Genomic DNA, 114749 nt, shown 5'->3' on the forward strand with positions numbered 1-114749 from the left:
GAGGGTTTGCGCCAACGCGCGCGCGCAGCTCATCAGTGGCATCACGTAGAGCAGATTGAGCCCGTCGACTTCGGCGCAATCGCCCAAGGCGTAAATGTTGGCGTGGGAGGTTTTCAGGTAACGATCGACCATCACGCCGCGATTGACCTGCACGCCGGCAGCCGCTGCCAGATCGATGCGCGGGCGCAGACCGATCGCCGAGACCACCACATCGCACGGGATGATCTGACCGTCGGACAGGTGCGCTTCCAGGCCATCGACTACTTTCTCCAGGCGGGTCAGCACCGGGCCGAGGTGAAACTTCGCCCCGATACTTTCCAGCCCGGCCTGCACGGCCGCCGCCGCGGCAGGATGTAAGAGCATTGGCATGACCTGTTCGCACGGCGCGACCAGTTGCACTTCGTAGCCGCCGAGGATCAGGTCATTGGCGAATTCACAGCCGATCAGCCCGGCGCCGAGCACCAAGACCCGACGCTTGCCCGCGGCTGCGGCACGGAAGCGTGCGTAGTCTTCGAGATCGTTGATCGGGAACACCAGTTCCCCGCCGTCGCCTTCGATCGGCACGCGCACGGTTTCCGCGCCCCAGGCCAGAATCAAGTCGCGATAGGGCACGGCTTCTTCGCCGATCCACAAGCGTTTGTGGCCGGCATCGATGCCGCTGATGCGCGTGTGGGTGCGCACTTCGGCCTTCAGCTGCTCAGCCATGGCGCCGGGTTCGGCCATGCTCAGGCCGTCGGCGTCCTTGTTCTTGCCGAAACCGGTGGAGAGCATCGGCTTGGAGTAAGAGCGGCCGTCATCGGCGGTGATCAGCAGCAGCGGGGTTTCGCTGTCGAGCTTGCGAAACTCGCGGGCCAGGTTGTAGCCCGCAAGCCCGGTGCCGATGATGACGACTGGTGCGCTCATGCCTTACTCCTCTATTTGCTTAGTTGATTTCAATCATTTCGAAGTCCATTTTGCCGACGCCGCAGTCGGGACACAGCCAGTCTGCCGGTACGTCTTCCCAGCTGGTGCCCGGCGCGATGTCGTCATCCGGCCAACCCTCGGCTTCGTTATAGATCAGGCCACAGACGATACATTGCCACTTCTTCATTCAGGTACTTCCTCAGGGTTCAGGCGTAGTGCCGGCGCGGACGGTCGATGGGTGTTGCGCTGCCATCCTGCTCAGGGCGTTTTGTACTGAGGGTGCCGCGCAGATGCAAGCCTGTTCGGCGCAACGGCGGCCGGCGCCGCTCAATCCTGTCGCCTGCCATGGTAAGCTCGCCGCCTCATTTGCGGCCAATAATGACTCATTGTGCAACATTCAAATGCCTGCCCCGCCCCGCTCTGGCTGACCCAAGACCGCCTGACGCCCCGCCCCGATCCGTTGACCCTGGACTGGTTGTTCGACGAAGGTTCGCTGACCCGCCGTTTGACCCGTTTGTCCGAGGATGGCTTCAGCGTGTCGCCGTTGTTCGAAGGCTGGGACACCCTGCGCGCGGATGAATGCGCGGCACTGGATCTGGCCGAGGGCAGCGAAGGCTGGGTGCGTGAGGTGTATTTGCGTGGTCATGGCGAAGCCTGGGTGTTTGCCCGCAGCGTCGCCTCGCGCGCCGCCCTGCAAGGTGATGGTTTACACATGGATGAACTGGGCAGCCGCTCGCTGGGCGAATTGCTGTTTTGCGATCGCGCATTTCAACGCCGCGCCATTGAAGTCTGCCACTACCCTGAACAATGGTTGCCGCCAGCGGTGCAAGCCCCTGAATTGTGGGGCCGGCGTTCGCGTTTCGACCGTGGCACGCTGAGCGTGCTGGTCGCGGAAATCTTCCTGCCGAGCCTGTGGGACGCCGCCCGCGCCCATCCGGAGAACTGCTGATGTATCAGAGCCTGCTCAAGTCCCTCAACCGTCTGAACCCGCGCGCCTGGGATTTCGTTCAGTTGACGCGCATGGACAAGCCGATCGGCATTTACCTGCTGCTGTGGCCGACATTGTGGGCATTGTGGATTGCCGGCAAGGGCTCGCCGTCGCTGGCCAACGTGGTGATTTTTGTTCTTGGCGTAGTGCTGACCCGTGCCGGCGGCTGCGTGATCAACGACTGGGCCGACCGCAAGGTCGACGGCCACGTCAAACGCACCGCGCAACGGCCGCTGGCCAGCGGCCGGATCAGCTCGAAGGAAGCGCTGGTGTTCTTTGCCGTGCTGATGGGCATCAGTTTTCTGCTGGTGCTGTGCACCAATGCGCCGACGATCTGGCTGTCGCTGGGCGGTCTAGCGCTGGCATTCACTTACCCGTTCATGAAGCGCTACACCTACTACCCGCAAGTGGTGCTGGGCGCGGCGTTCTCCTGGGGCATGCCGATGGCCTTTACCGCCGAGACCGGCGAGTTGCCAGCGGCGGCGTGGCTGCTGTGGATTGCCAACCTGCTGTGGACGGTGGGCTACGACACTTATTACGCGATGACCGATCGTGATGACGACCTGAAGATCGGCGTGAAATCCACGGCGATTCTGTTTGGCGAGGCGGATCGGGTGATCATCCTCAGCTTGCAGGCGCTGTCATTGGGCTGCCTGATTCTGGCCGGGTCGAAGTTCGAGCTGGGGATCTGGTTCCACCTCGGCCTGCTGGTGGCTGCGGGGTGTTATGCGTGGGAGTTCTGGTACACACGCAGCAAGGACCGCATGCGCTGCTTCCAGGCCTTCTTGCACAACCACTGGGCAGGGTTGGCGATATTTGTCGGGATCGTGCTGGATTACGCACTGCGCTAATGCATGACACCTGTGGGAGCGAGCCTGCTCGCGAAGGCGTCATGTCAGTCACCTCTGCGATAACTGACACATCGTTTTCGCGAGCAGGCTCGCTCCCACAGCGTCTGGGTTGCATCTATTTGGCCTTGGCGACTTTCCACGCGCCGTCCATTTTGCCGTCGCCGGTCATGTCGCCGGCCTTCTTGTCCATCACGAAGGTGTACAACGGCATGCCCTGGTAGGCCCATTGCATCGTGCCGTCGTCACGCTTGATCACCGTCCAGTCGCCCATGGATTTGTCACCCGCCTGCGCCATCAACGGCGGCCAGTTTGCCGCGCACTTGTCGTTGCACGCGGACTTGCCAGCGGAGTCCTTGGCGAAGGTGTACAGGGTCATGCCCTTGTGGTCGGTGTACATGCCGTCCTTCTCCATCGCCGGATCGGCCGCCATGGCCAGCCCCGGTATTGTCAGGGCGGCGGCCATCAGCAGGGCTTTGAAAGAAGCAGTCATCTGAGTCATGGAAACCTTCTTTTGTGGTTGTCAGGATTCGGACTTAGAGCTTAGTCGAGGATGGGTGCAAATGTTGCGGGCCTGAAATACTGTCACACGACTGCAATAATTCCGTTATCTAATGCGGCGCAAGACAGTTAAATGACAAGAGGATTAAGGCATGGTTGGCAGGAGCATTCTGATCGTCGACGACGAAGCGCCCATTCGCGAAATGATCGCCGTGGCGTTGGAAATGGCCGGCTATGACTGCCTCGAGGCAGAGAACTCGCAGCAGGCTCACGCCATCATCGTCGACCGCAAACCGGACCTGATCCTGCTCGACTGGATGCTGCCCGGCACCTCGGGCATCGAACTGGCCCGGCGCCTCAAGCGTGACGAGCTGACCGGGGACATCCCGATCATCATGCTCACCGCCAAGGGCGAAGAGGACAACAAGATCCAGGGCCTGGAAGTCGGCGCCGACGACTACATCACCAAACCGTTTTCCCCGCGTGAACTGGTCGCCCGCCTCAAGGCTGTGCTGCGCCGCGCCGGACCGACCGATGGCGAAGCGCCGATCGAAGTCGGCGGCCTGCTGCTCGACCCGATCAGCCACCGCGTGACCATCGACGGCAAACCCGCCGAGATGGGCCCGACCGAATACCGCCTGCTGCAATTTTTCATGACCCATCAGGAACGCGCCTACACCCGTGGCCAGTTGCTTGACCAGGTCTGGGGTGGCAACGTCTACGTCGAAGAACGCACCGTCGACGTGCACATCCGGCGCCTGCGCAAGGCCCTCGGCGACGCCTACGAAAATCTGGTACAAACCGTGCGCGGCACCGGCTACCGGTTCTCCACAAAAGCGTAAAAGCAGCTGCAAGTTTCCAGCTACAAGCGGCAAGTGAAAGCCGATCCGTTTTAGCTTGGAGCTTGCGGCTTGAAACTTGAAGCTGCGGCTAAGGACGCCCTCGTGAATCAAAACTGGCATGGCACCCTGATTCGCCACATGCTGTTGCTGGTCACCGCCTGCCTGGTGATCGGCCTGATCACCGGCTATTACGGCTGGAGCCTCGCGGCGGGTCTGGGCCTATATCTGGCCTGGACGCTCAAGCAATTGCTGCGTCTGCACGAATGGCTGCGCCAGCACCAACCCGACGAAGCGCCGCCCGATGGCTATGGTCTGTGGGGCGAGGTGTTCGACAGCATCTATCACCTGCAACGCCGCGACCAACGGGTGCGCGGGCGTCTGCAAGCGGTGATCGACCGGGTGCAGGAATCCACCGCTGCGCTGAAAGATGCAGTCATCATGCTCGACAGCGACGGCAATCTCGAATGGTGGAACCGCGCCGCTGAAACCCTGCTCGGCCTGAAGACTCCGCAGGACAGCGGCCAACCGGTGACCAACTTGGTGCGCCATCCGCGCTTCAAGGAATACTTCGAGCAGGACAGCTTTGCCGAGCCATTGGAAATCCCTTCGCCGACCAACGATCGCGTGCGCATTCAGCTGTACCTGACGCGCTACGGCAACAATGAACACCTGATGCTGGTCCGCGACGTGACGCGCATCCATCAGCTGGAACAGATGCGCAAGGACTTCATCGCCAACGTCTCCCACGAGCTGCGCACACCGCTCACGGTGATCTGCGGCTATCTGGAAACCCTGCTGGACAATGTCGAAGAAGTGAACCCGCGCTGGAGCCGTGCCCTGCAGCAGATGCAGCAACAGGGCGGGCGCATGCAGACACTGCTCAACGACCTGTTGCTGCTGGCCAAGCTGGAGGCTACTGATTACCCGTCGGACAACCAGCCGGTGCAGATCGACACCTTGCTGCAATCGATCACCAGCGATGCGCAGCAGTTGTCCGGGGCGAAAAACCAGCGCATCAGCCTCGAGGCCAGTGCCGGAGTGCTGCTCAAGGGCAGCGAAGCGGAGTTGCGCAGCGCGTTCTCCAATCTGGTGTTCAACGCGGTCAAGTACACTCCGGCCGAAGGCAACATCCGCATTCGCTGGTGGGGCGACGATCAGGGCGCGCACCTTAGCGTGCAGGATTCCGGCATCGGTATCGACAGCAAACACCTGCCGCGCCTGACCGAGCGTTTCTACCGCGTCGATTCCAGCCGCAACTCCAACACCGGGGGGACCGGCCTCGGCCTGGCCATCGTCAAGCACGTGCTGCTGCGCCACCGCGCGCGAATGGAGATCAGCAGCGTGCCCGGCCACGGCAGCACGTTTACCTGCCATTTCGCCCCGGCCCAAGTGGCCAGCGCACGGGCGATCAGCGCCACCGAGTGATGCCGCCCGGCACACGCCACTAGGCAATCGCACGGTCAGCCGCTACATTGGCTGACTTGTGCCTGCCTTTCAGGCGCTGTTTCTCCCTAATTTCGAATCACACGGAACCCGCAAAACTCCATCATGGACCCTTCCCCTGGCTTGTCCCTCGCGACCATTTTTGCCGACTTCGGCATGATTCTTTTTGCTCTGATCCTGGTTTTGCTCAACGGCTTTTTCGTTGCGGCGGAATTCGCCATGGTCAAACTGCGCTCGACCCGGGTCGAGGCCATCGCTGAACAACATGGCTGGCGCGGACACATCCTGCGCACCGTGCACAGTCAGCTCGATGCCTACCTGTCGGCGTGTCAGCTCGGCATCACCCTCGCCTCCCTTGGCCTGGGCTGGGTCGGTGAACCGGCGTTCGCGCATATTCTCGAGCCGCTGCTGAGCGCAGTCGGCGTCGACTCGCCCGAGATCATCAAAGGCGTGTCGTTCTTCACCGCGTTCTTCATCATTTCGTACCTGCACATCGTGGTCGGCGAGCTGGCGCCCAAGTCGTGGGCGATCCGCAAACCCGAGCTGCTGTCGCTGTGGACGGCGGTGCCGCTGTACCTGTTCTACTGGGCGATGTACCCGGCGATCTACCTGCTCAACGCCAGCGCCAACGCGATTTTGCGTATCGCCGGGCAAGGTGAACCCGGCCCGCACCATGAACACCATTACAGCCGCGAAGAACTGAAACTGATCCTGCACTCCAGCCGTGGCCAGGATCCGAGCGATCAGGGCATGCGCGTATTGGCCTCGGCGGTGGAAATGGGCGAGCTGGAAGTGGTCGACTGGGCCAATTCCCGCGAAGACCTGATCACCCTTGAATTCAATGCGCCGCTGAAGGAAATCCTGGCGATGTTCCGTCGCCACAAGTTCAGCCGTTATCCGGTGTACGACAGCGAGCGCCAGGAGTTCGTCGGCCTGCTGCACATCAAGGATCTGCTGCTGGAACTGGCCGCGCTGGACCACATTCCAGAGTCGTTCAACCTCGCCGAGCTGACCCGCCCGCTGGAGCGCGTGTCGCGGCACATGCCGCTTTCGCAGCTGCTGGAGCAGTTCCGCAAGGGTGGCTCGCACTTCGCCGTGGTCGAAGAGGCTGACGGCAACATCATCGGCTACCTGACCATGGAAGACGTGCTGGAAGTGCTGGTCGGCGACATTCAGGACGAGCACCGCAAGGCAGAGCGCGGCATTCTCGCCTATCAGCCAGGCAAGCTGCTGGTGCGTGGCGATACGCCGTTGTTCAAGGTTGAACGTCTGCTGGGCATCGATCTCGATCACATCGAAGCGGAAACCCTTGCCGGGCTGGTTTACGAAACCCTGAAACGGGTGCCGGAAGAGGAAGAAGTGCTGGAAGTCGAAGGCCTGCGGATCATCATAAAGAAGATGAAAGGGCCGAAGATTGTTCTGGCCAAGGTGTTGATGCTCGATTGATGGGAGTTTGGGGGGCTCTTGTGGCGAGGGGATTTATCCCCGTTGGACGGCGCAGCCGTCCCAAAACCATTGAATGCAGTCAGTTAGTACAGAGTTGCAATATTTGGGGCCGCTTCGCGGCCCAACGGGGATAAATCCCCTCGCCACAAAAACCCTCAACACCCTATCGCGCCTACTGCTTGCCCAACGCAAAGTTGGGCAACGCTCCCAGTGGCTGGTTGAACTGATAGGGAATCGACACCAGCCCCTCTCCGGTATTGCGCTGCACCACAAAGTGCAGGTGCGGGCCGCTGCTGTTGCCGGTGTTGCCCGACAGCGCCAGCGGGCTGCCGACCTTGACCCGTTGTCCTTCGCGCACACTCACCGAACCCTGTTTCAGATGCAGGTACACGCCCATGGTGCCGTCGTCGTGCAGCACCCGAACGAAATTGCCGGAGGCATCGGTACCGCGCCCGCTCTGTGAGTTCTCGGTCTTGACTACTACTCCCGCTCGCGCGGCGATGATCGGCGTGCCCACCGGCATGGCGATGTCCATGGCGTAGCGGTTCTTCGGCCCGTAGTGGCTGTATTGGCCGTTGGCGCCCTGACTCAGGCGAAACGGCCCGCCACGCCAGGGCAGCGGATAGCGATAGCTTTGCGCGGTGCCTGCGGGGTCGCCCAGCGAATACTGGAACTGCGGCGAATACACCAGCGGCTGGTCACGGCTGATCGCCGTCAGCAGCGCCAGCCGTGTGTTGCTGCGCGGCGGCAGCACGCGACGGATCGCCCGCGCAGGCACGCCACGCACATTGCTCGTGCCGATGAAGGCCAGGGCAACCTCGACCGGCGCGTACAGATCGTTGCGCGCAAACACCACGTCGACGCCCTTCTGCTTCTTGATGTCCAGGTACACCTGGCGGTCGAGGCGCTCGACCATACGGTCCTGAAACACGAACACCTTTGCGCCTTTGCTCGGGCGGTCGCTGTACGAGACCACGCCGTTGGCATCGGTGGATTTGTAGATGGTCATGGCCATCGCCAGCTGGGAGGCCAGGCAGAGACCGCAGAAAAACAGCAGGCGCGCGAGCATGGGCAAAAGTCTGTCGAAGGAAGGCCTGGGAATCAGCCTAGCAGCTGAGACAGACCAGGCTAGTCGCCAGATGTTTCAAATGATCGTCCCCACGCTCTGCGTGGGGATGCAGCCCGGGACGCTCTGCGTCCCCTGCACAGAGGACACGGAGCGTCCGGTTGAGGCATTCCTTTGCTGCGCGTGGGAACGATCAGAGCACGGGAGACAAGTGGTGTTTTGGCTGGCCCCTTCGCGAGCAGGCTCGCTCCCACATTTGGAATGCGTTCCAGGGTGGGAGCGAGCCTGCTCGCGAAGGCGGCCTATCGGGCGACGAAGCTTACGCGCCGGGTACGAAATGCTTCTGCGCCGTGCCCCGGGCGATCAGGCGCGAGATGTAGTCGAGCTTCTGCGCATCCTGGTCGACAAAGCGGAAGGTCAGTTGCAGCCAGTCGCTGTCGGCTTTTTGCTCGTGGGCGACGATGGCGTGCAGATAACCATTGAGGCGCGCGATCTCGGCGTTGTCGCCCTGCTCCAGATCGAGCACGGCGCTGTCGAGGATCTGCGGCAGGGTTTCGGTGCGCTTCACTACCAGCAGGGCTTCCTTGATGCTCAAGGCCTTGATCACGCATTGCTGAGTACCGCTCGGCAGGCGCAACTGGCCCTGACCACGACCGCCCACCGGCGCCTTGGATGCACCGGGCGCCTGAACTGGCGGGCTGTTGAGCAAACCGCGCGACGGCGCAGCGGCTGGAGCGGGTGCAGTAGCGGCAGCGGCAGGCCTGGCCGCAGCGCCGCCGACCACGGCAGGCTTGCCGCCGGTCAGTGCGCTCAGGGAATCGTTGCCGAATGCCGAATTCATCTTGGTCGGCGCGCTGTTCATCAAGGTGTCGAGCTTGCCGACCTTGTTCAGTGCCTGCTTGACCTTGGTCAGCAGCTGCTCGTTGGTGAACGGCTTGCTGACGTAACCGGATACGCCGGCCTGAATCGCCTGCACGACGTTTTCCTTGTCACCACGGCTGGTGACCATGACGAACGGCATGGTCTTGAGGTTGTCCTGCTCGCGGCACCAGGTCAGCAGTTCGAGGCCGGACATTTCCGGCATTTCCCAGTCGCACAGCACCAGGTCGAAAGCCTCTTTGGCCAGCATGGCCTGGGCCTTTTTGCCGTTGATGGCGTCCTCGGTGCGGATCCCCGGGAAGTAATTACGCAGGCACTTTTTCACCAGGTCACGAATGAACGAAGCATCGTCCACGACCAACACACTGATCTTGCTCATCCAACACCCCTATTAAAATCCCGGCAAGCATAACGCTGGCTGATGGCACATTGCCAAAACTCTTCAGTCACGCCGGGACTTTTCGTTCGCGGGTGCTGCTTTTAATTCGAATCCGCTTCTGAAAAGCAGAAACAAAAACGCCCGGCCAGAGGGCCGGGCGCTTTTCTCAGGCAATCTTACTTATCGTCAGCTTCGCCCGGAACATTAGCGGTTTCAGCGCTTGTGCCTTCAACTTCTTCTTTCATGCGCTTGAGGCCCATGTGGCGCACGTCGGTGCCGCGCACCAGATAGATCACCAGTTCGGAGATGTTGCGCGCATGATCGCCGATGCGCTCCAGTGAACGCAGGACCCAGATGATGCTCAGCACCCGCGAGATAGAGCGCGGGTCTTCCATCATGTAAGTGGCCAGCTCACGCAGGGCGGTTTTGTATTCGCGGTCGATGATCTTGTCGTACTGCGCCACCGACAAGGCCAGATCGGCGTCAAAACGCGCGAAGGCGTCCAGCGCATCACGAACCATGTTGCGCACCTGGTCGCCAATGTGACGGACCTCGACGTAACCGCGCGGCGCTTCACCTTCTTCGCACAACTGGATGGCGCGGCGGGCGATCTTGGTGGCTTCGTCGCCGATACGTTCGAGGTCGATCACCGATTTGGAAATGCTGATGATCAAACGCAGGTCAGAGGCTGCCGGCTGACGACGGGCGAGAATGCGCAGGCATTCTTCGTCGATGTTGCGTTCCATCTGGTTGATCTGGTCGTCGATCTCACGCACCTGCTGAGCCAGGCCGGAGTCGGCCTCGATCAGCGCCGTGACCGCGTCGTTGACCTGCTTCTCGACCAGCCCGCCCATGGCAAGGAGGTGACTGCGCACTTCCTCCAGTTCAGCGTTGAACTGCGCGGAAATGTGATGGGTAAGGCCTTCTTTGGAAATCATTGTTCGCTCCGCGAAAGTTGCAAGCTTCAAGCTGCAAGCTTCAAGCAGTTATGTATAAGTCCTGATATCGCACCAATTATTTCTTGCCGCTTGAAGCTTGCGGCTTGCCGCTGCTGCAATCAGCCATAGCGACCGGTGATGTAGTCTTCGGTCTGCTTCTTCGCCGGATTGGTGAACAGAGTATCGGTGTCGCCGAATTCCACCAGTTTGCCCATGTACATGAACGCGGTGTAGTCGGACACCCGTGCCGCCTGTTGCATGTTGTGGGTAACGATGACGATGGTGAACTTGGACTTCAGCTCGTAGATCAGCTCTTCGACTTTCAGCGTCGAGATTGGGTCGAGAGCCGAGCACGGTTCGTCGAGCAGCAGCACTTCCGGCTCAACCGCGATGGTACGGGCGATCACCAGACGCTGTTGCTGACCACCGGACAGGCCGAGGGCCGAGTCGTGCAGACGGTCTTTGACCTCGTCCCACAATGCCGCGCCTTTCAACGCCCACTCAACGGCTTCGTCGAGGATGCGCTTCTTGTTGATGCCCTGGATGCGCAGACCGTAGACGACGTTCTCGTAGATGGTCTTCGGAAACGGGTTGGGCTTCTGGAACACCATGCCGACGCGACGACGCAGTTCGGCAACGTCTTCGCCCTTGCGATAGATGTTGTTGCCGTACAGGTTGATCGCGCCCTCGACACGGCAGCCGTCGACCAGATCGTTCATCCGGTTGAAGGTACGCAGCAGCGTCGACTTACCGCAGCCGGACGGGCCGATGAACGCGGTCACACGCTGCTTCGGGATGTTCATGCTGACGTCGAACAGTGCCTGTTTGTCGCCGTAGTACAGGCTCAGGCCCGGCACTTCGATGGCGACGGTTTCCTGCGCCAGGTTGAGGCTCTGCTTGTCGCGGCCCAAGGCAGACATGTTGATGCCGTGGCTGTGTGTTTCGTGCTGCATGGGAGGCTCCCTGTGCTAACAAATTCGGTTCGGTTTTGTAGGAGTGAGCCTGCTCGCGATTCAGGCGCTGCGGTTTGTCTATGAAACCGCGGTGATGCCTTCGCGAGCAGGCTCGCTCCCACATAAAAATCAGTGCTGCAAAATCAGCTATCCAGTGCTTTGTATTTTTCGCGCAGGTGGTTGCGGATATACACCGCCGACAGGTTCAGCGTCGCGATCACCAGCACCAGCAGCAGCGCGGTGGCGTACACCAGCGGGCGGGCTGCTTCGACGTTGGGGCTCTGGAAGCCGACGTCATAGATGTGGAAGCCCAGGTGCATGATCTTCTGGTCCAGGTGCAGGTACGGGTAGTTGCCGTCCACCGGCAGCGACGGCGCCAGTTTCACCACACCCACCAGCATCAGCGGCGCCACTTCACCGGCGGCACGGGCGACGGCGAGGATCATCCCGGTCATCATGGCCGGGCTGGCCATCGGGATAACGATTTTCCACAGCGTTTCCGCTTTGGTCGCGCCGAGGGCCAACGAACCTTCACGCACGGTACGAGGAATCCGCGCCAGACCTTCTTCGGTCGCCACAATCACCACCGGCACTGCCAGCAGCGCCAGGGTCAGCGAGGCCCAGAGCAGGCCCGGCGTGCCGAAGGTCGGTGCCGGCAGTGCTTCAGGGAAGAACAAGCGGTCGACCGAGCCACCCAGCACGTAAACGAAAAAGCCCAGGCCGAACACGCCGTAAACGATCGCCGGTACGCCGGCGAGGTTGTTCACCGCGATACGAATGACGCGAGTCAGGGTGTTCTGCTTGGCATATTCGCGCAGGTACACCGCTGCCAGCACGCCGAACGGTGTAACGATCATCGCCATGATCAGGGTCATCATTACGGTGCCGAAGATCGCCGGGAAGATCCCGCCTTCGGTGTTCGCTTCACGCGGGTCGTCCGAGAGGAATTCCCAGATCTTGCTGAAGTAGAAGCCGACCTTGGTCAAGGTACTCATGCCGTTCGGCTGGTAAGCGTGAACCACTTTGCCCAGACCGATTTCGATTTCCTTGCCGTTGGCGTCACGGGCGGTCAAGGCGTCGCGGTTGAACTGTGCATGCAAATCAGACAGACGTGCTTCGATGTCTTTGTAGCGCGCGTCCAGCTCGGCGCGCTCGGACTCCATGTCCGCTTGTGCGGTGGCGTCGAGTTTGCCTTCCAGCTCCAATTTGCGCCCATGCAGTCGGATGCGTTCGAGGCCGGCATTGATCGCGCCGATGTCGGTTTTTTCCAGCGTTTTCAGTTGAGCCGCAAGATCGTTCACACGGTCGATGCGCGCTTGCAGTTCAGGCCATGCGGCCTCGCCTTCGGCGATGACCTTGCCATCCTGTTTGACGTTGACCAAATAGCCGTAGAAGTTGCCCCACTCGCGACGCTCGATCGCCATCAGCTCGGGCGGCGTGGTCTGCTTGGTCAGCCACTCGCCGACGATCCAGGTGAAGTCGTTGCCGTTCAGGTCACGGTTGCCGACCTTGATCAGCTCGCGGGTCATGAATTCCGGACCTTCGTCCGGCACCGGCAGACCGGCGCTCTTCAGACGCGCGCGCGGCACTTCTTCTTTCTGCACCACTTCGCCGATCACCAGGTGATTGGCCTGGCCCGGTACGTCGTAATGCGCGTGGATCAGGTCCGCCGGCCAGAAGTGACCGAGACCGCGCACGGCAATCACCGCCAACAGGCCAATGGTCATGATGACCGCGATGGACACCGCGCCACCGCTGATCCAGACGCCCGGGGCGCCGCTCTTGAACCATCCTTTCAGGGAGTTCTGTTTCACAGACTTCTACCTTTGCTTAAAGCGACGAGTATTTCTTGCGCAGACGCTGACGAATCAGTTCTGCCAGGGTGTTCATGACGAAGGTGAACAACAGCAGCACCAGCGCCGAGAGGAACAGCACGCGGTAGTGGCTGCCGCCGACTTCCGACTCGGGCATTTCCACCGCGACGTTGGCGGCCAGGGTGCGCAGGCCTTCGAACAGGTTCATCTCCATCACCGGGGTGTTGCCGGTGGCCATCAGCACGATCATGGTTTCGCCGACCGCACGGCCCATGCCGATCATCAGCGCCGAGAAGATGCCCGGGCTGGCGGTCAGGATCACCACGCGGGTCATGGTCTGCCATGGCGTCGCACCCAGGGCCAGCGAACCCAGGGTCAGGCCGCGCGGCACACTGAACACGGCGTCTTCGGCGATCGAGTAGATGTTCGGGATCACCGCGAAACCCATGGCCAGACCGACCACCAGGGCGTTGCGCTGGTCGTAGGTGATGCCCAGGTCATGGGAGATCCACATGCGCATGTCGCCGCCGAAGAACCAGTTCTCCATGAACGGGCTCATGTACAGCGAGAGCCAGCCCACAAACAGGATCACCGGAATCAGCAGCGCACTTTCCCAGCCGTCCGGGACTTTCAGGCGGATCGATTCAGGCAGGCGGCTGAAGGTGAAACCGGCGACCAGAATGCCGATCGGCAGCAACATCAGCAGGCTGAAGATGCCCGGCAGATGCCCTTCTACATATGGAGCCAAGAACAGACCGGCGAAGAAACCGAGGATCACCGTCGGCATCGCTTCCATCAGTTCGATCACCGGTTTGACCTTGCGGCGCATGCCCGGGGCCATGAAGTACGCGGTGTAGATCGCAGCGGCGACGGCCAGTGGCGCGGCCAGCAGCATGGCGTAGAACGCGGCCTTCAGAGTGCCGAAGGTCAGCGGCGAGAGGCTCAGTTTCGGTTCGAAATCGGTGTTGGCGGCGGTCGACTGCCAGACGTATTTAGGCTCGTCGTAGTTCTCGTACCAGACCTTGCTCCACAGCGCGCTCCACGAAACTTCCGGGTGCGGGTTGTCGAGCAGCAACGGCTGCAGCTTGCCGCCGGCTTCGACGATCACTCGGTTGGCGCGCGGCGACAGACCGAACAGGCCCTGGCCTTCAACCACCTGATCGACCAGCAACGTGCGGTGTGCGGTGCTGTGGAACACGCCGAGCTTGCCGCTGGCATCGAGGGCGAGGAAGCCTTTGCGGCGCTCTTCGGCAGCGATTTCAACGATCGGCGTGGTGCCCATCTGGAAGGTGCGGATCTGCTTCAGACGCTGCTCGCCATCGGTATCGCGAGCCATGAACCACTGGGCCAGACCGCCCTTGGAATCGCCGACGATCAGCGAGATACCGCCGACCAGTTGCGCGGTGGCGGTGACTTGGGCGTCGGCATTTTCCAGCAGTTTGTAGCGCCCGTTGAGGCTCTTGTCGCGCAGGCTGAACACGTCGGCCTGAGCACGACCGTTGACCACGTACAGCCACTGCTGGCGCGGGTCGACGAAGATGTTTTTCACCGGCTCGGTCATCTGCGGCAGATCGATGCGCGTCTGCTCGTTGGTGACTTCGCCGGTCATCATGTTTTCTTCGCTGGTCAGCGACAGCACATTGAGTTGCGAGCCAGTGGAGCCGACCAGCATCAGGGTCGAATCGGTGGCATTGAGGCTGACATGCTCCAGCGCGCCGCCGCTTTCGTTCAGTGCAATTGGCGCCTCGCCATAGGGATATTCGATGGCCGGGCTGATGGTTTTCTTGCCATCGGGGTAGCTGACTTTATAGGTATGACGGAACACCAGCGCCTGACCGTTGGACAGACCCACGGCCACCAGCGGATGACCCGGCTGGTCTTCGCCAATAGACGTCACGGTAGCGCCCGCAGGCAGCGGTAGATCGACACGCCTCAATTCAGCGCCACTGTCGAGATCGAAGAACAGCGCCTGGCCCTTGTCGGATACACGCATGGCCACCTGATTCTGCTCTTCGAGCGAGATCATCAGCGGCTTGCCCGCGTCCTGCATCCAGGCCGGGGTGATCGAGTCTTTCGCGGTCAGGTCGGCGCCTTGAAACAGTGGCGCAACGACGTAGGCGAGGAAGAAGAAGATCAGGGTGATGGCCGCGAGCACCGCCAGGCCGCCGACGAGGACGTACCAACGGGTGAAGCGATCCTTGAGCGCGCGAATGCGGCGCTTGCGTTGCAGCTCAGGCGTATTGAAATCAATGCGCTTGGGAGGGGAAGACGTAGTCATTGGGGAATTGGCCAGATCATTCATGCGCACACCCTAGCGATCCTGTATGACAGAAAGATGACAGTGCAGTGACGCAGCAAATCCGCCAGCCGGAAGTCCGGCAGCGGAGTCGAGAATTCGAGGTTGTGAAACCTGTGCAGGAGCTGTCGAGGGAACCGAGGCTGCGATCTTTTGATCTTGCGATCAGAGGCCAGATCAAAAGATCGCAGCCTCGTTTCACTCGTCAGCTCCTACACGGTTCCAGCAGGTCCGGGGGGTTGCCCCGGATCTGCGGTGTTACTTCTTGGCGACAGCGCCGCCTTCTTGCAGACCGAGGTCAGCCAGTGCTTTGGCAGCAACCTTGGCAGGCAGCGGGATGTAGCCGTCTTTCACTACCACTTCCTGGCCCTGTTTCGACAGCACCAGCTTCACGAACTCGGCTTCCAGCGGCGCCAGAGGCTTGTTCGGGGCTTTGTTGACGTAAACGTAGAGGAAACGCGACAGCGGATACTTGCCGTTCAGGGCGTTTTCTTCGGTGTCTTCAATGAACTCGCCGCCTTCTTTCTTGGCCAGGGCTACGGTTTTCACGCTGGCGGTCTTGTAGCCGATGCCCGAGTAGCCGACGCCGTTAAGCGAGCTGCTGATCGACTGCACCACCGACGCCGAACCTGGTTGTTCGTTGACGTTCGGCTTGTAGTCGCCTTTGCACAGGGCTTCTTCCTTGAAGTAGCCGTAAGTGCCGGACACCGAGTTACGGCCGAACAGCTGAACCGGCTTGTTGGCCAGGTCACCGGTCACGCCCAGGTCACCCCAGGTCTTGACGTCAGCTTTGGCACCGCACAGGCGCGTCGAGGAGAAGATCGCATCGACCTGAGCCATGGTCAGGTGCTTGATCGGGTTGTCCTTGTGCACGAACACGGCCAGAGCATCCACGGCAACCGGGATCGCCGTCGGCTTGTAGCCGTACTTCTGCTCGAAAGCCTGCAGTTCGTTGTCCTTCATCTTGCGACTCATCGGGCCCAGGTTGGCGGTGCCTTCGGTGAGTGCAGGTGGCGCGGTGGAGGAGCCAGCGGCCTGAATCTGGATGTTGACGTTCGGGTATTCTTTTTTGTAGTTCTCGGCCCACAGGGTCATGAGGTTGGCCAGGGTATCGGAACCGACGCTGGACAGGTTGCCCGACACACCAGTGGTCTTGGTGTAGCTCGGGATAGCAGGGTCAACAGCGGCGAACGCGTTGGCAGTCGCAACGCCAGCAGCGACAAAAGTCATTGCCGCCATCAAACGCTTCAGTTTCATGCCTTACTCCTAGCAGATAGGGTGTGTTAAGTCGGGGCCAAGTATCAGCAGGCCATGTGAACACTCTATGGCTGAAATATGACAATTGGATGAAAGGCCAGCATCGGGTTTTGCTGGATGATTTGTGGCGTCCCCATTCGCGAGCAGGCTCGCTCCCACAATTGAAATGCATTCCAACTGTGGGAGCGAGCCTGCTCGCGAAGTGGCCGGTATTGGTGGAGTAGATCCTGGGCTTTAGCGCCCCTTCTTCCAGAGCCAGGCGCCTACCAGAATCCCCATCCCGCACAGCACTGCCACATAGTAGGCAGGCCCCATTGCACTTTCCTTCAGCAGCAGGCTCACCACCATTGGCGTCAGGCCACCGAAGATCGCGTACGCGACGTTGTAGGAAAACGACAGGCCACTGAAGCGAACCACCGGCGGGAACGCCTTGACCATCACGTACGGCACCGCGCCGATGGTGCCGACCAGCAAACCGGTCAATGCGTACAGCGGGAACAACCAGTCCGGGTGGTCGGCGAGGCTGTGGTAGAAGGTCCAGGAGCTGATCAGCAGACCGAGGCAGCCAAAGACGAAAACGCGACCGGCGCCGAAGCGATCGGCCAGCGCGCCAGCGCCAATGCAGCCGAGGCTGAGGAAGACGATGGCCAGGCTGTTGGCTTGCAGCGCCGTGGTCGGCGAGAAGTGGTAGACCGTTTGCAGCACGGTCGGGGTCATCAGGATCACCACGACGACGCCAGCCGAGAGCAGCCAGGTCAGCAGCATCGAAATCGCGATGGCGCCGCGATGGTCACGCAGCACCGCGCGCAACGGCACTTCTTCGGCCAGTGCCTTGCGCAATTGCAGTTCGGCGAACACCGGTGTCTCGTGCAGCCAGCGGCGCAGGTACACCGAGAACAGGCCGAACACGCCGCCGAGCAGGAACGGGATCCGCCAGGCGTAATCCGACACTTCGGCTGGCGTATAAATGCTGTTGATTGCCGTGGCGACCAGCGAGCCGAGGAGGATGCCGGCAGTTAGGCCACTGGTGAGCGTGCCGCAGGCATAACCGATGTGCTTTTGCGGTACGTGTTCGGAAACGAAGACCCACGCTCCCGGCACCTCACCGCCAATAGCGGCGCCCTGGATCACCCGCATCAGCAGCAACAGGATCGGTGCCCAGATGCCGATCTGCGCGTAGGTCGGCAGCAGCCCCATGATCAGCGTCGGCACGGCCATCATGAAAATGCTCAGGGTGAACATCTTCTTGCGCCCCAGCAGGTCACCGAAGTGCGCCATGACGATGCCGCCCAAAGGACGCGCCAGATAGCCGGCGGCGAAGATGCCGAAGGTCTGCATCAACCGCAGCCACTCGGGCATGTCGGCCGGGAAGAACAGCTTGCCGACGACGGTGGCGAAGAAGACGAAGATGATGAAATCGTAGAACTCCAGCGCCCCGCCAAGGGCGGACAGCGACAGAGTCTTGTAGTCATTGCGGGTCAACGGTCGTGCGGGTTGCTCGGGCTGCGCGAGGCTCGAAGGCGCTGTGGTCATGGCAAGGGCTTCTCTTATAGTCGAATCTGTCGCCACAACAACGCTGGCGGTGGCTTGGACAGGTTCGGCACCATAGCAAATTGTTCGAAAAAGCACATAGAGGCGCGTAATTGACGGTCGAAATCAGAACCGGGTGGTCGTCGCGGGGTCTATCGACCGATATACTCGCCACCTGCGCAGGATTTGTAAGAGGTTGCTGTGCGAAAACGTTGTTGGCCCGTCCTTTGCTCGGGATTTAGCCTTTTTCGCAGAGTTTCCCTTTAGGCGCCTGATGGAAAACGTGACGAACGCAGTGTGTTCGGTGTTGAATCGTTTTTCTTGAAGACGGCTACCACTCGCAATACCCACGAAGAGTCATGGGTCAGAGGCCCCTCGGCATGATAGAGCTCGAACAAGAAGATCCGATCCCACAGGGCGACCTGGCCCTGCAAATCACCGCACTTCCCCGCGAAACCAACGGCTTTGGCGATATTTTCGGCGGCTGGCTGGTCGCGCAGATGGATCTGGCCGGCACCGCCATGGCCAGCCGGGTGGCCGGTGGCCGCGTTGCCACTGTCGCCATCGACCGCATGGCGTTCCTCGTCCCGGTCGCGGTCGGCGCGCAGTTGTCCTTTTATACCCAGACCCTGGAAATCGGACGCAGCTCGATCCAGATGATGGTCGAAGTGTGGAGCGATGACCCACTCTCCAGCGAATGGCGCAAGGTCACCGAAGCGGTTTTCGTTTTCGTCGCCATCGACGGCAGCGGTCGCACCCGTTCGGTGCCGCCACGCGCGCGTTAAACCTCGCGACCGTTTTGCGGTCGATAGTCGTCCCCAGTGTCTGATCGAGAGTTGCCCATGAACACGCCCAACGTGGAAGCCGTGAAACAGGATGAACTGAACTGCTGGCGCATCCGCCACGGCAAGGCCGAAGTGCTGGTGGCCCAGCAAGGCGCGCACATCCTCAGTTATCAGATCGACGGCCAGCCGCCGATCATCTGGCTCAACGACAAGGCCGAGTTCAAGACCGGCAAAAGCATCCGCGCCGGCGTGCCGGTGTGCTGGCCGTGGTTTGGCAAATTCGAACGCAACCCGAGCAGCGTGCAGGCCATGTATACCGGCGAGCAGCCGGCCCCCGCGCACGGTCTGGTGCGGGCGATGGACTGGGAGTTGGGCAACATCGAATCAGAGGCTGACGGCATCAAGGTCGAATTCAAGCTGCCCTACCCGGAAGGTGGCCTGCCGGGCTGGCCCCACGAAGTCGATCTGACCCTGACCCTGCATCTGGCGGATCAACTGCAATACAGTCTGACCAGCCATAACCGGGGGACTGACAGCGTCAAGCTGAGTCAGGCGCTGCACACCTATTTCGCCGTGAGTGACGTGCGTAATGTGCATGTCGACGGCGTGGCCGGGCTGAAATACATCGAGACCCTGGACGACTGGAACACGGCCAGCCAGAGCGGCGATCTGCATTTCGCCGGCGAGACCGACCGCATCTACCTCGACGTTCCGCCGCAATTGAGCATCGTTGATCCGACCTGGGAACGACGCATTGTGCTGACCTCTACCGGCTCGCGCACTGCGGTGATCTGGAACCCGTGGATCGACCGCGCCGCCGCACTGCCGGACATGGACAACGATGGCTGGCAACGCATGCTGTGCATCGAAACGGCGAATGTGATGGATGATCTGGTGACCCTGGCGCCGGGTGCGAGCCATACCATGGGTGTCAGCGTAGCCGCTACGCCGTTCTAAGCTCTAGCGCAATACAAAAGGGCAAAGAGCCCCGTGGCGAGGGGATTTATCCCCGCTGGGTCGCGAAGCGGCCCCCGCTTTTTTTTAAATCAAAAGCTGGGGCCTGCTGCGCAGTCCAGCGGGGATAAATCCCCTCGCCACAGATAAATCCCTTCACCACAGATAAATTCCCTCACCACAAAGGCTCGCTCCCAAATTTATGTGCGGCGCGCTTTAGAGGTCAGCCTCCTGCACCACCCGCACCTTCTCCGCCTCCAGCGCATACGCCGCATCCGCCAGGTCATTACTGACCTTTTCGATTTTAAGCGTGCCGGTCACCCACAGCGGTGTGTAGATGTCCTCCAGCTTCAACCCTTTTGGATACCGCACCAGCACCAGTTGATTCGGCGGTGGTGGCGGCACGTGGATGCAGGCGCCCGGATACGGCACAAGGAAGAACAGCGTGCTGCGGCCCTTGGCATCCGACTCAAGCGGCACCGGGTAACCACCGATACGGATGTGCTTGTCGTTCATTGACGCCACGGTTTTCGTCGAATACATCACCGCTGGCAGACCCTTGGCCTGCTTCATCCCGCCCTTCTCGGTGAAGGTGCCGGTGGCTTCGGGGGAGTTGTGGTCGATTTCCGGCATGGCCTCAAGGGCCTTTTGATCCGACTTGGGCATCAGTTCCAGCCAGTCGGTTTCCGGCAGTTCGCCGGCGTGGGCGAGATAGCTGCCCAGCAAGAGGAGAGTCAACAGAAGACGGCGCATGAAGGTGCTCGGCAGGCAAAGGAATGGACGGTGAGTCGCCGCGCATTCTAGCCCTCCCGGCCGCGCTGGCCGAGAGGGCTTTGTCGCTTTCGATCAGTTCTTTTTGATCAGACCGTAGATCACCAGCAACACGACAGCGCCGACCAGTGCGCCGAGGAAACCCGCGCCCTCGCCCGCCTGATAGATGCCCAGAGCCTGGCCGCCGTAGGTGGCCGCCAGCGAACCGCCGATACCGAGCAGGATGGTCATGATCCAGCCCATGCTGTCATCGCCCGGTTTCAGGAACCGAGCCAGCAGGCCGACGATCAAGCCGATAAAGATGGTTCCGATAATTCCCATGGCATTTCCCTCTGATTTGGAAGATATGCGAAAGACTAGCCAGTGTTTCGCATCCTGCCATGAGAGAACGGCGGCCCCTGAATGGTTCCGCCGCGGCCACATGAAACTGTTTTACTCGGCGATCAGCGCTTCGACCTTGATGATCTGCGCTTGCAGGGTGGCCATGTCGGCGCAGCGCAGGTTGGCGTGGCCGACCTTGCGTCCGGCCTTGAAAGCTTTGCCGTAGTGATGCAGATGGCAGTCTTCGATGGCGATGACTTTCTCCACCGGCGGCACTACGCCGATGAAGTTGAGCATCGCGCTCTCGCCGACCTTGGCGGTCGAACCCAGCGGCAGGCCGGCCACGGCGCGCAGGTGGTTTTCGAACTGGCTGCACTCGGCGCCTTCGGTGGTCCAGTGCCCGGAGTTGTGCACGCGCGGGGCGATTTCATTGGCTTTGAGGCCACCGTCGACTTCGAAGAACTCGAAAGCCATCACGCCGACGTAGTCGAGGTGCTTGAGCACGCGACTGGAATAATCTTCCGCCAGCGCCTGCAACGGGTGATCGGTGCTGGCAACCGACAGCTTGAGAATGCCGCTGTCGTGGGTGTTGTGCACCAGCGGATAGAACTTCGTTTCACCATCGCGGGCACGCACCGCGATCAGCGACACTTCGCCGGTGAATGGCACGAAGCCTTCCAGCAGGCAGGCAACGCTGCCCAGTTCGGCGAACGTACCGGCCACGTCTTCCGGTTTGCGCAGGACTTTCTGACCCTTGCCGTCATAACCCAGGGTGCGGGTTTTCAGCACGGCCGGCAGACCGATGGAAGCGACGGCGGCATCCAGGTCGGCTTGCGACTGGATGTCGGCGAAGGCCGGGGTCGGAATGCCGAGGTCTTTGAACATGCTCTTTTCGAACCAGCGGTCACGAGCAATGCGCAGGGCTTCGGCGCTCGGGTAGACCGGCACGAATTGCGAAAGAAACGCCACGGTTTCGGCCGGGACGCTTTCGAATTCGAAGGTCACCAGATCGACTTCATCGGCCAGTTGGCGCAGATGATCCTGATCGCCGTAATCGGCCCGCAGGTGTTCGCCCAGCGCGGCCGCACAGGCGTCCGGCGCAGGGTCGAGAAAAGCGAAGTTCATCCCCAGCGGAGTGCCCGCCAGGGCCAACATGCGACCCAACTGGCCGCCACCGATTACACCGATCTTCATCTCAACAACCTCAGGCAATACGTGGGTCTGGATTGTCCAGGACGCTGTCTGTCTGCTCGGCACGGAAGGTTTTCAGTACCGCGTGAAATTGCGGGTGCTTGGCGCCGAGGATGCTCGCCGAGAGCAGTGCGGCGTTGATTGCGCCAGCCTTGCCGATGGCCAGGGTGGCAACCGGAATGCCAGCTGGCATCTGCACGATCGACAGCAGCGAATCGACGCCCGAGAGCATGGCCGACTGCACCGGCACGCCCAGCACCGGCAGGTGGGTCTTGGCCGCACACATGCCTGGCAAGTGGGCTGCGCCACCGGCACCGGCGATGATCACCTCAATGCCGCGGCTTTCAGCCTCTTCGGCGTACTGGAACAGCAGATCCGGGGTGCGGTGGGCAGAGACCACCTTGACCTCGTACGGGATGCCGAGCTTTTCCAGCATATCGGCGGTGTGGCTAAGGGTGGACCAATCGGACTTGGAGCCCATGATCACGCCAACCAGTGCACTCATCGTCGCGCCTCTTCTCTCTGGAGCGCCCGCAGGCGCGTCATAAAACAACAAGCCACGCAGGTTGCGTGGCTTGATTGTACGAAAAATGGCCGGACGTGCCGGCCGAAGGCCGCGCAGTATACCGCAAAGAAAGCAATAAACAGCCCCCGAAACGACCATCTGTCAAATGAGCGAAACGCCCGGTTTTATTGACCTTGAGGTCAGCGAAAGAACACCGCAAAAATCCCCCTGTGGGAGCGAGCCTGCTCGCGAAAGCGTTGCGTCAGACGATACCTCAGCGCCTGAAACTCCGCATTCGCGAGCAGGCTCGCTCCCACATTCGATCTTCATCAGCTTCAAGCGCTTTGTGCGGCGCCACCTTCTAGTTTTCGCCACAGCAACCGCACGTTGGCCTTGCGCACCAGGGCGCAGCGGTACAGGCGGATCTCCAGCGGCACATGCCACTGCGGGCCGCCGCACACCACCAGTTCACCGCGAGCCAGTTCGGCGCGTACGCTCAGTTGCGGCACCCAGGCAATGCCGAGGCCTTCCAGGGCCATGCTTTTCAGGCTGTCGGCCATCGCGGTTTCGTAGATCGTGGTGAAGCGCAACTGGCGCTGGCGCAGCAAGCCGTTGACCGAACGGCCGAGAAACGCCCCGGCGCTGTAAGCCAGCAACGGCACGCTGGCCTCGCCTTCCAGATCGAACAGCGGTTTGCCATCCAGATCTGCCGCGCACACCGGCAGCATTTCGGTCTGGCCCAAGTGCAGCGACGGGAAAATCTCCGGGTCCATCTGCATCGCCGAATCCGGGTCGTAGAACGCCAGCATCAGATCGCAGCCACCTTCACGCAAAGCGTGCACGGCGTCGCCAACGTTGGTCGCCACCAGCCGTGTGGCGATGTTCAGCCCTTCGTTGCGCAACTGGGCGATCCAGCGCGGGAAAAAGCCCAGCGCCAGCGAGTGCGCCGCTGCGACTTGCATGACCTCGCCCTGCCCGCCTTCCAGATGATGCAGGTGGCGCAGCACTTCACCGAGTTGTTCGACCACGGTGCGCGCAGTCACCAGAAACAACTGCCCCGCCGCCGTCAGTTCGACCGGCGTGCGCGAGCGATTGACCAGAGTCAGCCCCAGCGCCGCTTCGAGGCTGCGGATCCGCCGACTGAATGCCGGCTGGGTCACGAAGCGCCGTTCGGCCGCCTGAGAGAAGCTGCGGGTGGCGGCCAGGGCACTGAAGTCCTCGAGCCATTTGCTTTCCAGATTCATCACGTCCTCCCGGACACGCACCAAAACAGGTCACACGTCTGCCGCACAGGCGGCGTCACACGGGCATTATGCCGAATGTGCATAGGGCAGTGCTGAACAGCATTGGCCCAAAAATCCCCACAAGCCTAGCATTCGCAGCGTTCCGGCACAGACCGGGTCCTTATCGAGATGATTTCTATCATGTCCTCCGCTGCATCTTTCCGCACAGAAACCGACCTGCTTGGCGCCCTCGAAGTACCGGCCCATGCGTATTACGGCATCCAGACCCTGCGAGCGGTGAATAACTTCCGCCTCTCGGGCGTTCCGATTTCGCATTACCCGAAACTGGTTGTGGGCCTGGCGATGGTCAAACAGGCCGCCGCTGACGCCAACCGCGAGCTGGGTCACCTGAGCGAAGCCAAGCACGCTGCCATCAGCGAAGCCTGTGCGCGATTGATCCGCGGCGATTACCACGAAGAGTTCGTGGTCGACATGATTCAAGGTGGCGCCGGCACCTCCACCAACATGAACGCCAACGAAGTGATCGCCAACATTGCTCTGGAAGCGATGGGCCACGAGAAAGGCGAGTACCAGTACCTGCACCCGAACGACGACGTGAACATGGCGCAGTCGACCAACGACGCCTACCCGACGGCGATCCGCCTGGGTCTGCTGCTGGGTCACGACGCGCTGCTGGCCAGTCTCGACAGCCTGATTCAGGCCTTCGCGGCCAAGGGCAAAGAGTTCGACCACGTCCTTAAAATGGGCCGTACCCAGCTGCAAGACGCCGTGCCGATGACCCTCGGCCAGGAATTCCGTGCCTTCGCCACCACCATGGGCGAAGACCTCGCGCGTCTGAAGACGCTGGCCCCGGAGCTACTGACCGAAGTCAACCTGGGCGGCACCGCGATCGGCACCGGCATCAACGCCGACCCGCGTTATCAGGCACTGGCTGTTCAACGTCTGGCTTTGATCAGCGGGCAACCGCTGGTACCGGCCGCCGACCTGATCGAAGCGACCTCCGACATGGGCGCGTTCGTGCTGTTCTCCGGCATGCTCAAGCGCACCGCGGTCAAGCTGTCGAAGATCTGCAACGACCTGCGCCTGCTGTCCAGCGGCCCACGCACCGGCATCAATGAGATCAACCTGCCGGCGCGTCAGCCAGGCAGCTCGATCATGCCCGGCAAGGTCAACCCGGTGATCCCGGAAGCCGTGAACCAGGTCGCGTTCCAGGTCATCGGTAACGATCTGGCGCTGACCATGGCAGCCGAAGGCGGCCAGCTGCAACTGAACGTGATGGAGCCGCTGATCGCCTTCAAGATCCTTGACTCGATCCGCCTGCTGCAACGTGCCATGGACATGCTGCGCGAGCACTGCATCGTCGGCATCACCGCCAACGAAGCGCGCTGCCGTGAACTGGTCGAGCACTCGATCGGTCTGGTCACCGCACTGAACCCGTACATCGGCTACAAAAACGCCACCCGCATCGCCCGTATCGCCCTTGAAAGCGGCCGGGGCGTGCTGGAACTGGTGCGCGAAGAAGGTCTGCTCGACGAAGCCATGCTCGCCGACATCCTGCGCCCGGAAAACATGATTGCCCCGCGTCTGGTTCCGCTCAAAGCCTGAGCCGACGCGAACTTGTAGCACCGCTCACCAGGTCGAGGGACTAGACACCTCTCACCTTTTGAGGGCTTGGGGATTTTGTCCCCGAGCCCTTTTTTTTAACTTCTTTGCGGGCAGGACGTTAGATGCTTTGTGTATTCGATACCGCCAAGATCGCAGCCTTCGGCAGCTCCTACAGGATTGACGTGCACCTGTAGGAGCTGCCGAAGGCTGCGATCTTTTGATTTGCAGCAACCTCGTTTCGTCGCTTGCACCACTACCGTGCAGACGGGCGCGCCACTGATCGGTATAGTGCCGCCCCTCTTCGCGTGAGCGGTCGTCGGTAACGAGGCCATAACCCATGCGAAACCCGAACTAATAACAAAACCCGCGATATGGATCCGGGACGAAACCTTCGCCTCACCCGTCGTGCCGCGCGCAGACCGGTGTAACACGATGTTTCTCCGATCCAGCATTTGCACCCACAAAAAACAGCGAGGATAAATCCATGCTCGAAGTCATCAACGACTTCCTCTCAGGGAAAGTACTGATCGTGCTCATTGTCGGGCTCGGTAGTTACTTCACGATTCGCTCGCGTTTCGTTCAACTGCGTCATTTCTTCCACATGTTCGCGGTGTTCCGCGACAGCCTCAAAGGCAGCGCCGGGCAACTCAGCTCGTTCCAGGCCTTGATGCTCAGCCTCGCCGGCCGCGTCGGTGCAGGCAACATCGCCGGTGTCGGCATCGCCGTAACTCTCGGTGGTCCGGGTGCGGTGTTCTGGATGTGGGTGACCGCACTGGTCGGCATGTCCAGCAGCTTCTTCGAGTGCACCCTGGCCCAGGTCTACAAGCGCGCGGATGGCGACGGCCTGTACCGTGGCGGTCCGGCCTACTACATCCAGCACGGGCTCAAGCTCAAAGGCATGGCGATAGTGTTCTCCGTTCTGCTGCTGGTCACCTACGGCTTCGCCTTCATCGGCCTGCAGTCCTACACCGTGACCCACTCGCTGCAGAACGCCTTTGACTTCAACCCGCAACACACCGGTATCGTCCTGGCGGTGCTGCTGGCCATCACCTTTATCGGCGGGATCAAGCGCATCGCTTCGGTCTCCGACCTGCTGGTACCGATCAAGACCCTGGCCTACATCGGCGTGACCCTGTACGTGATCGGCACCCAGATCGAACACGTGCCGGCCATGCTGGAAACCATCTTCAAGAGCGCCTTCGGCCTCGACCCGGCCTTTGCCGGCCTGCTCGGCAGCGCCATTGTCATGGGCGTGAAGCGTGGCGTGTTCGCCAACGAAGCGGGCCTGGGCAGTGCGCCGAACGTGGCCGCCGTGGCCGCCGTCAAGCACCCGGGCGCGCAGGGCGTGGTCCAGGCTTTCAGCGTATTCCTCGACACCTTCGTGATCTGCACCTGCACCGCGCTGCTGATCCTGCTGTCGGGCTTCTACACCCCGGGTTTCGAAGGTGACGGCATCGTCCTGACCCAGAACTCGCTGGCCGCGGTGGTCGGTGACTGGGGTCGCATGTTCGTCAGCGTCGCGCTGTCGCTGTTCGTCTTCACCTGCATCCTCTACAACTACTACCTGGGCGAGAACAGCTTGCAGTTCCTCAGCCGCAACCGCGCCCTGCTGATGCTGTTCCGCGGCCTTGTGCTGGCGCTGGTGGTATGGGGTTCGATGCAGGACCTGACGACGGTGTTCGCCTTCGCCGACATCACCATGACCTGTCTGGCCTTCGTCAACCTCGTGGCCCTGGCCATGCTGTTCAAGGTCGGCCTGCGGGTGATGCGCGACTACGACGAGCAGCGTCGCGCCGGCGTCAAACAGCCAGTGTTTGATTCGAGCAAATTCGCCGATCTGGATCTGGATCGCAACGCCTGGCCGGTGAACCCGCCAGCAGCGGCGGGCCAGACTGAAACTGCGCCGCAAGGCGTACCTGCAGCGCAACGCTGACAGGTGAATGACGGGCGCATCCCCTGCGCCCGTCAGTTATTGTGATGCAATAACTTGTAGGAGTGAGCCTGCTCGCGATGGCGGACTTTCAGCCAACATCATTGTTGAATGACACACTGCTTTCGCGAGCAGGCTCGCTCCCACAGGGCCCTCATCGTTTCGGAGAATCCTATGAGCTCGTCGACCTATCCCGCCGCTCAACACGTCATGGTGCTCTACACCGGTGGCACCATCGGCATGCAGGCCAGCGCCAACGGTCTGGCCCCGGCGTCCGGTTTCGAAGCGCGGATGCGCGACTACCTGCACAGTCAGCCTGAGCTGGTAGTGCCGCAGTGGCAATTTCGGGAAATGTCGCCGCTGATCGACAGCGCCAACATGACCCCGGCCTACTGGCAGCAACTGCGCGAAGCGGTGGTCAATGCCGTGGACGTGCAAGGCTGCGACAGCGTGCTGATTCTGCACGGCACCGACACCCTGGCCTACAGCGCGGCGGCGATGAGTTTTCAGTTGCTCGGCCTGCATGCCCGCGTGTGTTTCACCGGTTCGATGCTGCCGGCGGGCGTGACCGACAGTGATGCCTGGGAAAACCTCGGCGGCGCGCTGGTCGCCCTCGGCCAGGGCCTGGCGCCAGGCGTGCACCTGTACTTCCACGGCGAACTGCTGGCGCCGACCCGCTGCGCGAAAGTGCGCAGCTTCGGCCGCCATCCGTTCAAACGCCTGGAGCGTCAGGGCGGTGGTGTGAAGGCGCCTTCGATTCCAGGCGCGCTGAACTACAACCAGCCGAAGCAACTGGCGAAAGTCGCGGTGTTGCCGCTGTTTCCCGGCATCAGTGCCGAAGTCCTCGACGGCCTGCTCGACAGCGGCATTCAAGGTCTGGTGCTGGAATGCTACGGCAGCGGGACCGGGCCGAGCGATAACCCCGAGTTCCTCGCCAGCCTTGGCCGTGCACGGGATAACGGCGTGGTGGTGGTGGCAGTGACGCAATGCCATGAAGGCGGGGTCGAGCTGGATGTCTACGAGGCTGGCAGCCGCTTGCGGGGTGTTGGCGTGTTGTCCGGTGGCGGCATGACCCGCGAGGCGGCGTTCGGCAAGTTGCATGGCTTGCTGGGAGCCGGGCTGGAAACGACTGAAGCGCGACGGCTGATCGAGCTGGATTTGTGTGGTGAGTTGATCTGAGCACGGCGCTGGATTGCCCCTCACCCTAACCCTCTCCCAGAGGGAGAGGGAACTGACCCTGTTGTCTTGCGCTATATACCGACCTGATAAACAGTGTCGATTATGGATTCGGCGGCGGTGTCTCACGTCGGTGTATTTCTGCAATATCCCCCGTTCGGCCCCCTCTCCCTCTGGGAGTGGGCTGGGGTGAGGGCCTGCGGCATGCAACTTGCTGCGTTCCAGCCACCTCCAGGCTGGAAGATCCCATGCTCCACTCCCACCTCACCACCCTCAACGCGGTCTCGCTGATCCTCAACACGTTCAAGGCCGAAGGCCTGTCGAGCGAGGCGCTGCTGGCCGGCAGCGGCATCGTGGCGGCGGATCTGCAGCGGGCCGATACGCGCATCACCACCCATCAAGAGATGCAGGTCTGCACCAACGCGGTCGCGCTCAAGCGTGACATCGGTCTCGAATTGGGCCGGCGCATGCACGTGTCCTGTTACGGCATGCTCGGTTACGCCCTGCTGACCTGTGCCACCTTCGGTGACGCTTTGCGTCTGGCAATCCGTTATCCGGCGCTGTTGGGCACGTTGTTCGAACTGAGCCTGGAAGACGATGGCGAGCAGGTCTGGTTCGTCGCTGCTGATTACCGTGAAAGCGCGGCGATGGCGGTGTTCAACGCCGAATTCTGTCTGGTGTCCCTGAAAGTCATCTGCGACGACTTGCTCGGCCATTCCCTGCCGCTGCGCGCCACGCGCTTCGAACATGCAGCGCCGGACTACCGCGACAGCTACGCCGAACCCTTTAACTCGCCAATGCACTTCTCGGCCAAAGACAACGCCTTCGCCTTCGACCGCCACTGGCTCGATCAGCCGCTGCCGCTGGCCGACGCGATCACTCATCAGGCCATGGCCGAACGTTGCCGCAAGCAGAATCTTGAGTTCACTGGACGTCAGGCCTGGCTGGGGCGGATTCGTCAGTTGCTCAGCGCACAATTGAATGCCGCGCCGGGGCTCGAGGGGCTCGCGCAGCAAATGAAGTGCTCACCGCGCACCCTGCGCCGGCATTTGAAAGACATGGGCAGCAGCTATCAGGAACTGCTCGATGAACTGCGCTTCGAACGGGCCAAGCAGATGCTGTGTGAGGACCAGTTACCAATCTATCGGATCGCCGAGACGCTGGGCTTCAGCGAGACCGCGAGTTTCCGTCATGCGTTTGTGCGCTGGAGTGGCGTGGCGCCGAGTCAGTTCAGATCCTGAAGATCAAAAGATCGCAGCCTTCGGCAGCTCCTACAGGGATCGGTGAGCTGCCGAAGGCTGCGATCTTTGGTTGTGAGGGGCGAATTGCGGTCAGAGGTTTTGGCCATATCGATCCCCTTTTGGCCGCTCCCGACGTTCTCCGATTCAAACTGCGCCGCAACACTGAAAGCCACCGAATCAGCCTTGCGGAGAACAACAAATGCTGACGATCTACTCAGACGATCACCACTTGCACCATGGCCGCTGCGAACTCATCGATGGCCAGCTCAAGCCGTGCTTCGAAATGCCGTCGCGTGCCGACCACGTACTGCAACGCGTGCAGAAGCAAAACCTCGGGGCGGTCGAAGCTCCGAAGGATTTCGGCCTGGAGCCAATCGCGCGCATTCACAGCCGTGACTATCTGGAATTTTTCAAAGGTGCATGGCAACGCTGGACCGAGTTCAACACCGACGGCGACTTGCTGCCTTACACCTGGCCGGCGCGCACGCTGCGTGCGATCAAACCGACCAGCCTGCATGGCCAGCTCGGTTATTACAGCTTCGACAGCGGCGCGCCGATTACCGCCGGCACTTGGCAAGCGGCCTACAGCGCGGCGCAAGTGGCGCTTACCGCGCAGGCTGAAATCCAGCGTGGCGCACGCGCGGCCTTCGCGCTGTGCCGTCCGCCGGGACATCACGCCGCCAGCGACTTGATGGGCGGTTATTGCTACCTCAACAACGCCGCCATCGCCGCTCAGGCCTTTCTCGATCAGGGCCACAAGAAAGTCGCGATCCTTGACGTCGACTACCACCATGGCAACGGCACCCAGTCGATTTTCTACGAACGCAGCGACGTTCTGTTCACTTCGATCCACGGCCACCCGGAAGCGGAGTTTCCGTTCTTCCTCGGCTACGACGACGAGCGCGGCGAAGGCGCCGGTGAAGGTTTCAATTTCAACTATCCACTGCCGGCCGGTTCCGGCTGGGATGTGTGGAGCGCGGCGCTGGATCAAGCCTGCGACGAGATCGATCGCTATGGCGCGGACATCATCGTCGTCTCCCTCGGCGTCGACACGTTCAAGGACGATCCGATCTCGCAGTTCAAACTCGACAGCCCGGATTACCTGGCCATGGGCAAGCGCATCGCCGCCCTCGGCAAGCCGACCCTGTTCGTCATGGAAGGTGGCTACGCGGTGGAGGAAATCGGCATCAACGCAGTGAACGTGCTGGAAGGTTTTGAACAATGAAAAAGCGACTGATCGCCTCGGCGCTGTGCGCGGCTCTGCTCAGCGCTGGCGCCCACGCCGAAGAACGCACGCTGCGCGTCTATAACTGGTTCGACTACATCACGCCCAAGGCGCTGGACGACTTCAAGGCACAGAACAGCCAGACCAAACTGATCTACGACATCTTCGACACCAACGAAGCACTCGAGGCCAAGCTGCTCACCGGCAACTCCGGCTATGACGTGGTGGTGCCGTCCAACGTGTTCCTCGCCAAGCAGATCGAGGCTGGAGTGTTCCAGCCGCTTGATCGCAGCAAGTTGCCGAACTGGAATCATCTCGATCCGAAGCTGATGAAGCTGATCGAAGCCAATGATCCTGGAAACAAATTTGCCGTGCCATACATGTACGGCACCATTCTGATCGGCTTCAACCCCACCAAGATCAAAGCAGCCCTGGGCGATAACGCGCCGGTAGACAGTTGGGACCTGATCTTCAAGGAAGAGAACATCAGCAAGCTCAAGCAGTGCGGCGTCGCCCTGCTCGACTCACCGTCGGAGATTCTGCCGCTGGCTCTGCAACACCTGGGCCTGGACCCCAACAGCAAGAAGCCGGCGGATTACGCCAAGGCCGAAGCGCTGCTGATGAAGATTCGTCCTTACGTGACCTACTTCCATTCGTCCAAGTACATGGCCGACATCGCCAACGGCGACATCTGCGTGGCCGTCGGTTATTCCGGCAGCTTCTCGCAAGCGGCCAACCGCGCCAAGGAAGCGAAAAACGGCGTGGTGGTGGAAATGCGCTTGCCCAAAGAAGGCGCTCCGATCTGGTTCGACATGCTCGCCATTCCCAAGGGCGCGAAGAACACCGAGGACGCCTACACCTTCATCAACTATCTGCTGCAACCGGCGGTGATTGCCCCGGTCAGCGATTTTGTCGGCTATCCGAACCCGAACAAGGACGCCACCGGCCTGGTCGATCCAGCCACTCGCAACAACCCGAACCTGTACCCGACCGACGCGGCAATGAGCACGCTCTACACCTTGCAGCCGCTGCCTCGGGATGCCGAACGCGCACGCACGCGAGCGTGGACGAAAATCAAGTCCGGGACCTGAAACCGGCTCGTTTGCTCAAGACCCGCCTCGGCGGGTCTTTTTTTGCCTGGCAGCTTTATCTACCGCACGGGTCGCTGTTGCGCCTTTTAACTTGCCCTGCTCCGCCGCCCTTGCGGCGTCCCGACAGAGCAGGAAACCACCATGACCGCCATTCCCAAAGCCAGTGCCGTCGATATCGTGACTCAGCTGGTTACTGGCCCCTCACTGCAGGAAGTCGCTTCAAAAACGCTGCGCGATGCCCTCAAGACGCTGTATCCGAATCTCGACATAGACCCGCGTCTGGCGATGGTCGTGCAACCCACCTGGGCCATTGTGGATGGTCGAGTCGTACCCGACGGGTATCAGGCTGGATCGCTGACCAACGCCCTGGTGCGGCTCGGCCTGTCCGGCACCACGGTGACGTACCTTGATGGCGAGCATTATCTGACCCTGCAACCCGGCATGCCCGCACCCGCGCATCTGCCGGTAAAGATCGATGCCATCGGCCTGTTGCTCAACGAACTGGCGCCACTGCTGTTCATCGCCTACAAGGAGCAGCACGTCGAATACTGGGACGAGTTCACCTACCCCGGGCAACCGCGCTGGCAGCAGTTGTCCGAGGCACTGCGCAACCTGTGGAACGTCGATGCCAGCGTCGGCTGGGACGCTGACGAGATCGCCATGGCCCGGGCGATTTTCAAACAGCCCGACCCGCAACAACGCCTGGCCCCCGCCCCGTACTCGGCAAAGGCATATCTGATTGACCTCGATCGCGGTAGCTCCGACAAGTCATCGCACTTGACCCTGGTCGATGCCGCAGTAGTGATCGGCACAATCGCAGACCGCAAGTTGATTCTCACCCACGCGGTCACCCAGGGCTTTCAGCGTTTCGATTCACTGGAGGAGCTCGGCGAGGCTCTGCTGCGGATATATGGCGCAAGCGCCTCGGGCGAAGATCTCAAGTGGCGGCTGGTCGAACCCCAGGGCAATTTCTTCGACCAGCAGGCGTGCACGCTGATTTCCATGGAAGCGGATGCCTTGGGCGAAATCAGTTTTTTTCAGGATTCCCCTGGTAAACGCGTCTATCCGCATACCGGCACGGCCGGCAAACCGGCTCAACCGACACCGCGCCTCGAAGCGCACTTCGAGCGTTTGCAGCCGATGCTTCCGGACTGGCTGAACGACGCACTGCCCATGGATCAGACGCGTTACAGCCGGCACCTGCTGGATCTGACAACGCTGCAGCACGAGAACAACGGCAAATCCTTTCAAAGCGAAATCACCAGCCTGCAGGCGTTCACTCGTGCAGCGCTGATCAAACAGATTCTCAAGGAGCAGCCCGGCGCCAAAGACGTGAACATCGACAACATCGAAATCACCATCACCAGTCTCGTGGTCTGGGGCACGTTTGTATTGCCGGGAAATACTCAGGCTCAGACATGGACGCTGACCGAGCTTGCCCTGCAAAACCTCGCAGGCCTGCCGTTGGGCAACAAGACTGTGCGGTACAAGGATGGCAGCCCGGTACCCGAGTGGATGAGCGCGACTTTTCTGGAAAAACTGGTCAGCACGGTCGACATCGGCAAGACCTACCCGGCGCATCTCAAGGCCATGCTGCTAGACGACCCCGTGCAAGCGCCGCTGTTGCAAGGGCTCTACACCAGTCAGTTGCGCATTGAGCTGCCATTGCTGGCGTTGCAGCACAAGATCCGGGGTAGAGCCGGCCTCGATGAATCGGGTTATCGATACGTGGTCGCCGCATTCGCCACGACTGGCGCGGAACGCTACGTCGATGGCGAGGAAATCGTCATTCGCCCTTTGGCCTTCGTCGCTCATCGCAGCCGCTCCACCGCAGACACTGTCGACAACATGTATGTCATAGGCCCGCGCGATGCCGACAAAGGACCGTGCGTGCTGTATCGACCGCTGTTCGACAAGACTCTGCTGCAATATCCGGGGCCCGCGAATCTGCTTTTTGCGATCCAGCATTCGCGACATTTGCGTGACTCGGTACTGGCCTGGTTGCCGGACGATGTGCGCTTCAATTACAGCCAGTTCGTCTTTACCGCCAGGCTGCCGTCGGTGTGGACGATCCCGCAACTGATGATCAATCCGACCACTGCGCTGGATATGTCAGGCGCGGTCGCGCTGGGCACTCAGGTGATCGCCAGCGATGTCCTCGCAACCCTGCACGAACGCAACGTCAAGGCGCTTGTCACTAAAGCCGACCGGCAGTCGGTCTCCGATGCCGAAGCACGCTGGGCCTCGCTGAAACAGGGCGGTTGGGTGATGCTCAATGCCGCGCTGCCGTTCCTGGGCCGCAGCGTAGGCACAGCGGCGTGGATCTGGCAGATCATGGATGATCTGCAGGAAATCACCGACGGCGCCAACGAGCAATCGGGGAAGATCGCCTGGACGGCCATCGCCGATATTCTCCTGGCGCTGGGCATGGTGCTCGCCCACCGTGCGGCGGTGGGCGATGCGCCATCGACACCCGTGGCCACGGAGCTCGAAGAGGATGCAGCGACGACCAGACCTGCCGCCAGAATCGTCAAAGCGCTGCGCCAGCCCGATATCACCGGCCCGCAATTAACCCAATTCCATGGCACATCAATCGACAGCATCACGGCGCTGAAACGATCCCCGACGGCACTCGCCACGCTGTTGGACGGGTTCGAGGTCGGCAAGCCCGAAGCCCTTGGCGCAGCCACCCGGGAAGGCGCGTACCGAGACCTCTACGCCCACGCAGACAAATGGTACGCCCGGGTCGGTGAGCGCTGGTTCGAAGTCGCGCGCAACGCGCATGGCGATGTGCACATCGTCGATACGCGTCAGCCCACCCGACCAGCCGGGCCCAGGCTTGCCTATACCGCCAATGGCCAATGGCCAATGGGTGATAGATCTGCGTTTGCGCCTGCGCGGAGGCGGGCTGGAGGACGGGCGCAAGGTGGCGCAAGGCAAAAAAAACCAGGAGGTGGCCGTATTGTCCGAGCAGATCACCGCGTTCGATTTGACGATGGAGAGCAAAGGCAGCCTTCTCGATACCGAACGCAACAGCCTGCGCGATGCCCCTGCGCAGGCACGCGAACAAGCGCTTGCGCAGTACCTCGCCACGCTCGATTCACAGCACAACGAATATGCCGCGAACATTCAGCTGATCAAGACACTCAACTGCAAGCAATCGATTCCCAACTACCGCACGGTCATGCCGGAGCGGTTGGACATGCAGTTGTTTCTGGGGCAGGAGTGGCTCAGTAATAACGCTTCGGATTACCAGCAACGCGTGCTGAGGGTGCAGGCGATACTGGACGACGAACTGCGCGGCGAATCGCAGGCGGTCACCTCTGCGTTCGAACAGTTGAACGATGCCACTCAAACCATTATCGAGAAAATGGAGTCGGCTGAAGCCTGCCTGGATGAACTGACCAGGCTGGGACCTGATGGCCTGGAGATAAAGCAGAAATACAACATCAGCCTGGCGCCCTACCCGCTGGATGATCTGAAGACTCTGCAGATCAGTCTCGGCCAGTACACCTGCATCAAACCCGGCGATTCCACCGCTCATGTCGAGGCACAACAAGCGCTGGCCAGTCTGTTCGAAGATGCTGCGCTGAACGTTCAGAGTTCGCGGGACCTGAGCGCCGATGAAAGCCTCAGTGATCTGCGCATACGCATCGACGCCCTGAGTCAGGTGAGCGAACAGTTCGCTTCCGTGGACAAGCGTTTCGATGACCTGGCGAGTGAATATTCCGAACACATACACACGGAACGACTCAGGCAATTGCAGGCGCGCGTGGCCGCATTCAAGGATAGCGCCGACAACCGACTCGCCGATCTGTTGCGCTACCGGCATCTACTGGTGCCGCAAGCCGGTCCGTCGAGACCCTCAACGTCAGCTTCGAATCGGCAGATCATCAAGACACGCAACAAGGGCACCCTGGTCGGCCAGCGGAAAAAAAGCCTCGACGGCAAGAACACCGATCTGGTCGAAGTCGGTACGGCGCTGACGAGAGTGATCGCGACATTCAAGGAGGAATCGCCAGGTATCTGGGTCGAGCAGAGTGCACGGCCTGCACCGTTGCCTAAAGCCCGGCCCAACCTCAACAAGAGCATCAGCGAAGGGCAGGCATTGATCGACGGGCTGGCGGCGTTTCATCGGCGCATCGAGGCGCGTCTCAAACGCGGCTCGCGCATCCCCGTGGAGGTCGAAGAGGAATACCACAACCACGCCACCCTATTGCGCAAAGCCTGTGCGGCGATCGATGAAGCGTTAACGGCGAGTAACCTCACCGCTGCTCTGCATGAACCGTCCGAAGAGCTCAACCACAAGCTCGACGCTGCGGCTACGACACTGGAGCAAAAAGGCACCAGCACGCGAATCCGCCTGGTCAAGCAACAACTGCCAACAGCTGCCGGGGTCGAGTGGCTCAAGGACAAGGGCGAAGTGAGCATCTCGAAAACCCTGACCCGACGGCGTCTGAGGCGCCATCAAAACGATTTTCTCGACGAGTATCAGATTCGTGATGCGCATACCGACAAGGTCCTCTGCTATGCGCATTTCCATTACAGCAGCGTCGACGCGCCCGTTGGTGCATTTGTGCGTGGACATATGAAAACGCTCGCTCAGCACCGCATGGGGGGCGTCGCCGAAATAACGGGTGTGGATAATCAAAGGCTGATTGAAATCCATCGCAGCGAAATTTCCAGTCGCAGCGCCGAAACGCTGTTCTTCAATCTTGCCAAGCCTGCCGCAGACGCGACAGCGCCGCTTTGATCGCAGGCTCTGGTACGGCGGCAAAACCCAGCACCAGGCCGGCGCGCTGATCCATGGGCGTAGTCGAGTCGGGTAACCAGTAGCTGCTCAGGCCGTTGATTTCGACATCGACATCAGCGGCCTGAGCGATCAATTGCTGCTCGCGCTCGATGCTGTCCACGGCGACGGTCAGGTGCAGCCCGGCTGAAACGGCCGGCAACTGACCGACACCGGCGACCGTCGGCCAGCCTTCGAGCAGGCAGTTGCGTCGGCTCAGCGCAGCCCGGCGCATGCGGCGGATATGCCGCTGGAAATGCCCGGCAGCCATGAATTCGGCCATCACCGCTTGGGTGCTGACTTCCGAATGCCGCACATCGACGGCGCGGCGTTGCGCAAACGCGTCGACCAGCGCTGGCGGCAGCACCAGATAACCAAGGCGCAACGCCGGAAAAGCGACCTTGCCGAAGGTGCCGACGTAGAGCACACGCCCCTGACGATCAAGTGCGGCCAACGGCGCCAGCGGTGCGCCGGTGTAGCGGTACTCGCCGTCGTAATCGTCTTCGACGATCCAGCCGCCGACCCGCTCGGCCCAAGCGAGCAATTCCAGACGCCGGGCCAGACTCATCACCACTCCGGTCGGGTACTGATGAGACGGCGTGACATAAGCCACCCGACAATCGCTGAGCCGGGCCATGGCGCTGCAATCAATGCCGTCGCTGTCTACCGCCACCCCATGCAATTTCGCCCCCGCCACAGCGAAGGCATGCCCGGCCGCGCGGTAGCCCGGATTCTCGATCGCCACACCGTCCCCCGGCTCGACCAGCAACTGTGCACAAAGGCTGATGCCCTGCTGCGCGCCACTGGTGATCACAATTTGCTCAGCCGTGCACTGCATGCCGCGCGAGCTGCGCAAATACGCAGCAATCATGCCGCGCAGCCGCGCGTCACCGGCCGGGTCGCCGTAACACAGCTGCTGTAAATCCGGTTTACGCCAGAAAGCCGCGTTCAGCTTGGCCCAGACCTCGAACGGGAACAGATCAAATGCAGGCACACCCACCCGAAAAGCGCGCGGCGGACCGCTCGGTGGTCGAGGTAAATGGTGCTTTTCAATGCGAGAAAAGCCACCACTGTGGATAACTTTGCTGGATGAATTCACAGGTAAATCCAGCCAATTTGTGGATAAGGCTGTGGGTAAGCCTGTTGACAAGCCTGTGGATGAATTTGTGGATATTTTTTTCTTCGACGTGGCTGTCTGAGCCAATTGCGCCACGTAAGTACCGTCGCCGACGCGCCCTTCGATAAAGCCCTCGGCATACAACTGATCGTAGGCGCGCACCACGCTGTTACGGGAAATGCCCAGCGCCGAGGCCAGGTCACGGCTGGCCGGCAATCGCGTGCCACTGGCCAGACGTCCATCAAGCACCCGCAGGCGCAAAGACTGATAGAGCTGGCGACTCAGGCCCTGACGGCGATCGAGTTCGATTCCGGCCGGATTGAAAGGCATCGACAAGGGTGGCAGATCAGGCATGGCGAATGGACCTATGAAATGGCTCGGCAATGGCTCTTACAACGGACCAATAGCCTGCCTAGGATGCAGGCATTCGCCAAGGAAAATCTGTCCATGTACACGCCACGCGCCTTTGCCATCGAAGACTTGTCCCAACTGCACGAACTGATCCTCGCCACGCGCCTGGCCATTCTGGTCAGCCACGGTGACAGCGGATTGCAAGCCAGCCACGTGCCGGTGCTGCTGCATCGCGAACAGGGCGAATACGGCACGCTCTACGGCCATCTGGCCAAGGCCAATCCGCAGTGGAAAGACCTGCGTGACGGCGCCGAGGCCATGCTGATCTTTGCCGGCCCAGACGCCTACGTCAGCCCGGGCTTCTATCCGAGCAAGGCCGAGCACGGCAAAGTCGTGCCGACCTGGAACTACATCGCCGTGCACGCCTACGGTCATGCCGAGACTTTCAGCGACGGCGGGCGCCTGCTCGACATTGTCAGCACCCTGACCGACCGTCATGAAGCGGGCCGCGCGCAGCCGTGGTCGGTGGACGATGCGCCAGCCGAATACATCGACGGCATGCTCAAGGCCATCGTCGGGTTTGCCATTCCCATCGACCGCCTCGAAGGCAAACGCAAGCTCAGCCAGAACCGCAGCGCTGAAGACATTGCCGGCGTGCGCGAAGGCCTCGCCGCCAGCCCCGACGCCAACGACCAAACCCTTGCCAGCCTGATGCGCTAAGGATCTACCCATGACCCAGATCGACATTCGCCCGGTCAGCGCCAATGACCATGCCGCTTGGCTGCCGCTGTGGCAGGCGTACCTGCGCTTTTACAACACGGAACTGCCGGACGCCGTCACCCAGAGCACCTGGCAACGCTTGCTCGACCCGAATGAACCGACCCACGCCGCACTCGCCTGGGCTGAAGGCAAAGCGCTGGGCATGGTGCATTACATCTATCATCGCTCGAACTGGAGCATCGAAAATTCCTGCTATTTGCAGGATCTGCTGGTGGTGCCGGAAGCCCGTGGCACCGGTGTCGGTCGGCTGTTGATCGAGCATGTCTACGCTACCGCCAAGGCCGATGGTTGCTGCAAAGTCCACTGGCTGACCCATGAAACCAACGCCACGGCGATCCAGCTCTACGAGCGCATTGCCGAACGTCCGGGCTTCATCCAGTTTCGTAAAGCCCTTTAAGGAGACGCGCACATGACTGCTTCACTCGCTGACTGGAAAGGCGTCCCCGCCCCCTCCGCCACCCTGCTCGAGGGCCGTTTCATTCGTCTGGAAAAACTCGACCCGGCGCGTCATGGCGATGAGCTTTACGCCGCCCTCGAAGGGCCGGGTGCCGATCCGAAGCTTTGGGATTACTTGCCTTACGGTCCGTTTCCCGAGCGCAGCGCGTTCAACGACTGGCTGAACAATCATGCAGCCAACAGCGACCCGTATTTCTTCAGCATCATCGACCGTGCGACTGGTCAGGTGCAAGGCATCCTCAGCCTGATGTCGATCGTCCCGGCGCAGGGCCGCATCGAAATCGGCCACGTCACTTTCGGTGCGCCAATGCAGCGCTCGCCGAAAAGCACCGAGGCGGTGTACCTGCTGGCCAAATATTCGTTCGAGCTGGGTTACCGACGCCTGGAATGGAAGTGCAACAACGGCAACGCCCGCTCCAAATACGCGGCCGAGCGTCTGGGCTTCAGCTTCGAAGGCGTGTTTCGCCAGCACATGGTGGTCAAGGGGCAGAACCGCGATACCGCGTGGTATTCGATTCTGGATGCGGAATGGCCAGCGATTGGTGCTGGGTTCGAGCGCTGGCTGAGCGATGAAAACCAGACGCCTGCTGGCCAACTCAAAGGTCTGGCCGAATGCCGTAGCTGAACTTCACGGATACCCTTGTGGGAGCGAGCCCGCTCGCGAAGGCGGTGTGTCAGTCACCGCAGATGTTGACTGACTGACCGCTTTCGCGAGCAGGCTCGCTCCCACAATGGGCGGGGTCTTTCTTAACAACGCAGTTCTTGCGCCAGCACCGCAATGTGCTCCGGGCCGATCCCGCAGCAGCCACCCAGATGACTGGCGCCGCGCTGTTGCCAGTCCAGCGCCCAGTGCAGATATCCCGGCGGATCAAGATCGTCACGCAACGGGTCGAGCCCGTCATTGGCCGTGGCTTCTTTCGGTTGCGGAGGAAACGCGTTGGCATACGCGCCGATATTGATCCTGACGCCGAGACGCTCAAAGGTTGCGCGCGCCGCGTCGATTGCTGCGCCAATCACTTCAGGCTGACTGCAGTTGAACAGCAGGGTTTCGACGCCGAGTTCAGCCGCCACCGCAGCCGCTTCGGCCACTGGCTCGCCAGAGCGCAGGCGCGGCACTTCATCGGTGTCTTCATCCTTGAGCGTGAATGACAGCCAGAACGGTTTACCGTCCTTCGGCAGCCCGGCGTGGATAGCGCGGGCCTCGACGATCGAGCTTTGCGTTTCTGCCAGCCACAGGTCCACATGCGGGGCCAGCCCCGTGACCAGCGGCGTCAGCAGCTCGCTCACGCGATCCGCTTCGAACAGATCCGGACGATACGAACCAAACAGCGGCGGCAACGAACCGGCAACACGCACTGGCTTGCCGGATGCCTGCACCGCCCGCCGCGCCAACTCCCCCGCCAGTGCCGCAAGCGCCTGGCCTTCAGCCGCAAAACGCGCCTCGCCAATGTGAAATGGCACCACCGCGTAACTGTTGCTGGTGATCACGTCGGCGCCGCTGTTGATGTAAGCGGCATGCACCGCCTCGACCGCCTGCGGCGCTTCACTCAGCGCCAGTGCCGACCACTCCGGCTGGCGAAATGGCGCCCCGGCGCGTTGCAATTCACGGCCCATGCCGCCATCGAGAATGACCGTACTTGCTGCGCCCATATGCTTTTCACTCATATGCTTATGAAAATAACTCACTATCAGAGTCGTTCTTATAACTATTTAATACGCACCACTCGGTTAATAACAACCTCTTTTTTCAACAGGAAGCGACTGTGAAACTCCAACCGCTATTGGCCCTGGGCCTGCCCATTCTGGCCTCCACCCAAGCCTTCGGCGGCGCGACGCTGGACCGTGTCGAACAGAAAAAAGAGCTGGTCGGCGTGCTCATGGAAAGCTATCCACCCTTCTCATTTCTCAATGAGCAGAATCAACTCGACGGTTTCGATGTCGACGTTGCCAAAGCGGTGGCGGACAAGCTTGGCGTCAAACTGCGTCTCGAAACGCCGTCCTGGGACGTGATCGCCGCCGGTCGCTGGAGCGGGCGCTACGACATCTGCATCTGCTCGATGACCCCGAGCAAGGCCCGCGCAGAAGTGTTCGACTTCCCGGTCGAGTACTACGCCTCGCCAGCGGTAATCGTGGTCAATGCCAAGGACGATCGCATCCACAGCGCCAAGGATCTGAGCGGCAAAAAGGTCGGCCTGACCAGCGCCTCCAGCTACGAAAGTTATCTGAACAAAAATCTGGTGATCGAAGGCGCCGAGGATACGCAGTTGCAGTATCCGTTCGAGGATGTGCAGATCGCCCCGTACGACACCGACAACGTCGCCTTCCAGGATCTGGGCCTGGGCGCCGGCGTGCGCCTGGATGCAATCCTTACCAATCTGGTCACCGCACAGCCGCGCCTGAATCAGGATCAGCGCTTCAAATTGGCCGGCGAACCGCTGTACTCGGAACCGAACTCGGTGGCCATCGAAAAGGGTGACCCGCAATGGGACGCCAAGGTGCGCGAGGTGTTCGCCCAGCTGAAACAGGACGGCACCCTGAGCAAGCTGTCGCAGAAATGGATCGGCGCCGATATCAGCCAATGACTTCCTTTCCGACCCCGCCCCAGCCACCGCAACCGGTGGCTGAAACCCGCCTGCAAAAGCTTTTCGGGTTCCGTACGCGCCTGTACCTGACGTGGGCTGCGCTTTTCTGCCTGTTCGCCGGATTCTTCCTGAGCTTCGACCTGAAGTTCGCGATCATCCTCGACAAACTGCCCAACCTCGTTGGCCTGAAGCTGGCGCCGAACGGCTTCCTGCAAGGCGCAGCGCTGACCCTGTTCCTCTGCGCCTGCTCGATCATCGCCTCGTCGCTGCTCGGTTTCATCACCGCGCTGGCGCGCCTGTCGAGCAGCGCCGTGGCGTTTGGCATCGCCAGTTTCTACACCTCGTTCTTTCGCGGCACGCCATTGCTGATCCAGATCCTGCTGATCTACCTCGGCCTGCCGCAACTGGGCATCGTCCCCGGCGCCATCGTCGCCGGCATCATTGCCCTGTCGCTGAACTACGGCGCCTACCTGAGCGAAATCTTCCGCGCCGGCATCCTCGGCGTCGATCACGGCCAACGCGAAGCATCCCTGGCGCTGGGCCTGCGCGAAAGCGTGATCTTCTGGCGCATCACCCTGCCCCAGGCCATGCGCACGATTATCCCGCCGACCACCAACCAGTTCATCTCGATGCTCAAGGACTCGTCGCTGATCTCGGTGATGGGTGTCTGGGAAGTGATGTTTCTCGCTCAGTCCTACGGGCGCTCAAGCTATCGCTACATCGAAATGCTCACCACGGCGGCGATCATCTACTGGCTGATGTCGATCGGGCTGGAGCTGATTCAGGCACGGATGGAGCGGCATTTCGGCAAGGCGTATGTGCGCCGTAGTTGAGGTGCATTCAAATGGTGTCCCGGCGAATCCGCACTACGCCCATTTTCATGCCGAAGGGGCGGAACACCGCGTTCAGCGACTTCAGGGTCTGATTGCCTTCGCCATGTTCGATATGCACCAGCGTGCGCACTGAAATCTTGCACATCTTCGCGAACTGGGTCTGATGCAGACCGGTGACTTCGACCCGTAAACGGCGCACGGCGTCACCGATTTCCAGAGTGCCTTCGGCCAGTGATTGCTGAATGCTTTCGATGAGCGCCATTCGATCAAGGACAGTAAGGTCCCGTGCAGATTTGAGTTTACTCATGACGCGGCTAATTCGTTTTGTGAAAGACGCAATTTAATGCAGCGTGATGACAGTTTTGGTAATTAAACTGCAACAAAATGCAGACGGGAGCCGCTGGGGCTTCAATCGACGCAAAACAATGCAGATGTACCCCGACGTATGTCGCTGTGACCCATATCGGCTGTAGGAAAACGAACCGCCGCCACCGCGCAAAAGTCTTGTTTGCGAAATCCCGTGAGGATTTTCGACAGAACGATCCGACGTCGCCTGCACAGCATCAGGAACCGACCGACATCGTGTTTTTCAAGGCAGCAATAGAGTTGAGCCTTTCATACAAGGAGGTTGAACTCGATGCCTGCCCTACACAAATACCGTCCCCATCACCTCGCTTTGGCGATCGCGCTGACCATTGGATCTGCCGAGGCGTCCATCGAACAGCAACCTGACGTCCAGGTTTCTGCAGAGATCAGCGAAGACAAAACCGCCAAGCCTCGAAAGAAGAAAACGCCCACGCCGAAAGCGGATCCTGATGACTTGTTTGCGATCAAGGAATTCATCGGCCCGCTGGAGCACACTTCTCCGTCGCCCGGACAGGCCTCTGACGCGCCTTCGGTCGATGCCGTACGCGCGACGGTTGCGATCGAGGATTTCAGTCCGGCCTTTTATGAAGGGCTGGAGTTTCCAGAGTTCGTGGTGGAGGAAACCGACGATGAGGAATTCGATCTTGTCGACCCGTTTGAACGCGACATGTTTGCGGTCACGACGCAGCGCTCTTTTGTCTCGAGCCCACTCGAGAATGTCGGCGGCGTATCCCTGCAACTAGGCGATGGAGATGACTTGCTGGTGATCAATAAGGGCGCCCGTTGGGACGGTCGCCTGGACGGTGGCGAAGGTGCGAACGGGCTGCTGTTCAATGCCATAGAAGGCGGCGAGATCGGTGAAACGCGCAATTTCTCAGCCATGCGTATCGCACGTGGACAGTGGACCCTGCGTCACGCTTTCGAGGGTGATGCTGACGTCAAAGCCGACGCCGTGCTGATCAACTACGCATCGATCAATGGTGTCGATGTCGACCCGGGAGCGGTTTTTGGCGGTTATGGACATGTGACGGGGCTGTATGTCGCAGGAACACTGCTTGCCAGCCAGCAACACGGCTCTCCCAATATCAAAGGCAATCTGACGCTCCAAAAGGACGCTGTGTTTTCTTACGCCGTATCTGCCGACCGCGGCTCAGATCCCGTGCATGTTAAGGGCACCGCAAGCCTGGGAGGTGCGCGTGTCGAGATTTATGGCGTACCGGGCGACTACGCTCGTACCAATGAGTATCGGCTGTTGTCTGCAAACGTCATTGATGGCGAGTTCGGTGAGGTCACCACGAATCTGGCCTACATGACACCAACGCTCTCCTATGAGCCAAACGCCGTGAAACTGCACTACGTGCGCAACCATGTAGGGTTCGAAGAACTGGCCCAAACGCGCAGTGCTCGTTCGATTGCGCGGAGCATGGATAATCGAGAGGCTTCCACTCGAGCTTTCGAAATCGGCGCCAACAGGGCCGTCGCCGCACTGCTGACCAGCGATAAAACCACCGCGCCAATCGCCCTCGATCAACTTGCCGCAGGCAGCAATGCCAACCTCGCCAAAGCCACGCTGAGCAGTATCACGCCGGTCAGTACGAGCATGCTCTCGGCGATGCGCCAACTGGACAACCGTTCCGACTCTACTGACGGCTCGCGCAGTTCACCGCGTCAGGCCGCAGGCAACGAAGACTCCGGACGGGTGTGGGTTCAGGCGCTGGGCCACGGCGGCAAGGTTGACCGCGACGCTGACGGCATCCTCCAACATGCCACGCAAGGGCTGGTCGTGGGCGCTGACTGGCGACTCGACGAGCACTGGCATGTCGGCCTGCTTGGCGGCAAATCGCAGACGAAACTCGATGCCCGCCAGTACGACGGCGACCTCGACAGCTGGCACCTCGGTGCCTATGCCGTGCGTCAGGACGGCCCGCTGTCGCTGCGTCTTGGCGCGACCTACGCCAGCCATGACGGCAGCAGCACACGGCGGGTCGCGTTCAAGGGTTTCAGCGATCGTCTCAAGGGCAATTACGACGCCAATACTCAGCAAGCATTTGCCGAGGCCGGGTTCAACCTGGGCCGCAACAACGTGACCCTCGAGCCCTACGCCAACCTCGGCTATCAGCGCTATCAGCGCGACAGCTACAACGAAAAGGGCGGCGACGCGGCGTTGAGAGTCTACGGCCAGACCCGCGACAACTTCAGCAGCACCTTCGGTCTGCGTGTTGCGCAGGTCAATACGCTGGATAACGGCATGCATTTGACCCCGCGATTGAGCGCAGGCTGGAAACATATCTACGGTGACATCGACAGTGACACCCGCCAGCAACTGCGCAAGGGCGGCAAGCGCTTCGAAGTGACCGGCGCGGCACTCGATCGGAACGCTCTGGCGGTGGATGCGGGGCTCGATCTTGGTCTTTCGGCGGCGCACACACTGGGCGTGGGCTTGACGGGTGAGCTGGGTAATGACAGCCGAACGTATGGCGTGGCGGGTCAATGGCGCATGGCGTTCTGATGGATTAAGCACGCCTTCTGTGGGAGCGAGCCTGCTCGCGAAAGCGGTGAATCATACAAAGATGCTATTGGCTGACCTGGCGCATTCGCGAGCAGGCTCGCTCCCACATTGGCTCTTCAAGGGAGCTGGGTAACGGCGGAAATCACAGGCAAAAAAAAGGGGAGCACATGCCCCCCCGAGGTTTAAAGCGTTGGATCGCGACTGTTATCTCAGCCTTCGATCTCGATGAGGATTTCGCCCGGGTTGACCCGGTCGCCCTTGGCCACATGAATCGCCGTGACCTTGCCGCCGATGGCAGCCTGGACTTCGGTCTCCATCTTCATCGCTTCGGTGATCAGTACCGCCTGGCCTGCCTTGACGGTATCGCCCTCCTTGACCAGCACATCGACGATGTTGCCGGGCATGGTGGTGCTCACGTGGCCTGGTGCCGAGGCCTGTTTGCGTTTGCTGCTGCCACCACCGACAAATTCGTTGAGCGGTTCGAACACCACTTCTTCCGGCATGCCGTCGATGGACAGATAGAAGTGGCGCTTGCCCTCGGCCTTGACGCCGACACCAGTGATGTCGACGCGGTAGGTTTCGCCGTGCACATCGATGACAAACTCGGTCGGCACACCTTCGCCGCTCGCCGAGGCAACGGCGCCCGCTTCCGGGATCGGCAAAAGCACTTCCGGCGTAAGAGTGCCGGCGGCGCGTTCTTCAAGGAACTTGCGGCCGATGTCCGGGAACATGGCGAAGGTCAGTACGTCTTCTTCGGATTTGGCCAGTGCTCCGATATCGGCACGCAGCTTGGTCATTTCCGGCTTGAGCAGATCGGCCGGGCGCACGTCGATGACGTCTTCGCTGCCGATCGCCTGACGGCGCAGTTTTTCATTGACCACCCCCGGCGCCTTGCCGTAGCCGCCCTGCAGATACAGCTTCACTTCGTTGGTGATGGTCTTGTAGCGCTCGCCGGCCAGTACGTTGAAGAACGCCTGGGTGCCGACGATTTGCGAGGTTGGGGTCACCAGCGGCGGGAAGCCGAGGTCTTCACGTACGCGCGGGATTTCTGCGAGCACTTCGCTCATGCGGTTCAGAGCGCCCTGCTCTTTCAACTGGTTGGCGAGGTTGGAAATCATCCCGCCCGGCACCTGGTTGACCTGCACACGGGTGTCGACGGCGGTGAATTCGCTTTCGAACTGGTGGTACTTCTTGCGCACGGCATAGAAGTACAGGCCGATTTCCTGGAGCAGCTCCAGATTCAGGCCGGTGTCGTACTCGGTGCCCTTGAGCGCGGCAACCATCGACTCTGTGCCCGGATGGCTGGTGCCCGAGGCGAAGCTGGAGATTGCGGTGTCGATGTGGTCGGCGCCGTTTTCGATCGCCTTGAGCTGGCACATGGCGGCCAGGCCGGCGGTGTCGTGGGAGTGGATGAACACCGGCAGCGACTGCTCGGCTTTCAACGCGCGCACCAGTTCACCGGTGGCATACGGGGTCAGCAGACCGGCCATGTCCTTGATCGCCACCGAGTCGCAACCCATGGACTCCATTTGCTTGGCCTGGGTGACGAAAGCATCGATGGTGTGCACCGGACTGGTGGTATAGGCGATGGTGCCCTGTGCGTGTTTGCCGGCAGCCTTCACCGCTTCGATGGCCACGCGCAGGTTACGCACATCGTTCATCGCATCGAAAATGCGGAACACGTCGATGCCGTTCACCGCTGCTTTGGCGACGAAAGCTTTGACCACGTCGTCGCTGTAATGGCGATAGCCGAGCAGATTCTGCCCGCGCAGGAGCATTTGCAGACGAGTGTTGGGCAACGCCGCACGCAGTTGGCGCAGGCGCTCCCACGGGTCTTCCTTGAGAAAGCGCACACAGGCGTCGAACGTCGCGCCGCCCCAGCATTCCAGCGACCAGTAGCCGACCTTGTCGAGCTTGTCGCAGATCGGCAGCATGTCTTCGGTGCGCATGCGGGTGGCGAGCAGCGATTGGTGAGCGTCGCGCAGGATGGTGTCTGTTACGAAGATTTTCTTGCTCATTCTTGTATTCCTCACAGGCCTGCGTGGGCGGCGATGGCGGCGGCGATGGCCAGGGCCAGCTCTTCGGGTTTGCGCTTGATCGAGTAGTTGGTCAGTTCCGGGTGGCTTTCAACGAAGCTGGTGTTGAACTGGCCGCTACGGAATTCCGGGTTGCGCAGGATTTCCTGGTAGTACGCGGCGGTGGTCTTCACGCCCTGCAGACGCATGTCGTCCAGCGCCCGCAGACCACGGTCCATCGCCTCTTCCCAGGTCAGCGCCCAGACCACCAGTTTCAGGCACATCGAGTCGTAGAACGGCGGAATGGTGTAGCCGGTGTAGATTGCCGTGTCGGTGCGCACGCCCGGGCCGCCGGGGGCGTAGTAACGGGTAATTTTGCCGAAGCTCGGCAGGAAGTTGTTCTTCGGGTCTTCGGCGTTGATACGGAACTGCAACGCAAAGCCACGGTGCTGAATGTCTTCCTGCTTCACCGATAGCGGCAGGCCGGAAGCGATGCGAATCTGTTCGCGGACGATGTCGATGCCGGTGATTTCTTCGGTGATGGTGTGTTCCACCTGCACCCGCGTGTTCATTTCCATGAAGTACACCTCGCCCTCGGCGAGCAGGAACTCCACGGTGCCGGCGTTCTCGTAGCCCACAGCCTTGGCTGCACGTACCGACAGGTCGCCGATGTAGGCGCGCTGTTCCGGGGTCAGCTGCGGGCTCGGCGCGATCTCGATCAGCTTCTGGTTGCGGCGCTGGATCGAGCAGTCACGCTCGAACAGGTGCACGACATTGCCGAAGCTGTCGCCAAGGATCTGCGCTTCAATGTGCTTGGGATTGACGATGCATTTTTCCAGGAACACTTCCGCCGAACCGAACGCCTTGGTGGCTTCGGAGATGACCCGGGGGAAGTTCTGTTCGAGTTCTTCGCGGCTGTTGCAGCGACGGATACCGCGCCCGCCACCACCGGAGGTGGCCTTGAGCATTACCGGATAACCGATACGGTCGCCTTCGACCAAGGCTTCTTCGATGCCGGAGACGTTGCCTTCAGTACCGGGCGTTACCGGTACGCCGGCCTTGATCATGCTGCGGCGCGCTTCGGTCTTGTCGCCCATGCGCCGGATGACCTCCGCCGACGGGCCGATGAATTTGATGCCGCGCTCGGCGCAGATTTCCGCCAGCTCGGCGTTTTCCGAAAGGAAGCCGTAGCCGGGGTGCAGCGCATCGCAGCCGGTTTCCACCGCCAGGTTCACCAGCTTGCGCGGGTTCAGATAGCCGGCCAGTGGCTCGGCACCCACGCTGTGGGCCTCGTCCGCACGCTTCACATGCAAGGCATGGCGATCGGCGTCGGAGAAAATCGCAACCGAGCGAATGCCCATTTCGGCGCAGGCTCGTACGATGCGTACGGCAATCTCACCACGGTTGGCGATCAGGATCTTTTTTATCACTTGGAGGTTCCCTTGAGCCGGTGGCACCACGACCTGCTAGACCCAGGTCGACGCGTGACCAAATGTTTCAATTCAGTCGCAGGTCCACACTAGCGCTGCTGAGGGATTAACAAAAATGAATAAAAATTGGGTCAGGCATAAGCAAACACTTATAGTTGAAACAACTGACCGCTGACCGAGCCTGAAAACTATGCGTAAGTCATTGATGCGTATGACATTGCGTCAATTGCAGATCTTCAATGAGGTGTGTGATTTACGCTCGTACAGTCGCGCCGCCGAGGAAATGTCCCTCACACAACCGGCCGTCAGCCTACAGATTCGTCAGCTGGAAGAGCTGATTGGCCAGCCGCTGTTCGACTATGTCGGCAAAAAACTCTACATGAACGAGGCGGCAGAAGCGCTTCAGCGCGCCAGCCGCGACATTTTCGGGCGCCTGGAAAACCTCGACATGCAACTGTCGGACATGCAGGGTTCACTGCAGGGTCAGCTGAAACTGGCGGTGGAATCGAGCGCCAAATATTTCGTGCCGCATCTGTTCGCCGCGTTCAAGCGCCAGCATCCGGAAGTCAATTTGCAGCTGACCGTGGTCAACCGTGGCCAGGTCATCCGCCGCCTCTCGGACAATCGCGATGATCTGGTGATCATGTCGATGGTGCCGCAGGACATGGGCCTGGAATTCCTGCCGTTTCTCAATAATCCGATTGTCGCCGTGGCGCGTCCGGATCACCCGCTGGCGCACATGGGCCCGTTGCGCTTGCAGGATCTGGAGCCGTATACGCTGCTGATCCGCGAGCCGGGCTCGGGTACGCGTCTGGCCTGCGAGGAATACTTCAAGGAAAAGCGCGTGCACTTCACTCAGACCCAAGAGGTGGCGTCCGCCGAAGCTCAGCGTGAATGCGTGGTGGCGGGCCTGGGCCTGGCGCTGTTGACGCGCCACGCCCTGAACCTGGAGCTGGCGACCGGCGGCCTGGTCGAGCTGCCGGTCGAGGAGTTGCCGCTGATGCGCAGCTGGTGTCTGGTGCAAGCCAAAGCCAAACGGCTGTCACCGGTGGCGCACGCCTTCCTGGCGTTCATCCGCAGCGAGCGGGCGCAGATTATTGCGCTGGTTGAGCGTTTCGACGGGAAGCGGCGGGCGTTGCCTGCCAATGCGTGATCTCGGGAAAATCGCCGATCTCGGCCTGAAGCTGGCGAAGTTCGAAGCGATCCTCGATTGCGCGGCGAAATTCCATGCGGCGCTGATCTTCCTGCTGACGACGGGTTTTCGCGGCGCTGTTGCGTTCTTCGTAGGGCTGAGCCATTTCGAGTCTCCCAGGGCGAGTACGGGAGTTTTACGATAGGCGTGGGGGATGACGGTTTGGCTGCGCGGGGATGACAATGTGATGAAATGTGCGCAGGGATGTGCTGTTGTTGAGGACGCTTTCGCGAGCAGGCTCGCTCCCACATTTGATCCCGTTATGACCCAGAATTTATGTTCTCAGAAGCCCCCCTGTGGGAGCGAGCCTGCTCGCGAACAAGGTCGGAACGACCTTGCTCAATCGTCCAGCGCTTTCACGGCCTTGGGCGACAAACGCAGACTGCGCAGACTGCGCTTCACGCTCTTGAGGTGATTGACCAGGCTCGGCCCGCGCGCCATGGCCACGCCCATCGCCAGCACGTCGATCACCACCAGATGGGCGATTCGCGAGGTAAGCGGCGTGTAGATTTCGGTGTCTTCATGCACATCGATCGCCAGATTGACGGTCGACAGTTCGGCCAACGGCGTCTGGCTCGGACACAGGGTGATCAACGACGCCCCGCTCTCGCGAACGAGGTTAGCGGTGATCAGCAAATCCTTGGAGCGCCCTGACTGGGAAATACAGATCGCCACATCGGTAGGCTTCAGCGTCACAGCCGACATCGCCTGCATGTGCGGATCGGAATACGCCGCCGCGGTCAGCAGCAAACGGAAAAACTTGTGCTGTGCATCCGCGGCCACCGCTCCGGAAGCACCGAAGCCATAGAACTCGACACGCTGCGCCTGGGACATCAGCGTCACCGCGCGCTGCAGCTCCACTGGATCGAGCTTCTCGCGCACTTCCATCAGGGTGTGCAGCGTGGTGTCGAAAATCTTCAGGCTGTAGTCGGCGACGGAGTCATCTTCGTGGATCGCGAACTGGCCGAAGCTGGCGCCGGCGGCCAGGCTTTGCGCCAGTTTCAGCTTGAGGTCCTGAAAGCCGGAACAACCGATCGCGCGGCAGAAACGCACGATGGTCGGCTCGCTGATGCCGACGCTGTGAGCCAGGTCGGCCATGGAACTGTGCATCACTGCCGCAGGGTCAAGCAGCACGTGGTCGGCGACCTTGAGCTCCGACTTGCGTAACAGGTGACGTGACTGGGCGATGTGTTGCAGCAGATTCAAGGGGCTGGACTCTTCTTGTGGGCAAGGATGTAGCAAGCTTGTAGTTATACTACATGAATGGGCATTTTGCCTGCTCAATGCGTAACTCGATGTCCCGGCATCAGGCGCGCTGAGGTGCATGTAGCCCTTACTGCGGATTGGCCTGATCACGCAGAAGCCCGGCCAGACGGGCAGCGTCCACCGGCCGGCTGATCAGATAACCTTGCACTTCGTCGCAGCGTTCGGCGCGCAGAAATGCCAGCTGATCCTCACGCTCGACACCCTCGGCGACGACTTTGAGGGCCAGTCCGTGAGCCATGGCGATGATCGCGCGAGTGATCGCCGCGTCCGCACTGCCCTCGCTCAAGCCGCGAATGAACGCCTGATCGATCTTCACGTAATCCACCGGAATGCGCTTGAGGTAACTCAACGACGAATACCCGGTACCGAAATCATCGATCGCCAGTTTCACCCCCAGATCGCGCAGTTGCTGGAATGTGGCAATGATGTGTTCGACGCTGTCGAGCAAATGGCTCTCGGTCAGCTCCAGCTCGAGGTAGTGCGGCGCCAGCCCGGTTTCTTCCAGCACTTGCCGGACCAGACTGACCAGTTTGCCCTGGCGCAGCTGATGCACCGACAGGTTCACCGACACGCGGATCGGCGCCAGGCCCTGCCGTTGCCATTCGCACGCCTGCCAGCACGCCTGACGCAAAACGAATTCGCCGATCGGCCCGATCAGACCGGTCTCTTCGGCCAGGCCAATGAAATCCGCCGGCGGCACCTGGCCCATGCTCGGATGATCCCAGCGCACCAGCGCTTCAGCGGCATTCATGCGGCCGGTTTGCAGGCACAGTTTCGGTTGGTAGAACACTGTCAGTTGCTGTTCTTCAATGGCTCGGCGCAAGTGGTTTTCCAGCTGCAAGCGTTCGAGTGTGCTGGCTTGCAGGCTGTCGGTGAAGAACTGGAAATTGTTGCCGCCCAGATGTTTGGCATGCTGCATGGCCATGTTCGACTGGCTGACCAGCGCGGAAATCTCCCGCGCGTTGTCCGGCAGCAGGCTGATGCCCATCGAAGCGCTGACCACCAGTTCATGCCCGTCGACGCTCAGCGGCAAACGCAGCTTGGCCGACAACCGCGTCGCTACCCGTGCCAGGCTCGACAGATTGCCGTAGGCATCGAACAGTACGGCAAACTCGTCTCCGGACAAGCGCGCAATGGTGTCGGCCTCAGGCAAGGCATTGACCAGCCGCCGCGCCATTTTTTGCAGCAGCTGATCGGCGACTTCATGGCCGAGGCTGTCATTGAGCAATTTGAAACGATCCAGATTGATGTGCAGCAATGCGAGACTGCGGCGCCCGCCCTGCCGCACCCGCTGATGGGCTTCGTGCAGGCGTTCGCGGAACAGTGAACGGTTGGCCAGGCCGGTGAGCTCATCGTAATGGGTCAGATAACGCAGGCGTTCTTCCGACGCACGCCGTGCCGAGAGATCGGCGAAGAAGCCGACAATATGGCTGACATTGCCCCGGCTGTCGCGCACCGCGTTGAGCTGCAACCACTGCGGGTACAACTCGCCGTTCTTGCGGGTTTCCACCAACTCACCCTGCCAACTGCCGTGCTGCTCCAGTGCATGCCGGATCGCCACATAGTGGCGATGGGCATCGCGGCTGCAGGGCAACTCGACGACGTTGCGCCCGAGCATGTCGTCGATCTCGTAACCGGTGACCCGGCTGAACGCCTGGTTGATCGCAATCAGCGCGTAGTTCGGGTCGAGAATCACGATGCCTTCGCTGGCCGCTTCGAACACCGTGGCCGCCAGCCGCTGCTGCTCTTCAAGGCTTTTGCTGGCGCTGATATCGCGGCGAGTGCCGACCATGCGGATCACCCGGCCGCTGGCGCTGCGCTCTACGGCGCGGCCACGGTCCTCGATCCACACCCAGTGGCCGTCGCCGTGGCGCAGGCGATACTCAACCTGATAATCCTCGGTGCGCCCCTTCAAATGCTCGACCAGGGCGAACTTGAGTGACGGCACGTCTTCGGGGTGCAGTCGTGGCTTGAGGTCGCGCAGCAGCGCGGTGACGTACTCCGGGGCGAGGCCAAACAGTTCCTGAATCTGTGTGTGATGGACTTCGTCGGTCTGCAGGTTCCAGTCCCACAATCCGAGCTCACTGGCCTTGAGCGCAAGCGCCAGGCGCGCTTCGCTTTTGCTCAGGGCCTGATTGGCGGCATCCAGTTCGCGGCTGCGCTGGGCCACGCGATCTTCCAGATCGACCTGCGCTTCACGCAATTGCGCCTCGGCACAGCGGCGCTGTTCGATCTCTTTGCCAAGCTCATGATTGAGTTGTTCGCTGCGCGTCTGCGCTTGCTGCAAATGCTCGATCAGGTGCTGATTCTGGAAACGCCGCAGCAATCCACGGTCGATCAGCCGATTGACCTGCCACGCCACCACGCTCAGCGAACCGAGCAGGATCAGACCCAGCCAGCCCCAGCCCCGCGCCTGATCGTCGCCGCCCCAGAACAGGTAGCCGATCGCTGGCAGCAGGCACGGCAAGGTAAACGAGAGGAACGCCGGCAGGCTCACCGCGTAGGCGACGCTGGCGGACAGCGTTGCCGCGCCGATCAGGCCGAACACCCAGGCTTGCTGCATGAAGTTGTCAGCGGGTACCAGAGCGATGCCGGCTCCCGCCAGCGTCAGGCCGGTCATGGTCGAACCGAGCAGGAACATGCGGAACCAGATCGGCTGGGCCTGACGATCGGGAATCGCCGAATCGAACGCGGCCACCTGAATCACCCGCAGCGCGACCAGCGACAGCAGCCACACCAGCCAGACGCTGACCACGAAGTAGCGCTGCGGGCTCCAGAGCAAAGCGGCGCAGACCAGACCATTGATCAACATGAACAGCGTGGGCAACAACGAGCCCTGATACAGCAGACGCGTGCGCTCCACCGCCATTTCGACGGCATAGTGCTTGCGGATCACCCGGGGGTCCACGGAGGGCCCCGACAGTTCGGCGCTGAGGATCATGGGCAACGTTCTTGTTCTTATAGGAGGGCGTGCGCCCGAAACGTGGACGGAGCATACACAAGCCGATCCCGATGCCAAACTGCTGCCGATCACAATTGCGGGGAAATTTTCCGCCGCTTGCGCACCGCTGCAACCCCTCAGGCGAGACGGGCCGAAGCCTGCAGCCAGTGACCGACCGGTCGTCATCGGCAGCACTTTCATCGGCTAATGCAACGCACGGTTTGCCCGGGCCTGCGGCGCACCCTAGAATGCCCCGATGCGCGATGATCTCTCCCTTCTGCTGAACTCCCTCAACGATGCCCAACGCCAGGCCGTAGCAGCCCCCGTTGGCCGTCAGTTGGTCCTGGCCGGCGCCGGTTCCGGTAAAACCCGAGTGCTGGTGCACCGTATCGCCTGGTTGATCCAGGTCGAAAACGCCTCACCTCACTCCATCCTGTCGGTGACTTTCACCAACAAGGCCGCTGCCGAGATGCGCCATCGCATCGAGCAGTTGCTGGGCATCAACCCGGCCGGCATGTGGGTCGGCACCTTCCACGGCCTCGCGCACCGCTTGCTGCGGGCGCACTGGCAGGAAGCGGGCCTGAGCCAGACCTTCCAGATTCTCGACAGCGATGACCAGCAACGTCTGGTCAAGCGGGTGATCCGCGAGCTGGGCCTGGACGAGCAACGCTGGCCGGCGCGTCAGGCGCAGTGGTTCATCAACGGCCAGAAAGACGAAGGTCTGCGACCGCAACACATTCAGGCCAGCGGCGACCTGTTCCTCGCTACCATGCGCGGCATCTACGAAGCCTACGAGGCGGCGTGCCTGCGGGCTGGCGTGATCGACTTCTCCGAACTGCTGCTGCGCGCGCTCGATCTGTGGCGCGATCACCCGGGCCTGCTGGCGCACTACCAAAAGCGCTTCCGGCATATTCTGGTCGACGAATTCCAGGACACCAACGCCGTGCAGTACGCCTGGTTGCGCCTGCTCGGCAAGGGCGGCGACAGCCTGATGGTGGTCGGCGACGACGACCAGTCGATTTACGGCTGGCGCGGGGCGAAGATCGAGAACATCCATCAGTACTCTTCGGACTTCCCGGACTCCGAAACGATTCGTCTGGAACAGAATTACCGCTCCACCGCCGGTATCCTCAAAGCCGCCAACGCGCTGATCGCCAACAACACCGGGCGCCTCGGTAAAGAGCTGTGGACCGATGGCGGCGATGGCGAAGCGATCAATCTGTACGCCGCGTTCAACGAACACGACGAAGCGCGTTACGTGGTGGAAACCATCGAAAGCGCGCTAAAAACCGGCCTTGCCCGCAGCGATATTGCGATTCTGTACCGCTCCAACGCCCAGTCGCGGGTGCTCGAAGAAGCCCTGCTGCGCGAGCGCATCCCGTACCGCATCTATGGCGGGCAGCGCTTCTTCGAACGCGCGGAAATCAAGAACGCCATGGCCTACCTGCGCTTGCTCGAAGGTCGTGGCAACGACGCGGCGCTGGAGCGAGTGATCAATGTACCGGCGCGGGGCATCGGCGAGAAAACCGTCGAAGCGATCCGCGAGCATGCGCGACACAGCGACGTGTCGATGTGGGAAGCGATGCGCCTACTGGTGGCCAACAAAGGCCTGACCGGGCGCGCCGCGAGTGCGCTCGGTGCGTTCATCGAACTGATCGAGAACCTCGCCGCCAAGTGCGCCGAGATGCCGCTGCACCTGATGACGCAAACCGTCATCGAGCAATCCGGCCTGATCGCTTATCACGAAGCGGAAAAAGGTGAGAAAGGCCAGGCCCGGGTAGAAAACCTTGAGGAACTGGTCAGCGCCGCACGTAACTTCGAGAACACCGAAGAGGACGAAGAACTCACGCCATTGGCGGCGTTCCTCGGCCACGCTTCGCTGGAGGCCGGCGATACACAGGCCGACGAGCACGAAGACAGCGTGCAGCTGATGACCCTGCACAGCGCCAAAGGCCTGGAATTCCCTTACGTGTTCCTCGTGGGCATGGAAGAAGGCCTGTTCCCGCACAAGATGAGCCTGGAAGAACCGGGGCGTCTCGAGGAAGAACGGCGTCTGGCTTACGTCGGTATCACCCGGGCGATGCAGAATCTGGTCATGACCTACGCCGAAACCCGGCGCCTGTATGGCAGCGAAACCTACAACAAGGTGTCGCGTTTCGTCCGCGAAGTGCCGAAAGGCCTGATTCAGGAAGTGCGCCTGTCCAACAGCGTCAGCCGACCGTTCGGCGGCAACCAGTCGATGAGCGGCAGCAGCCTGTTCAGCGGCAGCGAGATTCCGGAAACCGGTTTTGTGCTCGGTCAGGCCGTACGTCACTCGATCTTCGGCGAAGGGGTGATCCTCAACTTCGAAGGTTCCGGCGCCCAGGCCCGGGTGCAGGTGAATTTCAGCGAAGGCAGCAAGTGGCTGATGCTCGGCTATGCCAAGCTGGAAGCGATCTAATCACCGGCACTGAACCCATGTGGGAGCGAGCCTGCTCGCGAAAGCGCTGTGTCATCAAGCAATCATTTGCCTGACACGACACCTTCGCGAGCAGGCTCGCTCCCACAGGTTATGCGACGCAAGTGCATCAATCCCTCTGAACCTATCGCCTTTTCCTACAGACAAAAGTACATCGGCTGATTGCCTCGCCAAGCTGAACGCAACCTGTCAGGCAAAAGCCCGAAACACTCTCTCGCTAGCCAGTAACACTTCAGCTGTGCAACATGGCGCGCGTGTCTCCACAAAACGGGAATACCCTTTATGAAACGTTTTCTTAGCATCGCCATGGCGTTGTGCATCGGCCTGACGATGAGCCTCGACGCCAACGCCAAGCGCTTTGGTGGTGGCAAAAGCGCCGGCGCTGCGCCGACGCACCAGACCAGCCAGATGGCTCCCTCTTCTCCAGGCGTGGGCGGCGCAGCAGCGACCGCTGGCGCTGCCGGTGCTGCTGGCGCCGCGGCCAAGGCCGGCGGTGCTTCGCGCTGGCTCGGCCCATTGGCGGGCATCGCCGCCGGTGGCCTGCTCGCGTCGATGTTCATGGGCGACGGTTTCCAGGGCATGCAGATCTTCGACATCCTGATCATGGCCCTGATCGCGTTCGTGATCTTCCGCTTCATCGCCGCCCGTCGTCGCAAGCAGCAGGAGCAATTCGCTCCGGCCGGCGCGCCGATGCAGCGTGAAGTGTTCGAGCAGAAGCCTGCCGCCATGGGTTCGATCTTCGGTGGTTCGGCTGCTCCGGCTGCCGCCCGTCCAGTGATCAACGCACCGGCCTGGTTCAACGAAGAGCGTTTCCTTGAAGCTGCGCGTAGCCACTTCCAGTCGCTGCAGCAGCACTGGGACGCCAACGAAATGGACAAGATCGCCGAGTTCGTGACCCCGCAAATGCTTGAGTTCCTCAAGCGTGAGCGTGCGGATCTGGGCGATGGCTTCCAGTCGACCTACATCGACAACCTGCAGGTGCAGCTGGACGGCGTCGACGATCGTGCCGACAAGACCATCGCCACCCTGACCTTCACCGGCGTGTCGAAAACCTCGCGTTTCGACCAGGGCGAAGTGTTCAGCGAAAGCTGGAACATGGAACGTCCGCAGGGCGACAACCAGCCTTGGCTGGTCGCCGGTATCCGCCAGAACGGCTGATCCCTGCTGCGCTTCACTTGCGGTAACAGAACCCCGGCCTCGGCCGGGGTTTTTCATTTCACGGTTGCATCTATGGCGAGCTACTGTATAAACCGGCCCATATAAACCGCGCCATTCAGCAAGAGGATCCCGGACGTGGAAGAAATCATCGAACAACTGCGCGAAGCCAACGAACCCGTACCGGTTCCTTTGGAATTGCCTGACGAAGACCTGCTGGTAGAAATCGAAGAACAACTGTTCATCGATATTCCGTTCGTCTTCAAAGAATTTTTGCTGACCGTCAGCGATGTGGTCTATGGCAGCCTCGAGCCGGTGACCGTCACTGATCCGCAATCGCGCACCTATCTGCCGGACGTGGCGGCCAATGCATGGGACGCGGGTGTTGATCGCAGCTTGATCCCGATCTGTCAGGACGGCGATGACTACTACTGTGTCGAAGAAGACGGCACCGTGGTGCTGTGGCAGGCCGAAGAAGAACTGATTGCTGAAGAAACCTGGGAATCGGTGTGGCACTGGGCGCGGGACGTTTGGCTGGAAAGCTGAGCCGCCAAACGCCCCTGTAGGTCAATGCCCCGACGATTCCTTATGGTTGTCGAGGGTTTCCAGCAAGGCCACCTGCATCCGCGTATGCACGCGGATGAACCAGCGCCAGAGCAGCGCCGCTACGGCGGCCGCCACGACTGCGATCAGCACCAGCAGCTTGTTGGTCGGCAGGATACTGGCCGACAAGGCTGCCAACAGCAGGAAAATCACCAGCAGCGAGAGAATCGGGATCACTTCGGCGATCACCCGGCGCACTCGCTGTGTGTGACGCCCGGCCATCTCCGGCTTGACGCCCATCTCCGCCAACAGCATCGACAGCGCCTTGAGCTTGCGATAAGCCGCAATCAGGAACGGTAGCGAGACCAGCAACGCACCGCCCCAGATCAGTGCCTTCTGCCAGCTCGGATCGCTGATCCAGTCCTGCAGCCACAACGACATGCGCTCGGCGAAATATGCGCCGGCAAAGAAGATCGCAATCACCAGCGCCAGATTGACCCCGACCTGCAACAGGATCCGTCGGATCATCGACGCCAGTAGCGCGCCCTCACCTTGCGGCTGGATGCTGCGCAACCATTCGCCATACATGCCGAGTACACGCCCTAGACGCTTGGGCACGACTGCCGAGAGCTTGATCGACAACGGATCCGCCGCGCGAATCAGGTACGGCGTCAGCAGCGTGGTGATCACCGACACGGCTACAGCGACCGGGTAGAGGAAGTTGCTGGTCACCTGCAAGGTCATGCCCAGCGCGGCGATGATGAAGGAAAATTCGCCGATCTGTGACAGACCCATGCCGACCCGCAGTGAGGTCCGTCCGTCGTTGCCAGCGATAAACGCACCGAGGCCGCAGGACAACATCTTGCCCAGCACCACGGCCACGGTGATCACCGCGATCGGCCAGGCGTATTCGATGAGAATCAGCGGGTCGAGCATCAGCCCGATGGCGACGAAAAAGATTGCGCTGAACAGGTCGCGAACCGGCTCGACCAGTCGCTCGATTTTCAGCAATTGCCGGGACTCGGCCATGATCGCGCCGATCAGGAAAGCCCCGAGCACCATGCTGTATTCAAGCTTGACCACCAGCAGGCAGAAGCCGAAACACAGGCCGAGTACGGTGATCAACAGCATCTCGTTGCTTTCGAATTTCGCCACATAAGCCAGCAGACGCGGCACCAACAGAATGCCGATGACCAGCGCGACGATCATGAACAGCGACAGCTTGCCGACCGTGGAAAACACTTCGCCCGAGCTCACCGTGCCGCTGACGGCGATGCTCGACAGCAGCGCGATGATGCCGATGCCAAGGATGTCCTCGACAATCAGCACGCCGAAGATCAACTGCGCAAAGCGCTCGTTTTTCATCTTCAGATCATTCAGCGCTTTGACGATGATCGTGGTGGAGGAGATCGCCAGAATCGCGCCGAGGAACAACGAATCCATGGTGTTCCAGTCGAACCAGCGACCGATTTCGTAACCGATCCAGATCATCAGGATGATTTCGAGAAACGCGGCAATGAACGCCGTGGCGCCGACCTTGAACAGCTTGCGCAGGCTGAACTCCAGGCCAAGGCAGAACATGAGGAAGATCACCCCGAGTTCGGCCAGGGTCTTGATGGTTTCTTCGTCGTGAATCAGGCCGAACGGCGGCGTATGCGGGCCGATGATGAAGCCGGCGACGATGTAGCCGAGCACCACCGGTTGTTTGAAACGATGAAACAGTACGGTTACCACGCCCGCGACCAGCATGATCACTGCCAGATCCTGAATGAAACTGATGGCATGCATGGCGTAGGCTCCTTGATGACGAGGCGCGCGGACAGACGTCAGACGTTCTGCGCGAGCAGGGTAAAAATCCGCTTTTAATGTAGGAATTGCCCTTGGGCAGGGCTTTTGCAGGTTAACACCGCGACTTCGCTCTGGAAGCCGGTGCAATATATGGAAACAGATCGCTACCGGCGTGACGGCGGCCCGCCGCGCGGCGTCCCGATAACGGTGCTTCTTGAAAAGCCACCAGGTGCCCGCAGAGGCGCTTCCTGCTATCAGCCTTGATCCGTGAGAACGTTATGGAACCCGGAAACGCCCAGCTGTCGATGACGGTACTGATGACCCCCGACATGGCCAACTTCTCTGGCAATGTCCACGGCGGCACCCTGCTCAAATACCTCGACGAAGTGGCCTACGCCTGCGCCAGCCGTTATGCCGGGCGCTACGTGGTGACCCTGTCGGTGGATCAGGTGATTTTCCGCGAGCCGATTCATGTCGGCGAACTGGTGACGTTCCTCGCCTCGGTCAACTACACCGGCAACACGTCGATGGAAGTTGGCATCAAAGTGGTCACCGAAAACATCCGCGAACGCTCGGTACGCCACACCAACAGCTGCTTCTTCACCATGGTCGCGGTGGATGATCAGCGCAAACCGGCCGCCGTGCCGCCGTTGCAACCGCAGAACAGCGAAGACAAACGCCGCTTCATGCAGGCGCAGCAGCGCCGGCAGATTCGTCAGGAGCTGGAGAAGCGTTATCAGGAGATCAAGGGCGACGCCTGAGACCAAAAAGCAAAAGATCGCAGCCTTCGGCAGCTCCTACATTTTGGAATGCAAACCCATGTAGGAGCTGCAGAAGGCTGCGATCTTTTTTGAACAACGACGAGATTACAGACTGATCGCGGTAGCCTCGAATTTCACCCGCGGATGCGCAATGCGATCCTGCGCCCGCACAAGTTGCAGCTCGTAACTGGCGCACGCCTGGGTTTCCAGCAACACCTCATGCACTGCCGCTGCGGTGAATTCGAATGCTGCCAGCAGGCTGTCGCCCAGCAGCACCCGCGCCAGGAACAGGCCGGATGTCAGATCGCCCACCCCCACCGGCTGACGCGGAAACGCCAGCAAGGGACGGCGCAAATGCCAACTGCCCTCAGCCGTCACCAACAACATTTCGAAGCCATCCGCCGGTTTGCCCGGATAATCCAGATGCTTGACCAGTACCGCTTTCGGTCCGCGCGCCAGCAGCGCCCGTGCCATCGCCAGGCAATCGAACAGCGACTGCGGCTTGCGCCCGGAAAAACTGTCCAGCTCCAACTGGTTCGGGCACATGATGTCCGCCACGGCAGCCGCTTCACCGAGAAGGAAATCGCTGACCTCGGTGGGCACGCTGCAACCCTTCTCTGGATGGCCCATCACCGGATCACACAGATACAGCATCTTCGGATTGACCGCTTTGATCCGCGCCACACCGCTGAGAATCGCCCGGCCCTGCGCGGCGCTACCGAGATAGCCGGACAGCACCGCGTCGCAATTGCCCAGCTCGCCAATCGCAGCGATGCCTTCGATCAGCTCGGGGATCTGCTGCGGCGCCAGCACTTCACCGGCCCACTGACCATACTGGGTGTGGTTGGAAAACTGCACGGTGTTGAGCGGCCAGACGTTGACCCCGACCCGCTGCATCGGAAAAACCGCAGCGCTGTTGCCGGCGTGGCCAAACACCACGTGGGACTGGATGGCGAGCAGATGAGGCGTACGTTTCATTCGGGTCATTCCGTAAAACGATTGAAATTCAAGCCGCGCAGTATGCGACGAAACACAGCCTGTACGACAGACCGGCGAGACAGTTAAGCTGACGCCATCTTTTGGAGTTCGATGTCGATGCTGACCCTGGAAAACATCTTCGTGCTGATGCTGTTCGCCGCCGCCGGTGCCTGGCTATGGCACAACCACGGCTTGCGCGAGCGCGCGCTGGAGCGGGTCAAACAGCATTGCACCAATGTCGGCGTCGAGCTGCTGGACGGTAACGTCGCGCTGAAAAAGATCGGGCTGATCAGGGATGCCAACGGTCGCAGGCGACTGGCACGGGTCTACAACTTCGAGTTCACCGTGACTGGCGAAAGCCGCCACAACGGCACCGTCACCCAGTTCGGCGCGCACAGTGCGCAGATTGAACTGGCGCCCTACCCGGCGCCGTTCGACGACACGCCGCCGGTGGTCGAAGTGCACAAGCCTCGCGCAGAAGTCATCGAGCTGAGCCAGTGGCGCCAGGAACATACCAAGTGGAAGCCCTGAGCTGACTCACTGAATCCGGCATTCAGCCAAACCGGCTTGCAGCTGTTCGATGTTCTGCGGTTCAGCGAAGATCAGCTCGATTCTTGAGTCTTTTCGCCATTCGCTGGCTTGCCAACTCAGCTCGGCATGCTCCAGGGCATTGCCCGAAACCCAGCCATCCGTGCTGTGGATAACCAGTTTCGCCCGGTTCCAGTCGAGCGCGCTCAGCCAATAGGCGATGCGTGCTTGATCAAATACCTGCTGCGGATGCCAGCGCCAACCGATGCTCCACCCCCCCTCCTGCGCCTGACTCAGGCAAATCGGTTCGGCCGGATCGCTCCAGACCGCTGGCAGCTGTGCCAATCCAGTGGGCAGCGGCAGATGCCCTGCGCCTTCGTTCGCTTTTACTGCCAGCCCCGGAAGCTCGCTCAGAGGCAGCTGGGCTTGCTGCGTCCAGATCAGCCTGACGGGCGGCAACTGGCTGGCGATTCTGTCTCGAGCTGTTTCATTGAGATCTTCCGCCTTGTTCAACAGCAACAACCCCGCGCTGGCCAACGCTTGCTGCTGGGCGTCCGGCAAGTCCCTACCCGCGTGCAATGCCTGAGCGTCCAGAACCAGAACACAGGGCTGAACCGCAAGCACGCCCAGCCACGGCGCCTCGTTAAGTTGCTTGAACAGCTGCGCCGGATGGCCCAACCCGGATGGCTCGATAAACAGTCGATCCGGCCTGGCCTTGCGCAGCAGGCGGCCAAGGCCGATCTGGAATGGCGCGCCATTGACGCAACACAGGCAGCCCCCGGCCACCTCACCCAGTGCTATACCATCGTCGTCGCGAGTCAGCAACGCGGCGTCCAGACCAATCTGGCCGAACTCGTTGATCAGTACCGCCCAGCGTTCGTCCGCCGGCCGTTGCGCCAGCAACTGGCGAATCAGGCTGGTCTTGCCGGCGCCCAACGGGCCGGCGATGACGTGGGTCGGAATGTTCTGCAACATGGCGGGTACTTTCTGCGGACAGTTATTGAGGAGATCGAAGATGCGCTGGTCGGGATGGTCGTTGCTGTTGGCGCTGCTGTCGAGTGAAGCGTGGGCCGAGGCCTGCGTGGTGCACACACAGGGCGAACGGCTCGACGTCAAAGTCTGTCAGCAGAACCGGACGATTCCGCAGAAATTGTTCAATGACGGCTTCTGCCAACCGACGCTGGCCGGGCAGAAGGTCGAGGTGGAATACGTCGACCAGTGCCCGAGCGGCGCTTTCGGCGTGTGCAGCAACGCGCAAGTCGCCAATATGCCCTATCGCCAGGATATCCACTATTACGGCGTGGCCACCGATACGGCGTATCTCAAGCCATATTGCGAAGGCCAGAGCCAGGGCGTCTGGCGCAAGCCCTGATGTGTCAGCCGAGCCAGTCGAGGGTCAGCAACAGACGGCGCTCACCGGGTGCCGGTTGCGGCGAACGATGGATCAGGCCGAAGCCTTCATTGCCGTGCCACTTTTCGCCTTTGAGCAGCGCGACGTCGCCGCTGTTGAGCTGGCGAATCGACGCTGGATCTTGCGGTTCGGCATCGGACTGGCCAAGTTGCGCGCGGTCCATCGCACCCTCCTCAAGCCATTGGCTGCCGATGCCAGCGTAAGTAGTGATCAGGCGCACCGGCACGTGATCGACGTGGAAGCGCGGACACATGGCCTTGTCCAGCACGCGCAAACGCACGCCAATACGCCGCGCGCCCAGCAGGCAGGTGAAGGCACTGATCAGCCATTTGAGGTCGCTGATGAAACCTTCGAAACCGTGCAGATCACGCAGCCCTGCAGCCAGACCGGCGAGATCCGGTTCGGCATCTTCGTCGGGCAATTCCAGACACAGCGACTCGGCCAAGGGCTCGTTGAGCGACAGCACCAATTGCGCAAAATCGGCGATGTGCACGGGTAGCTGGCGTTGCCAGACGGCGAGATTGGTCTGGTCGTCCAGGATTCGCGTCAACGTTTGCGGTGTCACACCCTGGTGCTGCTGACGGGTAAGAAGCGGCTGATCCTTGAGTGCGAGCATCAGGCGGCCTCTTCTTGCCAAGGGCCGAATGGATCAGGCAGCGAACGCCAGCCTTCTACACCCATGGCCATTTCTTCGTCGGTCAAAAGACAGGCATCGAGTTCGGCGGAGAGCTGTAGGAAATCGATGTTCTGACCAATGAAAACCAGCTCCTGGCGGCAATCTCCTACGCTTGGAGTCCAGTTTTCCATGATCGCCTGCACGCTTTCCTGATCTTCGGGCCATTGATTCTTTGCTACGAAACGCCACCAGCGCCCGGCGAATCCATGCCGCATCAAACCGCCGGCTTGAGACCAGCTACCGGCATCGGTGGGTTTGCTGGCGAGCCAGAAGAAGCCTTTGGAGCGCAGCAGCTTGCCGTTCAGCCATGGGCGGTCAATGAAGCTGAAAAAGCGTTGCGGGTGGAATGGCCGGCGCGCGCGGTAGGCCGTCGAGGCGATGCCGTATTCCTGTGTTTCCGGGACGTGCTCACCGCGCAATTCCTGCAGCCACCCAGGCGCTTGTGCGGCCTTCTCGAAATCGAAACGACCGGTGTTGAGGATTTTCTCCAGGGGGATTTCGCCCATCACCATTGGAATGATTTCAGCCTGGGCATTGAGGCGCTTGAGGATCGCGGTAAGTTCTTCGCGCTCGTGCTGGTTGATCAGGTCGATTTTGCTGATCAGCAGGACGTCGGCGAACTCGATCTGCTCGATCAACAGATCGGTGATGGAACGCTCGTCTTCTTCACCGAGAATTTCGCCGCGAGAGGCAAGGCTTTCGGCCGCCTGGTAATCGAGCAGGAAATTCACGCCGTCGACGACCGTGACCATGGTGTCCAGGCGCGCGATGTCGGCGAGGCTTTGCCCTTGTTCATCGCGGAAGGTGAAGGTTTCAGCGACCGGAAGCGGTTCGGAAATGCCAGTGGACTCGATCAGCAGGTAATCAAAACGATCCTCGCGGGCGAGTTTGCTGACTTCTTCAAGCAGGTCTTCGCGTAACGTACAGCAAATGCAGCCGTTGCTCATCTCAATGAGCTTTTCTTCCGCACGGTTAAGACTGACATCGCGCTGGACTTCACTGCCATCGATGTTGATTTCGCTCATATCGTTGACGATCACCGCTACACGCAAGCCGTCTCGGTTACGTAGTACGTAATTCAAAAGTGTACTTTTTCCGGCGCCGAGAAATCCTGAAAGTACGGTGACGGGCAATTTGGCTGACATTGGATAATCCTCTTAAATGGCAGCCGATTTGCGCTTTCAGGTGTGCGCTTGGCGTGTTGCGCTCCATTTACTCGGGACAATGAAGGCAAACGATTGTGATCGGCAGCTCAGGCTGGTGGCGGTTGATGTTATAGTATAACAACTTGAGCTTGCCAGTCCGACGCAGGAGATTTCGCAAATTGCCGCAGCACCGATCGTGGAAATTCTCAATGAACAATGGGTTGAAATACCTGCTTTTGAGCTTTGCTATGTCGCTGGCCGGCCAAGCCCAAGCGCAGATGCCCTCGCTTGCGCACTGCACACGCAGCGCTAATTTGCTGGCATGCGTAGACGCCGACGGCAATGCCTATAGCGTCAATACGGTCGGCACCACGCTTTACCTGCGCGGATTCGAGAAGGACGGCCATCGCTATTGGGCGCAAACCAACAGCCGCTTCGGCCAATTAACCTTCTTTACCGGCATAGCCTCCGATGGCGAGGCTTGGGTTGGCTATACCCGTCGTGTCGGCTGGACGACCATCAACCGTTTTTCCAGCTCGGGAGGGAGCAGCGCCAGATTCACTTGCAGCCGGATGACGGGCTGCTAGTGAAAACCTTTTCATGAAAAAAGCATCGCTGAATGGATTGTTATAATGTAACGTAAATAGAGATCAATACGACGGTCTCAACCATGAATGCTCTTACTCTCCCGGATATTGCCGCCCAATCTGCGCGCCAGGCACTGCCACTCGATTGGGTAGGCATGCGTGGGATTGCCCTACCCGTTGTGCTCGAAAGCCAACGCCTCAGCGCCAGAGTCGACGCTGGCGTGAGTCTCGATGATGGTGAAGCGCGTGGTATTCACATGTCGCGCTTGTATCTGGCACTCGAAGCCCTCGAACAGCGAAGCCTTTCTCCCGCTCTGCTGCATCAGGTACTCAAGGGTTTTCTGATAAGTCACCAAGGTCTATCCGCCTGCGCATATCTGAACATTCACACCGACTTATTGCTGAAACGGCCGGCGTTAGTCAGCCCCCTAGCCGGCTGGAAATCCTATCCGACAACCATTTCAGCAAGCCTGAAACAGCAAATGTTCCACGTGGAACTAAAACTCGAGGTGCCCTATTCCTCGACATGCCCCTGCTCGGCAGCCTTGGCAAGGCAATTGATCCAGCAGCAATTCATCGACGACTTCGCCAACAAGGCTCTGCAACATGCCGATGTTTTGGCATGGCTTGGCTCGACCAAAGGGATCGTAGCGACGCCGCACAGCCAACGTAGCTATGCGCAACTGCACCTGCATCTCGACAATTTCATCGACGAGCTACCGCTGACAGCGATCATCGATGACGCTGAAGCAGCCCTCGGCACCGCTGTGCAGACCGCAGTAAAGCGCCCCGACGAGCAAGCCTTCGCACTCGCCAATGGGCAAAACCTGATGTTCTGCGAAGACGCCGCGCGCCGCCTCAACCTGGCACTGCAACGCACACCCGGCATCAAACAATTGCATATCCGCGTGATCCACGCCGAAAGCCTGCATGCTCATGACGCCGTCGCCGAAAGCAGCTGGCAGCGGGAGCAAATATGATCCGCTGCCAATCGCTGGTCTGGGGCGCTCCCGGTCAACCGCTGACGACGCCTCTGAGTCTTGAGTTCGAGAGCGCCAGCCTGACCGCCATCATCGGCGCCAACGGCTGCGGCAAAAGCAGCCTGCTAAAGGTCATTGCCGGATTGCAGAAGCCTCTCGCTGGCAAAGTGGAAATGGCTGTTCCACGCCAAAGCGGAATTTCCTTTCTGCCGCAACAGCAGCACTTGGATCGGCAATTTCCAATAAACCTGGAAGAACTCATCGCCGCAGGTTTCTGGGGCCGCCGGCTGTCGACGCAACTGCGCACGCAGCGACTGAAAAACGCATTGGAAGACTGGCACTTGAGTGGCCTCGAACAGCGTCCGTTGATGGCCCTGTCCGGCGGTGAGCTACAACGCGCCCTGCTCGCACGACTGAGCCTCGCTGACGCCCCGGTGCTGTTGCTCGATGAACCTCACGCCGCACTCGACGAACTCGGCCAGCAATTGCTCTGGCAGCACATTCACCACTGGCACGCCGAAGGCCGGACACTGCTTGTGGTTTGCCATGACCTGGCGGCTGTCCGCCAACACATTCCGCATACCCTGTTGATCAAAAACGGCCACTGCGTGTACGGAACCAGCCGAGAACTGATCCAGCCAACACCGCACATGCAGGTCGCCTGATGCTCGCCACCGTCAGCCATTTCTGGCAGCCGTTCAGCGAATTCGTGTTCATGCGCCGCGCCTTGCTCGGCGGCCTGGTGTTGGCGTGCAGCACGGCGCCCTTGGGCGTGTTTCTGATTCTCAGACGGATGAGCCTGATCGGCGACGCTGTCGCCCACGGCATTCTCCCTGGTGCAGCGCTGGGATTCTGGCTTGCCGGTTTGAGCCTTCCTGCCCTGACGCTCGGCGGCCTCGGCGCCGGCCTGAGCATGGCCGGACTTGCAGCCTGGATCACCCGGCGAACGGGGTTGCGAGAAGATGCCAGCCTCGCCGCGATCTATCCGATCTCACTGGCCAGCGGCGTTTTGATCCTTGGCATCGCCGGCAAGCGCCTCGACCTTCTGCACTTGCTGTTCGGTTCGGCGCTAGCCGTGGATGGACCGACGCTGACCGGCATGCTTTGGGTCTCGGCCATCAGCCTCATGGCCATGGCGGCGATCTACAAACCCCTGCTGCTGGACACACTCGACCCGCTGTTCTTGCGCACAGTAAGCCGTATCGGGCCACTGGCTCATGGCGTGTTCCTGACTCTGGTCGTGCTGAATCTGGTGATCGGTTTTCAGGCCATCGGCGCACTGATGGTAGTCGGGCTGATGATGCTTCCGGCTGCCGCGTCGAGATTCTGGAGTCGCCGTCTGCCAATACTGATTACCGTCGCCGCCGTCATGGGCTGCGTGTCGGTGTGGCTCGGTTTGCTGCTGTCGTTCTATTACTCGCTGCCCAGCGGCCCGGCCATCGTCCTGGTTGCCGGGGCCGGCTATCTGCTGTCGGTGGTGTTTGGACCGGTTCACGGTTTGCTGCGCCGCCCGCCTTTGCTCACATCCCAATGAGGTGTTTCCCGATGCGCGCTCTACTCGTGCTGTTCAGCCTGATGCTGTCGATGTCCTTGTCGGCCGCCGAAAAACTGCCGGTGGTCACCAGCTTCAGCATCCTTGCCGACATGGTTCATCAGGTCGGCGGCGAGCACGTGCAGATTACCAACATGGTCGGCGCGGACGCCGATGCGCACACCTACGAGCCGACACCGGACGATGCCAAGGCGCTGCTCGAAGCCAAAGTGATCATCAAGAACGGCCTCGGTTTCGAGCCTTGGCTGGATCGCCTGGTGACCAGCACCGACAGCAAGGCAACGGTGATCAGTGCCAGTCGCGGGGTGATTCCACGTTCGCTCGATGAAGACGGCGAGACCGTTGCGGATCCACACGCCTGGCACAATCTGGCGAACGCTGAGTTGTACGTCGCCAACATCACCAAGGCGCTGATCGCCGCCGACCCGGCCAACAAGGCTGACTACGAGCGCAACAGCCAGACCTACCTCAAGCAGATCTATGCCCTGCTCGCCGAAGCCAAAAACAAACTCGGCGCGCTGCCGCCGGGTAATCGCAAGATCGTCACCAGCCACGATGCCTTTGGCTATCTGGGTCAGGCCTATGGCATCGACTTTATCGCGCCACAGGGTTTGTCCACCGAACGCGAACCCTCCGCCGCCGAAGTCGCTGCGCTGATCACACAGATTCGCCAGGCGAAGGTCAAAGCGGTGTTCATGGAGAACATCAAGGACGCGCGTCTACTCAAGCAGATCGCGGATGAAAGCGGCGCACACATCGGTGGCACGCTGTACTCGGATGCACTGGCGGCGAGTGGACCGGCGAGCACCTTTACCGGGCTGTTCGAATACAACCTCAATACGCTGTACAAGGCGTTGAGTCGGCCATGACTTGAGGTGTACTTCCGATCTATTCGCGAGCAAGCTCGCTCCCACAGTTGGAATGGGTTCCAGCTGTGGGAGCGCTGCGAGGGGTTTAAGCGCGGGGTTTTACCGTGCCGCAATCCTGACCCAGCCAGACTGCCCGGGTTTCCAGGCTGCCCTTCTGGTTGATGCCGATGGCGTTGAAGGTGCCATTGGCGACGGTGGTGAATTCGCGGTCACTGAGGAATGTCGCCACACCGGTGCCTTGGGCTTTCGGGCAGCTGAAGCGGAATTTCCACTGGTTGCCGGTGCGCTCGGTGATCTGCTGTTTGCAGCCCGATTGCGGGTCGGCCAGCGGGATGTCGTTGGTCGCCACCTGCTGCGGCGTCAGGCAGGCGCGGATACCCTTGCCGCCAATATTGATGCCGTTTTTCTCGAGCGCAGCGCGCTGCTGCGGGGTGATCTGGCCTTGAATCTGGCCAAGGATCGATTGCACGTCCATGGCCTGATCATCGACCTTCAGATTGCTCGAAGACATTTCCCACAACCCCGGCTGCAGCATTTGTGCCTGCGCAACCACCGGTAATGCCAAACCCAGGCCCAGCGCCAAACCCAGCAGACGAACGTTCATCGAGTAACTCCTGATCAGTTGTGGCCGTTAGACGCCGGCCGATTGTGTCGGTTCATGCGCCGATTAAATAGAGACATTCGCCGCAGAACATGGTCTGTTAAGCATTGCATCTCGCGGAGCAAGGCTGCCCCATGGATTTTTTCGGACCGCACATTTTCGGTTACCTGATCGCCCTGTTGCACACACTCGGTTCGATCGCTGCGATCCATGCGGTGCTGACCGTGCGCACAGCGCAAGGCTCGATCGCCTGGGCATTGTCGTTGATCTTCATTCCCTACTTCACGCTTATTCCGTATCTTGTCTTTGGTCGCAGTACCTTCGATGGCTACATCAAGGCCCGGCGCCAGGCCAACGAGCAGATGCGCCTGGCCATTTCCGAATTGAACTGGCGCCCGTGGGTGGAAGAAGCCCTCGCCGCTCGCGCTTCGAGTGCCTATGCCTCATTGCGCGCGATGCCGAAACTGGGGCGCATGCCGTGCCTGGCGAACAACGAGGTGCAACTGCTGGTGAACGGCACCGCGACCTTCGATGCGATTTTCCAGGCGATCGCACAAGCGAAGGAAGCCGTGCTGATCCAGTTCTTCATCATCCACGACGATCGGCTCGGCCAGCGCTTGCGTGATTTGCTTTTGCAGAAAGCCGCCGAAGGCGTATCAATTCATTTGCTCTACGACCGCATCGGCAGCCATGCCCTGCCCCATCATTACGTGCAGGCGCTGCGTGACGCCGGCGTCGAGGTCAAAGCCTTTGCCACGCGCAGCGGCTGGCTCAACCGCTTTCAGGTCAACTTTCGCAACCACCGCAAAATCGTTGTAGTCGATGGCGTAGTCGGCTTTGTCGGCGGGCATAACGTCGGCGATGAATACATGGGTGAGAAGCCACCATTGGCGCCGTGGCGTGACACCCACGTCAAAGTCCGCGGGCCGGTGGTGGCCTGCATGCAGGAATCGTTCGCGGAAGACTGGTTCTGGGCTGCTCGCACTCTGCCGCCGTTGATCCTTCCGGATACGTACCCGGAGGATGGCGTGCTTTGCCAATTGCTCGCCAGCGGCCCGGCGGATGCCTACGAAACCTGCTCGCTGTTTTTCGTCGAAGCCATTTACGCAGCAACGCAACGCGTATGGATCACCAGCCCTTACTTTGTCCCGGACGAAGCGGTGTTCGCGGCATTGAGGCTGGCAGTTTTGCGTGGTGTCGATGTGCGCCTGCTGTTGCCGTCGCGGCCTGATCATCGCATCGTCTATGCGGCGTCCAGCCTGTATGCCTTTGAGGCGGTGCGTGCCGGCGTTCGGGTGTTCCGCTATCGACCGGGTTTCCTGCATCAGAAAGTGGTGTTGATCGACAGCGAAATCAGCGCCATCGGCAGCGCCAATCTGGATAATCGCTCGTTCCGCCTGAATTTCGAAGTGATGTTGCTGACCGTCGACAGTGAGTTCGCCGCCGCCGTGGAACAGATGCTCAATGACGATTTCGCCCAGGCCGATGAGGTGGCCAAAGAAGAAAGCCGGGAGATCCACCGCCTGCAACAGGTCGGCATGCGGATCGCCCGGCTGATTTCGCCGATACTCTGAGTGGCCCGTTTCAGGGGTGGTAGATATCGTCGCGGGTCCAAGGCAGTTCGTGGCTGCCATCCGGATGCGCTTTCACAGCGAGGATCTGATGCAGGTTGATCCAGCCCCGCGCGAAGGCATAAGCGCAACCGGCCAGATACAGACGCCAGATACGCAGTGCTTGCTCAGGCACCAGTTTCGCCGCAGCTTCGAGGTTGTCCTCCAGTCGCTCGCTCCAGTGATCGAGCGTGCGCGCGTAATGCAGGCGCAGGCTTTCGACATCGACGATTTCCAGCCCGGCTTCACTGATCTCGGCAGAGATCATCGCCAGGTGCGGTAACTCGCCGTTGGGAAACACGTATTTTTCGATGAAGTTGCCTGCGCCGCGTCCAACCGGGCGGCCATCGGTGTGCTTGGCGGTAATGCCGTGGTTCATTACCAGGCCGCCCTCCTTCACCGCACCAAACAGCGTTGCGCAATACTCGGCGAGATTGGCATGACCAACATGTTCGAACATGCCGACGCTGACAACCTTGTCGAAGCAGCCGTCTTGCGGCAAATCGCGATAGTCGAGCAATTGCAGTTCGACCTGATCGTCCAGCCCTTCGGCTTTGACTCGCTCCTGCGCCAGGGCCAATTGTTCCTTGCTCAAGGTAATACCAAACACTTTGACGCCAAACTCTCGCGCCGCATACCGTGCCAAACCGCCCCAACCGCAGCCGACATCCAGCAAATACTCGCCCGGCTGCAAGCGCAGCTTGCGGCACAGATGGCGGAATTTGGCTTGCTGCGCCTGTTCGAGGGTTTCGCTACCGGTTTCGAAATAGGCACAGGAATACGCCATGTCGCTGTCCAGCCAGAGCTGGTAGAACGAATTCGACAGGTCGTAGTGGTAGGAAATGGCCTTGGCGTCAGTGTCCTTGTCGTGATGCGCACGCACCGGCTGACTGTCTTCGTCCTGGTCGAGCAGCGCATTGCTCAACTCATCGCAAACCCGGATGACCTCGCTGATCGAGCCCTCCAGTTCCAGCTTGCCTTCGACGAACGCCGCACCGAGTACATCCAGGCTTGGGTGGGTGAATTGAGTGACCATCTGCGGGTCCTTGACGACGATGGTTACGCTGGGCGTCGGGCCCAGATTGAACTCATGGCCGTCCCAGAGTCGCAGGCGAAGCGGTAACTGCAGATTCTGTAAGGCCGGTGGAAGTTGCGCGAGCATGGAAAATCCCCCCTTGTTTCAGACGTCTGATCTGAGGGTAGACCAACCTGGAAAAATAGCAGGCTATCGATTCGGTCGGCCTTGTCTATCGTGATCGGCACATCGGCTGAACGCCCCAGACGACGCGCCTTACGATAGATGACTGCCTGTGCACTCGACGGTTCGATGAATTTTCTTTCATTTAGCCTGAGGGTCGAGCCTGAGCAATGGCTCCTGAAAGCGCAGCAAACGTCCGGCGTTGCCCAACACCAACAGGGTGCTCAGGTTATGCAGCAGAGCCGCGATCATCGCCCCGGCCGCGCCAAGCCAACCGAACGCCGCGAAGACCACGATCGCCATGGTCCAGCCGAGACCGATGATCACATTGACCTGCAAAGTATGCCGGCACTGACGACTCAAGCGCACGCAAGTACCGAGGCGACGCAAGTCGCTGCCGATCAACACGATGTCCGCCGACGCCAGGGCAATGTCGGCCCCGCCAGCGCCCATCGCCACACCGACCACGCCGGCCTTGAGCGCGAGTGAATCGTTGATGCCGTCACCGACCACCATCGGGCGGAAGCCGTGATCGATTTCCTCGAGCACGCGATTGAGTTTGTCCTCCGGTAGCGCTTGCGCCTGCACTTCGTTCAGCCCGACTTCCTGCGCCAGGGTTCGCGCGACGCTCTGGCGATCCCCCGTCAACAGGAGCTGGCGTCCCAGCCCCAGTTCACGCAATTCGCTCAAGGCAAAGCGTGCTTCGGGTTTGATGCTGTCTGCTAGCAGCAGCCAGGCGAGGAATTCGCCGTTAAAGGCTAACCCGGCAATCGGGCCATCGTGCTCAGGAACGAGGGTAGTTGTGATGCCCAGTTGCGCGAACAACTCTGGACGACCGAGCGCAGCTTCGCCCTGCTCTGTCGTCGCCACTACGCCCAAGCCTTGGCGCTCATGGATGTTGGTCAGAGGCCAATAGGCTTCCTGATCGGCCATCCCGGCGAGTGCCCGGCTCACCGGATGACTGCTCGCCGCGCCAAGACTGGCGGCCAGCGCCTGCACTTCTTTAGTGTCCACACTGAGGCTGTCGATCGACTGCAAACGCAAGGTGCCGTAAGTCAGCGTGCCGGTCTTGTCGACCACCAGCGAGGTCAGATCGGCGAGTTCTTCGAGGAACGCCGAGCTGCGAATCAGAATCCCGTGACGCGCGGCGACGGCGACACCGGCAATCGCCGTGGCCGGCGCCGACAGCACCAACGCACACGGACACGCCGCCACCAGCACCGCGAGCATCGCCTGTGCATCATGGGTGACGAACCAGGTCACCGCCGCCAGCAACAAGACCAGCACCATGTAACTGCCGGCATAGCGTTCGAGCAATCGCGTGATCGGCGGTTTCGAGCGCTCGGCGTTTTGCATCAGGGCGATGACTTTGCCCAAGGTGGATTCGTCGCCGGTGCGGGTGACTTCGACGCGCAGCAATCCATCGAGGTTGATCGCGCCGCCAAACACCAGCATGCCCACGCCCGCTTCCACCGGTACCGATTCACCGGTAATCGACGCCGTATCGAGACTCGCCTGGCCGGACAATACCCGACCGTCGGCCGGCACCCGATCACCGGCCCGCACCTCGACAATATCGCCAGCACTGAGCGTGCGGTTGTCCACTTCGATGATCGAACCGTCTGCCTGCAGCTTGCGCGCATGGCTGCGGGTCAGCCGGCCAAGCGCATTGATCGCTTCCTGGGAACCGATGACGCTGCGCTCCTCGAGCACATGGCCGAAGATCATGATGATTGGCAACAACGCCGCGGTGAGCAGATCACCGGTCGCCCAGGCACCGAGCATGGCCAGCGCAATCAATTGATCGGTAATGCCGTGCAGGCTTGGATAACGCAGGCTGTACCAGGCCGACCGCATCACCGGAACCGCTACGAGCAAAGAAGCGAAACCCAGCAGCAGTTGGCTGACACCGATTTGCTCCGGGAGTATCCAGCGCCAGACCAGCCCCACACCCAGCAGCCCGAGCGCAAGCATCGCCAGGGTCAATTGGCGCGCGGCGCGACGTTGTTCGGCCGAGGACAACAGACTTGGAGCAGCGGTGGTCGCGGTCATTGACTGGCCCCTTGAATGATCAACCGGGAATCGTCTTTCGGATTGACGGTGGTGACCGACCCGGCCTGACCGAGGATCTTCGGTATGCGCTCGCGATACAGACGCAGGAGCATTTGCGGGTCGGCAGACTTGGCCAGACTCATGACGGTTGCGGTATCGGTTGAGGCTTTTGCAAGACGCTCGCCTGCCTGCGCGTGAGCCACCTGGAGCGTGCGGTCTGCCTGTTCGTTGGCGGACTGGGCAAGTTTCTCGGCATCGGTGCGCGCGTTAGCCACTGCTTTGTCAGCCTGCTGACTGGCCGTTAGAACCGCATTGAAAGCAGTGATCGCTGGCTCCGGCAGACTCGATTGCACATCGACCCGCGACACCTCGATACCTATGCCCTGCCCGCTCGCCTTCAGTTCAGCGAGACGCGCGTTGATGCCTTGCACCAGATCACCGCGCAATCGCTCACGGTGCTCGGCCGCCTGATTGTCGGCGCCGATCAGTTCCGGGCGAGCGACCAGAATGGTGTCGAGGTCTCGCGCGGCGGTCAGTGCCACGGCGCTGCGCGTCACCAAGCGATCGAGTGCTGGCAGCACGTGTTCGCCCTGTAACACGAACGCATAGGGATCGGAGACTTGGTAAAACACTCGCACGTCCAGTTGCACTACGCCGGCGTCACCGGTCAATAAATAACCAGACCCGGCGAGTGCATCGCTCAATGGCGTAGCGAAGGACGCCACCCGGTCAGCCGTCAGCGCCTCGTCACTGCGCAACAGATTTTCCACTCGGCGCTCAATCATCCGATCCGCCGCCGGCAACAGAATCACCTGCTCAAAAGGCTGCGGCCACGCCCATAACAGTCCGGCATTCTGAACGCGATCCAGTGCGCCGAAGTGCAGCACCACGGCGCGGTCCTGCGGATCAATCTGCCGGACATTCGAGACCGCCCATGCTAATGCGGCCAAAACAGTGATCGCATACAAGGCGATGAAGGTCAGACGGCCGGCCTGAATCCACGGACTGTTCAACGCATGTGTTCCACGTGGAACTTCTTCGCTCATGGCTGCGATCCGACTTTGTTGTCGAGCGTCGGTGGGCCGTCGACCAACACACGGAACGGCGCAGCATCGGTGCGCAGAATCAATTTGGTGTCCGGCGTGACGATGGTGCCGAGCGTATCGAGGGAGCGCAGCAAGTTGTAAAGCTGCGGCGAACTGGCGTAGGCGCGCCCATAAATCTGTGCAGCCTCGACTCGCGATTGCGCTTCAATGTCGGCGGCTTTCACCGTCGCATCAGCCTGGACGATTCGCGCATCGCGCTCGGCGGCGGAGCGAATTTGCGCCGCTTCGCGTTTGCCGATCGCTGTACGTTCCGTAGCAATGGTTTCACGCTCGGCGCGCATGCGATCGACCGTGGCACTGAGCGTTACCGAGGGCAAAGTCAGCCGCTCGATACCGACCTGCACCACGCGCACGCCATAAGTGGCGAGCAACTGTTGGTCGATCTGCTGACGCAACTGCGCTTCAAAATCGCCGATGCGCACTTGTTTGGCATCAGTGTTGACCAGATTGGCCAGATCGAAACTGCTGGCCGTGGTCTCCAGTGCCGAGCCGACAAAGGTGCGAATCTGCCGCGCCGCTTCATCCGGCTGATTCTGCACGGCACGCATGAAACGCTGCACGTGTTCAGGGTCACCCTGCACCTGCCACGCCACGTAGGTCTGAACGATGATGCGCAAACCGTCCTTGGTGCCGACGTCCTGCAAACCACTTGAGGTGGTACGTAGACGCAAGTCCACTGGAATCGCCGCTTCGAACGGCGCAGGCCAGCGCCAGCTCAAACCGGGATCAAGCAATACCCGCGACGGATTTCCGAAACGGGTGATGACCGTGGCTTCGCCGGAGCGCACTTGCACCAGACTCGCGGCGGCAATGGCAAACGCCACCAGCAACGCAGCCCAGCCCATACGCCGCCATGGAAATGGTCCGGCTTCTTGCACCTCACCGTGATGATGATGACCATGATGATGGTGATGCCCGCCGTGGCCGTGGTCGTGGCCGCTGTGGTCGTGAACGTCATGAACAGGCGACTGGCTCAATGGGTGGCTCCTGGTTGAGCGGTGGTGCGGGCGGGCGACGGATCAGTCGGCAGTGCGAAATTACGCAGATCGATGGTTGGCGCATTCGCGCTCCCGCCAAGTCGATGGTCGAGCACCAGCAGCCTGGCTTTATTCAAGCCCTGACTGAGCTGGCTGAGATATTGCTCCAGCACGAAGGCCTGGCCAGCACTGGCGAAGGCTTTCCGTTCGGCGCTGAATTTCAGGTCGGCGGTTTGCGCCTCGGCATTGATCTCCCGCGCGTTTGCCGTTGCCTGATCCCGCGCCGCGCTCGCCTGCAACTGCGCCTCGTTAGTGGCCTGCGCAGCCGCCCCGCGTTCGCGAGCGATCAACGCCTGCGCGCCGATTTGCGCAGCCTGCACACTGTGGTAGGCATTCGCCGCGCCGGCCGGTGGATGAATCGCTTCGACAACTGTGGCAAGGATCTCCACGCCACTGTTCAATCTGTTCAGATCGCTTTGCACCGAGCGACCGATTTCCTCGGCCAGCCCTGCCCTGTCGTCGCCGAGCAGACCGTCGAGGGTGCGCGAGGCAAAATCGTGAACCAGGATGCGGCTGGCGGTGCTGCGAATCAGCGTCGGTACATCGGCGCTGTTATAGGTCGCGGCGAGCACCGCCTCGTCGTTCAAACCGATGCGATAAACGAAGCGCACGTCCATGTTGACGATTTGCAGGCCCTGTTGCGCGCCGCGGCTGCTGGCGATGACCTGGGATTTGTCGTTGACGTGGCTGGCGTCCCACAAACGGTTGGCGGTCAGCGGCGCCGGGCCTTCAGCGGAATCGGACTGCACGGCGATTGGCTTGTCGCCGACACTGGTTGCCAGTTCATGGACCACGCCGTTTTCAACGGAGATCACACGCCCCAATGGCCAAGGCAACCCGCTATGCAAACCCGGGCCGAAAACCTGTACCGGTTTACCGAAGCGCTCATAGATGCCGCGACCTTGCATGGGAATTTCATGTACGCCGGTCAGCAGCCAACCGCTAAGGGCGACCACCGCCAACACTGGCAACAAGGCCCGGCGCATGTAACTGAAGGCCCAGATCTGGCGCAAATCGATGCCGAAACGGTTGTGCATTTCATGCTGTAACGCCAGCCACGGCTGCGGCGGCCAACGCAGCATATCGGCGATAAAACTGCGCGCCAGCAGGGTCGGTTCGAGTTGTTCGCGGCGCGGGCTGAAAACAGACAGCACCGCGCGCAATAACAGTTCGATGGCAACCAACATCGGCAGGATTGCGCTGAATACCGCAACACGCGCCGGCCAGACTGCGTCTTCGCTGGCAAACAACAGACACAGCGCACCGATCAACAGAGTGATGATCACCACCCGGATCAGTTGTGCCAGCGCAGCCGCTTCCGGCCACTGCGCCGGCGGTTCCTGCGCCAGTTGCCGCTCCAGCACCAGCAGGGCAAACGCCAGCAACAACGCCAATGCCGCACCGATGCTCGCCGACAGCCCCAAGGCCGCCGCAGGCAACGTGAGATTCCACACCTGCTCAATACCAAGCAGAACCAGCAACGCCCAGCCGCCAAGCCACAACGTCGGCGCGCCGATTTGTCCAAGCACATGGCGGCTCTGCTGACTCAAGCGCTCCAGAAGCCTTTCGTACCAGCCCTCGGCTGCGCCGCCCTCTTCCACGACGGTCGATTGCGAAGCGGGCGCATGCATCACCCGCGCGCGCCATTGCGTCACCCACCAGGCCGATTGCAGACCGGCGACGAGCACCAGCAACGCCGCGTTCTGATTGACCAATGACGGTAACCACAGGGACTGCGGCGCAAACAGGCCGACGAAAAACGCCAGCACCCAGCCCGACGCGGCCACTGCGCCGAGTCCATACGCCAACCGACGCAATTTGCGTGACTGCGCGGCTGCCTGCTGAAAGCGCGGCAGCCCGGTGACTGGCGTGGCTTCCAACTCAAGATCGACTTGCATAACACCCCGAAAATGTAGGCTCAGCGTTCATAGCGTTACGATATAACGGACACTGTGAAATATTCGTACACAATTGCATCTATTCAAAGATGCTGCAGCTGTCGCTTGCCTGAAGCCTTGACCGAAATGTTCGACGAAGCTCATATTACGCACATAATTTTTATCGCGACTAACCTTGGCTATCCCCATCGAGCAATCTGGAGCAAGCGCATGAGCAACTATGACGTAGTGATTCTGGGCGGCGGCCCCGGCGGTTATAACGCGGCGATCCGCGCCGGCCAGCTCGGGCTCAAGGCCGCTTGCGTTGAAGGACGTGCAACCCTCGGCGGCACCTGCCTGAACGTCGGCTGCATGCCGTCCAAAGCCTTGCTGCACGCGTCGGAGCTGTACGCCGCTGCGGTGGGGACAGAGTTCGCCAATCTCGGCATCGAGGTCAAACCGACGCTGAACCTCGCGCAGATGATGAAGCAGAAGGACGAAAGCGTCGCCGGCCTGACCAAGGGCATTGAGTTTCTGTTTCGCAAGAACAAAGTCGACTGGATCAAGGGTTGGGGCCATATCGACGGCCCGGGCAAAGTGACGGTGACCGACGCCCAAGGCAACAAGAGCGAGCTCAGCGCCAAGGACATCATTATTGCCACTGGTTCCGAGCCCACTCCCCTGCCCGGCGTCGAGATCGACAACCAGCGCATCCTCGATTCCACCGGCGCGCTGTCATTGAGTGAAGTACCCAAACATCTGGTGGTCATTGGTGCCGGGGTGATCGGCCTGGAGCTGGGTTCGGTGTGGCGCCGACTCGGCGCGCAGGTCACCGTGGTCGAATACCTTGATCGGATCTGCCCCGGCGTCGATGGCGAGGCCGGCAAGACCTTGCAGCGCGCACTGAGCAAACAAGGCATTGCCTTCAAACTGAGCTCGAAGGTCACCAGCGCCACCAGCTCCGCCACAGGCGTGCATCTGAGCGTCGAGCCTGCCGCCGGTGGCACGGCTGAGCTGATCGAAGCCGACTATGTGCTGGTGGCCATCGGGCGCCGGCCGTACACCCAGGGCCTGGGGCTGGAGAACGTCGGCCTCAGTACCGACAAACGCGGCATGCTCGCCAACAAGCAACATCGCACCGAAGCCGCCGGGGTCTGGGTGATCGGCGACGTCACGTCCGGCCCGATGCTCGCGCACAAGGCTGAAGACGAGGCCATGGCCTGCGTCGAGCAGATCCACGGCAAGGCTGGCGAGGTCAATTACGCGCTGATCCCCAACGTCATCTACACCCAACCGGAGCTGGCCAGCGTCGGCCAGACCGAAGAACAGCTCAAGGCCGAGGGCCGCGCCTACAAGGTCGGCAAGTTTCCCTTCACCGCCAACAGCCGGGCGAAGATCAATCACGAAACAGAAGGCTTTGCCAAAGTCCTCGCCGACGAGCGCACGGACGAAGTGCTCGGCGTGCATCTGGTCGGGCCGAGCGTGAGCGAGATGATCGGCGAGTTCTGTGTGGCGATGGAGTTCAGCGCCTCGGCCGAGGACATTGCCCTGACCTGCCATCCGCACCCGACGCGTTCGGAAGCGTTGCGGCAGGCAGCGATGAATGTCGAGGGGATGGCGACGCAGATGTAGGTTCCAAACCTTGCCGCCGTCTTCGCGAGCAGGCTCGCTCCCACTTTGGAATGCGTTCCCCCTGTGGGAGCGAGCCTGCTCGCGAATGGTGCCACCCGGTCTACAGCGGCAGATGCCCCAACGGCAACGCCCCCGGCGCTTTCACCGTGTGAATGGCAAAGTTGCTGCGAATATCGCTCACACCCGGAAGCTTGAGCAGATGGCCGCTGACAAAGCGGTCATAAGCGCGCAAGTCAGGCACCACTACCTGCAACAAAAAGTCCGATTCGCCGGACACCAGAAACGCCGAGACCACCTCGGGCAATGCAGTGACGGCGGCATAAAAAGCCTCGGCGCGTTCTTCGTTGTGCCGCTCGACCTTGACCCCGACAAACACCGTCAGCCCCAGCCCGACTTCATCGCGATCCAGATTGGCCTGGTAGCCCCGGATCACCCCCGCCTCTTCCAGCATGCGCACCCGGCGCAGACACGGTGAGGCCGACAGGCCGATTTGTTCCGCCAGCTCGACATTGCTCAGGCGGCCGTTGCGCTGCAGCGCAGCGAGAATCTTGCGGTCATAAGCGTCGAGTTTCATCTTTGGCAGATCCCGATAGTCTGACGGTTGAAAACCAGCAGGTTATGCCAAAGCTGTAAACAATTGAAGCCGACTACGCAAGCACCTGCCCTGCCGTCTCGCTCTAGACTGGCGCGAGAAAATCGACATCGAAAACGGGGTGTGATGTGGCAAGTCTTTGGCTGTTTATTCTGACGCTGGCTGTGGTTCTGCTACTGCCGGGACCGGACATGATCCTGCTATTGCAAACCGGTGCGCGGCAAGGTCGCGGTGCGGCGCTGGCCACCGCACTGGGCCTGGCCATCGCCCGCGCCTGTCACGTTGCCTTGGCGGCACTGGGGCTGGCGGCGCTGTTCAAAACGGCGCCGTGGACGTTTGACGTGGTGCGCATCGCTGGCGCGGCCTATCTGTTGTGGATCGGTATCCAGTGTTTGCGCAGCTCGCTGGTACCGCGTCTGCAAAACCAAGAGCAGGCACCTGCTCCCGGCCAGTGGCGCGATGCGATCCGTCGCGGCTTGCTGACCAACCTGCTTAATCCCAAGGCGTTGCTGTTCTGCTCGGTGCTGTTGCCGCAATTCATCGTCAGTCACGGCGCGCCGGTGCTGAGCCAGTTTGCCTTGCTTGGCATGGTGCTGGTCGCCGTAGGTCTGCTGTTCGACAGCGTGGTTGCCCTGACCGGCGCGGCACTGGGCCGTTGGCTGCAACACAGTCCAACCGCCCAGCGCGTTCAGCAATGGCTGTTCGGCAGTCTGTTGATTGGCTTCGCCGTACGCCTGAGCTTCCTTCAGCAGACTTAAGCCTTGTGTACCCTGCGCTGACGACGGGTGATCAGTAGTAACGCAATGGCCGCGACTACGATGATCGCGCCGATCTGCACCGGCCACTTGTACGGCCGCAGCGTTTCACGCACGGCATCGGTCACCTGGGTGACGTAGCGCTTGTCGGCATTTTCGAAGTCCGGGTACGGGCATTGATTGCCGAAGTCTTGCGCCCACGGCACATAAGGGCCTTCCTTGACGTAGCGCTGATACAGCGCACTCTGGTCCTCAAGGCTGCTGTTCCAGCCGGCCGCGTTGCACAACACGGCGGCAAACGCCTGACTGGTGTGCGGCAGGTTATCGGCGGCGCGACTGGCCAGTGCCGTGGCGACAAAACGATAGTGATAACGCTGATCCGGTTGCGCGGCGCTGGCCTGCTGGCGCTGCACTTCCGCCGTGGAAATCAGCGGGCCGACATCCAGCTTCGTGCTCTCCAGCGTGTAATTGCCACCGAAGGTGGCGTAATCAGGCGCCATCTCATAACCGAGGATGTCCATGCCCCACTCCCGGGCTGTCCATGCGGCGTTGTACAACGCACTGGCGCGTTTGCTCGGCCACCACGCCGACTCGGCCTTGAGCCGTTGCTCGCCATAGAGCCGGGCCTTGTGCTGCAGATCGTCACTGGCGAAATAACCGACCGCTTCCTCGTAACGGCCCTCACGCAGCAAGCGCCGACCGAGCAGATTGCGCAGGTTGGCGGCCACCGACAGCGGCACATAGTTATCGCGCTCTTGCTGCGTCAATGGCGGCGGCGCCGGCACGTTCTCATCGACGTACCGCTTGAGCTCATCGACCGTCAGCACCCGCTCGGCAACGGTGGCGGCATCGAACCAGTAAAGGCTGTTGCTGCGATACAGCTGCACGAATGCTTGCAGGTATTCGCCGCGTTGCAGCGCCAGGATCGCGCTTTCGCCTTCCACCCGACATTTGGGCTGCACCGTTTCAAACGCCCAGTCCGGCGTGCGGCGATATCCCCAGTCTTCATTCTGCGGAAAGGCCTGGGCGGCTTTGGCGTAGGCGGCAGCGGCGGCAGTCGTGTCGCCCTCACGCACTGCCAGTTTTGCCCGCAGCCACCAGGCCAGTCCGCCGTCCCCGGCGTTTACCAGAAAGGCCTTGGCAGACGCGTAGTCGCCCTGTTGATAACTCATCGCCGCCAGTCGATCGGCATTGTCGAGGCTGCCACGGGTGCTGCTCTGCAACAGCGTTACCAATTTCTTTTCGTTGGCCGGCTGCTCGCCAAATGACCAGCCTTGGCGGCTGACCAGCGACGCCGTGACCAGTTGCTGCACTGCTGGCTGCTGCAGCAGTTTGGCCAGCTGAGATTCCGGCAATTCGGCCAGTTCGTTCATCAGTTGCTTGAGCGAGGTATAACCGACGGCCGAACCGTGCAGGTTCTGCGATTCGTACAGTTCGATGGCGCCGCTCCAGTCGCCCGCGCTGCGCAACGCCCGCGCCTCTTCACCGAGGCTGGCAACGCCCAGTTCCAGCGGATCGCTGAAGCCGTCGATGCTCAGTTGCCGGGCTTGGCGAAAGGCATCGCGCGCCTGATCCAGCGCTTCGATGCGATCGTGCGCCTCGTTGCTCATGGCGAAGGCGATGCGCCCGAGGGAATACGCCGCCCACGTGCTGCGCAACGGACGCTGGTCCGCCGGCAGGGCCAGCACCTTGTTGAAATACTCACTGGCCAATTGATGATCACCGGTGGCAAAAGCCACCGCGCCGGCAACGTACAAACGGATTTCCACCGGCAGACTGGCGCCCTGCTCCTCGGCCTGACGTGCATCGCTGAGCCCGCGCAGTCGCTTGACCACGGCGTATTGCTCAGCGCTCAGGCCCACCTGCTCAGCCTGTTCGCGCGCCAGCTCTGACGCGTTGTCTTCGGCATAGTCGTTGGGGTTATGGGTCGCTGCGGTGACGTTTTTCAGCCCGGCAATGGTTTTACCCAGGCGACTGATTTCGAAGCTGAAGCTGCCCTCGGGCAAATCGGCCAAGGTCTGCGCGCGGTTGTCGAGCAGGCGCATCGGGAAGTCCGGGCCGCAGGCCAGCGCCGAACCCAGCGGCAGGCTGAGGCTCAGGCAGAGCAGATGGCGGGGCCAGTTACGGGTCAACATGCGAACCTCCTTGATCAATATGTGCACAACGCGCCCAACCGACAGCGCGCTGCCCGCCCGCCGGCAAGCGGCCGTCACGCAGGCGGGTGAAGGTAAGCAGATTGGCACTTTGTTGCAACGAGTAACCGGCGAGCGCATCAGCGTCTGCACAATCCTGCGCCTTGAGCGTAATTTGCGCGGGCCACGGGCTGTCGAGATTGCCGCGGTTATCGAGCAGGATGTCATAGAGTCCACCCTGCTCTTTGAATGACAAGCGCAACTGACTGTTCAGCCCATCGCCCCGCGCCACGGCGCGCAAAGTAGTCAGGCTCCAGGCGCGACGATCGTTGGTCAGCGGCAAGCGAAACCAGATCAACCCGGCCAGATGCTCAGGCGGATCCTCGCGCAAGGTTTTGGCCAATTGGCTTAGTTGCTGCGGATCGGCGAGCAATTCCCGGCGCTGCCCGCCGCGCTCCAGTTGCACTTCGCTTTCCACTACCGGCGCGCCACCATCATCGCTCAACAGCGCAACGCCGTAGGCCGGCAGCGCCAGATAGAACGGTTTGTCGCTGACATGTGCCCAGGCCTTGGCCCACTTCAACGCCTGCCTGGCGTCGAAAAGACCCAGTCGCGGATCGCTCACGGCGTGGACTTGCAGCACGCTGCTGTCGACGCTCTGCAACAGCGCCGGCAAGTGCGCGCTGTCGAGCCAGGCCGGCAGTGCGGTGATGCTCAAAGGCAACGATGGCGGCAAGGTCGCGCGCAGATCTTTGAGCAATTGGGCATACGCATGCAGCCGTGCTGTACCGGCGTCGTGATCGATCTCGACGCCGCTCAACGTGAGGCCCTGCGCCTGCCAATCGGCGATGACTTGCAGAATCTGCGCGGTGACCTGCTGCTGGTCCAGTGATTGCAGCTGACCATCAAGGCGAATCACTGCAATCAACGGCCGGCCATCGGCTCTCAACAAGGCTGGATCAACCCGCGCCCTGCTCCACCGCTCGCCGGGAAAGGCCTGCAATGCCAGTACGCGCAGCGTCGAGAAATCATCGCGACTGTCACGCAAGGCCGGTTCATGCGCAGGCGTCCATTGGCGCTGCCAGACGTAGAGTTGCTGGTCGAGGGCCGGCGCGACGTGTTGCTCGCAACCCGCAAGCAAGACGCCAAGGAACAGACACACAATCAACCGCATACCTTGAAAATCCCTGAAACCACAGGGCTGCAAGGTTACACAAAAACCGTGTAGGAGCTGACGAGTGAAACGAGGCTGCGATCTTTTGATCTTGCTTCAAGACTCCAGATCAAAAGATCGCAGCGTGCCGTAGCGCCTACAGGGATGCCGCAGGCTTGCGCGCGATAATCACCTGACTCTTGGCCACCACCGCATCCAGCGCCTGCTTGATCTGCGCGCCGCGCGGGGAATCCAGCACCGCTTGCCAGGTATTGGCCCAGTGCTCGAGCATCGGGTGATCGGGGTTGCTGAGATCGACCTTGGCTTCCCAGAACAACATCATCCACATCGACCAGTAGAAGCCATATTTACTGTGGCTGATGATCTCCAGCCCGGCGTCGCTGACCATGGCCTTGAACTGGTCTTCGCTGATAATGCGTATGTGATTGGGTTTCTGGAAATACTCCGGCGCGGCGATGTCCTTTTGCAGGTCCTCGGAGCTGGGATGCGGCACGCTCAGCAGATACAAAGCGCCCGGCTTGCCGACACGCACCAGTTCGGCGAGAAACTGCGCGGGATCATCAACATGCTCGATCACCTCGGTGGAGACCACACGCGTCGCCGTTGCGTCGGCGATCGGTAGCGGGTTGCAGTCGGTAATGTGGCATTCGATGTCCCGGGCCGGGGTGTCGCTCAGGCGCTGGCGGGTGGCTTCGACCTTGGCCGCATCGATATCGGCAAGAATGATCTTCGCCCCACGCATACCGCAGAAGTGCACGTTGCCGCCATCACCGCAGCCGACATCAAGCAACGTATCGTCGGCACTCACAGGGAATCCCGTGTACAGCTCGTGGGTCGCCTGGTTGTACCAGCCGCTGAGTTTCGCGTCGTAAAGGCCGAGCGAGTACGGATCAACCTTGTCGGCAACCGCAGCGACCGGTTCTGCTGCAGGCTGTGCAGGCGCTGTCGCCGAGAGTTTCTTCAAAAAGCTCAGCATGAGGTGGCTCCGGGTGAGGTAACTGCAGTTCGGGAGGTGCCGAGGCGCTTGACCAGTGCAGCACCGCGATTGCGCATCGGCATTTCGACCACGCGGTAGTTGAGTTCGCTGAGGAGCGCGATCAGGCCAAAGGCAATCAGCATCGTAATGATGGGATGTCCGGCGGGGCTCGGCAGGCCACTGCTCTGCAAGCGAAAGATCAGTTCACGCACCAATAGATACGCCGGAATGTGAATGAGGTAGATACCGTAGGAGCGGCTGCCGATCCATGCCAGCAACCGCTGCAAGCGTCCGGCAGGCATCAGGTAGTCACAGTTGTACGAGGCGATCCAGACCAGCAGCGCACTGAGCACGGCGATCGAACCGATCCGATAATTGGCCAGGGTAAAACGGTCGGTGGCCATGAAGCTCAACAGCGCTCCAATGACCATCAACGCTGAAATGCCAAGCCATGGTCGGCGCAAGAACGAGGGCTGCCAGCGCTGAAAACCCGGCTGCGCACTCCACATCGCCAACAGCACGCCAAGGGCCAGCGCATCGGTGCGTACTACCATCAGCAAAGGCGTGCGCACAGTCAGAATCTGCACCGCCACCAGCGCCAGCAATGCCCAGACCAGGTGTCGGCGAAACAACAGGATCAGCAACGGAAAGAGCAGGTAGAACTGCTCCTCCAGCGCCAGGCTCCAGTAGACGAAACTGCTGCCGTATTCGTATTGGAAAAAGCTGTCGGCGAAGCGGAAATTGGCGTATTGCAGTACCCCGGCCAAGGTCGCCTGAAGATTGGCGGACAGCGTACCGAACGCACCGGACCGGTTGAAAAACATACAGGCCAGCAGGATCACCGCCAGCCATAACCAGGCCGAAGGCAACAGGCGAAAAGCCCGGCGCAGCCAGAAATGGCGCACCTGTTGCCAGCGCTCCTGGCCCGTCGTGCAGCCTTGCAGCACCGGGATCAAGCTGCGGGCGATGACAAAACCGGAGATCGCAAAAAACAGGTCGACGCCCCACCACGTCTGCGCCCATTCGTGGATCCGGGCCAGCGACGGCACCGGGTCAGTGAACAGATTGTCCGGCAAATGGTGGAACAACACCGCGAGCACCGCGACCGCACGCAGGACTTCAACGTCCATGATGCGCTTGGCGTTCATGCTTGGGGGGCTTCCAAGGCAGGCGCACGATGCTCGAACAACTGCGTCAGAAACCCTCGCAAACGCTGTTCAGCCACAGTCTGGCTGCAGAACGCCTGCAAACTTACGACTGCCTGCGCCGACATCTCGGCATAGCGCTGCGGCTGGTTTTTCGCGACGTCGTAACTGGCCCGATAGGCCTCGCACAATGAGCTCCAGTTGGTCACATAACGCAGGGTTCGGAAGGCTTTGCGCGGGTCGTGGGGCCAGGCTGTCAGCTCGTCGGTGGACTCGATGAGAAAGGCATTTTCCGTGCTCAGGTAATCGATCATCGCCGTGGTACGCGGCGCCACCGCCGGCTTGCCGCAGGACATGAATTCCATCAGCGGCAGGCACTGGCCTTCGCCGTAGGAGGTGTTGACCACATACCGCGTGGCCTGCACCAGTTGCTCGTAGTCCGGATCGGCAAGGTAACCGTAGATCAGAACGATGCGGCAGCGGTAAGACTGGTTTTTGTACAAATGGTGGAGGATATCGCTGAGCGCTTCTTCGGCGTCGTGGTGAGTGAGCTTGAGCACCAGCGTCGCGTCTTCGACATCGCGAAAACTAACGCAAAAAGCGCTGAGCATGTCTTCCCAGTTCTTGCGCCCGTCACCGGGATTGAACACCGAGGTATAAACCACGCCGTCAAGCACCAGCGTCTGCTCGGAGGCCGGCGCGGCGAAGTCGATGCCGTCGCCGCTGCGCAGGTGCGCCGGCCCGAATGCATTCAGATTGAGGGTGCGGCTGTCCGCGACCAGCCCTTTGATCGTCAGGCTGTAGGCGGTGGCCAGGGCTTGCTCGGGCATTTTCGCGCCACGGGCAGCAAAGCGGTCCCAGACCGGCGCCGGCACCGCGACGATCGGGTACTCGGCACCCATCGCCTCGTGCACGGCATTGACCGTGTAGCTGGAGTGGGTGATCGCTGCGCCACAGGCATGCAAGACGCTACGCCAGTCATTGCGCGGCTCGCCCGCGAAGGCTTCATTGGGGATCGTGCTGAACTCCCACGCAAACACCGGCAGCGTCGGACAGGCCAGGTGAACGGGAGTGCGATGCGGCGGCGAGAACGACAGAAACACGCAGGGCTCGCCACGGCTCAGACATTCCAGATACAGAGCATCGACTTCTGTCTGCGGATCGGCCACTTCCACGACCCGACCGATGCGTTCGAGCACCGGACGATACTCCTTGAGCACGAAGTAATAGCTGTACTCCGAACGCCCGAGGTTCTGCGCAATGGTGTGCCGGTTGGTTTCCGAATGAATGATGATCAGCATGAGGCGTTATCCGTCACAGGCGCAGCATCGGTGGGGCCTGCTGTCAGCGCAAAGAACTCCGCGAGCCGTTTGCGCACCGGCGCGAAGGCGCAGTATTGCTGCATACGCGCGACGGCGGCGGCAGACATCCGCTGATACTCCTGCGGCTGCGCTGTGGCCATTCGATAGCTGTTTTCGTAGGCGTTTTTCAGCGAGCCCCAGTCGGGGCGGTGCCGCAGCGTGCGGTAGATGATCCGCGTGTCCTGCGGCCAGATCGTCAGCTCTTCACTGGACCTGACCACGAACGCCACCGAGTCATCGATGTAATCTTCCATCGCCGTGTGATCGGGGGCGATCACCGGTTTACCGCTGGACATGAACTCCATCAAGGGCAGGCACAGCCCTTCGCAGCGTGACGCGTTGACGTAGAAACTGGCCGCCTGATAGAGCCTGGCGTACTGCGCGTCGTCGAGGTAACCGTGCATCACCACGACCCTACAGGCGAACGGCGTGAGTTGCGCCAGCAGGGTCATCAACTCGCTGTAATAGGACGCCAGATCATTCTGGGTAATCTTGAGCACCAGCGTCGCGTCGGGCGTTTCGCGGAACGCCCAGCAGAATGCGCTGATCAGTCGATGCCAGTTCTTGCGGCCATCCTTGGGATTGAATACCGAGACGTACACCACACCCTCGACTGTGGTTTCGACCACCGATGAGGTGTCCGGCAGATCGAGTGGCGCCGGTTCGATCACGGGCACCGGCGCAGCGCCGCACACCTCAGGCCAACGCTGTTGCAGCCAGCCATGCAACGCGTCCGGCAGCAGATCGCGAATGCCCTCCCAGTACCAGTTGTGCAGAAATTTCACCCGCGGCACCGGTTCCGTCTGTTCGCGTCCCAAGTCCAGTGCCCACAGGCGCAGATAATGTCGAGCAATGACCAGTCGGCGTTTGAACGTCAACGGTGGCGGGCGCGCGGCTTCAATTGCTGCGGCCAGTGCAGCCTGCTCTTCAGGGCTGATTGGCGTTGGGATCAGCGCATCGGCTGACAGGCCGAGGGTGCGCGAATCGAAAATACAGCCCTTGATCGCCAGTGCAGTCCCGGGATTGACCGGCATGGGTTGGTGTTGCTGACGAATCGTTGCGAAGCTGTCCCACAACGGCGTCGGCAAAACCAGCACCGGGAACGCTTCGCCCATGGCGCGGCGGATGGCCGTTGCCGTGTGGCTCGACAGAGTGATGACCCGGCCGTGGCGTGCGAGCATGCGTGTCCAGTCCTGACGCGGATCGTCGTCCCACTGTTCATCGGGGATCGAATCGAACTCCCAGGCCACCACGCAAATCGTCGGGCATTCCAGATCAACCGGGGTCTTCTGCGGTGGGGTGAAGGACAGGAACACAGTGTCTTCACCTGCGGCGAGCAATTGCCGGTAAATCACATCGACGTCGGCGACAGATCCGGCCACGTGCACGCGCCCCAGGCTTTCCAGCACCGGGCGATAGGCTTTGAGGACAAAGTAATAGCTGTATTCCGGACGCCCCAGACTGGCACTGATGGAGCTGTCGTTGACGTCCGAGTAGAGAATGAAATTCATGGCATCCCACGATGAAGCGCCATCCCGGCGACTTCATGCTATGACGGCCGCGCGTCGGATCGGGTCGGCAGGGCCGGCACTCGTCCGTCATCATCGGGCACGTCTCTGTTCTTGTTTTAGTGGTCAGTTTCACCCCGCGTCGCGGCGTCCGGAAAACAATCGGCCAACTCGCGACGAAGGCCATTCTAAACACATCCATCGCGAGTCCGGGAACCGCCGGGCGAGAATAAATCGGACTATGCTGACGAGAACTGACCAGTCACGGTTTGCCCGGTTGAAATTGCCGAGCAATTGGCACAGATTGGCAACCAAACAACTACAACAACGGCTTCGCCTGCTGTTTGCGCGGATATTCCCCGCTGTATTTCAGACTTATCCCAAAAGCATCCGGGAAAGCGGCGCGAGTCATGACCAAGGGGTCGCTGTTTGAAAAAACGTCTGTTCGTCACGGGCCTCAGCGGCTTCGTGGGACAACACATTCAGTCTCGTCTGGCGTCGCCGGGCTCGTCGTGGGAGCTGCTGCCTGCCGCATCGGCCTACGACCTTACGAACGCCGACAGCCTCATCGACCTTTGGCCCGAGATGCCGGATGCAGTCATTCATCTGGCCGGACAGACCTTCGTGCCGGAAGCCTTTCGTGACCCGGCCCGCACCCTCGACATCAATCTCTTCGGCACCCTCAATCTGTTGCAGGCGCTCAAGGCTCGCGGCTTTGCCGGGACGTTTTTGTACGTCAGCTCCGGCGACGTTTACGGGCAAGTCGGCGAGCAGCACCTGCCGATCACCGAGCAACAACCACCGCTGCCACGCAATCCGTACGCGGTAAGCAAACTTTCAGCGGAGTTCCTCAGTTTGCAATGGGGCCTGAGTGAAGGCTGGCCAGTGCTGGTCGCACGCCCGTTCAACCACATCGGCACCGGGCAAAAAGACAGCTTCGTCATCGCTAGCGCAGCCCGGCAGATCTGCCGCATCAAACAGAGCCTGCAAGCACCGCAACTGCAAGTCGGCGATATCGACGTGACCCGCGATTTCCTCGATGTCGGCGATGTGATTCGCGCGTACTTCGCATTGCTGGAAAACGGCACACCGGGGCAGGTCTACAACATCTGCTCGGGCCGCGAGCAAAGCATTCGCAGCCTGATCGAGCAATTGGCCGATCTGGCCGAAGTCGACGTTGAACTGGTGCCGGATCCGGCGCGCATGCGTCGCGCCGAACAGCGCCGCGTCTGCGGCAGCCACGCAAAACTGGCCAACGCCACAGGATGGGCGCCAGCCACCACCACACAACAATCCCTGCGGGCGATCCTGTCCGACTGGGAGATGCGAGTACGACAACAATGACAAAAAGTGCACTGATTACCGGGATCACGGGCCAGGATGGCGCCTATCTGGCCAAACTGCTGCTGGACAAGGGTTACAAGGTTCACGGCCTCGTTGCTCGACGCAGCAGCGATTCACGCTGGCGCCTGCGCGAGATGGGTGTCGAAGCCGACATTGTCTACCTCGACGGCGACATGGCCGATGCCTGCTCGGTGCAGCGTGCGGTAATCAAATCGGCACCGGACGAAGTCTACAACCTCGCCGCACAGAGTTTTGTCGCCGCCTCCTGGGATCAACCGGTGACCACCGGCATCGTCGATGGGCTGGGCGTGACGCACCTGCTCGAAGCGATTCGCCAGTTCAGCCCGCACACGCGCTTCTATCAGGCCTCGACCAGCGAAATGTTCGGCCTGATCCAGGCAGAGCAGCAGGACGAAAACACCCCGTTCTATCCACGCAGCCCTTACGGCGTGGCCAAGCTCTACGGCCACTGGATCACCGTCAACTACCGCGAAAGCTTCAACCTGCACGCCAGCAGCGGCATCCTCTTCAACCATGAATCACCGTTGCGCGGTATTGAGTTCGTCACACGCAAAGTCACTGACGCTGCCGCGCGCATCAAGCAGGGCAAACAGCAGGACTTGGCGCTGGGCAACATTGACGCCAAGCGCGATTGGGGCTTTGCCGGCGATTACGTCGAGGCCATGTGGTTGATGCTGCAACAGGACAAACCCGACGATTTTGTGGTCGCCACGGGCGTCACCACCACCGTGCGCGAAATGTGCCGCATTGCCTTCGATCACGTTGGCCTTAACTACCGTGACTACGTGAAGATCGACCCGGCGTTTTTCCGCCCGGCCGAAGTCGAAGTGCTGCTCGGCAATCCGGCCAAGGCTCAGCGCGTGCTGGGCTGGAAACCGAAAACCGACCTGGATACCTTGATCCGCATGATGATGGATGCGGACATGAAACGCGTCGCCAAGGAGTAGGCCATGCTGATTCCGGTGATTCTGTCCGGCGGTGCCGGCACCCGTTTGTGGCCGGTGTCCCGTGAGGGCCACCCCAAGCCGTTCATGACCCTGCCCGACGGCCAGTCGCTGCTGGGCAAGACCTACCAGCGAGCGGCGGCGTTGCTGGACGGCTGGGGCGACATCGTCACGGTGACCAACCGCGAGTATTACTTCCAGAGCAAGGATCACTATTGCGCGGCGCAGGTGTCGCGCCATCGCGGGCACTTTCTGCTGGAGCCGAGCGGGCGCAATACCGCACCGGCGATCGCAGCGGCAGCGCTGTCATTGCAGGCGCTGCATGGTGACGACGCAATCATGGTGGTGATGCCGGCGGATCATTTGATCGTCAATCAGGACGCCTTGAAGTGTGCGGTCGAGCACGCAGTGAATCTGGCGAAGGACGGTTATCTGGTGACCTTCGGCGTGGTCCCTACCGCGCCGGAAACCGGCTTCGGCTATATCGAAACCGGTGCGCCGCTGGACGCCAGAGGCGCGGCCAAGGTGCAGCGCTTCGTCGAGAAACCCGACCTGCAGACCGCCACGCATTACCTGGAGAGCGGCAACTTCCTGTGGAATTCGGGGATGTTCTGCTTCACCACCGCGACACTCATTGCCGAACTGCAACTGCACGCACCCGAGTTGCTGGAACAGACCCGCGCCTGCATGGCCGTCAGCGCACCGGTCGAAACGGTCGGCTGCCTGCAACAGGAGTTGTCGTCGACTCTGTTTGCCGAGATCACTGACATCTCCATCGATTACGCATTGATGGAGCGCTCGGAAAAAGTCGTGGTAGTGCCCGCCGGTTTCGATTGGAGCGACATCGGTTCGTGGAACGCGGTCGCCGCGCTGATTCCCGCCGATGCTGATAACAACCGCGCCAGCGGCGAAGCGATCTTCATCGACAGCCACAACAACTTCGTGCAGAGCGAAGGCCGGCTGGTGGCGACCGTCGGTGTGGATAACCTGATCATCGTCGACACCGCCGACGCCGTGCTCGTGGCCCATGCCGACCGCGCTCAGGATGTGCGGCGCGTCGCCAAGCAGCTCAAGGACAAATCCCACGAAGCCTATCGCCTGCATCGTACGGTCAGCCGTCCGTGGGGCACCTACACCGTTCTGGAGGAAGGCCCGCGCTTCAAGATCAAGCGCATCGTGGTCAAACCCGGTGGCAAATTGTCGTTGCAGATGCACCATCACCGCAACGAGCACTGGGTGGTGGTCGAAGGCATGGCCAAGGTCACCAACAACGGTTCCGGCACGACTCTGGTCGCCAAGAACGAATCGACGTTCATTGCCGCCGGCCACAAGCATCGCTTGGAGAACCCCGGGGTGATAGATCTGGTCATCATTGAAGTGCAAAGCGGCGAGTACCTGGGCGAGGACGATATCGTTCGCTTCGAAGATCAATACGGCAGGACGGTCTGAATGCTGCTTTCCCTGTACCGCTCGCTGCACAGCTACCGTGGATTCATCCTCGGCAGCGTGCAGCGCGAGTTTCAAGCGCGTTATCGCAATTCGCTGTTCGGGGCGCTATGGCCGATTTTCAATCCGCTGTCGATGATCATTGTCTACACGGTGATCTTTTCCCAGATCATGCGCGCGCGTTTACCGGGTGTCGACGACAGCATGGCCTACAGCGTCTACCTGTGCGCTGGTCTGCTGGCCTGGGGACTGTTTTCCGAAATAACCCTGCGCAGTCAGAACATGTTTCTGGAAAACGCCAACCTGCTGAAGAAAATCAGCTTCCCGAGGATCTGCCTGCCGGTGATTGTATTGATCAATGCCGGGATCAATTTCGCCATCATCATCAGTCTGTTTCTCGGTTTTCTGCTGATCACCGGGCGCTGGCCGGGAATGGCTTTGCTGGCGCTGATTCCGCTGATTGCTCTGCAAATGATGTTCTGCGCCGGGCTGGGTATGGTCCTTGGCGTGTTGAACGTGTTCTTTCGCGATGTCGGCCAGTTGTTCGGCATCTGCCTGCAGTTCTGGTTCTGGCTGACACCGATCGTCTACCCGATCACGATCCTGCCGGAATGGGTGCAGCGCCTGCTGCAACTCAACCCGCTGACCAACCTGTTCAGCAGTTATCAGAACCTGTTTCTCTACGGTCAGTGGCCGGTATGGAGTTCGCTGCTGCCGGTTTTCATTACTGGCGTGGTGTTCTGTCTGATCGGTCTGCGGCTGTTTCGCCAGCGCGTCGGCGAAATGGTGGATGAACTCTGATGGGACATATTCGCGTCACCGGCCTGGGCAAGGCCTATAAGCAATACCCAAACCGCTGGGCACGGCTGGCCGAGTGGCTGATTCCGTTTTCGCCGCTTCGGCATCAACAGCACTGGGTACTGCAAGATGTCGAATTCGAGATTGCTCCGGGTGAAGCGGTGGGTATCGTCGGCGCCAACGGAGCAGGCAAAAGCACCTTGCTGAAAATGATCACCGGCACCACTCAACCCACCCAAGGCAAGATTGAATTGCAAGGGCGCGTCGCAGCGCTGCTGGAGCTGGGCATGGGTTTCCACCCAGACTTTACCGGTCGGCAGAACGCAATCATGGCCGGTCAGTTGTTGGGCATGCAGCTTGAAGAAATCCAGGCCCTGATGCCCGATATCGAGCACTTCGCTGAAATTGGCGATGCGATCGACCACCCGGTCCGCACTTATTCCAGTGGCATGCAGATGCGCCTGGCGTTCAGTGTCGCCACCGCCCGGCGCCCGGACATCCTGATCGTCGACGAAGCGCTGTCGGTGGGTGATGCCTATTTCCAGCACAAGAGCTTCGAACGCATCCGCAGCTTTCGCAAATCCGGCACGACGTTATTGATCGTGTCCCATGATCGCTTCGCGATTCAGTCGATTTGCGACTCGGCGATCCTGCTCAAGGATGGGCGCGTGGCCATGCGCGGCAAACCGGAGCCGGTTCTCGATTATTACAATGCGCTGATGGCCGAACGTGAGGGTCAGGTAGTACGCCAGGAAACGCTCGCCGGCGGCGAGGTGCAAACGGTCTCCGGCACCGGCGAGGCGGCGATTCTGAGCGTACGCCTGCTCGATGAAAACCAGCGCAGCATTGAGGCTGTCGAAGTCGGCCAACCGGTGGTGCTCGAAGTGCAGGTCGAAGTGCGCAAGGACATCGAACGGCTGGTGCTGGGCTTCATTCTCAAGGATCGCCTCGGCCAGATGATGTACGGCATCAACACCCACCGGCTGAACAAGGCATTGACCGATCTGCGCGCCGGTGAACGCTTCACCTATCGCTTCGCCTTCATCATGGGCCTGGGCAAAGGCAACTATTCGGTGTCGCTGAGCCTGTCGCGTCTGGACTCACATCTGGATCGCAATTTCGAGTGGCGTGACTACGGGATGGTGTTCCAGGTGATCAACAGCCGTCGGGAAGACTTCGTCGGCTGTACCTGGCTGGACGCTAAAACCACCATCAGCCGCGACACCGAGGCCCGGCCTGTCGAGCGTGCGCCATGACCCGCCTCTTGGTTGAATGCACTCACGTATTCAAACACCCCAAGATCAATTCGGGGATCCAGCGCGTGGTGCGCAACGTCATCAAGCAGCTGCCCGCCAGCGCTGACGGCGTTGAGTGCATGCCGGTGGTGGTGATCAATCGCCAGCTCTACCGCGTGCTGCAACTGGCGCCACTCGATACACCGTTCTGGAACAGCCTCGAAACCTTCGGTGAACGCCTGGAGCGCCTCGCCCATCGTTTCTGGCAGTGGCATCAGCGCCGCGATGCGCTATGCACTTCGAAACTGGCGCGGCGGCTCCTTTACGCCAGCTATCGGTTGACCCAGTTTGCCGTGCTCGGCCTGCCGATTCGGCTCGTCAGACGGATCAATCGCAGGCAGCTGCTTAAACGTTGCTCGCCCCTTCAACACCACCCGGGCGATCAACTGGTGCTGCTGGATTCATCCTGGCACTCGGACTTTTTCGCCCATGTCGAGCAGCTCAAACGCGACGGCGTCGGCATGATCGCGGTGATCTACGACCTTATTCCGCTGACGCATCCGCAGTTTTACGACACGCGGCTGGTCGAAGTTTTCAATGAGTGGTTCGCCTGGATCACCCGCACGGCCGATGGCTACATGGCGATTTCCGCCACAGTGCGTGATCAGGTGCGTGGTGAATTGCAACGCAGAATCGGTGCCGAGCAGACTGAAAAGCGCTGGTTCGATTACTTTTATCTGGGGTCCGAGCTCGATCTGCAGCACAGCCAAGCCACGGTCGAACCGCGCCTGAGTGACCTGTTCACTGCGACCGAAGCGGTTTTTCTGATGGTCAGCACCATCGAGCCGCGCAAGAACCATGGGTACCTGCTCGACGCCTTCGAACGCGCCTGGGCTGCCGGCTCGACCGCACGCTTGTGCATCGCCGGGCGTATCGGCTGGAAATGCGAGGCGCTGCTTGAGCGAATCCGCAATCATCCGGAACTGAATCGGCGCCTGTTCATGTTCAATGACCTGAGCGACACCAGCCTGGAATACGCATACGCGCAGGCCAGTGCGCTGGTCTTCCCCTCGTTCGTCGAAGGCTTCGGCCTGCCGCTGGTGGAAGCGATGCAACGCGGGTTGCCGGCAATGGGCAGCGACATCGCGGTATTCCGCGAAATCGGTGGCGAGTTCATGGCTTATTTCGATCTGCAGGACCCACAAAGCCTTGCCGATCTGATCGAAACCTATCAGCGCAGCGGACAGTTTCCCGCCGCCCGCGACGTCGCTGACTGGCGCTGGATCGGCTGGCGCGAGGCCAGCGAGCAATTGGCGACACGCAGCCTTGCCCATGTTCAGCAGGCCCTGCGCGTGCAAGCGAGGCCGCATGCGCATTGCTCTTAACGCCCGCATCCTGCAAGCGCCGCGCACCGGCATCGGCCACTACGTCGCCGAACTGGTCAACGCCTTGCGCAGCGAACCCGATGTGGACGTAAGCCTGTTTCACGGATGGGGCTGGAGTTCGGCCCTGCCGGACGCGGCCATGCCCGGCTACTCGCGCATGACGCCATTGCTGCGAAAAATTCCCGGGGCCTATCAGGCACGCCGCTGGCTGGAGCAGAAATGTTTCGATCAGGTGCGTGCACAAAAGATTGATCTTTATCACGAGCCAAGCCTGTGGCCGCTGGCCTTCGACGGCCCGACCGTGATCACCCTGCATGATCTGACGCACCTGCATTTTCCAGAAACCCAACCGCCAGCACGGCTGAGGGAGATCGAACGTCGTCTGGCCGCCGGCGTGGAGCAGGCGCGGGTCATTCTGACCGATTCGCAGGCGATCGCTGACGAGGCGCAAACCTATTTCAATCTCCCTGCACAGCAATTCGTTGTGGCGCCGTTGGGTGTGTCCGAACGCTTCCGTCCCCGGCCACTTGAGGAAATCGACAGTGTGCTCAAGGCTCACGCCGTCCAGGCACGGGAATATTTCCTCTGTGTCGGCACCCTGGAGCCGCGCAAGAACCTGAGCCTGGCGTTGCAGGCCCACGCCCTGCTGCCAGACGCCGTGCGCCAGCGCTTTCCCTTGTTGATTGCAGGCATGGCCGGATGGCAGCGCGAGCAGTTCAGCGAGCCACTGCGCCAGGCATTGGCCAGCGGCCACGTGTGCCTGCTCGGCTATCTGCCCGATGAGCAATTGGCGCAACTGCTGGCCGGCGCCCGGGCGCTGATATTTCCGTCGTTGTATGAGGGCTTTGGCTTGCCGGTGCTGGAAGCCATGGCCAGTGGCACACCGGTGGTGACCACCCGTTCTTCGGCGATGCCGGAAGTGGCTGGCGCGGCTGGCAACTATATTGAAGCGGACGATGCCGAGGGTCTGCGTGATGCAATGGGCCGGCTGATCGACGACTCGCTGCATTGGCAGGCCTGCCGCGAAGCGGGATTGCAGCAGGCGGCACTTTTTTCCTGGCAACGTTGTGCACAGGCTACGGCTGGTGCCTACCGCCAGGCCATGGGAGGTTGAATGCGCGTTCTTCATTTCTTCAAGACGTACCTGCCCGATTCGGTCGGCGGCATCGAACAAGTCATCTTTCAGTTGTGCGAAAGCGGCGCTCAGCATGGCATCGATGGGCAAGTGCTGACCCTCAGCACCAATCCGACACCGCCCGTGGTGCAACTGGGTCAGCACGAAGTACATCGGGCGAAGCTGGATATCCAGTTCGCCTCGACCGGGTTTTCCTGGAGTGTGTTCAATCAGTTCCGTGAGCTGGCCGCCGAAGCCGACGTGATCAACTATCACTTCCCCTGGCCGTTCATGGACCTGGTGCATTTCGCCAGCGCCGTGAACAAGCCGAGCGTGGTCACCTATCACTCGGACATCATTCGCCAAAAGCATCTGCTCAAGCTCTATCGGCCACTGATGAATCGCTTCCTCGCCAGCGCCGACCGCATCGTTGCTGCATCGCCGAACTATCTGCACACCAGCGATGTGCTGCAGCAGTTTCAGGACAAGACCCGCGTTATCCCCTACGGCCTGAATAAAGCAGGTTATCCACAGCCCGATACCGAACGCATGAACCGCTGGCGCCAACAGCTTGGGGATAAGTTTTTTCTGTTCGTCGGGGTGATGCGTTATTACAAGGGTCTGCACATCCTGCTCGACGCGCTCAAAGACATCGATTATCCCGTGGTGATTGTCGGTGCCGGTCCGCTGGAGCAGGAACTGCATGCACAGGCCGCCGCGCTGGGCCTGCGCAATATTCATTTCCTCGGCCGTCTGAGTGACGAGGACAAAGTGGCGTTGCTGCAATTGAGCTATGCGATTGTCTTTCCTTCGCACCTGCGCTCCGAGGCTTTCGGGATTTCGTTGCTCGAAGGCGCGATGTACGGTAAACCGATGATCTCCAGCGAAATCGGCACCGGCACCAGTTTCATCAATATCCACAACGAAACCGGACTGGTGGTGCCGCCGAGCAATCCACAGGCCTTTCGGGAAGCCATGCGTACGCTATGGGACAACCCTGAGCGTGCTGCCGAGATGGGGGTCAAAGCGGAAGCGCGCTATCGGCAGCTGTTCACCGCCGATGAGATGGGTCGCAAGTGGACAGAGCTGTATCAGGAACTGCTGGCTGAAAAGGCTCTGTCCTACGCTTGAGTGGAGGTCACGCGGTTTTCTGCAACCCGGCCACCGTGCGCGGCATTGCGACAAAACCCGGCAACGCTTCGATCCGTGCCAGCCAGGCGCGAACGTTGGCGTAGTCATCCAGCGAGACATTGCCCTCCGGCGCGTGAGCAACGTAGCTGTAGGCAGACACGTCAGCGATGGTCGGCTCTCCGCCCGCCAGATACGCTGTTTTGCCCAACTCCAGCTCCATGACCTTGAGCAGATTGTGCGCACGGCCAATGACTTCCTCGGCATTCAGTTGCGCACCAAACACCGTGATCAGGCGTGCCGCCGCCGGGCCAAAGGCAATCGGTCCCGCCGCTGCCGACAACCAGCGCTGCACATGCGCTGCGCCCACCGGATCGGCCGGCAGCCAGCGTCCGTTGCCATATTTCTGCGCCAGATAAACCAGAATCGCGTTGGAATCGGCCAGCACCACGCCGTTGTCATCAATCGCCGGCACTTGGCCAAAGCTGTTGATCGCCAGGTACTGCGGCTGCTTGTGCTCACCTTTGGCCAGATCGACGAAGATCAGCTCGGTCGGCAGTTGCAGCAGCGACAGCATCAACTCGACGCGGTGGGCGTGACCGGAACGGGGAAAGTTGTAGAGTTTGATCGCTTGCATGGTCGACTCCGCTGGAAAGTGACGTCGCTACGGGGATGAGCGCGTCGATGGAGTCATCATCTATGGGTTGCCGGAACAACAGAATAACCAGCCACTGCAATCGATTATTTCATCTCGTGCAATAACGCCGCAGCACTCAAGGCTGGATGCTCACGCAGCGCCTTCACGGCGAAGTCGACAAAACTGCGGATCCGCGCCGGTGCCTTGCGCCCGCCCTGATACACCACATGGATCGGCAACGGTGGCAATTCAAACTCGGCGAGGACGATTTCCAGCTCCCCCGCCGCGACTTTGTCCGCCACTTGATACGACAGCACTCGCGTCAGGCCCAGGCCTTTGCGCGCGGCAGTGATCGCCGACTGATTGGCCGTGACGGTCAGGCGCGGTTCGGTGCGCACACTGAGTGCTTCACCGCCGTCGAGAAACGGCCAGTTGCGTTGCTGACCGATCGCCGATGTCGCCACCACCGGCAATCCGGCCAAGGCCTGCGGATGCTCCGGGCGGCCATGTTCAGCCAGAAACCCCGGCGAAGCACAGATTACCCGCCGCACTTCCCCGACGCGAATCGCATGCTGATTGCTGTCCGGCAGCTCACCGATGCGTACCGCGACATCAATGCCCTCCTCGACCATGTTGACGACCCGGTCCAGCAACAGCGCGTTGATCGACACATCCGGATAACGACAAAGGTAATCGGCCATCACTGGCGTCACGAACAGATCGCCAAACAGCACCGGCGCAGTAATCGTCAACTGCCCGCGCGGCAAGGCATGGCTGCCTGCCGCAGAATCCTCGGCCTCCTGCACTTCGGCAAGAATCCGCCGGCAGTCATCGCAGTAACGTTGCCCGGCTTCAGTCAGATGCACAGTGCGCGTGGTACGCACCAGCAACTGCGTACCGATATGCTGCTCCAGCGCCGCCACCGCCCGGGTGACACTCGCCGCCGACAGACCCAGACGCCGCGAAGCCGCCGAAAAGCCTTGCTCCTGGGCGACAACAACGAAGATCTGCATTTCCTGAAAGCGGTCCATCGAATTCCTCCGGGCGGATACGACAATCGCAGCCGAGGCTGCGATTGTGGGAGAGCTTAGATCAACGGTGGATAACTTATTCCACGGTGACCGATTTCGCCAGGTTGCGCGGTTGATCGACGTCGGTGCCCTTGAGCACGGCGACGTAGTACGACAACAGTTGCAACGGGATCGTATAAAGGATCGGCGAGAGAATGTCGTGGATGTGCGGCATTTGCACCACGTGGGTACCTTCGCCGTTGGTCATCGCAGCCTTCTCATCCGCGAACACGATCAACTCGCCGCCGCGAGCGCGGACTTCCTGGAGATTGGATTTGAGCTTTTCCAGCAGTTCGTTGTTCGGCGCGACGGTCACCACTGGCATGTCGTTATCCACAAGTGCCAGCGGCCCGTGTTTGAGCTCGCCGGCCGGGTAGGCTTCGGCATGGATGTAGGAGATTTCCTTGAGTTTCAAGGCACCTTCCATCGCGACCGGGAATTGCGCGCCACGGCCGAGGAACAGGGTGTGGTTTTTCTCGGCAAACAGCTCGGCGATTTTTTCCACGGTGCTGTCCATCGCCAGCGCTTCGCCGAGACGGGTCGGCAGGCGACGCAGTTCTTCGACAAGTGTGGCTTCGACGCCGTTGGCCAGAGTGCCGCGCACCTGTCCCAGCGACAGGGTCAGCAGCAACAGGCCGACCAGTTGCGTGGTAAAGGCTTTGGTCGAGGCCACACCGATTTCGCGGCCGGCCTGGGTCAACAGGGTCAGATCGGATTCGCGCACCAGCGAGCTGATGCCGACGTTGCAGATCGCCAGGCTGGCGAGGAAGCCCAGCTCCTTGGCATTGCGCAGGGCCGCGAGGGTGTCAGCGGTTTCGCCGGACTGCGAGATGGTCACAAACAGCGTGTCCGGCTGCACCACCACTTTGCGATAACGGAATTCGCTGGCGACTTCCACCTGGCACGGAATACCGGCCAGTTCTTCGAGCCAGTAACGCGCGACCATGCCGGCGTGATAGCTGGTGCCGCAGGCGACGATCTGCACGTTGCGTACTTTGGCAAACAGCTCGGCAGCTTGTGGACCGAAGGCCTCAACCAGCACTTGATTGTTGCCCAGGCGACCTTCGAGGGTGCGCTGGACCACGGCCGGCTGCTCGTGGATTTCCTTGAGCATGTAATGGCGGAACTCACCCTTGTCGGCGGCTTCGGCACCATCGGTGTACTGCACGGTCTGGCGCTCGACAGCGTTGCCGTTCACGTCCCAGATCTGCACGCTGTCGCGACGGATTTCAGCGATGTCGCCTTCTTCCAGGTACATGAAGCGGTCAGTGACCTGACGCAGAGCGAGTTGGTCGGAAGCGAGGAAGTTCTCGCCCAGACCCAGGCCGATCACCAATGGACTGCCACTGCGCGCGGCGACCAGACGATCCGGTTGCTGTGCGTTGATCACTGCGAGACCGTAGGCGCCATGCAGTTCCTTGACGGTCGCTTTGAGCGCGGCAGTCAGGTCCGGTTGTTCCTTGAGCTTGTGGGTCAGCAGGTGCGCGATGACTTCAGTGTCGGTGTCCGAGCTGAAAGAGTAACCCAAGGCTTTGAGTTGTTCGCGCAGAGCTTCGTGGTTCTCGATGATGCCGTTGTGCACCACTGCAATGTCACCGGAAAAATGCGGGTGAGCGTTGCGCTCGCACGGCGCGCCATGGGTCGCCCAACGGGTGTGGGCGATACCGAGACGACCGGACAGCGGCTGTTCGGTCAGGGCGGTTTCCAGCTCACTGACCTTGCCCGGACGGCGCATGCGTTCCAGGGTCTGGTCATTGGTATAAACCGCCACACCGGCGCTGTCATAGCCCCGGTATTCGAGGCGCTTCAGGCCTTCGAGAAGGATGGCGGTGATATTACGTTCAGCTACAGCGCCGACAATGCCACACATGGTTATTTCTCCTGACTGACAGCCGTACAGATCAAAGTGATCCCGCGGGCCTGAAGCTGATCGCGTGCCTCGACAGACAGGCGATCATCGGTAATGAGGGTATGGATGCTGCTCCAGGGCAGCTCCAGGTTGGGAATCTTGCGACCGATCTTGTCGGCCTCGACCATGACGATGACTTCTCGCGCAACGTCGGCCATGACCCGGCTGAGGCCGAGCAACTCGTTAAAGGTTGTGGTGCCGCGAACCAGATCGATACCGTCGGCGCCGATGAACAGTTGGTCGAAGTCGTAAGAGCGTAGTACCTGCTCGGCGACCTGGCCCTGAAAGGATTCCGAGTGCGGATCCCAGGTGCCACCGGTCATCAGCAGCACCGGCTCGTGTTCCAGTTCGCTCAAGGCGTTGGCAACATGCAGCGAGTTAGTCATCACCACCAGGCCCGGTTGCTGGCCCAGTTCGGGAATCATTGCGGCGGTGGTGCTGCCGCTGTCGATGATGATGCGCGCGTGCTCGCGGATGCGTTTTACCGCCGCGCGAGCGATCGCCTGTTTGTATTTGGAAATACTCTGCGCCGTTTCTGCGACCAGCTCTTGCGGCATGGTGATCGCACCGCCGTAACGACGCAGCAATAGACCATGGGTTTCCAGCGCGGCGAGATCCTTGCGAATCGTAACTTCCGAAGTTTCGAAACGCTTGGCCAGCTCGTCGACACTGACTTCGCCCTGCTCATTGAGCAAGGCGAGGATGTTATGGCGACGTTGAGGAGTATTGCGCTTGGACATGGCAGCTTAAGTTTCGATTCGAAAGATAACGCAAGCAATGAAACTCTATCGAAAGGTTGCCGTCAAGACGCGGGGAGAAAAATTCAGAAAAATTGAAATGACTGTGGGGCGAGCCCGCTCGCGAAAGGGGAGTCCTAGCCACTCAAGACGTGACTGAGAGACCGCATTCGCGAGCAGGCTCGCTCCTACAGGGGATTGTGGATAAATCAGGATTTTTTGATTTTTTCCGGCCGCTTCCAGCCGTCGATGTTCTTCTGGCGGGCTCGGCCTACCGCCAACTGAGCGTTATCCACATTTTGCGTGATAGTCGATCCGGCCGCAGTGGTTGCACCGTTGGAGATATCCACAGGGGCGACCAGCGAGTTGTTGGAGCCGATGAAAACGTCAGCGCCCAACACGGTTTTCCACTTGTTCGCGCCATCGTAATTGCAGGTGATGGTGCCGGCGCCGATGTTGGTGCGTGCGCCGATTTCTGCATCGCCCAGATAGGTCAGGTGGCCAGCCTTGGCACCTTCGCCCATGTGTGCATTTTTCAGCTCAACGAAGTTACCCACATGGGCGCGCGCTTCGAGCACAGTGCCCGGGCGTAACCGCGCGAAGGGACCAGCGTCACTGCCTTCACCGAGAATGGCGCCTTCTATATGACTGTTGGCCTTGATTACCACGCCTTTGCGCAGGGTGCTGTCCTTGATCACGCAGTTCGGGCCGATCTGTACGTCGTCTTCGATGATGACCTTGCCTTCGAGGATCACGTTGATGTCGATCAGCACATCGCGACCGACGCTGACTTCGCCGCGTACGTCGAAGCGGGCCGGGTCACGCAGGGTCACGCCCTCAGCCATCAGGCGGCGGCCGGCGCGCAACTGGTAATGACGCTCCAGTTCAGAGAGCTGCTTGCGATCGTTGGCGCCCTGCACTTCCATCGGGTCGTGCGGCTGTTCGGTGGCAACCACCAGACCATCGCTGACCGCCATTTCGATCACGTCGGTAAGGTAGTACTCGCCCTGCGCGTTATTGTTCGACAGGCGACTCATCCAGTCCGCCAGGCGATTGGCCGGCACAGCGAGGATGCCGGTGTTGCCTTCGGTGATCGCACGTTGCGCTTCGCTGGCGTCTTTGTGCTCGACGATTGCCGCGACCTTGCCGTCAGCATCACGCACGATGCGGCCGTAACCGGTCGGGTCATCCAGCTCGACAGTGAGCAAACCCATCTGGCCCGGCACGACATGCTTGAGCAGACGTTGCAGGGTTTCGACTTCAATCAGCGGCACATCGCCGTAAAGAATCAGCACAGTGTCGGCATCAATGAACGGCACCGCCTGGGCGGTGGCATGGCCAGTGCCCAGTTGCTTGTCCTGCAACACGAAATTCAGGTCATCAGCTGCCAGACGCTCACGCACCACATCGGCACCGTGCCCGATCACTACGTGGATGCGCTGTGGATCAAGTTGCCGGGCGCTGTGGATAACATGGCCGAGCATGGAGTTGCCGGCAATCGGGTGCAGCACTTTGGGCAGCGCCGAGCGCATGCGAGTGCCTTGACCGGCCGCGAGGATAACGATTTCGAGAGACATGACTGGCTACCAATCCTGGGTGGTCAGCAACTGCGACCGGTTTGTGGGAATTCGGAAAAGAAAAAAGGGTAGCCGAGGCTACCCTTTTTTATCAATCGCACAACAAGCGGATGACGGATTAACCGCCAAACTTCTTGCGGATCTGCTGGACGGTGCGCAGCTGGGCTGCAGCCTCGGCCAGACGAGTGGCAGCGGCGCCGTAATCGAAGTCCGCGCCTTTTTCGTTCAGGGCATTCTCGGCAGCCTTGAGAGCTGCCTGAGCCTGAGCTTCATCCAGGTCGGCGGCACGTTGCACGGTATCGGCAAGTACCTTGACCATGTTCGGCTGAACCTCGAGGAAACCACCGGAGATGTAGAACACCTCGGCTTCCCCGCCTTGCTTGATCAGGCGGATCGGACCCGGCTTGAGATTAGTGATCAGCGGCGCGTGACCCAGAGCGATACCAAGATCACCCAGTGCACCGTGCGCAATCACCATCTCGACCAGGCCGGAAAAGATTTCCCCTTCCGCGCTGACGATATCGCAATGGACTGTGATAGCCATCTGATTGCCTCAACCTAAATTAGCGCCCGTTGCCGGGCGCCGGGATTACAGTTTCTTGGCTTTTTCGATCGCTTCTTCGATGCCGCCAACCATGTAGAACGCTTGTTCTGGCAGGTGGTCGTAGTCACCGTTGAGGATGCCTTTGAAGCCAGCAATGGTGTCTTTCAGGGAAACGTATTTACCCGAAGCACCGGTGAAGACTTCAGCCACGAAGAACGGCTGCGACAAGAAGCGCTGGATCTTACGAGCACGGTTAACCAACTGTTTGTCGGCTTCCGACAGCTCGTCCATACCCAGGATCGCGATGATGTCTTTCAGCTCTTTGTAACGCTGCAGAACATACTGAACGCCGCGAGCGGTGTCGTAGTGGTCCTGACCGATCACGTTCGGGTCCAGCTGGCGCGAAGTCGAATCCAGTGGATCTACCGCCGGGTAGATACCCAGGGAAGCGATGTCACGGGACAGAACGACGGTGGCGTCCAAGTGGGCGAAGGTGGTCGCTGGCGACGGGTCGGTCAAGTCGTCCGCAGGTACGTATACCGCCTGGATCGAGGTGATCGAACCTTCCTTGGTCGAAGTGATACGTTCCTGCAGAACGCCCATCTCTTCAGCCAGGGTCGGCTGGTAACCTACTGCCGAAGGCATACGGCCCAGCAGTGCGGATACTTCAGTACCGGCCAGGGTGTAACGATAGATGTTGTCGACGAACAGCAGAACGTCGTTACCTTCGTCACGGAACTTCTCGGCCATGGTCAGGCCGGTCAGTGCTACGCGCAGACGGTTTCCCGGCGGCTCGTTCATCTGACCGTAAACCAGTGCCACTTTGTCCAGAACGTTGGAGTCCTTCATCTCGTGGTAGAAGTCGTTACCCTCACGAGTACGCTCACCCACACCGGCGAACACGGAATAACCGCTGTGCTCGATGGCGATGTTACGGATCAGTTCCATCATGTTTACGGTTTTGCCTACACCGGCACCACCGAACAGACCGACTTTACCGCCCTTGGCGAACGGGCAGACCAGGTCGATAACCTTGATGCCGGTTTCCAGCAGGTCGTTGCCGCCTGCTTGCTCGGCGAACGAAGGTGCTGCGCGGTGAATGCCCCAGCGCTCTTCGGTGTCGATCGGGCCAGCTTCGTCGATCGGGTTACCGAGGACGTCCATGATCCGGCCCAGGGTCGCTTTACCGACCGGTACGGAGATGGCTGCGCCAGAGTCGGTGACTTCCAGACCGCGCTTCAAGCCCTCGGTGGAACCCATCGCAATGGTACGCACCACGCCGTCGCCCAGCTGCTGCTGAACTTCCAGGGTGGTTGCGGCCGCGCTTTGTACAGTCAGCGCGTTGTAGATGCTCGGTACGCTGTCGCGTGGAAATTCCACGTCGATAACGGCGCCGATGATTTGAACGATACGTCCGCTACTCATAGCTGGATCCTCTGAATATTTGAACCGTTAAACCGCGGCAGCGCCGCCGACGATTTCCGAGATCTCTTGGGTGATCGCAGCCTGACGCGCCTTGTTGTAGATCAGCTGCAAATCGCTGATCAAATCACCGGCGTTGTCGGTAGCGTTCTTCATCGCGATCATCCGCGCAGCCTGTTCAGCCGCGTTGTTCTCGACCACCGCCTGGTAGACCTGCGACTCGACGTAACGGACCATCAAGCCGTCAAGCAGCTCTTTGGCGTCCGGTTCGTAGAGATAGTCCCAGTGGTGCTTGAGATCCTGATCCGGGGTTGCCACCAGTGGAATCAACTGCTCCACGGTAGGCTGTTGTGTCATGGTGTTGATGAACTTGTTGGACACCACGGACAGGCGGTCGATACGGCCGTCCAGGTAGGCATCCAGCATCACCTTGACGCTGCCGATCAGATCATTGATCGACGGCTCTTCACCCAGGTGGCTGATAGCTGCAACGACGTTACCGCCGAAGTTGCGGAAAAAGGCCGCACCCTTGCTACCGACTACACACAGATCAATCTCGACGCCGTTTTCGCGGTTTAACGCCATGTCCTTGACCAGGGCCTTGAACAGGTTGGTGTTCAAGCCGCCGCACAGACCACGGTCACTGCTCACGACGACATAACCGACGCGCTTGATTTCGCGGTCGATCATGAACGGGTGGCGGTATTCCGGGTTGGCGTTGGCCAGATGCCCAATTACCTGGCGGATACGCTCCGCATAAGGACGGCTAGCAGCCATGCGCATTTGTGCCTTGCGCATTTTGCTGACCGCCACTTTTTCCATGGCGCTGGTAATCTTTTGCGTGCTTTTGATGCTCGCAATCTTACTGCGAATCTCTTTTGCGCCTGCCATGTAACACCTATCAGGTTAGCAAGCGGGAGCCTCGCGGCTCCCGCTGCGGCTTACCAGGTTTGGGTGGCCTTGAACTTCTCGATACCGGCTTTCATGCCAGCGTCGATTTCGTCATTGAAGTCACCTTTAACGTTGATCTTGGCCATCAAATCGGCGTGATCGCGGTTGAAGAAAGCAATCAGCGCTTGTTCGAAGCTGCCGACCTTGGCGATTTCAATGTCAGTCAGGAACCCACGCTCAGCGGCATACAGCGACAGCGCCATGTCAGCGATCGACATTGGTGCGTATTGCTTCTGCTTCATCAGCTCGGTAACGCGCTGACCATGCTCAAGTTGCTTGCGGGTCGCTTCGTCCAGGTCAGAAGCGAACTGAGCGAATGCCGCCAGTTCACGGTACTGAGCCAGAGCGGTACGGATACCACCGGAGAGCTTCTTGATGATCTTGGTCTGAGCGGCACCACCCACACGGGATACCGAAACACCGGCGTTCACTGCAGGGCGGATGCCCGAGTTGAACATGGCCGATTCCAGGAAGATCTGACCGTCGGTGATGGAAATCACGTTGGTCGGAACGAACGCGGAAACGTCGCCAGCCTGGGTTTCGATGATCGGCAGTGCGGTCAGGGAACCGGTTTTGCCGGTCACTGCGCCGTTGGTGAACTTCTCTACGTATTCTTCCGAAACGCGGGATGCGCGCTCCAGCAGACGGGAGTGGAGATAGAACACGTCGCCTGGGTAAGCTTCACGGCCTGGTGGACGGCGCAGCAGCAGGGAAATCTGGCGGTAAGCCACTGCCTGCTTGGACAGATCGTCATAAACGATCAGCGCGTCTTCACCGCGGTCGCGGAAGAATTCACCCATGGTGCAACCGGAGTACGGTGCCAGGAATTGCAGCGCAGGAGATTCCGAAGCACTGGCAGCCACGATGATCGTGTTGGCCAGGGCGCCGTTTTCTTCCAGCTTGCGAACCACGTTGGCGATGGTCGATTGCTTCTGACCGATGGCTACGTAGACGCAGAAAATGCCGCTGTCTTTCTGGTTGATGATCGCGTCGATCGCCAGAGCGGTTTTACCGATCTGACGGTCACCGATGATCAGCTCACGCTGGCCACGGCCGACAGGGATCATGGCATCGACAGCCTTGTAGCCAGTCTGTACAGGCTGGTCTACCGACTTACGCCAGATCACGCCTGGAGCAACTTTCTCGACCGCGTCGGTCTCGGTGTTGCCCAGTGGACCTTTGCCGTCAACAGGGTTACCCAGAGCATCGACTACGCGGCCCAGCAATTCCTTACCAACAGGAACTTCGAGGATGCGGCCGGTGCACTTGGCGCTCATGCCTTCAGCCAGCGACTGGTAGGAGCCCAATACCACGGCACCTACGGAGTCCTGCTCCAGGTTGAGGGCCATACCGTAGACGCCGCCCGGAAACTCGATCATCTCGCCGTACATGACGTCGGCCAGACCGTGAATCCGCACGATGCCGTCAGATACGCTGACGACAGTGCCTTCGTTACGGGCTTGGGAGGTCACATCGAGCTTGTCGATGCGGCCCTTGATAATTTCACTTATTTCGGAAGGATTGAGTTGCTGCATTGCTCTGCTGCCCCTTCAAACTCAAGATTTCAATGCTTCGGCAAGTTTCGCGATTTTGCCGCGAATCGAGCCATCGATAACCAGGTCGCCGGCGCGGATCACGACACCACCAATCAAGGCAGCGTCCTCCGCAACTTGCAGGCGCACTTCCCGGTTGAGTCGTGCACTGAGAACCTTGGCGAGTTTGTCTTGCTGTTCTTGGTTCAATGCAAATGCACTGGTTACTTCAACGTCTACCGATTTCTCTTGTTCGGCCTTGTACAGGTCGAACAGAGCGGCGATCTCCGGCAGAAGCAGGAGACGGTCGTTCTCGGCAACGACGTTGATGAAATTGCGTGCCTTTTCATCAAACTTGTCGCCGCACACGTCAATGAACGTGGCGGCCTTTTCTGCGCTCGTCAGTCGCGGGGCCTTGAGCACGCGCTGCAGGGTGTCGTCTTGCGACACCGCTGCTGCCAGGCCGAGCATGGCTGACCAATTGGCCAGTTGCTGGTGGGCCTGAGCGTGCTCGAAGGCCGCCTTAGCGTAAGGTCGGGCCAACGTGGTCAGTTCTGCCATGATCGCCCTCGCTTAGATTTCAGCAGCCAGTTGGTTAACCAGCTCTGCGTGCGCGTTTTGATCGATTGTGGCACCCAGGATCTTCTCGGCGCCGCCAACAGCCAGCAAGCCCACTTGGGCACGCAGCTTGTCTTTGACGCTGTTCAGTTCCTGTTCGATCTCGGCTTGAGCCTGAACCTTCACACGGTCAGCGTCGATACGGGCTTTTTCAACAGCCTCTTCGACGATCTGGTTACCGCGTTTCTTGGCTTGCTCGATGATTTCAGCTGCCTGAGCTTTCGCTTCGCGCAGTTGCTGACCCGCTTTCTCTTGGGCCAACTCCAGGTCGCGAGCTGCACGGCTGGCAGCGTCCAGACCATCAGCGATCTTCTTTTGACGTTCGTGCAGAGCAGCGATGACCGGAGGCCATACATACTTCATGCAGAACAGTACAAAAATCAGGAACGCAACGGACTGGCCAATCAGGGTCGCATTAATGTTCACGCCAACACCTCGCAGTTACGTTGTCCATCACACCAAATTACCCGGAAGATCCGAGTAATCAGCCAGCGATCTGACCAACGAACGGGTTCGCAAAGGTGAAGAACAGAGCGATACCAACACCGATCATGGTTACGGCGTCGAGCAGACCGGCAACGATGAACATTTTCACTTGCAGCATTGGAACCATTTCTGGCTGACGCGCTGCGCCTTCCAGGAACTTGCCGCCCAGCAGGCCGAAACCAATTGCGGTACCCAGTGCGCCCAGGCCGATCAACAGTGCAACAGCGATAGCGGTTAGACCAACTACAGTTTCCATCTTTCCTCCCGACTTTTACGTCGTATGGTTTAGGTTTTTTAGATTAAAGCGGTAAAACAAATCGTTTCAGCTGCCCCGCAAGGAGCTCCCTCCCGTTTGACCGGGAGGAACATCAGACTAGTCGAGACTGGTCTTAATGGTTTTCTTCGTGCGCCATCGACAGGTAGACGATGGTCAGCATCATGAAGATGAACGCCTGCAGGGTGATGATCAGGATGTGGAATACAGCCCACGCCCACTGCAGAACAACGCCCAGGCCGCTGAGCCAGAGCAGGCCGCTGCCGAACATCACAGCGATCAGAATGAACACCAGCTCGCCGGCATACATGTTGCCGAACAGACGCAGAGCCAGAGAGATCGGCTTGGCGATCAGGGTGACGAATTCCAGCAGGAAGTTCACCGGGATCAGCAGGGCCTGAACGAAGATGTTCTTGCTGCCGAACGGGTGCAGGGTCAGTTCGCCGATGAAGCCGCCGATGCCCTTGACCTTGATGCTGTAGAAAATGATCAGTGCGAACACCGAGAACGCCATGCCCAGAGTCGCGTTCGGGTCGGTAGTCGACACGGCGCGGAACGGGATGTGGGCATCGCCGGAGATCAGGATGGCCAGCTGAGGAATCCAGTCGACCGGTACCAGGTCGACGGCGTTCATCAGGAACACCCAGACGAAGATGGTCAGTGCCAGCGGTGCAATCACCGGGCTACGGCCATGGAAGCTGTCTTTCACGCTGCCATCGACGAATTCGACCAATACTTCAACGAAGTTCTGCAAGGCACCCGGCTGACCCGAAGTCGCTTTCTTTGCCGCCATGCGGAAAAGAAGAACGAAGATCAGACCCAGCGCGACCGACCAGCCGAGGGTATCGACGTGGAAAGCCCAGAAGCCCATTTCCTTGGCTTCTGCTGCGGTGTGGGCAAAGCCCCAGCCGCCGTTGGGTAGCTGACCGAAAGTCAAGTTCTGCAAGTGGTGCTGGATATAGCCCGAAGCGGTTGTCTCTGCCATGGTTGCCTCAAACGCCCTAAGGTCTCGAAAGTCTTGTTCTCATCAGCAGGGGAGCGAACCAGCTGACCGACTGCGTCAGCACGAACACGCCGAATACTGCGATCGGCGCCAGTGGCTTCACACCTGCGAACACCAGTGCAAACAGCACTGCCGTCAAAATAAGTTTGCCTGCCTCGCCGGCATAAAAAGACCGGACGATGGACTGGGCTGCTCGGGCGCCGGAAAACCGAAATGCCCTGTGAGCGAAATAAACATTGGGCAGCAAGGCTATCAGGCCTCCGCAAAGTCCCGAGTATCCGGCAACGACTCCATGCCATTGCCAGAGCGCCAAAGCGGCAATGAGCAGAATGACAAATTGAGCCATCAACACCGGAAAAACCGCCAGGCGATGGAAAGGCAAGCGGTTTGGCGTGCGGGTTCCCATCACAGTTGCTCTCCAATGGTCGGCTGCCGAAATCCAATAACTTGGCATAATTTGTGCCGACAAAATGCGCGCAGAGTATAGGGGCGGTTCTGCCCCTATTCAACTGTCAGGTAGTGATTTCCGACTGCGCGCTACATGAGGAAATGTTTCAGCGGATGTGTGCGAGCACACCTTGAAGCTCGTCGAGCGAGTTATAACCAATCACCAATTGGCCCTTGCCCTTCTTGCCATGGCGAATCTGCACCGCAGAGCCTAGGCGCTCGGCCAAACGCTGCTCGAGGCGAGCGATGTCCGGGTCAGGTTTTGCAGCTTCCACAGGCTCCGGTTTGCCACTCAACCACTGACGAACCAGTGCCTCAGTTTGGCGCACGGTCAGTCCTCGTGCGACAACATGTCGCGCCCCTTCGACCTGCTGATTGTCCGGCAGACCGAGCAAGGCACGCGCGTGACCCATTTCCAGGTCACCGTGCGACAGCATGGTCTTGATCACTTCGGGCAGTGCAATAAGTCGCAACAGGTTAGCCACAGTCACCCGCGACTTACCCACAGCCTCGGCAACCTGTTGCTGAGTCAGCTGGAATTCCTGCTGCAAGCGCTGCAAGGCGACGGCTTCTTCGATCGGGTTGAGGTCTTCACGCTGGATGTTCTCGATCAGCGCAATCGCAATGGCGGTTTCATCCGGCACATCGCGAACCATCGCCGGGATGGTTTCCTGCCCGGCCTGCTGACTGGCGCGCCAGCGGCGTTCACCGGCAATGATCTCAAACCGGCCGCCACCAATCGGGCGTACCACGATCGGCTGCATCACGCCTTGGGCCTTGATCGACTGCGCCAGCTCTTCCAGGGCCTGCGGGTCCATGTCACGGCGCGGCTGATATTTGCCACGCTGCAGCAGGTCCAGCGGCAGGTGTTGCAGTTCGCGGGTGTCGGCCTGCGCGGCTTGTTCTTCCAGCGCGCTGACCGTCGGACCACTCAGCAGTGCATCGAGTCCACGTCCGAGACCTCGTTTCTTGACGGCCATGGGGATTCCTTAAGTTGGCTGAGCAGCAGCAATGCGTGAATTTTTGCGCTGACGACGAACCATCTCGCCTGCCAGAGCCAGATAGGCCAGGGCACCACGCGATTGCTTGTCGTAAGCCAGCGCCGGCATGCCGTAGCTCGGTGCTTCGGCCAAGCGAATGTTGCGCGGGATCACCGTGTCGTACAGCTGATCGCCGAAGTGCTCCTTGAGC

At 60.5% G+C, this 114749-nt stretch carries 102 protein-coding genes (2 of these 102 cut by a window edge); 44 read left to right on the forward strand and 58 right to left on the reverse strand.

Annotation, left to right across the window (positions count from 1 at the left end; translation table 11 throughout):
• Together ASG55_RS23795 and ASG55_RS23800 are read right to left on the reverse strand one after the other, a co-directional pair.
• A protein-coding gene (locus tag ASG55_RS23795; protein ID WP_056790912.1) for an NAD(P)/FAD-dependent oxidoreductase crosses the window boundary here: on the reverse strand, positions 1-903 show its 5' portion. The gene continues 246 nt to the left of window position 1, outside the view; the window shows 903 of its 1149 coding nt (coding positions 1-903); its start codon is at positions 901-903; the stop codon falls past the left edge of the window.
• Between the two features lie 19 nt (positions 904-922).
• On the reverse strand, positions 923-1090 hold the full coding sequence (locus ASG55_RS23800) for a rubredoxin (RefSeq protein WP_056790915.1): 168 nt from the start codon (positions 1088-1090) through the stop codon (positions 923-925).
• Positions 1091-1291: 201 nt separating this feature from the next.
• On the opposite strand from ASG55_RS23800, the gene ASG55_RS23805 reads away from it, so the two are divergent.
• Both ASG55_RS23805 and ubiA read left to right on the forward strand, forming a co-directional pair.
• Positions 1292-1852, forward strand: a complete 561-nt coding sequence (locus ASG55_RS23805) for a chorismate--pyruvate lyase family protein (protein WP_056790917.1) — start codon at positions 1292-1294, stop codon at positions 1850-1852.
• Entirely contained in the window at positions 1852-2742 is an 891-nt protein-coding gene (gene ubiA, locus ASG55_RS23810) for a 4-hydroxybenzoate octaprenyltransferase (protein WP_056790919.1), read from the forward strand. Before ASG55_RS23805 ends, ubiA begins: the two co-directional genes overlap by 1 nt.
• Before the next feature lie 115 nt (positions 2743-2857).
• On the opposite strand, the gene ASG55_RS23815 is transcribed toward ubiA, so the two are convergent.
• Positions 2858-3241, reverse strand: a complete 384-nt coding sequence (locus tag ASG55_RS23815) for a COG4315 family predicted lipoprotein (RefSeq protein ID WP_056790922.1) — start codon at positions 3239-3241, stop codon at positions 2858-2860.
• A gap of 151 nt (positions 3242-3392) precedes the next feature.
• Here ASG55_RS23815 and phoB point away from each other — a divergent pair, with 151 nt between their 5' ends.
• The 3 genes from phoB to ASG55_RS23830 all read left to right on the forward strand — a co-directional run bounded on the left by phoB (position 3393) and on the right by ASG55_RS23830 (position 6971).
• Positions 3393-4082 (forward strand): phosphate regulon transcriptional regulator PhoB, encoded by a 690-nt coding sequence (gene phoB / locus ASG55_RS23820; protein WP_007896474.1) that lies wholly within the window; start codon positions 3393-3395, stop codon positions 4080-4082.
• A gap of 138 nt (positions 4083-4220) precedes the next feature.
• The gene (gene phoR / locus ASG55_RS23825; RefSeq protein ID WP_236708199.1) at positions 4221-5507 is read left to right on the forward strand and encodes a phosphate regulon sensor histidine kinase PhoR; all 1287 of its coding nucleotides are present in this window, start codon (positions 4221-4223) and stop codon (positions 5505-5507) included.
• 123 nt (positions 5508-5630) lie between these two features.
• Positions 5631-6971, forward strand: a complete 1341-nt coding sequence (locus ASG55_RS23830) for a hemolysin family protein (protein WP_016772486.1) — start codon at positions 5631-5633, stop codon at positions 6969-6971.
• A gap of 172 nt (positions 6972-7143) precedes the next feature.
• On the opposite strand, the gene ASG55_RS23835 is transcribed toward ASG55_RS23830, so the two are convergent.
• The 8 genes from ASG55_RS23835 to ASG55_RS23870 form a co-directional block, all read right to left on the reverse strand.
• On the reverse strand, positions 7144-8040 hold the full coding sequence (locus tag ASG55_RS23835) for a peptidoglycan DD-metalloendopeptidase family protein (protein WP_041476599.1): 897 nt from the start codon (positions 8038-8040) through the stop codon (positions 7144-7146).
• Between the two features lie 316 nt (positions 8041-8356).
• Entirely contained in the window at positions 8357-9295 is a 939-nt protein-coding gene (locus tag ASG55_RS23840) for a response regulator (RefSeq protein WP_056790928.1), read from the reverse strand.
• 176 nt (positions 9296-9471) lie between these two features.
• Positions 9472-10233, reverse strand: coding sequence for a phosphate signaling complex protein PhoU (gene phoU / locus ASG55_RS23845; protein WP_016772483.1), 762 nt, complete (start codon positions 10231-10233; stop codon positions 9472-9474).
• A 119-nt stretch (positions 10234-10352) separates the two neighbouring features.
• Positions 10353-11186 (reverse strand): phosphate ABC transporter ATP-binding protein PstB, encoded by an 834-nt coding sequence (gene pstB / locus ASG55_RS23850; RefSeq protein WP_041476597.1) that lies wholly within the window; start codon positions 11184-11186, stop codon positions 10353-10355.
• A 143-nt stretch (positions 11187-11329) separates the two neighbouring features.
• Complete coding sequence (gene pstA / locus ASG55_RS23855; RefSeq protein WP_016772481.1) at positions 11330-13000, reverse strand: phosphate ABC transporter permease PstA; 1671 nt, start codon at positions 12998-13000, stop codon at positions 11330-11332.
• 16 nt (positions 13001-13016) lie between these two features.
• A complete protein-coding gene (locus tag ASG55_RS23860; RefSeq protein WP_024014834.1) occupies positions 13017-15302 on the reverse strand; it encodes an ABC transporter permease subunit in 2286 nt (761 codons plus the stop codon).
• Between the two features lie 252 nt (positions 15303-15554).
• Positions 15555-16553, reverse strand: a complete 999-nt coding sequence (locus ASG55_RS23865; RefSeq protein ID WP_016772480.1) for a phosphate ABC transporter substrate-binding protein PstS — start codon at positions 16551-16553, stop codon at positions 15555-15557.
• Positions 16554-16787: 234 nt separating this feature from the next.
• Positions 16788-18086 carry an MFS transporter gene (locus tag ASG55_RS23870; protein ID WP_016772479.1) on the reverse strand — a complete coding sequence of 433 codons (1299 nt, stop codon included), beginning with the start codon at positions 18084-18086 and terminating at the stop codon, positions 16788-16790.
• A 377-nt stretch (positions 18087-18463) separates the two neighbouring features.
• Between ASG55_RS23870 and ASG55_RS23875 the strand changes: the two genes are divergently transcribed.
• Positions 18464-18868, forward strand: a complete 405-nt coding sequence (locus ASG55_RS23875) for an acyl-CoA thioesterase (RefSeq protein ID WP_003229628.1) — start codon at positions 18464-18466, stop codon at positions 18866-18868.
• A gap of 57 nt (positions 18869-18925) precedes the next feature.
• A complete protein-coding gene (locus ASG55_RS23880) occupies positions 18926-19825 on the forward strand; it encodes a D-hexose-6-phosphate mutarotase (RefSeq protein ID WP_056790931.1) in 900 nt (299 codons plus the stop codon).
• Between the two features lie 213 nt (positions 19826-20038).
• Here ASG55_RS23880 and ASG55_RS23885 read toward each other — a convergent pair whose 3' ends face one another.
• The 5 genes from ASG55_RS23885 to ASG55_RS23905 all read right to left on the reverse strand — a co-directional run bounded on the left by ASG55_RS23885 (position 20039) and on the right by ASG55_RS23905 (position 23854).
• Positions 20039-20575 carry a DUF3299 domain-containing protein gene (locus ASG55_RS23885; protein ID WP_056790934.1) on the reverse strand — a complete coding sequence of 179 codons (537 nt, stop codon included), beginning with the start codon at positions 20573-20575 and terminating at the stop codon, positions 20039-20041.
• Between the two features lie 93 nt (positions 20576-20668).
• On the reverse strand, positions 20669-20914 hold the full coding sequence (locus ASG55_RS23890; RefSeq protein WP_016772475.1) for a GlsB/YeaQ/YmgE family stress response membrane protein: 246 nt from the start codon (positions 20912-20914) through the stop codon (positions 20669-20671).
• A 111-nt stretch (positions 20915-21025) separates the two neighbouring features.
• Entirely contained in the window at positions 21026-22108 is a 1083-nt protein-coding gene (locus ASG55_RS23895) for a 5-(carboxyamino)imidazole ribonucleotide synthase (protein ID WP_041476593.1), read from the reverse strand.
• A gap of 10 nt (positions 22109-22118) precedes the next feature.
• Positions 22119-22610, reverse strand: coding sequence for a 5-(carboxyamino)imidazole ribonucleotide mutase (purE, locus tag ASG55_RS23900; protein WP_007920220.1), 492 nt, complete (start codon positions 22608-22610; stop codon positions 22119-22121).
• Between the two features lie 335 nt (positions 22611-22945).
• Positions 22946-23854: a LysR substrate-binding domain-containing protein gene (locus tag ASG55_RS23905; protein WP_024014837.1), complete on the reverse strand. Its 909-nt coding sequence runs from the start codon at positions 23852-23854 to the stop codon at positions 22946-22948.
• A 180-nt stretch (positions 23855-24034) separates the two neighbouring features.
• Between ASG55_RS23905 and aspA the strand changes: the two genes are divergently transcribed.
• The 8 genes from aspA to ASG55_RS27350 all read left to right on the forward strand — a co-directional run bounded on the left by aspA (position 24035) and on the right by ASG55_RS27350 (position 36875).
• Positions 24035-25459, forward strand: coding sequence for an aspartate ammonia-lyase (gene aspA, locus ASG55_RS23910; protein WP_016772472.1), 1425 nt, complete (start codon positions 24035-24037; stop codon positions 25457-25459).
• A 484-nt stretch (positions 25460-25943) separates the two neighbouring features.
• Complete coding sequence (locus ASG55_RS23915) at positions 25944-27392, forward strand: alanine/glycine:cation symporter family protein (protein ID WP_016772471.1); 1449 nt, start codon at positions 25944-25946, stop codon at positions 27390-27392.
• 171 nt (positions 27393-27563) lie between these two features.
• Positions 27564-28568 carry an asparaginase gene (locus ASG55_RS23920; protein ID WP_056790937.1) on the forward strand — a complete coding sequence of 335 codons (1005 nt, stop codon included), beginning with the start codon at positions 27564-27566 and terminating at the stop codon, positions 28566-28568.
• Between the two features lie 245 nt (positions 28569-28813).
• Positions 28814-29806, forward strand: coding sequence for an AraC family transcriptional regulator (locus ASG55_RS23925; RefSeq protein ID WP_056790940.1), 993 nt, complete (start codon positions 28814-28816; stop codon positions 29804-29806).
• 199 nt (positions 29807-30005) lie between these two features.
• A complete protein-coding gene (locus ASG55_RS23930) occupies positions 30006-31031 on the forward strand; it encodes a histone deacetylase family protein (RefSeq protein ID WP_056790943.1) in 1026 nt (341 codons plus the stop codon).
• Positions 31028-32122 carry a polyamine ABC transporter substrate-binding protein gene (locus ASG55_RS23935; RefSeq protein ID WP_056790945.1) on the forward strand — a complete coding sequence of 365 codons (1095 nt, stop codon included), beginning with the start codon at positions 31028-31030 and terminating at the stop codon, positions 32120-32122. Before ASG55_RS23930 ends, ASG55_RS23935 begins: the two co-directional genes overlap by 4 nt.
• A gap of 141 nt (positions 32123-32263) precedes the next feature.
• A complete protein-coding gene (locus ASG55_RS23940; RefSeq protein ID WP_236708196.1) occupies positions 32264-35359 on the forward strand; it encodes a dermonecrotic toxin domain-containing protein in 3096 nt (1031 codons plus the stop codon).
• A complete protein-coding gene (locus tag ASG55_RS27350) occupies positions 35325-36875 on the forward strand; it encodes a hypothetical protein (RefSeq protein ID WP_236708197.1) in 1551 nt (516 codons plus the stop codon). Before ASG55_RS23940 ends, ASG55_RS27350 begins: the two co-directional genes overlap by 35 nt.
• On the opposite strand, the gene pdxR is transcribed toward ASG55_RS27350, so the two are convergent.
• Entirely contained in the window at positions 36832-38382 is a 1551-nt protein-coding gene (gene pdxR / locus ASG55_RS23945) for a MocR-like pyridoxine biosynthesis transcription factor PdxR (protein WP_056790949.1), read from the reverse strand. The genes ASG55_RS27350 and pdxR overlap by 44 nt on opposite strands.
• A gap of 93 nt (positions 38383-38475) precedes the next feature.
• Between pdxR and ASG55_RS23950 the strand changes: the two genes are divergently transcribed.
• From ASG55_RS23950 to ASG55_RS23960, 3 genes are read left to right on the forward strand one after another with little or no spacing between them, the layout of a single operon-like run.
• Positions 38476-39099 (forward strand): FMN-binding negative transcriptional regulator, encoded by a 624-nt coding sequence (locus ASG55_RS23950; protein ID WP_056791331.1) that lies wholly within the window; start codon positions 38476-38478, stop codon positions 39097-39099.
• 10 nt (positions 39100-39109) lie between these two features.
• Entirely contained in the window at positions 39110-39556 is a 447-nt protein-coding gene (locus ASG55_RS23955) for a GNAT family N-acetyltransferase (RefSeq protein WP_056790952.1), read from the forward strand.
• A gap of 12 nt (positions 39557-39568) precedes the next feature.
• Positions 39569-40240: a GNAT family N-acetyltransferase gene (locus ASG55_RS23960; protein ID WP_056790955.1), complete on the forward strand. Its 672-nt coding sequence runs from the start codon at positions 39569-39571 to the stop codon at positions 40238-40240.
• A gap of 122 nt (positions 40241-40362) precedes the next feature.
• On the opposite strand, the gene ASG55_RS23965 is transcribed toward ASG55_RS23960, so the two are convergent.
• Positions 40363-41265, reverse strand: a complete 903-nt coding sequence (locus ASG55_RS23965) for a homocysteine S-methyltransferase family protein (RefSeq protein ID WP_056790957.1) — start codon at positions 41263-41265, stop codon at positions 40363-40365.
• A gap of 113 nt (positions 41266-41378) precedes the next feature.
• Here ASG55_RS23965 and ASG55_RS23970 point away from each other — a divergent pair, with 113 nt between their 5' ends.
• Both ASG55_RS23970 and ASG55_RS23975 read left to right on the forward strand, forming a co-directional pair.
• Positions 41379-42197 carry an ABC transporter substrate-binding protein gene (locus ASG55_RS23970; protein WP_056790960.1) on the forward strand — a complete coding sequence of 273 codons (819 nt, stop codon included), beginning with the start codon at positions 41379-41381 and terminating at the stop codon, positions 42195-42197.
• Positions 42194-43030: an amino acid ABC transporter permease gene (locus ASG55_RS23975; protein ID WP_056790962.1), complete on the forward strand. Its 837-nt coding sequence runs from the start codon at positions 42194-42196 to the stop codon at positions 43028-43030. Before ASG55_RS23970 ends, ASG55_RS23975 begins: the two co-directional genes overlap by 4 nt.
• 7 nt (positions 43031-43037) lie before the next feature.
• On the opposite strand, the gene ASG55_RS23980 is transcribed toward ASG55_RS23975, so the two are convergent.
• The gene (locus ASG55_RS23980) at positions 43038-43337 is read right to left on the reverse strand and encodes a helix-turn-helix domain-containing protein (protein ID WP_056790965.1); all 300 of its coding nucleotides are present in this window, start codon (positions 43335-43337) and stop codon (positions 43038-43040) included.
• A gap of 330 nt (positions 43338-43667) precedes the next feature.
• Here ASG55_RS23980 and ASG55_RS23985 point away from each other — a divergent pair, with 330 nt between their 5' ends.
• A complete protein-coding gene (locus ASG55_RS23985) occupies positions 43668-45905 on the forward strand; it encodes an autotransporter outer membrane beta-barrel domain-containing protein (protein ID WP_236708198.1) in 2238 nt (745 codons plus the stop codon).
• 209 nt (positions 45906-46114) lie between these two features.
• Here the strand turns inward: ASG55_RS23985 and oadA are convergent, their stop codons facing one another.
• Together oadA and ASG55_RS23995 are read right to left on the reverse strand one after the other, a co-directional pair.
• Positions 46115-47923, reverse strand: a complete 1809-nt coding sequence (gene oadA / locus ASG55_RS23990; protein ID WP_056790967.1) for a sodium-extruding oxaloacetate decarboxylase subunit alpha — start codon at positions 47921-47923, stop codon at positions 46115-46117.
• A gap of 11 nt (positions 47924-47934) precedes the next feature.
• The gene (locus ASG55_RS23995; protein ID WP_024014853.1) at positions 47935-49350 is read right to left on the reverse strand and encodes an acetyl-CoA carboxylase biotin carboxylase subunit; all 1416 of its coding nucleotides are present in this window, start codon (positions 49348-49350) and stop codon (positions 47935-47937) included.
• A gap of 190 nt (positions 49351-49540) precedes the next feature.
• Between ASG55_RS23995 and ASG55_RS24000 the strand changes: the two genes are divergently transcribed.
• Positions 49541-50503 carry a LysR family transcriptional regulator gene (locus ASG55_RS24000; protein WP_056790970.1) on the forward strand — a complete coding sequence of 321 codons (963 nt, stop codon included), beginning with the start codon at positions 49541-49543 and terminating at the stop codon, positions 50501-50503.
• On the opposite strand, the gene ASG55_RS26605 is transcribed toward ASG55_RS24000, so the two are convergent.
• From ASG55_RS26605 to ASG55_RS24015, 3 genes are all read right to left on the reverse strand, one after another.
• On the reverse strand, positions 50445-50648 hold the full coding sequence (locus ASG55_RS26605) for a PA3496 family putative envelope integrity protein (protein WP_082530340.1): 204 nt from the start codon (positions 50646-50648) through the stop codon (positions 50445-50447). The genes ASG55_RS24000 and ASG55_RS26605 overlap by 59 nt on opposite strands.
• Positions 50649-50881: 233 nt before the next feature.
• Entirely contained in the window at positions 50882-51748 is an 867-nt protein-coding gene (hexR, locus tag ASG55_RS24010) for a transcriptional regulator HexR (RefSeq protein ID WP_007962240.1), read from the reverse strand.
• Between the two features lie 127 nt (positions 51749-51875).
• Complete coding sequence (locus ASG55_RS24015) at positions 51876-54749, reverse strand: GGDEF domain-containing phosphodiesterase (protein ID WP_056790975.1); 2874 nt, start codon at positions 54747-54749, stop codon at positions 51876-51878.
• 256 nt (positions 54750-55005) lie between these two features.
• Here ASG55_RS24015 and uvrD point away from each other — a divergent pair, with 256 nt between their 5' ends.
• The 3 genes from uvrD (at position 55006) to ASG55_RS24035 (ending at position 58908) form a co-directional block, all read left to right on the forward strand.
• Positions 55006-57189 carry a DNA helicase II gene (gene uvrD, locus ASG55_RS24025; protein WP_016772450.1) on the forward strand — a complete coding sequence of 728 codons (2184 nt, stop codon included), beginning with the start codon at positions 55006-55008 and terminating at the stop codon, positions 57187-57189.
• A gap of 300 nt (positions 57190-57489) precedes the next feature.
• A complete protein-coding gene (locus ASG55_RS24030) occupies positions 57490-58365 on the forward strand; it encodes a Tim44 domain-containing protein (protein WP_016772449.1) in 876 nt (291 codons plus the stop codon).
• A gap of 135 nt (positions 58366-58500) precedes the next feature.
• A complete protein-coding gene (locus ASG55_RS24035) occupies positions 58501-58908 on the forward strand; it encodes an SMI1/KNR4 family protein (RefSeq protein WP_056790981.1) in 408 nt (135 codons plus the stop codon).
• A 21-nt stretch (positions 58909-58929) separates the two neighbouring features.
• On the opposite strand, the gene ASG55_RS24040 is transcribed toward ASG55_RS24035, so the two are convergent.
• The gene (locus tag ASG55_RS24040; RefSeq protein ID WP_056790983.1) at positions 58930-60693 is read right to left on the reverse strand and encodes a cation:proton antiporter; all 1764 of its coding nucleotides are present in this window, start codon (positions 60691-60693) and stop codon (positions 58930-58932) included.
• Positions 60694-60971: 278 nt separating this feature from the next.
• Between ASG55_RS24040 and ASG55_RS24045 the strand changes: the two genes are divergently transcribed.
• Positions 60972-61454: an acyl-CoA thioesterase gene (locus tag ASG55_RS24045; protein ID WP_016772447.1), complete on the forward strand. Its 483-nt coding sequence runs from the start codon at positions 60972-60974 to the stop codon at positions 61452-61454.
• A 105-nt stretch (positions 61455-61559) separates the two neighbouring features.
• On the opposite strand, the gene pdxY is transcribed toward ASG55_RS24045, so the two are convergent.
• Positions 61560-62432, reverse strand: a complete 873-nt coding sequence (gene pdxY / locus ASG55_RS24050; RefSeq protein WP_056790986.1) for a pyridoxal kinase PdxY — start codon at positions 62430-62432, stop codon at positions 61560-61562.
• Between the two features lie 117 nt (positions 62433-62549).
• On the opposite strand from pdxY, the gene ASG55_RS24055 reads away from it, so the two are divergent.
• Entirely contained in the window at positions 62550-62963 is a 414-nt protein-coding gene (locus ASG55_RS24055; protein WP_038861179.1) for a DUF3301 domain-containing protein, read from the forward strand.
• Between the two features lie 6 nt (positions 62964-62969).
• Here ASG55_RS24055 and ASG55_RS24060 read toward each other — a convergent pair whose 3' ends face one another.
• On the reverse strand, positions 62970-63935 hold the full coding sequence (locus tag ASG55_RS24060; protein ID WP_056790988.1) for a CobW family GTP-binding protein: 966 nt from the start codon (positions 63933-63935) through the stop codon (positions 62970-62972).
• 40 nt (positions 63936-63975) lie between these two features.
• Between ASG55_RS24060 and ASG55_RS24065 the strand changes: the two genes are divergently transcribed.
• Positions 63976-64332, forward strand: a complete 357-nt coding sequence (locus ASG55_RS24065) for a hypothetical protein (RefSeq protein ID WP_056790991.1) — start codon at positions 63976-63978, stop codon at positions 64330-64332.
• Positions 64333-64336: 4 nt separating this feature from the next.
• Here ASG55_RS24065 and ASG55_RS24070 read toward each other — a convergent pair whose 3' ends face one another.
• Positions 64337-64987, reverse strand: coding sequence for a DUF1826 domain-containing protein (locus tag ASG55_RS24070; protein WP_056790993.1), 651 nt, complete (start codon positions 64985-64987; stop codon positions 64337-64339).
• Positions 64987-66192, reverse strand: coding sequence for a zinc metallochaperone GTPase ZigA (zigA, locus tag ASG55_RS24075; RefSeq protein WP_056790996.1), 1206 nt, complete (start codon positions 66190-66192; stop codon positions 64987-64989). Before zigA ends, ASG55_RS24070 begins: the two co-directional genes overlap by 1 nt.
• Positions 66193-66401: 209 nt before the next feature.
• Between zigA and ASG55_RS24080 the strand changes: the two genes are divergently transcribed.
• From ASG55_RS24080 to ASG55_RS24100, 5 genes are all read left to right on the forward strand, one after another.
• Positions 66402-66779 carry a hypothetical protein gene (locus tag ASG55_RS24080; RefSeq protein WP_056790999.1) on the forward strand — a complete coding sequence of 126 codons (378 nt, stop codon included), beginning with the start codon at positions 66402-66404 and terminating at the stop codon, positions 66777-66779.
• Positions 66780-66862: 83 nt separating this feature from the next.
• A complete protein-coding gene (folE2, locus tag ASG55_RS24085) occupies positions 66863-67759 on the forward strand; it encodes a GTP cyclohydrolase FolE2 (RefSeq protein ID WP_056791002.1) in 897 nt (298 codons plus the stop codon).
• On the forward strand, positions 67756-68424 hold the full coding sequence (locus ASG55_RS24090) for a metal ABC transporter ATP-binding protein (protein ID WP_056791005.1): 669 nt from the start codon (positions 67756-67758) through the stop codon (positions 68422-68424). The genes folE2 and ASG55_RS24090 overlap by 4 nt, the downstream gene beginning before the upstream one ends.
• Positions 68424-69293, forward strand: a complete 870-nt coding sequence (locus tag ASG55_RS24095; protein ID WP_056791008.1) for a metal ABC transporter permease — start codon at positions 68424-68426, stop codon at positions 69291-69293. The genes ASG55_RS24090 and ASG55_RS24095 overlap by 1 nt, the downstream gene beginning before the upstream one ends.
• Positions 69294-69304: 11 nt before the next feature.
• Complete coding sequence (locus ASG55_RS24100; RefSeq protein WP_056791011.1) at positions 69305-70180, forward strand: metal ABC transporter substrate-binding protein; 876 nt, start codon at positions 69305-69307, stop codon at positions 70178-70180.
• Positions 70181-70265: 85 nt separating this feature from the next.
• Here the strand turns inward: ASG55_RS24100 and ASG55_RS24105 are convergent, their stop codons facing one another.
• Complete coding sequence (locus tag ASG55_RS24105; RefSeq protein WP_016772436.1) at positions 70266-70784, reverse strand: DUF3617 domain-containing protein; 519 nt, start codon at positions 70782-70784, stop codon at positions 70266-70268.
• A gap of 131 nt (positions 70785-70915) precedes the next feature.
• On the opposite strand from ASG55_RS24105, the gene cls reads away from it, so the two are divergent.
• Positions 70916-72355, forward strand: coding sequence for a cardiolipin synthase (gene cls, locus ASG55_RS24110; protein WP_056791015.1), 1440 nt, complete (start codon positions 70916-70918; stop codon positions 72353-72355).
• Positions 72356-72365: 10 nt separating this feature from the next.
• Here cls and cfaB read toward each other — a convergent pair whose 3' ends face one another.
• From cfaB to hflK (ASG55_RS24135), 5 genes are all read right to left on the reverse strand, one after another.
• Positions 72366-73553, reverse strand: coding sequence for a C17 cyclopropane fatty acid synthase CfaB (gene cfaB / locus ASG55_RS24115; RefSeq protein WP_056791018.1), 1188 nt, complete (start codon positions 73551-73553; stop codon positions 72366-72368).
• Positions 73554-73730: 177 nt separating this feature from the next.
• Positions 73731-75641: a heavy metal translocating P-type ATPase gene (locus tag ASG55_RS24120; protein WP_056791021.1), complete on the reverse strand. Its 1911-nt coding sequence runs from the start codon at positions 75639-75641 to the stop codon at positions 73731-73733.
• Complete coding sequence (gene hflK / locus ASG55_RS24125; protein ID WP_056791024.1) at positions 75638-76687, reverse strand: protease modulator HflK; 1050 nt, start codon at positions 76685-76687, stop codon at positions 75638-75640. The genes ASG55_RS24120 and hflK (ASG55_RS24125) overlap by 4 nt, the downstream gene beginning before the upstream one ends.
• Positions 76684-77724, reverse strand: a complete 1041-nt coding sequence (hflC, locus tag ASG55_RS24130; protein ID WP_056791027.1) for a protease modulator HflC — start codon at positions 77722-77724, stop codon at positions 76684-76686. The genes hflK (ASG55_RS24125) and hflC overlap by 4 nt, the downstream gene beginning before the upstream one ends.
• Positions 77721-79682, reverse strand: a complete 1962-nt coding sequence (gene hflK / locus ASG55_RS24135; protein ID WP_056791030.1) for a protease modulator HflK — start codon at positions 79680-79682, stop codon at positions 77721-77723. The genes hflC and hflK (ASG55_RS24135) overlap by 4 nt, the downstream gene beginning before the upstream one ends.
• Before the next feature lie 210 nt (positions 79683-79892).
• Here hflK (ASG55_RS24135) and lpdA point away from each other — a divergent pair, with 210 nt between their 5' ends.
• Positions 79893-81293: a dihydrolipoyl dehydrogenase gene (gene lpdA, locus ASG55_RS24140; RefSeq protein ID WP_056791033.1), complete on the forward strand. Its 1401-nt coding sequence runs from the start codon at positions 79893-79895 to the stop codon at positions 81291-81293.
• Positions 81294-81393: 100 nt separating this feature from the next.
• Here the strand turns inward: lpdA and ASG55_RS24145 are convergent, their stop codons facing one another.
• On the reverse strand, positions 81394-81867 hold the full coding sequence (locus ASG55_RS24145) for an Lrp/AsnC family transcriptional regulator (RefSeq protein WP_056791036.1): 474 nt from the start codon (positions 81865-81867) through the stop codon (positions 81394-81396).
• A 146-nt stretch (positions 81868-82013) separates the two neighbouring features.
• Here ASG55_RS24145 and ASG55_RS24150 point away from each other — a divergent pair, with 146 nt between their 5' ends.
• The gene (locus ASG55_RS24150; RefSeq protein WP_056791039.1) at positions 82014-82643 is read left to right on the forward strand and encodes a LysE family translocator; all 630 of its coding nucleotides are present in this window, start codon (positions 82014-82016) and stop codon (positions 82641-82643) included.
• Here ASG55_RS24150 and ASG55_RS24155 read toward each other — a convergent pair.
• The 6 genes from ASG55_RS24155 to ASG55_RS24180 all read right to left on the reverse strand — a co-directional run bounded on the left by ASG55_RS24155 (position 82640) and on the right by ASG55_RS24180 (position 90939).
• A complete protein-coding gene (locus ASG55_RS24155) occupies positions 82640-84775 on the reverse strand; it encodes a hypothetical protein (protein ID WP_056791042.1) in 2136 nt (711 codons plus the stop codon). The genes ASG55_RS24150 and ASG55_RS24155 overlap by 4 nt on opposite strands.
• A complete protein-coding gene (locus ASG55_RS24160; protein WP_056791045.1) occupies positions 84762-85946 on the reverse strand; it encodes a DUF3142 domain-containing protein in 1185 nt (394 codons plus the stop codon). The genes ASG55_RS24155 and ASG55_RS24160 overlap by 14 nt, the downstream gene beginning before the upstream one ends.
• Positions 85947-86082: 136 nt before the next feature.
• Complete coding sequence (locus tag ASG55_RS24165) at positions 86083-86922, reverse strand: class I SAM-dependent methyltransferase (RefSeq protein WP_056791048.1); 840 nt, start codon at positions 86920-86922, stop codon at positions 86083-86085.
• Positions 86916-88070 (reverse strand): acyltransferase family protein, encoded by a 1155-nt coding sequence (locus ASG55_RS24170; RefSeq protein WP_056791052.1) that lies wholly within the window; start codon positions 88068-88070, stop codon positions 86916-86918. The genes ASG55_RS24165 and ASG55_RS24170 overlap by 7 nt, the downstream gene beginning before the upstream one ends.
• Positions 88067-89368, reverse strand: coding sequence for a glycosyltransferase (locus ASG55_RS24175; protein WP_056791055.1), 1302 nt, complete (start codon positions 89366-89368; stop codon positions 88067-88069). Before ASG55_RS24175 ends, ASG55_RS24170 begins: the two co-directional genes overlap by 4 nt.
• Positions 89362-90939, reverse strand: coding sequence for a glycosyltransferase (locus ASG55_RS24180; RefSeq protein ID WP_056791058.1), 1578 nt, complete (start codon positions 90937-90939; stop codon positions 89362-89364). Before ASG55_RS24180 ends, ASG55_RS24175 begins: the two co-directional genes overlap by 7 nt.
• A gap of 426 nt (positions 90940-91365) precedes the next feature.
• On the opposite strand from ASG55_RS24180, the gene ASG55_RS24185 reads away from it, so the two are divergent.
• From ASG55_RS24185 to ASG55_RS24220, 8 genes are read left to right on the forward strand one after another with little or no spacing between them, the layout of a single operon-like run.
• Positions 91366-92280: a GDP-mannose 4,6-dehydratase gene (locus tag ASG55_RS24185; RefSeq protein ID WP_056791061.1), complete on the forward strand. Its 915-nt coding sequence runs from the start codon at positions 91366-91368 to the stop codon at positions 92278-92280.
• Positions 92277-93248, forward strand: coding sequence for a GDP-mannose 4,6-dehydratase (gmd, locus tag ASG55_RS24190; protein ID WP_056791064.1), 972 nt, complete (start codon positions 92277-92279; stop codon positions 93246-93248). The genes ASG55_RS24185 and gmd overlap by 4 nt, the downstream gene beginning before the upstream one ends.
• Before the next feature lie 3 nt (positions 93249-93251).
• Complete coding sequence (locus ASG55_RS24195; protein WP_056791065.1) at positions 93252-94694, forward strand: mannose-1-phosphate guanylyltransferase/mannose-6-phosphate isomerase; 1443 nt, start codon at positions 93252-93254, stop codon at positions 94692-94694.
• A complete protein-coding gene (locus tag ASG55_RS24200; RefSeq protein ID WP_056791068.1) occupies positions 94695-95492 on the forward strand; it encodes an ABC transporter permease in 798 nt (265 codons plus the stop codon).
• Entirely contained in the window at positions 95492-96745 is a 1254-nt protein-coding gene (locus ASG55_RS24205) for an ABC transporter ATP-binding protein (RefSeq protein WP_056791071.1), read from the forward strand. Before ASG55_RS24200 ends, ASG55_RS24205 begins: the two co-directional genes overlap by 1 nt.
• A complete protein-coding gene (locus tag ASG55_RS24210) occupies positions 96742-98109 on the forward strand; it encodes a glycosyltransferase family 4 protein (protein WP_056791074.1) in 1368 nt (455 codons plus the stop codon). Before ASG55_RS24205 ends, ASG55_RS24210 begins: the two co-directional genes overlap by 4 nt.
• On the forward strand, positions 98093-99223 hold the full coding sequence (locus ASG55_RS24215) for a glycosyltransferase family 4 protein (protein WP_056791078.1): 1131 nt from the start codon (positions 98093-98095) through the stop codon (positions 99221-99223). The genes ASG55_RS24210 and ASG55_RS24215 overlap by 17 nt, the downstream gene beginning before the upstream one ends.
• Complete coding sequence (locus tag ASG55_RS24220; protein WP_056791080.1) at positions 99224-100354, forward strand: glycosyltransferase family 4 protein; 1131 nt, start codon at positions 99224-99226, stop codon at positions 100352-100354.
• 7 nt (positions 100355-100361) lie between these two features.
• Here the strand turns inward: ASG55_RS24220 and ASG55_RS24225 are convergent, their stop codons facing one another.
• The 16 genes from ASG55_RS24225 to ASG55_RS24300 all read right to left on the reverse strand — a co-directional run.
• Complete coding sequence (locus ASG55_RS24225) at positions 100362-100988, reverse strand: glutathione S-transferase family protein (protein ID WP_056791084.1); 627 nt, start codon at positions 100986-100988, stop codon at positions 100362-100364.
• 104 nt (positions 100989-101092) lie between these two features.
• Positions 101093-102019, reverse strand: coding sequence for a LysR family transcriptional regulator (locus ASG55_RS24230; RefSeq protein WP_056791087.1), 927 nt, complete (start codon positions 102017-102019; stop codon positions 101093-101095).
• A 76-nt stretch (positions 102020-102095) separates the two neighbouring features.
• A complete protein-coding gene (gene glmS, locus ASG55_RS24235; RefSeq protein WP_056791089.1) occupies positions 102096-103928 on the reverse strand; it encodes a glutamine--fructose-6-phosphate transaminase (isomerizing) in 1833 nt (610 codons plus the stop codon).
• A 2-nt stretch (positions 103929-103930) separates the two neighbouring features.
• Positions 103931-104707: a DeoR/GlpR family DNA-binding transcription regulator gene (locus ASG55_RS24240; protein ID WP_056791092.1), complete on the reverse strand. Its 777-nt coding sequence runs from the start codon at positions 104705-104707 to the stop codon at positions 103931-103933.
• 206 nt (positions 104708-104913) lie between these two features.
• Positions 104914-106281 carry a bifunctional UDP-N-acetylglucosamine diphosphorylase/glucosamine-1-phosphate N-acetyltransferase GlmU gene (gene glmU / locus ASG55_RS24245; RefSeq protein ID WP_056791096.1) on the reverse strand — a complete coding sequence of 456 codons (1368 nt, stop codon included), beginning with the start codon at positions 106279-106281 and terminating at the stop codon, positions 104914-104916.
• A gap of 118 nt (positions 106282-106399) precedes the next feature.
• On the reverse strand, positions 106400-106825 hold the full coding sequence (locus ASG55_RS24250) for a F0F1 ATP synthase subunit epsilon (RefSeq protein WP_056791099.1): 426 nt from the start codon (positions 106823-106825) through the stop codon (positions 106400-106402).
• A gap of 45 nt (positions 106826-106870) precedes the next feature.
• On the reverse strand, positions 106871-108250 hold the full coding sequence (gene atpD / locus ASG55_RS24255; protein ID WP_016772406.1) for a F0F1 ATP synthase subunit beta: 1380 nt from the start codon (positions 108248-108250) through the stop codon (positions 106871-106873).
• A 27-nt stretch (positions 108251-108277) separates the two neighbouring features.
• Positions 108278-109138 carry a F0F1 ATP synthase subunit gamma gene (gene atpG / locus ASG55_RS24260; protein WP_056791102.1) on the reverse strand — a complete coding sequence of 287 codons (861 nt, stop codon included), beginning with the start codon at positions 109136-109138 and terminating at the stop codon, positions 108278-108280.
• Positions 109139-109188: 50 nt separating this feature from the next.
• Positions 109189-110733: a F0F1 ATP synthase subunit alpha gene (gene atpA, locus ASG55_RS24265; protein WP_016772405.1), complete on the reverse strand. Its 1545-nt coding sequence runs from the start codon at positions 110731-110733 to the stop codon at positions 109189-109191.
• Between the two features lie 21 nt (positions 110734-110754).
• A complete protein-coding gene (locus ASG55_RS24270) occupies positions 110755-111291 on the reverse strand; it encodes a F0F1 ATP synthase subunit delta (RefSeq protein ID WP_016772404.1) in 537 nt (178 codons plus the stop codon).
• Positions 111292-111303: 12 nt separating this feature from the next.
• Complete coding sequence (locus tag ASG55_RS24275) at positions 111304-111774, reverse strand: F0F1 ATP synthase subunit B (protein WP_016772403.1); 471 nt, start codon at positions 111772-111774, stop codon at positions 111304-111306.
• Positions 111775-111832: 58 nt separating this feature from the next.
• A complete protein-coding gene (atpE, locus tag ASG55_RS24280; protein WP_003097235.1) occupies positions 111833-112090 on the reverse strand; it encodes a F0F1 ATP synthase subunit C in 258 nt (85 codons plus the stop codon).
• 133 nt (positions 112091-112223) lie between these two features.
• Positions 112224-113093 (reverse strand): F0F1 ATP synthase subunit A, encoded by an 870-nt coding sequence (gene atpB, locus ASG55_RS24285; RefSeq protein ID WP_016772402.1) that lies wholly within the window; start codon positions 113091-113093, stop codon positions 112224-112226.
• A gap of 16 nt (positions 113094-113109) precedes the next feature.
• Positions 113110-113517 carry a F0F1 ATP synthase subunit I gene (locus tag ASG55_RS24290; RefSeq protein ID WP_056791105.1) on the reverse strand — a complete coding sequence of 136 codons (408 nt, stop codon included), beginning with the start codon at positions 113515-113517 and terminating at the stop codon, positions 113110-113112.
• 148 nt (positions 113518-113665) lie between these two features.
• Positions 113666-114538 (reverse strand): ParB/RepB/Spo0J family partition protein, encoded by an 873-nt coding sequence (locus tag ASG55_RS24295; RefSeq protein WP_007960777.1) that lies wholly within the window; start codon positions 114536-114538, stop codon positions 113666-113668.
• A gap of 9 nt (positions 114539-114547) precedes the next feature.
• A protein-coding gene (locus tag ASG55_RS24300; RefSeq protein WP_016772400.1) for a ParA family protein crosses the window boundary here: on the reverse strand, positions 114548-114749 show its 3' portion. The gene runs 596 nt beyond the window's last position; the window shows 202 of its 798 coding nt (coding positions 597-798); the start codon falls outside the window, past its right edge; its stop codon occupies positions 114548-114550.

This window comes from Pseudomonas sp. Leaf434, from assembly GCF_001425545.1.
GTDB lineage: Bacteria > Pseudomonadota > Gammaproteobacteria > Pseudomonadales > Pseudomonadaceae > Aquipseudomonas > Aquipseudomonas siliginis.

What these genes read in the sequence shown, in the direction of transcription:
- ASG55_RS23800 (WP_056790915.1), bottom strand. Translation starts at nt 1,090, where the DNA reads ATGAAGAAGTGGCAATGTATCGTCTGTGGCCTGATCTATAACGAAGCC.
- ubiA (WP_056790919.1), top strand. Translation starts at nt 1,852, where the DNA reads ATGTATCAGAGCCTGCTCAAGTCCCTCAACCGTCTGAACCCGCGCGCC.
- ASG55_RS23815 (WP_056790922.1), bottom strand. Translation starts at nt 3,241, where the DNA reads ATGACTCAGATGACTGCTTCTTTCAAAGCCCTGCTGATGGCCGCCGCC.
- phoB (WP_007896474.1), top strand. Translation starts at nt 3,393, where the DNA reads ATGGTTGGCAGGAGCATTCTGATCGTCGACGACGAAGCGCCCATTCGC.
- phoR (WP_236708199.1), top strand. Translation starts at nt 4,221, where the DNA reads ATGCTGTTGCTGGTCACCGCCTGCCTGGTGATCGGCCTGATCACCGGC.
- ASG55_RS23830 (WP_016772486.1), top strand. Translation starts at nt 5,631, where the DNA reads ATGGACCCTTCCCCTGGCTTGTCCCTCGCGACCATTTTTGCCGACTTC.
- ASG55_RS23835 (WP_041476599.1), bottom strand. Translation starts at nt 8,040, where the DNA reads ATGCTCGCGCGCCTGCTGTTTTTCTGCGGTCTCTGCCTGGCCTCCCAG.
- ASG55_RS23840 (WP_056790928.1), bottom strand. Translation starts at nt 9,295, where the DNA reads ATGAGCAAGATCAGTGTGTTGGTCGTGGACGATGCTTCGTTCATTCGT.
- phoU (WP_016772483.1), bottom strand. Translation starts at nt 10,233, where the DNA reads ATGATTTCCAAAGAAGGCCTTACCCATCACATTTCCGCGCAGTTCAAC.
- pstB (WP_041476597.1), bottom strand. Translation starts at nt 11,186, where the DNA reads ATGCAGCACGAAACACACAGCCACGGCATCAACATGTCTGCCTTGGGC.
- ASG55_RS23860 (WP_024014834.1), bottom strand. Translation starts at nt 15,302, where the DNA reads ATGAATGATCTGGCCAATTCCCCAATGACTACGTCTTCCCCTCCCAAG.
- ASG55_RS23865 (WP_016772480.1), bottom strand. Translation starts at nt 16,553, where the DNA reads ATGAAACTGAAGCGTTTGATGGCGGCAATGACTTTTGTCGCTGCTGGC.
- ASG55_RS23870 (WP_016772479.1), bottom strand. Translation starts at nt 18,086, where the DNA reads ATGACCACAGCGCCTTCGAGCCTCGCGCAGCCCGAGCAACCCGCACGA.
- ASG55_RS23875 (WP_003229628.1), top strand. Translation starts at nt 18,464, where the DNA reads ATGATAGAGCTCGAACAAGAAGATCCGATCCCACAGGGCGACCTGGCC.
- ASG55_RS23880 (WP_056790931.1), top strand. Translation starts at nt 18,926, where the DNA reads ATGAACACGCCCAACGTGGAAGCCGTGAAACAGGATGAACTGAACTGC.
- ASG55_RS23885 (WP_056790934.1), bottom strand. Translation starts at nt 20,575, where the DNA reads ATGCGCCGTCTTCTGTTGACTCTCCTCTTGCTGGGCAGCTATCTCGCC.
- ASG55_RS23890 (WP_016772475.1), bottom strand. Translation starts at nt 20,914, where the DNA reads ATGGGAATTATCGGAACCATCTTTATCGGCTTGATCGTCGGCCTGCTG.
- ASG55_RS23895 (WP_041476593.1), bottom strand. Translation starts at nt 22,108, where the DNA reads ATGAAGATCGGTGTAATCGGTGGCGGCCAGTTGGGTCGCATGTTGGCC.
- purE (WP_007920220.1), bottom strand. Translation starts at nt 22,610, where the DNA reads ATGAGTGCACTGGTTGGCGTGATCATGGGCTCCAAGTCCGATTGGTCC.
- ASG55_RS23905 (WP_024014837.1), bottom strand. Translation starts at nt 23,854, where the DNA reads ATGAATCTGGAAAGCAAATGGCTCGAGGACTTCAGTGCCCTGGCCGCC.
- aspA (WP_016772472.1), top strand. Translation starts at nt 24,035, where the DNA reads ATGTCCTCCGCTGCATCTTTCCGCACAGAAACCGACCTGCTTGGCGCC.
- ASG55_RS23915 (WP_016772471.1), top strand. Translation starts at nt 25,944, where the DNA reads ATGCTCGAAGTCATCAACGACTTCCTCTCAGGGAAAGTACTGATCGTG.
- ASG55_RS23920 (WP_056790937.1), top strand. Translation starts at nt 27,564, where the DNA reads ATGAGCTCGTCGACCTATCCCGCCGCTCAACACGTCATGGTGCTCTAC.
- ASG55_RS23925 (WP_056790940.1), top strand. Translation starts at nt 28,814, where the DNA reads ATGCTCCACTCCCACCTCACCACCCTCAACGCGGTCTCGCTGATCCTC.
- ASG55_RS23930 (WP_056790943.1), top strand. Translation starts at nt 30,006, where the DNA reads ATGCTGACGATCTACTCAGACGATCACCACTTGCACCATGGCCGCTGC.
- ASG55_RS23935 (WP_056790945.1), top strand. Translation starts at nt 31,028, where the DNA reads ATGAAAAAGCGACTGATCGCCTCGGCGCTGTGCGCGGCTCTGCTCAGC.
- ASG55_RS23940 (WP_236708196.1), top strand. Translation starts at nt 32,264, where the DNA reads ATGACCGCCATTCCCAAAGCCAGTGCCGTCGATATCGTGACTCAGCTG.
- ASG55_RS27350 (WP_236708197.1), top strand. Translation starts at nt 35,325, where the DNA reads ATGCAGTTGTTTCTGGGGCAGGAGTGGCTCAGTAATAACGCTTCGGAT.
- pdxR (WP_056790949.1), bottom strand. Translation starts at nt 38,382, where the DNA reads ATGCCTGATCTGCCACCCTTGTCGATGCCTTTCAATCCGGCCGGAATC.
- ASG55_RS23950 (WP_056791331.1), top strand. Translation starts at nt 38,476, where the DNA reads ATGTACACGCCACGCGCCTTTGCCATCGAAGACTTGTCCCAACTGCAC.
- ASG55_RS23955 (WP_056790952.1), top strand. Translation starts at nt 39,110, where the DNA reads ATGACCCAGATCGACATTCGCCCGGTCAGCGCCAATGACCATGCCGCT.
- ASG55_RS23960 (WP_056790955.1), top strand. Translation starts at nt 39,569, where the DNA reads ATGACTGCTTCACTCGCTGACTGGAAAGGCGTCCCCGCCCCCTCCGCC.
- ASG55_RS23965 (WP_056790957.1), bottom strand. Translation starts at nt 41,265, where the DNA reads ATGGGCGCAGCAAGTACGGTCATTCTCGATGGCGGCATGGGCCGTGAA.
- ASG55_RS23975 (WP_056790962.1), top strand. Translation starts at nt 42,194, where the DNA reads ATGACTTCCTTTCCGACCCCGCCCCAGCCACCGCAACCGGTGGCTGAA.
- ASG55_RS23980 (WP_056790965.1), bottom strand. Translation starts at nt 43,337, where the DNA reads ATGAGTAAACTCAAATCTGCACGGGACCTTACTGTCCTTGATCGAATG.
- ASG55_RS23985 (WP_236708198.1), top strand. Translation starts at nt 43,668, where the DNA reads ATGCCTGCCCTACACAAATACCGTCCCCATCACCTCGCTTTGGCGATC.
- oadA (WP_056790967.1), bottom strand. Translation starts at nt 47,923, where the DNA reads ATGAGCAAGAAAATCTTCGTAACAGACACCATCCTGCGCGACGCTCAC.
- ASG55_RS24000 (WP_056790970.1), top strand. Translation starts at nt 49,541, where the DNA reads ATGCGTAAGTCATTGATGCGTATGACATTGCGTCAATTGCAGATCTTC.
- ASG55_RS26605 (WP_082530340.1), bottom strand. Translation starts at nt 50,648, where the DNA reads ATGGCTCAGCCCTACGAAGAACGCAACAGCGCCGCGAAAACCCGTCGT.
- ASG55_RS24015 (WP_056790975.1), bottom strand. Translation starts at nt 54,749, where the DNA reads ATGATCCTCAGCGCCGAACTGTCGGGGCCCTCCGTGGACCCCCGGGTG.
- uvrD (WP_016772450.1), top strand. Translation starts at nt 55,006, where the DNA reads ATGCGCGATGATCTCTCCCTTCTGCTGAACTCCCTCAACGATGCCCAA.
- ASG55_RS24030 (WP_016772449.1), top strand. Translation starts at nt 57,490, where the DNA reads ATGAAACGTTTTCTTAGCATCGCCATGGCGTTGTGCATCGGCCTGACG.
- ASG55_RS24040 (WP_056790983.1), bottom strand. Translation starts at nt 60,693, where the DNA reads ATGCATGCCATCAGTTTCATTCAGGATCTGGCAGTGATCATGCTGGTC.
- ASG55_RS24045 (WP_016772447.1), top strand. Translation starts at nt 60,972, where the DNA reads ATGGAACCCGGAAACGCCCAGCTGTCGATGACGGTACTGATGACCCCC.
- pdxY (WP_056790986.1), bottom strand. Translation starts at nt 62,432, where the DNA reads ATGAAACGTACGCCTCATCTGCTCGCCATCCAGTCCCACGTGGTGTTT.
- ASG55_RS24055 (WP_038861179.1), top strand. Translation starts at nt 62,550, where the DNA reads ATGCTGACCCTGGAAAACATCTTCGTGCTGATGCTGTTCGCCGCCGCC.
- ASG55_RS24060 (WP_056790988.1), bottom strand. Translation starts at nt 63,935, where the DNA reads ATGTTGCAGAACATTCCGACCCACGTCATCGCCGGCCCGTTGGGCGCC.
- ASG55_RS24065 (WP_056790991.1), top strand. Translation starts at nt 63,976, where the DNA reads ATGCGCTGGTCGGGATGGTCGTTGCTGTTGGCGCTGCTGTCGAGTGAA.
- ASG55_RS24070 (WP_056790993.1), bottom strand. Translation starts at nt 64,987, where the DNA reads ATGCTCGCACTCAAGGATCAGCCGCTTCTTACCCGTCAGCAGCACCAG.
- zigA (WP_056790996.1), bottom strand. Translation starts at nt 66,192, where the DNA reads ATGTCAGCCAAATTGCCCGTCACCGTACTTTCAGGATTTCTCGGCGCC.
- ASG55_RS24080 (WP_056790999.1), top strand. Translation starts at nt 66,402, where the DNA reads ATGAACAATGGGTTGAAATACCTGCTTTTGAGCTTTGCTATGTCGCTG.
- folE2 (WP_056791002.1), top strand. Translation starts at nt 66,863, where the DNA reads ATGAATGCTCTTACTCTCCCGGATATTGCCGCCCAATCTGCGCGCCAG.
- ASG55_RS24090 (WP_056791005.1), top strand. Translation starts at nt 67,756, where the DNA reads ATGATCCGCTGCCAATCGCTGGTCTGGGGCGCTCCCGGTCAACCGCTG.
- ASG55_RS24095 (WP_056791008.1), top strand. Translation starts at nt 68,424, where the DNA reads ATGCTCGCCACCGTCAGCCATTTCTGGCAGCCGTTCAGCGAATTCGTG.
- ASG55_RS24100 (WP_056791011.1), top strand. Translation starts at nt 69,305, where the DNA reads ATGCGCGCTCTACTCGTGCTGTTCAGCCTGATGCTGTCGATGTCCTTG.
- ASG55_RS24105 (WP_016772436.1), bottom strand. Translation starts at nt 70,784, where the DNA reads ATGAACGTTCGTCTGCTGGGTTTGGCGCTGGGCCTGGGTTTGGCATTA.
- cls (WP_056791015.1), top strand. Translation starts at nt 70,916, where the DNA reads ATGGATTTTTTCGGACCGCACATTTTCGGTTACCTGATCGCCCTGTTG.
- cfaB (WP_056791018.1), bottom strand. Translation starts at nt 73,553, where the DNA reads ATGCTCGCGCAACTTCCACCGGCCTTACAGAATCTGCAGTTACCGCTT.
- ASG55_RS24120 (WP_056791021.1), bottom strand. Translation starts at nt 75,641, where the DNA reads ATGACCGCGACCACCGCTGCTCCAAGTCTGTTGTCCTCGGCCGAACAA.
- hflK (WP_056791024.1), bottom strand. Translation starts at nt 76,687, where the DNA reads ATGAGCGAAGAAGTTCCACGTGGAACACATGCGTTGAACAGTCCGTGG.
- hflK (WP_056791030.1), bottom strand. Translation starts at nt 79,682, where the DNA reads ATGCAAGTCGATCTTGAGTTGGAAGCCACGCCAGTCACCGGGCTGCCG.
- lpdA (WP_056791033.1), top strand. Translation starts at nt 79,893, where the DNA reads ATGAGCAACTATGACGTAGTGATTCTGGGCGGCGGCCCCGGCGGTTAT.
- ASG55_RS24145 (WP_056791036.1), bottom strand. Translation starts at nt 81,867, where the DNA reads ATGAAACTCGACGCTTATGACCGCAAGATTCTCGCTGCGCTGCAGCGC.
- ASG55_RS24155 (WP_056791042.1), bottom strand. Translation starts at nt 84,775, where the DNA reads ATGTTGACCCGTAACTGGCCCCGCCATCTGCTCTGCCTGAGCCTCAGC.
- ASG55_RS24160 (WP_056791045.1), bottom strand. Translation starts at nt 85,946, where the DNA reads ATGCGGTTGATTGTGTGTCTGTTCCTTGGCGTCTTGCTTGCGGGTTGC.
- ASG55_RS24165 (WP_056791048.1), bottom strand. Translation starts at nt 86,922, where the DNA reads ATGCTGAGCTTTTTGAAGAAACTCTCGGCGACAGCGCCTGCACAGCCT.
- ASG55_RS24170 (WP_056791052.1), bottom strand. Translation starts at nt 88,070, where the DNA reads ATGAACGCCAAGCGCATCATGGACGTTGAAGTCCTGCGTGCGGTCGCG.
- ASG55_RS24175 (WP_056791055.1), bottom strand. Translation starts at nt 89,368, where the DNA reads ATGCTGATCATCATTCATTCGGAAACCAACCGGCACACCATTGCGCAG.
- ASG55_RS24180 (WP_056791058.1), bottom strand. Translation starts at nt 90,939, where the DNA reads ATGAATTTCATTCTCTACTCGGACGTCAACGACAGCTCCATCAGTGCC.
- gmd (WP_056791064.1), top strand. Translation starts at nt 92,277, where the DNA reads ATGACAAAAAGTGCACTGATTACCGGGATCACGGGCCAGGATGGCGCC.
- ASG55_RS24195 (WP_056791065.1), top strand. Translation starts at nt 93,252, where the DNA reads ATGCTGATTCCGGTGATTCTGTCCGGCGGTGCCGGCACCCGTTTGTGG.
- ASG55_RS24200 (WP_056791068.1), top strand. Translation starts at nt 94,695, where the DNA reads ATGCTGCTTTCCCTGTACCGCTCGCTGCACAGCTACCGTGGATTCATC.
- ASG55_RS24205 (WP_056791071.1), top strand. Translation starts at nt 95,492, where the DNA reads ATGGGACATATTCGCGTCACCGGCCTGGGCAAGGCCTATAAGCAATAC.
- ASG55_RS24210 (WP_056791074.1), top strand. Translation starts at nt 96,742, where the DNA reads ATGACCCGCCTCTTGGTTGAATGCACTCACGTATTCAAACACCCCAAG.
- ASG55_RS24215 (WP_056791078.1), top strand. Translation starts at nt 98,093, where the DNA reads ATGCGCATTGCTCTTAACGCCCGCATCCTGCAAGCGCCGCGCACCGGC.
- ASG55_RS24220 (WP_056791080.1), top strand. Translation starts at nt 99,224, where the DNA reads ATGCGCGTTCTTCATTTCTTCAAGACGTACCTGCCCGATTCGGTCGGC.
- ASG55_RS24225 (WP_056791084.1), bottom strand. Translation starts at nt 100,988, where the DNA reads ATGCAAGCGATCAAACTCTACAACTTTCCCCGTTCCGGTCACGCCCAC.
- ASG55_RS24230 (WP_056791087.1), bottom strand. Translation starts at nt 102,019, where the DNA reads ATGGACCGCTTTCAGGAAATGCAGATCTTCGTTGTTGTCGCCCAGGAG.
- glmS (WP_056791089.1), bottom strand. Translation starts at nt 103,928, where the DNA reads ATGTGTGGCATTGTCGGCGCTGTAGCTGAACGTAATATCACCGCCATC.
- ASG55_RS24240 (WP_056791092.1), bottom strand. Translation starts at nt 104,707, where the DNA reads ATGTCCAAGCGCAATACTCCTCAACGTCGCCATAACATCCTCGCCTTG.
- glmU (WP_056791096.1), bottom strand. Translation starts at nt 106,281, where the DNA reads ATGTCTCTCGAAATCGTTATCCTCGCGGCCGGTCAAGGCACTCGCATG.
- ASG55_RS24250 (WP_056791099.1), bottom strand. Translation starts at nt 106,825, where the DNA reads ATGGCTATCACAGTCCATTGCGATATCGTCAGCGCGGAAGGGGAAATC.
- atpD (WP_016772406.1), bottom strand. Translation starts at nt 108,250, where the DNA reads ATGAGTAGCGGACGTATCGTTCAAATCATCGGCGCCGTTATCGACGTG.
- atpG (WP_056791102.1), bottom strand. Translation starts at nt 109,138, where the DNA reads ATGGCAGGCGCAAAAGAGATTCGCAGTAAGATTGCGAGCATCAAAAGC.
- atpA (WP_016772405.1), bottom strand. Translation starts at nt 110,733, where the DNA reads ATGCAGCAACTCAATCCTTCCGAAATAAGTGAAATTATCAAGGGCCGC.
- ASG55_RS24270 (WP_016772404.1), bottom strand. Translation starts at nt 111,291, where the DNA reads ATGGCAGAACTGACCACGTTGGCCCGACCTTACGCTAAGGCGGCCTTC.
- atpE (WP_003097235.1), bottom strand. Translation starts at nt 112,090, where the DNA reads ATGGAAACTGTAGTTGGTCTAACCGCTATCGCTGTTGCACTGTTGATC.
- atpB (WP_016772402.1), bottom strand. Translation starts at nt 113,093, where the DNA reads ATGGCAGAGACAACCGCTTCGGGCTATATCCAGCACCACTTGCAGAAC.
- ASG55_RS24290 (WP_056791105.1), bottom strand. Translation starts at nt 113,517, where the DNA reads ATGGGAACCCGCACGCCAAACCGCTTGCCTTTCCATCGCCTGGCGGTT.
- ASG55_RS24295 (WP_007960777.1), bottom strand. Translation starts at nt 114,538, where the DNA reads ATGGCCGTCAAGAAACGAGGTCTCGGACGTGGACTCGATGCACTGCTG.